This window comes from Streptomyces sp. HUAS TT7, from assembly GCF_051550175.1.
In the GTDB taxonomy this organism is placed as follows: Bacteria; Actinomycetota; Actinomycetes; order Streptomycetales; family Streptomycetaceae; genus Streptomyces.
Map to the genome: position 1 here is coordinate 7532004 of NZ_CP196175.1, position 113497 is coordinate 7645500.

A 113497-nucleotide genomic window follows, 5' to 3' on the forward strand; every position below is an offset into this window, starting at 1 on the left:
GACCGGCCCCGTACACACTCCGCAGACAGGCCGCCATACTGGACGGGCCGGGGAGGGCGCATGGTCAGTGACGGGGGCGGCGGCATCAGATGGCGGACACCAGGCTGATCCACGGCCGCTACCGGCTGCTCGACCTGATCGGGCGCGGCGGCATGGGCGAGGTGTGGCGGGCCCGCGACGAATCGCTGGAGCGGCGCGTCGCGGTAAAACTGCTGAAGCCCCCGGCGCCGGGCCACGAGGAGTCGTTCACCCGGGTGCTGAGGGAGCGCTTCCGGCGCGAGGGCCGGGTCGCCGCCGCGCTCCAGCACCGGGGCGTGACCGTCGTCCACGACTTCGGGGAGTACGAGGGCGGGCTCTACCTCGTCATGGAGCTGCTGGAAGGGCGCAACCTCAGCCAGCTCCTGGACGACAACAAGCAGCATCCGCTGCCGGTGCCGGACGTCGTGGACATCGCCGAACAGGTCGCCGCGGCCCTCGCCTACACGCATCAACAGGGCATCGTCCACCGGGACCTGAAGCCCGCCAACATCATGCGGCTCGACGACGGCACCGTGAAGATCTGCGACTTCGGCATCGCCCGGCTCGGCGCCGACATCGGCTTCACCAGCCGGCTCACCGGCACCGGCATCGCCATGGGCACCCCGCACTACATGTCGCCGGAGCAGATCGGCGGCACCGAGGTCGACCACCGCAGCGACCTCTACTCGCTCGGCTGCGTGCTGTACGAGCTGTGCACCGGCGCGCCGCCGTTCGACCTGGACGACGCCTGGGCGGTGCTCGTCGGCCACCGCGACACCCCGCCCCGGCCGCCGCGCGAGCACCGCGCCGAACTTCCCGCGTTCCTCGAACGGGCCGTCCTCGCCCTGCTGGCCAAGGAGCCCGACCAACGCCCCGATGACGCAGGGGAGTTGGGGCGCATGCTCACCGCGGGCCGAGGCGCGCCGCGCCCCCTCGCCGACCCCGTACCGCTGCCCCCGCGCCACGCGCCCCGGCTGCCGTCCTGGACGAAGGGGATGACCACCGGCCACAAGGCGACCCGCACGTTCACCCCGGTCACCCCGCCCGACCCCACCGCGGGCCTCACCGGCGAATGGACCGCCCCGCGCGCCCCCGCCCCGCGGGAGCCGGACCGGCCGACCCCGCCGCCGGACGTCCTCGCCGACCTGAACCGCCGCCACGACGCGGCGCTCGAACTCGGCCGGTCCGGCCGCTGGGCGGAGGCGGGTGAGGCACAGCGGGCGGTCGCCGCCGAGCGCGCCCGTGTCCTGGGGCCCGAGCACCCCGACACGCTCTCCAGCCGTTACGAAGTGGGCTTCGCGCTCAGCCGGACGGGCCGCGCGGCCGAGGCGCTGCGCGCATTCGGCACGGTCGCCGACGGCAGAGCCCGCTCGCTCGGGCCCGACCACCCCGACACCCTCGACGCGCGCCAGGAGACCGCGTACGTCCTCGGGCGCCTTGGCCGCCACTTCGAGGCGCACCGGACATACGTCACGGTCCTGGCGGCCCGCGAGCGCACCCAGGGGGCGGAAGCCCCGGACGCCCTGCGCTGCCGGCACAACCTCGCCGTCAACCTCGGCAGGCTCGGCCGACTGGAGGACTCCTGCACGCTGGCCCAGGACGTGGCCGCCGCGCGGACCCGGGTGCTCGGCGCGGGACACCCCGACACGCTGGTCACGCGGTACGAAGTGGCGTACGCGCTCGGCCTGTTGGGGCGCTGGATAGAGGCGCTCGCCACCTACCGCGAGGTGGCCCGGGGACGGGCCGCGGCGCTCGGGTCCGACCATCCGGACACCCTCGCGGCCCGCTACGAGATCGGCATCGGCCTCGGCCGGCTCGGGCGCAGCCCCGAGGCCTTGGAGCTGTACCGCGACCTCGTCGAGGACCGGCTGCGGGTCGGCGGCCCCGAGGACCCCGAGACGCTGCGCGCCCGGCACGGCCTCGGCGTCAACCTCGGGCGGCTCGCCCGCTGGGAGGAGGCCCTCCAGGAGGCGCGCGAGGTGTGCGCCCTGCGCGAGCGGGTGCTCGGGTCCGACCACCCCGACACCCTGATCAGCCGCCGCGAGATCGCCGTGGGCCTGGGCTGGCTGGGGCGCTGGCCCAAGGCGCTCGACGTCTACCGCCACATCGCCGAAACCCGCGAGCGCACCCTGGGCGCAGCCCACCCGGACACGCTGGCCGCCCGCAACGACGAGGCCCAGTGCCTGGAACAACTGGGCCGGGCGGCGGAGGCGGTGGAGCTGTACCGCAGGGTGGCGGCACGGCGGCAAGGGGGCGGGCGCTGAGCCCGGGCGGATCGGGGTTCTTGCACCCCACGCGGCGAGGACGGATGGCGAGGCCGTCCGGCCCGTCCGGCCCGGGACGGGTTCCCCCGCCGATCATCCCGTGTTACCAAGAGGCATGCCCGCACGCACCGCGTTCGCCCGTGACCTGTACGACGCCGTCATCGTCGGGGGCGGCCACAACGGTCTGGTCGCCGCCGCCTACCTGGCCCGCGCCGGAAAGTCCGTCCTCGTCCTCGAACGGCTCGGCCGCACCGGCGGCGCCGCCGTCTCGACCCGCCCCTTCGCGGGCGTGGACGCCCGGCTCTCGCGCTACTCCTACCTGGTCTCCCTCCTGCCGAAGAAGATCGTCGACGACCTGGGGCTCGACTTCGCGGTCCGCAAGCGGACGATCTCCTCGTACACGCCGACCGTCCGCGACGGGCGCCCCGGCGGCCTCCTGGTCGGCGGCGGCCCGGACCGTACCGCCGCCTCGTTCCGTCAACTGACCGGATCCGACGCCGAGTTCACGGCCTGGCAGGCCTTCTACGAGACCACGCGACAGGTCGCCGAACGGGTCTTCCCCACCCTCACCGAGCCGCTGCCCACCGCGGCCGCGCTGCGTGAGCGGGTCGCGGACGACGAAGCGTGGCGGATGCTCTTCGAGGAGCCCATCGGCGTCGCCGTGGAGGACCGCTTCACCGACGACCTCGTCCGCGGCGTCGTCCTCACCGACGCCCTGATCGGCACGTTCGCCGACGCCCACGACCCCTCGCTCGCCCAGAACCGCTGCTTCCTCTACCACGTGATCGGGCAGGGCACCGGCGACTGGGACGTCCCGGTCGGCGGCATGGGCGCCCTCACCGACGCGCTGGCCCGGGCCGCGCGGGCGGCCGGGGCGGAGATCGCCACCGGGCACGAGGTGACCGCGATCCGCACCGACGGCACCGAGGCCGAGATCGCCTACGCCACCGCCGAGGCGTCCGGCACGGTGGCCGCCCGCCACGTCCTGGTGAACGCCTCGCCGCAAGCGCTGGCCGAGCTCCTCGGCGACACCCCGCCCGAGTCCGCGGAGGGTGCCCAGCTGAAGGTCAACATGCTGCTCAAGCGGCTGCCCCGGCTCCGCGACACCTCCGTCGACCCGCGCGAGGCCTTCGCCGGAACCTTCCACATCGCCGAGGGATACGGCCAGTTGGCGACCGCGTACGCCGAGGCGGCGCGTGGCGAGCTGCCGTCCGCCCCGCCCTCGGAGATCTACTGCCACTCGCTGACCGACCCCTCGATCCTGGGCCCCGAACTCGCGGCCCAGGGCTACCAGACCCTCACCCTGTTCGGCCTGCACACCCCGGCCCGCCTGTTCGCCGACGACAACGACAAGGCCCGCGAACAACTGCTCGCCGCGACCCTCGCCCAACTGGACGCCCACCTCGACGAACCCCTCGCCGACTGCCTGGCCCCGGACGCCGACGGCCGACCCTGCATCGAGGCCAAGACCCCCCTCGACCTGGAGCGCGACCTTCGGCTGCCCGGCGGCAACATCTTCCACCGGGCCCTCGCGTTCCCCTACGCCGACGACTCGACGGGCCGCTGGGGCGTCGAAACCGGCCTCGCGAACGTGCTGCTCTGCGGGGCCGGCGCCGTACGCGGCGGCGGCGTGAGCGGCATCCCGGGCCACAACGCGGCGATGGCGGTGCTGGGTCAGTAGGGCGCCGGTCCCCTGATGAATCCGCTCAGTCGGGAGACTTCTCCCAGCCCGATGCCTCGATCCGCGCGGCGTCGTCCCCCCGCGCCTCGTCGAAAAGCACCCGCCGCTCCTCGGTGACCCGCAGCCCGTCGACGTACACCCCTCGGCCGACGTACAGCCGGCCCGTCGTGTACCGCCAGCGCAGCCGCACGGGCCGGCCGCGCCAGGCGGCGAGGTCCGCCGTGGCCTCGTGCCAGACCCGCCCGGACCACCCCGTCACCGCCCCGGCCGGGTGCTCCACGGCCCCTTCCCCCGGGCGTACGGTCGTGAACGGCACGGGCCGCCAGGTCGACCCCGCGTCCGCCGAGGCTTCGAGGGCGGCCGTGCCCACGCCCGGCTCGGTGTCCCACCACAGGGCGCAGCTCAGCCGGGCCCGGCCGGAGGGGAGGGGCAGCTCGGGGAGCGTGAGCATGGCGCTCGTGCCGCGCGCCATGCCCGCGAACCAGGACGTGCCGCCGTGCGCGGGGCGGACCGCCACGGCCCGCGCCAGGGCGTTGCCCGCGGCCACGCGCGGCGCGGACCCGGACCGCCACGTACGCACCGGATGAACGGAGTTGGCGAGCAGGACGAGGAACGTGTCGGTGCTCGGGTCGATGACGATGCTCGTGCCGGTGAACCCGGTGTGCCCCGCGCTGCGCGGCGTCGCCATGGCGCCCATGTACCAGTGCTGGTAGAGCTCGAAGCCGAGCCCGTGCTCATGGCCGGGGAAGGCCGTGTTGAAGTCCCGGAACAGCAGGTCCACGGAGGCGGGCGTCAGGATCCGGGTCCGGCCGTAGGCGCCGCCGTTCAAGAGCGTACGGGCGAGGACCGCGAGGTCCCAGGCGCAGGAGAAGACCCCGGCGTGGCCCGCGACACCGCCGAGGCAGTACGCGTTCTCGTCGTGCACCTCGCCCCATACCAGGCCCCGGTCGATCCCGGACCACGGCTTGCGGGCGTCCTCGGTCGCGGCGATCTTCGGCTTCCAGGAGGCGGGCGGGTTGTAGCGGGTGCGGTGCATCCCGAGTGGAGCAGTGATCTCGTCGTGGAGCAGTGCATCCAGCGGGCGACCGGTGATCCTCTCCAGGACCCGTTGCAGGGAGATCAGATTGAGGTCGGAGTAGAGGTAGGTGCTGCCGGGCGGGCTCGCCGGGGCCTCGTTCCAGATGAGCTCCAGTTTCTCCTCGTACGTCGGCGCCCCGTAGAGCGGGAGCCAGTCGCGGAACCCCGAGGTGTGGGTGAGCAACTGCCGTACGGTGACGGCCTGTTTGCCCGCCGCCCCGAACTCCGGCAGGTACGAGGCGACCGTCCGGTCGAGGTCCAGCGCGCCGCGCTCGATCTGCTGGACGGCGAGCAGCGAGGTGAACAGCTTGGAGAGCGAGGCGAGGTCGTACACCGTGTCCTCGGCCGTCGCGATCCGCCGCTCGGGCGGCAACTCCACCGCCCGGTCGCTCTTCTCGTCGTACGCCGCGTAGCGCACCGCGCTGCCGATCGGGTGGTGCAGCGCCACCGTGCCGCCCCTCCCCGCGAGCAGCACGGCCCCGGCGTACCAGGGGTGCTCGGGGGAGGATTCGAGGAACTTCTCCGCGTCCTCGACCAGGCGGTCCAAGTGGTCGGGCAGCAGCCCGGCCTCCTCGGCGGATCCGCGGTGCAGTGTCCTGCCGCGCCCCGCCGCGATCGCCTCACCGCCCGGCAACGAGCCCACCACCAGCGCACCTCCCAGGGCCATGGCCGCACCGGCCAGCCGTCGCCTGCTCACGCCCCGGACTTCCTCAGCCACCGGCACGCACCCCTTCCCGCCGCGCCTTCGGCGACGCGGACTCCGGCGTTCTGAAAGTATCTTTCGCGATCACGCCGAACGACAGAAACTTTCTTCCATGGGCTCGCCCGTGTCAATGAGGCGGTGAGCCGCCGCAGTGCACGGCAAAGAATCTGACGCAGCATCAGAAAATCTCTTCCCTCGTCGCCCCGGCTGCGGCATTCTGCGCCCCATGCAGACGGAGCTGAGCAAGAGACTGGGAGTCGAGCACGCCGTCTTCGGCTTCACGCCGTTCCCGGCGGTGGCCGCGGCCATCACGCGGGCCGGCGGATTCGGTGTGCTCGGCGCGGTCCGCTACACGGCGCCCGACGACCTCGCGCGCGACCTCGACTGGATGCAGGACCACACCGACGGGCTGCCGTACGGGCTCGACGTGGTGATGCCCGCCAAGAAGGTCGGAGGGGTCGGCGAGGCCGAGATCGAGGCCATGATCCCCGAGGGGCACCGCCAGTTCGTGCGGGAGACCCTCGCCAAGCACGGGGTGCCCGAGCTCGCCGAGGGCGAGGCGTCCGGCTGGCGCATCACCGGCTGGATGGAGCAGGTGGCCCGCAACCAGCTCGACGTCGCCTTCGACTACCCGATCAAGCTGCTCGCCAACGCGCTCGGTTCACCGCCCGCCGATGTCGTCCAACGCGCCCACGACCAGGGGGTGCTCGTCGCCGCGCTCGCGGGCAGCGCCCGGCACGCCCGACACCACGCGGACGCCGGCATCGACATCGTCGTCGCCCAGGGCTACGAGGCCGGCGGGCACACCGGGGAGATCGCCACCATGGTGCTGGTCCCCGAAGTCGTCGACGCCGTCGGCCCGTTGCCGGTCCTCGCGGCCGGGGGCATAGGCAGCGGCGAGCAGATCGCCGCCGGGCTCGCGCTCGGCGCCCAGGGTGTCTGGCTCGGCTCGCTCTGGCTCACCACCACCGAGGCCGAACTCCACTCCCGCGCGCTGACCCGGAAGCTCCTCGCGGCCGGCTCCGGTGACACCGTCCGCTCCCGCGCGCTCACCGGAAAGCCCGCCCGCCAGCTGCGTACCGAATGGACCGACGCCTGGGACGACCCGGCCGGACCCGGCACCCTGCCCATGCCGCTCCAGGGCCTGCTCGTCGCCGAGGCCGTGTCCCGCATCCAGAAGTACGAGGTGGAGCCGCTGCTCGGCACGCCCGTCGGCCAGATCGTCGGGAGGATGACCGCCGAACGCAGCGTCCGGGAAACCTTCGACGAGCTCACGCGCGGCTTCGAGCGCGCCATCGACCGCATCAACCGCATCGCCGGGAGGGACGCCCGATGAACCAGCCGCCCAACGGCTTCTGGGCCCAGGCCGCCGCCGACCCCGACCGCCCGGTCCTCGTCGCACCGGACGGCGAGGAGTGGACCGCGGGCCGTCTGCACGGCGCCGTCAACCAGCTCGTGCACGGACTGCGGGCGGCGGGCCTGGAGCGCGGTGACGCCTTCGCGGTGGTGCTGCCCAACGGGGTCGAGTTCTTCACGGCCTATCTCGCCGCCTCCCAGGGCGGGTTCTACCTCGTGCCGGTCAACCACCATCTCGTCGGCCCGGAGATCGCCTGGATCGTCGCCGACTCGGGCGCCAAGGTCCTCGTCGCGCACGAGCGGTTCGCCGCCGCGGCCACCGCCGCGGCCGACGAGGCCGAGCTGCCCGCCTCGCACCGCTACGCCGTCGGCACGATCGCGGGCTTCGCGCCGTACGCCCAACTCCTGGACGGACAGCCCGAGTCGGTGCCCGGTGACCGCACACTCGGCTGGGTCATGAACTACACCTCCGGCACCACCGGACGCCCGCGCGGCATCCGGCGCCCGTTGCCCGGAAAGCCGCCCGAGGAGACGTACCTCGGAGGCTTCCTCGCCATCTTCGGCATCAAGCCGTTCGACGACAACGTCCATCTGGTGTGCTCGCCGCTCTACCACACGGCCGTCCTCCAATTCGCGGGCGCCTCCCTGCACATCGGGCACCGCATCGTCCTCATGGACAAGTGGACGCCCGAGGACATGCTGCGCCTCATCGACGCACACGCCTGCACGCACACCCATATGGTGCCGACCCAGTTCCACCGGCTGCTCTCGCTGCCCGGCGAGGTGAAGGCGCGGTACGACGTCTCGTCGATGCGGCACGCCATCCATGGCGCCGCGCCCTGCCCCGACCACGTCAAACGCGCCATGATCGACTGGTGGGGGAGCTGTGTCGAGGAGTACTACGCGGCCAGCGAGGGCGGCGGCGCCTTCGCCACCGCCGAGGACTGGCTGAAGAAGCCCGGCACGGTCGGCAAGGCCTGGCCCATCAGCGAGCTGGCGGTCTTCGACGACAACCAAGTGCGGCTGCCCGCAGGGGAGTTGGGCACGGTGTACATGAAGATGTCGACCGGCGGCTTCAGCTACCACAAGGACGAGGGCAAGACGAAGAAGAACCGCATCGGCGACTTCTTCACCGTCGGCGACCTCGGCTACCTCGACGAGGACGGCTACCTCTTCCTCCGCGACCGCAAGATCGACATGATCATCTCGGGCGGCGTCAACATCTACCCGGCCGAGATCGAGGCCGCCCTCCTGACCCACCCGGCCGTCGCCGACGCCGCCGCCTTCGGCATTCCGCACGCCGACTGGGGCGAGGAGGTGAAGGCCGTCGTCGAAGTCGCCGAGGGGCACGAGGCGGGCGACGCCCTCGCGACCGGCATACTCGCCCACTGTGCACGCCAGTTGGCCGGATACAAGCGCCCCAAGACCGTCGACTTCATCGAGACGATGCCGCGCGACCCGAACGGCAAGCTCTACAAGCGCCGGCTGCGCGAACCGTACTGGGAGGGCCACGAGCGCGCGATGTGACCCGGCGGACATCTGCCCGGCCCCGCTGGCGCCCCGGCCCGCCGTCGAGTTGAATGACGCGGCAGCCGCCGGGGCGCTGGCCGGCGGCACCGCACGGGGAGGTGGCACACGTCATGACGGAGCACGCCGAGGAGTTCGAGGACCACCGGCAGGTGCTGCTCGGGCTCGCCTACCGCCTGCTCGGTTCCGTGTGGGACGCCGAGGACGTCGTCCAGGACGCCTATCTGCGCTGGAGCCGGGTCGACCGCGACGGGATCAGGGACGCGCGCGGCTTCCTCATCACCGTCGTCTCCCGGCTCGCCATCGACCAGCTGCGCTCCGCGCGGGTGACCCGCGAGGCCTACGTCGGGCCGTGGCTCCCCGAGCCCGTCGCCACCGACGTGCTCGGCCCGCTGGACACGGCCGAGCTGCGCGACACCGTCGCCTACGCCACCGTCCACCTCATGGAACGCCTCTCGCCGCCGGAGCGCGCCGTGTTCGTGCTGCGCGAGGCCTTCCAGCTGCCGTACGAGGAGATCGCGGGCGTCGTCGACGCGAGCGTCGCCAACTGCCGCCAGATGTACAGCAGGGCCGGCCGCCACCTCGCCGCCGGCCGGGACCGCTTCCCGCTCTCCGACGACGAACACGCCAAGCTGCTCAGCCGCTTCCTCGACGCGGCCGCGGGCGGCGACCTGAGCGCGCTCGCCGAACTGCTCGCCGAGGACGTCGTGGCCTGGAGCGACGGCGGCGGCAAGGTCAGGGCCGCGCTGCGTCCGGTCATGGGCCGGGGGAAGGTGCTCGCCTTCCTCACCGGCCTGCTCAACCGGTACCCGCTGGAGAGCTTCGAGCTCGTCGACATCAACGGCGGCCCGGCCCTGTCGATCACCGCGGATGGCCAGCGCCAGATCGGCCTGATCGCCTTCCGCGACGGACTCATCGGCACCATCTACTCGATCCGCAACCCCGACAAGCTCACCCATCTGACGTCCTAGGAACGCTGTTCGGCGGGGAATGGGGCCCATATCTTGACCCCGCCGGGCGGGCCGCCCAGGATCCAGCCATGGAAGAGGTACGCAGCAGCACCGTCGACGGCATCGTGCGCCGCAGCGCCCGCCGCACCCCCGACCGCACCGCCGTCCGGTACGCGGACCGCGCCTGGAGCTATGCCGAACTGGACGCGGCCGTCTCCACCGCGGCCGCCGTCCTCGCCTCCCGGGGGCTGAGCAAGGGCGACCGGGTCGCCGCCTACGGCCACAACTCGGACGCGTACCTCATCGCGTTCCTCGCCTGCGCCCGCGCCGGGTTCATCCATGTGCCGGTCAACCAGCACCTCACCGGCGCGGACCTGGCCTACATCCTGGAGCAGTCCGGCGCCGCCCTCGTCCTCGCCGACCCCGCGCTCGGTGACCGGGTGCCCGACGGCTTCCCGGTGCTTGCCCTGCGCGACGGCGAAGGCTCGCTCCTCGCGGCCCTGGCCGAGCCGCTCCCGTACGAGCCCGACGGCGAGCGGCGCGATGTGGTCCAGCTGCTCTACACCTCCGGCACCACCGCGCTGCCCAAGGGCGCGATGATGACCCACCGGGCCCTCGTCCACGAGTACGTCTCCGCCATCACGGCGCTCGACCTGCGCGAGAGCGACCGGCCCGTGCACTCGCTGCCGCTCTACCACTCGGCGCAGATGCACGTCTTCCTGCTGCCCTACCTCGCGGTGGGAGCGGAGAACACCATCCTGGACGCGCCGGACGCGGGCCGGATCTTCGACCTGGTGGAGGCGGGCCGCGCCGACTCGCTGTTCGCGCCGCCCACGGTGTGGATCGGCCTCGCGGGTCATCCGGAGTTCGCCACGCGCGACCTGAGCGGTCTGCGCAAGGCGTACTACGGGGCGTCGATCATGCCGGTGCCGGTCCTGGAGCGGCTGCGCGAACGGCTGCCGGGGCTCGCCTTCTACAACTGCTTCGGGCAGAGCGAGATCGGCCCGCTCGCCACCGTGCTCGGGCCCGAGGAGCACGAGGGGCGGATGGACTCGTGCGGGCGGCCCGTGCTGTTCGTCGAGGCGAAGGTCGTCGACGAGAGCGGCAAGGAGGTGCCCGACGGCACGGCGGGCGAAGTGGTCTACCGCTCCCCGCAGTTGTGCGGGGGCTACTGGGACAAGCCCGCAGAGACCGAGGAGGCCTTCCGCGACGGCTGGTTCCACTCCGGCGATCTCGCGGTGCGCGACAGCGAGGGCTACTTCACCGTCGTCGACCGGGTCAAGGACGTCATCAACTCCGGCGGCGTACTCATCGCCTCGCGCCAGGTCGAGGACGCGCTGTACGCCCACCCGGCGGTCGCCGAGGCCGCGGTCGTGGGCCTGCCCGACGAGCGCTGGATCGAGGCGGTCACCGCGTTCGTCGTACGGCGCGACGAGGTGGACGAGGCCCAACTCATCGACCACGCACGGGAGTTGCTCGCCCATTTCAAGGCCCCCAAGCGGGTCCTGTTCGTCGACGAGCTGCCGAGGAACGCGAGCGGGAAGATCCTGAAGCGGGAGCTGCGCGAGCGGTTCGCGTGAACACCCGGTGGCCGGGGCGGGTTCAGTGTCTTCCCGGCCGCAGGTCGACGATCCGCTTGAACTTGCCCACCGAGCGCTCGATGGTCTCGGGGTCGACGATCTCCACCGCCACGGACACGCCGATCCCGTCCTTGACCGCCGCGACGATCGAACGCGCCGCGGCGTCGCGCTGCTCCGGCGGCGTGTCCGCCCGGGCCTCCACCCGCACCGTCAGCGCGTCGAGCCGGCCCTCACGGGTCAGCCGCAGCTGGAAGTGCGGGGCGAGGCCGGGCGTACGCAGCACGATCTCCTCGATCTGGGTGGGGAAGAGGTTCACCCCGCGCAGGATGACCAGGTCGTCGCTGCGCCCGGTCACCTTCTCCATCCGCCGGAACACCCGGGCCGTGCCGGGCAGCAGCCGCGTCAGGTCCCGGGTCCGGTAGCGGATCACCGGCATCGCTTCCTTGGTGAGCGAGGTGAAGACGAGCTCGCCCCGCTCCCCGTCCGGGAGGACCTCGCCGGTGAGCGGGTCCACGATCTCGGGGTAGAAGTGGTCCTCCCAGATGTGCAGCCCGTCCTTGGTCTCCACGCACTCCTGCGCGACGCCCGGGCCCATGACCTCCGAAAGCCCGTAGATGTCGACCGCGTCGATCGCGAACCGCTCCTCGATCTCGCGGCGCATCTCCTCGGTCCACGGCTCGGCCCCGAAGATGCCGACCCTGAGCGAGGTCGTACGGGGGTCGACGCCCTGGCGCTCGAACTCGTCGAGCAGCGTCAGCATGTAGGACGGGGTCACCATGATGATCTCGGGGCGGAAGTCCTGGATGAGCTGTACCTGACGGGCCGTCATGCCACCGGAGGCGGGAATCACCGTACAGCCCAGCCGCTCGGCCCCGTAGTGCGCGCCGAGGCCGCCGGTGAACAGGCCGTATCCGTACGCCACATGGACCTTGTGGCCGGGCCGGCCGCCCGCCGCGCGGATCGAGCGGGCCACCACGTCCGCCCAGGTGTCCAGGTCCCGCTGGGTGTAGCCGACGACGGTCGGCCGGCCCGTCGTGCCGCTGGAGGCGTGGATGCGGCGGATGTCGGTCTCCGGGACCGCGAACATCCCGAACGGGTAGTGGTCGCGAAGATCGGACTTGGCGGTGAACGGGAAACGGGCGAGGTCCGCGAGCGAGCGGCAGTCCTCCGGGTGGACGCCGGCCTTGTCGAACGCCTCCCGATAGAACCCGACGTGGTCGTACGCATGCCGCAGCGAGGCCCGCAACCGGTCGAGCTGCAAGGCTTCGAGCTCCGGTCGGCCCATCCGCTCCGCCTCGTCCGGCTCCGCTGCCATCGTTGCGCTCCCGTCCTCGCTCCGCCCCCGAGAGGGCGACGAAATCGGACGACCGATCATTCGGTCGACCCGTGTCGGATCAGTAATTCAGCAGCCCGAGGGGTGCGTCAAGGTCTGTGGACAACTCGATGGGCGGTCCGTTCGTGCTGTCGGCGAAACCCATTGCCTTGATCATCGGGGTGCTGTGAGGATCGGCCGCATGCCGATGTTCACGACCTACGACGGAACGCGACTCGCCTACCACCTGCGCGGCGAGGGCGAACCGCTGCTCTGCATACCGGGCGGCGCGATGCGTGCCTCGGAGTACCTCGGGGACCTCGGCGGGCTCACCGCCCACCGACAGCTGGTCCTGCTCGACCTGCGCGGCACGGGGGACTCGGCGGTGCCCGGTGACCCGGCGTCGTACCGCTGCGACCGCCAGGTGGCCGACGTCGAGGCGCTGCGCGCGCACCTCGGCCTCGACCGGATCGATCTGCTCGGGCACTCCGCCGGCGGGAACCTTGCGACGCTGTACGCGGCCGCTCACCCTGAACGCATCGGCAGCCTCGTGCTGATCACGCCGTCCCCGTGGGCCCTCGGCATGCCGCCCACGCCCGAGGAGCGGCTCGCCGCGGCGCGGCTGCGCAGGGACGAGCCGTGGTTCGAGGAGGCGTACGCGTCCTATGCGGCGGCGCTGGCGGGACGCGAGCCGCAGACGGACTTTGATGCGCTCCTCTACGGCCGGTGGGACGCCGAGGCCAGGGCTCACGCCGCTGAGGGGGAGCGGCAGTACAACGAAGAGGCGGCGGGCATCTACGGCAGCGACGGCGCGTTCGAGCCTGCTGCCACCCGCGCGGCCCTGGCCCGGCTCGACGCCCCCGTACTGCTGCTGGCCGGTGAGCTCGACGGCGGGCCCTGCCCCGACCTCGCGGCCAGGGCCGCAGCCTGCTTCGCCGACGGCGACCTCCAGGTGCAGCCGGGCGCCGGGCACTATCCGTGGATCGACGACGCCGAAGCCTTCGTCCGTACCGTCGCCGCCTTCCTCGACCCGGCCGCGCGCGCGGTCACCGTCGACGGCGTCCGGCTCGCCTACCGCGTGCGGGGTGCCGAGTCGGCGCCGCCCGTCGTTCTCGTGCACGGCCGCGGCGGCGACAGCCGGGACTGGGCCCGGATCGCCGAACGGCTCGCGGTCACCCGCCGGGTGTACGCCGTCGACCTGCGGGGCCACGGCCTGAGCGACTGGCCGGGCGGCTATTCCTTCGAGGCGTTCCGCGACGATCTGCGGGGCTTCATCATCGAACTGGGCCTGGCCGGCACCGACGTGGTCGGTCACTCCATGGGTGGCGCTGCCGCCGCGCTGCTCGCCGAGGACGAGCCGGGTCTGATCGGCCGCCTCGTCCTGGAGGAGGCCCCGCCGTTCTTCCCCCTGGACCCGCCGCGCGGACCTGCCGAACGTCCCGCAGGGCGGCTCGGCTTCGACTGGCCCGTCATCGCGGCGACCGACGCCCAGCTGAACGACCCCGACCCCGCCTGGCGCGGCCGGTTCGCCGCGATCGCGGTGCCCACGCTGGTCGTCGCGGGCGGCCCGGCAAGCCACATCGACCAGAAGAAGCTGGCCTGGATGGCCTCGCGGATACCGGGCGCCCGCCTGGTCACCATCGACGCGGGCCACCTCGTGCACACCGAGCGCCCCGATGAATTCCTGGGCGCTCTCGGGGAGTTCGGCATCGGGTGAGCGGCCCGCCTCCTCAGTCGGCGTCCGCCTCCTCAGTCGGCGTCCGCCTCCTCAGTCGGCGTCCGCCTCCGCCGCCACCGTCCGGGCCCAGCGGTAGTCCGCCTTGCCGCTGGGGGAGCGCTGGATGCTGGGGGTGATCACCAGCTGGCGCGGCACCTTGTAGCCCGCGAGCCTGGTGCGGCAGTGGGTCTGGATCGCTTCGAGCGTGGGCTCGTGCGCGCCGTCGCGGACCTGCACCACCGCCGCCACATGGCTGCCCCACTTCGCGTCGGGCACCCCCGCCACCAGCGCGTCGTACACATCCGGATGCGACTTGAGGGCCTGCTCGACCTCCTCCGGGTAGACCTTCTCGCCGCCCGTGTTGATGCACTGCGAGCCGCGCCCGAGGACCGTGACGATGCCGTCCTCGTCGACGGTCGCCATGTCGCCAAGGAGCACCCACCGCTCCGTGCCCTTCTGGAAGAAGGTCTCCGCGGTCTTCGCCGGGTCGTTGTAGTAGCCCAGCGGAACGTGCCCGCGCTGGGCGAGCCGCCCCGGCTCGCCGACCGCGACCGGCTCGTGCGTCGCGGGATCCACCACCTGCGTACGCTCGTTGACCTCCAGGCGGAAGCCCTTCTCCGGGCCCGAGTCGTCGGTCGCCTTGCCGTTGGAACCGGATTCGGACGAGCCGAAGTTGTTCAGGATCAGCGCGTTCGGAACCAGCGCCTGCAGCTGGTCGCGCACCGTCTCCGACATGATCGCGCCGGACGAGGAAATACTGAACAGGGACGACAGGTCGGTGCCCTTGAGCGGGCCGTGCAGCGCGTCGACGAGGGGCCGCAGCATCGCGTCGCCCACCAGGGACACGCTGGTGACCTTCTCCTTCTCGATCGTACGGAGCACTTCCTCGGGCACGTACTTGCGGTGGATGGCCACCCGCTGGCCGTAGTTGAAGGCGACGAACGAGGTCAGTGTCGAGGTGCCGTGCATGAGGGGAGGGGCGGGGAAGAAGGTCAGTCCCTCGCCGCTCTTCGCGACCCGCTCGGCCAGTTCCTCGGGCCGCTTCACCGGCTCGCCCGCGGGCTCGCCGCCGAACAGCCCCGCGAAGAACAGGTCCTCCTGACGCCACATCACCCCCTTGGGCATGCCCGTGGTGCCGCCGGTGTAGATGATGAACAGGTCGTCCGCTGAGCGCGGCCCGAAGCCCCGCTCGGGGGAGCCGGCCGCTTCGGCCTCGGCGAACGCGACCGCGGTGAGGTCCGGTGCGTCGCCCGGGACGGGCCCCACCCGGACCAGGTGCCGCAGCTTCTCCGTCTGCGGCAGCGCCCCCGCCACCCGCTGAGTGAACTCGGCGTCGAAGACCAGCGCCGCGAGGTCGGCGTCCCGGTAGAGGTAGACCAACTCCTCCGCCACATAACGGTAGTTGACGTTGACCGGGACCAGGCGGGCCTTGAGGGCGGCCAGCACCGTCTGGAGGTACTCGACGCCGTTGTAGAGGTGCAGGCCCAGGTGTTCGCCGGGCCTGAGGCCCGCGTCGATCAGATGGTGCGCGAGCCGGTTCGCCGCCGTGTCCAGCTGGCGGTACGTCAGCCTGCGCTCGGCGCCCGTTCCGGGATGGTCGATGTACACGAGCGCCTCGCGGTCCGGGACCACGTCGACGACGGACTCGAACAGGTCGGCAAGGTTGTACTCCACCATTCCTCCTGACACCGGCCCCGACTGGTTCGGGGGTCATCAGAGCAAAGCCGTGCACAACTGGGAAGAGGTGCCGCAGAAGAAATCTGACTGACTGTCAGAAAACTATTGAACTGGCACCGCCCCTACTGCAACCTGTTCTAGGTCTTGAGACGGGAGGACGGCAATGGGTGGTACGGAACACCTCACCGTGCAGCGCGAGGGCGCCACACTGGTGCTCACCTTGAACCGGCCGGAAGCGAAGAACGCGCTCTCGCTGCCGCTGCTGGTGGGCCTGTACGACGGCTGGCTGGAGGCCGACGCGGACGACTCGATCCGCTCGGTCGTCCTCACCGGCGCCGGCGGCGACTTCTGCGCCGGCATGGACCTCAAGGCCCTCGCGGGCCAGGGCATGGAGGGCGACCAGTACCGGGACCGGCTCAAGGCCGACCCCGATCTGCACTGGAAGGCGATGCTGCGCCACCACCGGCCCCGCAAACCCGTGATCGCGGCGGTCGAGGGGTACTGCGTGGCGGGCGGCACCGAGATCCTCCAGGGCACGGACATCAGGGTCGCCGGGGCCGGGGCGACGTTCGGGCTCTTCGAGGTGAAGCGCGGGCTCTTCCCCATCGGGGGCTCGACCGTCCGGCTCCAGCGGCAGATTCCGCGGACGCACGCGCTGGAGATGCTGCTCACGGGGCGGCCGTACGGGGCGGAGGAGGCGGCTCGGATCGGGCTGATCGGGCGGGTCGTGCCGGACGGCACGGCGCTGGACGCGGCGCTCTCGATCGCTGCGCAGATCAATGCGTGTGGGCCGTTGGCTGTCGAGGCGGTCAAGGCGTGTGTCTACGACACGGCGTCGATGAGTGAGGTCGATGGGCTCAAGGCCGAACTGGAGCGGGGGTGGCCTATTTTCGCCACGGCCGATGCGAAGGAGGGGGCTCGGGCTTTTGCGGAGAAGCGGGCGCCGGTGTATCGGCGGGCCTGAGTTCTCCCCGCCCCGCCCCTTCCCGAGACCCTCCGGGGGAGTTCGTTCGGCTGCCGGCCGGTGGTCGTTCCTGGGGCTCCGCCCCAGACCCCGCGGGGGCTCCCCCCCTGCACCCCCGTTCGTGTCTGAACGGCGCTCGTCCTCAAACTCCCCCAAGGCCTTAAAGGCCAGGGGGGACTCCCATGACGGGCTGGGAGTGGGCTGATGTCCGTGTGCGCCCGACGGGCTGGTGCGGTTCAAGGCGGTGTTGCCCGACGGCTGGAAGTGAGCTCATGCCGTCTTGCCGGACGGCCGCGAGTCGCACCGGTGTCTGCCGAATGTTGCCCAGGAGCAAAGGAGTTCGCCCCATGACAGGTTCTGCTGCGCCCGACGTACTGCGCGCGCCCCTCGTCGTCGAGTTTCCGTTTACCCGGTCGCTCGGGCCGGTTCAGAGTGCCTTTCTCACCGGGCTGCGCGAGCGCGTCGTGCTCGGGGTGCGGGGCGGGGACGGGCGCGTGCTCGTGCCGCCCGTCGAGTACGACCCCGTCACCGCCGAGGAGATCCGCGATCTCGTCGAGGTCGCGCCCACCGGGACCGTCACCACCTGGGCCTGGAACCCGTCCCCCCGCCGCGACCAGCCCCTCGACCGGCCCTTCGCCTGGGTGCTTGTGAAGTTGGACGGGGCTGATACCTCGCTCCTCCATGCCTTGGACGCGTCCGGGCCCGAAGCCGTCCATACCGGGATGCGCGTCCGGATCCGGTGGGCCGAGGAGCGTACCGGCGCCATCACCGATATCGCCTGCTTTGAACCGCATGAGGGTGGGGAGAGTCATCAACTCACGGCTCACAGCGGTGAGTTCAATGATGCCGTCACCGGGATCGTCGCTCCCGCCCGGCTCGACTACACCTACAGTCCCGGCCGCGCCCAGTCCGCCTACATCAACGCGCTGTCCGCCCGCAAGACCGTCGGGGAGCGCTGCCCGTCCTGCCGGAAGGTGTACGTCCCGCCGCGCGGCGCCTGCCCCACCTGCGGGGTGGCCACCGAGGAGCGGGTCGAGGTCGGGCCTGCCGGGACCGTCACCACGTACTGCATCGTCAATATCAAGGCGCGGAACCTCGATATCGAGGTGCCTTACGTCTATGCGCACATCGCGCTCGACGGTGCCGGGCTCGCTCTCCACGGGCGGATCGGCGGCATTCCGTACGACCAGGTCCGGATGGGGCTGCGGGTCGAGCCCGTGTGGACCGAGGGCGGCCGCTATCCCGACCACTACCGGCCCACCGGCGAACCCGACGCCGACTACGAGACGTACAAGGAGCTGATCTGATGGCGCCCACCTCTCCCGCCCGGGACGTGGCGATCGTCGCCTTCGCCCAGAGCGACCACCGGCGCCGCACGGACGAGCTGTCCGAGGTCGAGCTGCTCATGCCGGTGCTGCACCAGGTGTTGGATGCGACCGGCCTCAAGACCAGTGATATTGGGTTCACCTGCTCCGGGTCGAGCGACTATCTCGCCGGGCGCGCCTTCTCGTTCACCATGGCTCTCGACGGGGTCGGCGCCTGGCCGCCGATCTCCGAGTCCCATGTGGAGATGGACGGCGCCTGGGCGCTCTACGAGGCCTGGGTGAAGATCCTCACCGGGGAGGCCGACACCGCGCTCGTCTACGGGTACGGCAAGTCCTCGCCCGGCGAGGTGCGCGACGTGCTGACCCGGCAGCTCGACCCCTACTACGTGGCTCCGCTCTGGCCCGACTCGGTGTCGCTGGCCGCCCTCCAGGCCCAGGCTCTCATCGACGCGGGCCACACGGACGAGCCGGCGCTCGCCGCTGTCGCCGCCCGTAGTCGTGCTGCGGCTTCCGCCAACTCCCACGCCCAGGTGCGGGGTTCGCGTCCGCAGGGGGAGTACGTCGTACGTCCGTTGCGGACCGGGGACTGCCCGCCTGTCGGCGACGGTGCGGCTGCCGTGATGCTCGCCGCGGGGGAGCGGGCTCGTGAGCTGTGTGCCCGGCCCGCTTGGATCCGGGGCATGGATCACCGCATCGAGGCGCACAGTCTCGGCGTGCGCGACCTCACCGACTCGCCGTCCACGCGGCTCGCCGCCGAACGCGCCGGAGTCTTCGAACGGCCCGTCGACACGGCCGAGTTGCACGCGCCGTTCACCTCGCAGGAGGTCGTGCTGCGCAAGGCGCTCAGGCTGGGCGACGAGGTCGCCGTCAACCCGTCCGGGGGTGCGCTCGCCGCGAACCCCGTGATGGCCGCCGGTCTCGTCCGGCTCGGCGAGGCCGCCGCCCGCATCCACCGCGGCGAGTCCGACCGGGCCCTCGCGCACGCCACGTCCGGACCCTGCCTGCAGCAGAACCTGGTCGCCGTCCTGGAGGGGGAGTCATGAGCAAGGAACCCGTGGCCGTCGTCGGCGTCGGCCAGACCAAGCACGTGGCCGCCCGGCACGACGTCTCGATCGCCGGACTCGTCCGCGAGGCGGCCGGGCGGGCCCTGGAAGACGCCGAGTTGACCTGGTCCGACATCGACGCCGTCGTCATCGGCAAGGCGCCCGACTTCTTCGAGGGCGTGATGATGCCGGAGCTCTACCTCGCCGACGCACTCGGCGCCGTCGGCAAGCCCATGCTCCGGGTGCACACGGCGGGCTCGGTCGGCGGATCGACCGCGCTCGTGGCCTCCAACCTGGTCGCCGCCCGCGTGCACAGGACCGTGCTGACCCTCGCCTTCGAGAAGCAGTCCGAGTCCAACGCGATGTGGGGCCTGTCGCTGCCCGTGCCGTTCACCCAGCCGCTGCTCGCCGGGGCCGGCGGCTTCTTCGCGCCGCACGTACGGGCCTACATGCGGCGAACCGGCGCCCCCGACACGGTGGGCTCCCTCGTCGCGTACAAGGACCGGCGCAACGCGCTGAAGAACCCGTACGCGCACCTCCACGAGCACGACATCACCCTGGAGAAGGTCCAGGCCTCGCCGATGCTGTGGGACCCGATCCGCTACTCCGAGACCTGCCCGTCCTCCGACGGGGCCTGCGCGATGATCCTCACCGACCGCGCGGGCGCCGCCCGTTCGCCCCGGCCCGCGGCCTGGGTGCACGGCGGCGCCATGCGCAGCGAGCCGACCCTGTTCGCGGGCAAGGACTTCGTGTCGCCCCGGGCGGGCAAGGACTGCGCGGCCGACGTGTACCGGCAGGCCGGCATCGCCGACCCGCGCCGCGAGATCGACGCCGTCGAGATGTACGTGCCGTTCTCCTGGTACGAGCCGATGTGGCTGGAGAACCTCGGCTTCGCCGCCGAAGGCGAGGGCTGGAAACTCACCGAGGCCGGCGTCACCGAACTCGACGGCGACCTGCCCGTGAACCCGTCGGGCGGCGTCCTGTCCACCAACCCCATCGGCGCCTCCGGCATGATCCGCTTCGCCGAGGCGGCCCTCCAGGTGCGCGGCCGGGCGGGTGAGCACCAGGTGGAGGGGGCTCGCAAGGCGCTGGGACACGCCTACGGCGGCGGCTCCCAGTTCTTCTCCATGTGGCTCGTCGGCGCCGAACCGCCCACCGGCTGAGGGCCGTACGCGACGGACGGGCCCCGGTACTCCTTCCGTGGCCTGTCCGTCACAGCGGGCGATCGCTAGTCTGGCCCCGGACGACAGAACCGGGGAGGAGCACGGACGTGGACACCACCACCCAGCACACCTTGCAGAACCTTGCGGGGCACACCCGTTCCGGCTGGGACAAGCCGGAGCTCGATCTCAGCAAGGCCGAGTGGCAGTCGAGCAGTCAGGGGGCGGGGGACGTCCAGATCGCCTTCGTCGAGGGCTTCATCGCGATGCGCAACAGCGGCAGCCCGGGCAGCCCGTCGCTGATCTTCAGCCCCGCCGAATGGCGAGCCTTCATGATCAACGCCCGGGACGGGGAGTTCGACCTCACGTAGAGATTCTCCTTGCCTGGAGGTCCAGGAGGCCAGGAGATTTCGGAGGTCCTGGAGATTCCGGCGCTTCCGGAGATGCCGCAGTTCCCGGAGTGGAGGAGTGCGCGCGGCCGGCCGTCGTCCATGCGGCCACGGTTCCGGGCGCGCGCCCCCAGGAGCAGGCCGACGCGGCCGCGCCGACCTACGACTACGTGGTCGGCCGGATCACCCTCAGCGCCCAGTCCGCGATCGAGGCCGTCGGCCTCACCGCCGCCGTCGCCACCGATCCCGCCGCGCACGGCATCAGCTGCAATGTGGTCGCCGGCTACCACCACGACCTCCTCTTCGTACCGTACGAGCGTGCCGAAGAGGCCGTCGAAGTTCTCAACGACCTCTCCCTGCACGCAAGTTGAGCCCTCACCCGCTCAGCCCTCGACGGCCTGCTCGGGGAACAGCCGGGCCCAGGGCCGCTGCCTTCCCTCGCTGACGGCGGCGATGCCCGCCTCTCCGTACCGGGCGGTCTCCAGGGACCAGGCCAGATTGCCGCTCATCAGGGCACGCATGCCGTCGACGTAGTCGTCCACCTGAGTCCGCGCCCGCTCGGGCAGCGTGGTCTTGTCGAGCCGGACGCCGAGCTCGGCGGTCAGCTCCTGGAAGCGGGTGATACGGGAGTTGGCCGTGGCGGCCACCCGCCGCACGGCCTGCTCGACGGTGCACATCTCCTGACGGAGCAGGATGATGACGCTGTTGTTGACGTCACCCGCGGCCAGCTCCTTGTCCACGGACACCATGTCGTTGACGAAGATCACCACATCGGCCGTGATCTCCCGCATCTCGGCCAGCAGCTCGCCCTCGTGTATTTCCCTGGGCAGCGTGTAGCCGCCGCAGCGCTCCACGAGGTCCAGACAGGGCTGCACGCCTATGGAGTCCCGCCGGCCGCGCAGGAACCCCGGTAGCGACAGGGTGCCGTGGCGGGTCCGGTTGAGAGCCTCCCAGTGATACGCCGTCAGATACTCCCGCCAGTGAGCGCGGAAGCGGTCCTGCCACAGCAACGGGGTGCCGGCGGTCACCCGCTGCCACAGATCGCGGAAGCTTTCGGCCAGCCGGTTCGTCGCCTCGCCCGGCACCGGCGGCTCGTCGCCCATGGTGCGGAGCACCGTGTCGATCTGGCGGAGCACCACGTCGGGCCGCTTCCCGAGCGGGCCGTCGAACTGGTCGTCGAAGACGAAGAACCAGGCGTTGAGGTCCGTCGCCAGTGCGAGATGCGCGTCCGAGGCATCCGGATAGAAGTACGCCATCAGGCGTTCCAGGCCCATCGCGTCGTACTCGGCCGTCGCCTGCTCGCCCGCCAGCATGCCGAACTGATGCAACCAGTCGAGCGTGTGCTTCCGGGCGAGATCGTGCCGGGGGTGGCGGCGAGGCGGGAAGGGAATGTCGACGAGACCGGTCCGCGTCCGGGCCGACCGGACTCTGCCAGTGCTGCCCATGCGGCACCGCCTCCTCAATGCTCGGCACGTCTTTCCATCATCAACGGGGCAATGGCCAGGGAGAAGTCGCTTTGCGCCGGAGCCCGACAGCGCGCGAGGGGCGTGCGAGACGGTCGTTGGCGCCCCTCGTTGACATTCCGATCCCAACCGTCCACGGATTCAGCCAACTTAAAGGGTCAAGAAGGAGACGGAAGTCGGTTATTCATGTCACGGTACGTGTCCGGGGCGTAGGCTCGGTGCTACTGCCAGAAGGGGACCGCTGTGGCGGAGACGAGGGGCCGGGGCGGAGTTCCGCGCCGGATGCTCTTTGAGCGCGACGAAGAACTGCTGCTGTTCGACAGCATGTTGAACGACCTGTGCGGCCGTGCCGGTGAGGGGAGCGCGCCCAACGGCGGCCTGCTCGCCATCGCCGGATCGGCAGGCCTGGGCAAGACCACACTGGTGGCCGAGGTGCGCCGCAAAGCCGCGGCCCGCGGCTGCACACTGCTGGCTGCCCGAGGCAGCGAGCAGGAAGAAGGCGTGGCCTTCCACGTCGTACGCCAGCTCGTGCAGCCGGTGCTTGCCGCATCGAGCGAGGCCGAGCACCGCAAAATACTGGGGAGTTGGTACGACATCGTCGCGCCCGCGGTCGGTCTGGTCGCGGGACAGAGCGGGGTCGCACCCGATCCGCAGGGCGTCCGGGACGGCCTCGACTGGCTCGTCACCCGCTTCGCCGTCCAGTACGCGCCCGTGGTGCTCGTCGTGGACGACGCACACTGGGCGGACGAGGAGACGCTCGCCTGGCTGAGCTCGTTCGCGCTGCGCGCCTCGGACCTGCCGCTCCTGATCGTCGTCGCCTACCGGCCCGAGGAACTGCCGCGCCACGCCTCCGAGTTCCGTCGGCTCGCCATGCGGCACGGCTCACGTCCGCTCGACCTCGCGCCGTTCAGCGCGGCCGCCGTCAGTGACCTCGTGCGCGACGTGCTCGGCGAGGGCGGCGACGAACTGTTCGCGCGCGAATGCTGGGCGCTGACCGCGGGCAACCCCTACGAAGCAGTCGAACTCGTCGCGAGGATCCGCGACCGCGGCATGAAACCGCAGTACGTGAACGCCATCGAACTGCGCGAGCTGGCCTCCGCCGTACGCGGCAGCGGCCTCATCGAGCGCCTCGAACGGCTGGGCCCCTCCGCGGTGCGGCTCACCTGGGCCGTCGCCGTGCTCGGCACCGACGTCGACCGCGAAATGGCGGCAGGGGTGGCCGGACTCGGCGCCGAGGAGATGGCCGACGCCGTCGACAAGCTGCGCGAGGCCCGCATCCTCGCCGCCCGGCAGGACGGCTCCAGCGGGCTCGACTTCTTCCACCCGCTCGTCGGCACCGCCGTCTACCGGGCCATCCCGGCGGCCATGCGCGTCGCGATGCACGGACAGGCGGCGTTCGCCGTCAGCGAGGCCGGACTCGGCCCGACGGCCGCGGCCCGGCACATCCTGGAGATGCACCCCGAGAACGACCGGTGGGCGGTGCGCCAGCTGCGCTCCGCCGCCCGCGAGTACCTGCGCGCAGGCGCACCGGACGCCGCGAGGCGCTGTCTGGCCCGCGCCCTGCGCGAACCGCCCGCCCTGGAAGACCGCGCGGAGGTGCTCTTCGAGCTGGGCTGCTCGGCGCTGTTGAGCGAGCCCGCCACGACCGTCAACCACCTCAAGGCGGCCCTCGAAGAGCCCGAACTCGCCCCGGAACTGCGCGAAGCCGTCACCTACCGCCTCGCCCAGGCACTCGCCCACACCGACCGTATGAGTGAGGCCGCGGCCGTCGTCGCCGCCGAGGCCAAGCACTCCACCAACGCCCGCACCCGGTTGAGGATGCAGGCCGAGACGTTCCAGTGGAACGCGTTCCGCGCCGACGAGGAGGACTCCCCGGCCCGCTCGCGCAGCCTCGCCCGGCTCGCCGACCACCTCACCGGCCGCGGCAAGGCCGAGCGGTACATCCTGGGCCTGCGCGCCTGGGACGCCATGGTGCGCGGCGAACCCGCCGAGACCGCCCTGCGCTACGCCGAGGAAGCGCTGGAGGGCGGGCTGCCCTGGACCGACGACAACTGGGGCTTCGAGGTCCCGGTCCTGGTCGCGCTCGTCTTCATGTACTGCGACCAGCCCGGCCGCGCCGACGAGCTGTTCAACCAGGGCATCGCCGACTGCGAACGCAAGGGCTGGCGCGGCGCCCACCTGTCCTTCGGCCTGACGCTGCTCGGCTACATCAAGTTCCACCGCGGCCGGCTCGCCGAGGCCGAGGACCTGGTGCACAGCGGACTGCGGATCGCCGACCGGGTCGGCCAGCAGATCCCCGCCCAGTGGTTCGCGCTCGGCATCCTCATCGAGATCCTGCTCGCCCGCGGCCGCATCCAGGAGGCCCAGGAACTCTCCGACACCTACAACTACGGCCAGGTCGTCCCGGGCGCCGTCGTCTATCCCGACTCCGAGACCGTCTACAGCGAGCTCCTGATCGCCCGGGGGCTGCGCACCGACGCCGAGGAACGGCTGCGGGCGGTCGGCCGCAGGCTCGAACCGCGCGGCATGCGCAACCCCATGTGGTGCCCGTGGCGGCCGCTCCTCGCCCAGACGATCGCCCACACCGATCCCGGCGAGGCCGCCGACATCGCGCAGGAGGCGGTGGACAGCGCCCGCCGCTTCGGCACCCCGGGCGCCATCGGCCGCGCCCTGCACGCGGCCGCCAAGGTGGCCTCCGGCGCCGACAGCCTGGCTTTGATGGCCGAGGCCGTCCGCCAGCTCGAACGGTCCCCGGCCGCGTACGAGCTCGCCCAGGCCCTGGTCGACCACGGCGCGATGCTCAGTCGCGCCGGGCTGCCCCAGGACGCCGCCGACCTGCTGATGCGCGGCCTGGAGAATGCGGCGCTCTGCGGTGCCGACGCCCTGGCGGCGCGGGCCCGCGAGGAGCTCGCCGCCTCCGGGCTGCGTCCGCTCCAGCTGCGCACCGTCGACTCCGACTCGCTCACCTCGCAGGAGAAGGCGGTGGCCGAGCGGGCGGCGCAGGGCTGGGAGAACCGCCGGATCGCGGAGGAGCTGAGCATCAAGGAGCGCACGGTGGAGCTCCTGCTGTCCGGCGCCTTCCGCAAGCTCGGCACCGACCGCAGCGGCTTGGCCGGCCTGCTGCCCCACCAGACCCGAGGCAACGGCATCCGAGGAGTGCCACCCGGTCGTTGAGGAGGCCACCCCGGACGGCCCCGGCCCCCGAGCCACCCGCTGGCAGGGGAGCCGGGGCCGCGCCGTGCGGACGCCCCGCCCGCAACGGCTCGCCGACCCGCCCAGGCCCCCGGGCCCGGCTCCGCCGGACCGCCCGGGGCACGTACCATTGACGGCATGTCCTTCCTCCGCCGCCGCAGCGCCGCCACTCCCGCGGGCCCGGACTTCGATGTCCTGGCCATGGACCCGGGAGACTGGCCCGGCAACCTGGGCGCCGGCCTGCTGCCCGCGCCCGACGGCAGCTGCCAGGGTGTCTTCCTGCGCTACGACCTGTTCGGCGGGCGCGGCCCCGCGATGATCATCGGCAATCTGCCGGAGGGCTCCCCGGCCCGCGAGATGGCCGAGGGCCAGGTCCCCTTCGAGGTCGCCCAGCTGCTCGTGGCGCTGGAGAACGACGAGCCGATCGAGGTCGTCGGCACCGAGGACATGCCGGTGATGCAGGGCGACAACCTCCTCATCGTGCGCCGCCTCAAGCTCTCCGAAAGCCGTATCTCCTGCGTGCAGTTCGACCGCAGCGACAACGTCCTCGTCACGATCGCCAGCTGGGACCGGCCGATCACCGACGACCTGTACGCCCTCCTGAAGCCGCTGCCCGCGGAGCTCTTCCAGCAGAGCTGAGCGACACACCGCGCGCTCTGCCCCACAGCCCGGCACCTTCCGCCCGAGGTGCCGGGCTGCTGCGTGTCCCCGGCCGTGAACCGGCCCTGCGCCACCGCCTGTTGACCGGTCCGCGCCACCAGCAGGTCAGACGCCCTGCCAGAGGTCTGGGCCACTGATACAAGTCAGGCCGCCCGAGAGGTACTTGACGCGCTGTCATGCCGGGTCACACAGTGTCCCCGCGTATCCACGCGCCGCACGGCGAGAGAGCCCATGCACCTCCCGGCAAGAAGGGTTGTCCATGACGTCCAAGCAGAGGATCAGACTTGCGCTCGCGACCGCGACGGCCGGAGCCCTGGGCCTCGCCCTGGCCCCCGCCTCCCCGGCGAGCGCGGCCTCGGGCGGCACCGAATGCCCCCGCGTCCTGAAGTGCGACTGGGTTCCGGCGGCCTACCAGCAGACCGGCGACCCGGCCAACAAGGAGGACTACGGCAACTACGACCTCTCCGACCGGCCGGGCACCAACAAGATCAAGTACATCGTCCTGCACGACACCGAGGAAACCTTCGCCACCACCCTCAAGATCTTCCAGGACCCGAAACGGGCCGCCTCGGCCCACTATGTCGTGCGCTCCAGCGACGGCCACGTCACCCAGATGGTGAAGACCAAGGACGTCGCCTGGCAGGCCGGCAACTGGTACATCAACTCCGACTCCATCGGCATCGAGCAGGAGGGCTACGCCACCGAGGGCGCCACCTGGTTCACCCCCGAGATGTACCGCTCGACGGCGGCCCTGGTGCGCTACCTCGCCGCCAAGTACGACATTCCGCTCGACCGCCAACACATCCTCGGCCACGACAACGTGCCGCCCACCACCCAGTCCGGCACCGCCGCCATGCACTGGGACCCGGGCCCGTACTGGGACTGGAACCACTTCATGACCCTGCTCGGGAGACCCACCGAGCCCACCGGCCGCCCGGGCAGCCAACTGGTCACCATCAACCCGGAGTTCAAGAGGAACCTCCAGGCCGTCCGCGACTGCGAGAAGAACATCGACCTGCCCGTGCAGCCCTCCAGCGCGGTCCCGCTGCACACCGAACCCTCCACCACCGCCCCGCTGTTCGCCGACCCGGGCCTGCACCCGCCCGGTCAGCCCGGCACGAACTGCGCGGGCGACTGGGGCAGCAAGGTCAGCGCCACCCAGCAGGCCGTGGTCGCCGACCGCAGGCCCGGCTGGACCGCGATCTGGTGGTACGGCCAGAAGGCCTGGTTCCAGAGCCCCGGGCACACCCGGACCACCACCCCGACCGCCGGCTACGTCGTACGCCCCAAGCCGGGCCTGACCGATGTGCCGGTCTACGGAACCGCCTACCCGGTGGCCGGCGACTACCCGGCGGACTTCGCGAAGCCACGCGTGAGCGTCCCGCTCGGCTACACCATCAAGGCCGGACAGTCCTACCCCGGCGGCGAACCGACACAGGCGGGCTACTACTACGCCCCCACCATCGACTCGTCGTACCCCTACGACCACACGTACTTCCCCGGCAGCACCCGCTTCGTGACGGTGCAGATCGGCCACCGGATCGCCTTCGTGAAGGCCTCGGACGTCGACGTCGTCCGGGTGCGCTGACACACGACAGCGCGCTGCGCGCCCAGTGTGTCGGCACCGGACGCGCAGCACGCTTCCCCCTCTGCCCGGCGGTCAGCGCGTGCCGACCGCCGCCCGCACGGCCCGCCGCGCCAGCGCGCAGTCGTCGTGCAGCCTGCGCAGCAGCAGCCGCTGCTGCTCCCCGGCGGACAGCGAACCCGGCGGGGGGGTCTGTGCCGGGCCGGCCGGTGCGGCGTCCCGCATGGTGCGCTGTACCGCCGTCTCGTACGTCCTGATCTCGCGGGTCAGTACGAGCATCAGGTTCACCAGGAACGCGTCCCGCGACGCGGGGCCCGCCGCCTGCGCCGCCTGGCTGATCCGCCGCCGCTCCATCGGGGCGTCGCTGAGGACCGACCACAGCGTCGCCAGGTCGTACCCGGGCAGGTACCAGCCCGCGTGCTCCCAATCGACCAGGACCGGGCCCGCCGGTGACAGCAGGATGTTGGACAGCAGCGCGTCACCGTGCGAGAACTGCCAGTCGACCCGGCCGGACAGAGCCAGACCGTGCACCAGTTTCTGAAGGTCACTCAGATCACGGTCGGTGAACAGCCCGAGCTCGTGGTAGCGGGCGATCCTCGGCGCGTAGTCCAGCGGCCTGCCGAACATCTCGGCGGGCGGCCGCCAGGCGTTGATGCGCCCGATCGCGCCGAGGGCGGCCCTGACGTCGGCACGCGGCGGAGCCTCGACCGGGTGTCGCTGCAGGGCCGCCGCCCGGCCCGGCATCCGCTCGATCACCAGGGTGCAGTTGTCGGGGTCGGCGGCGATCAGCCGCGGCACCCGCACCGGTGGGCGGTGCCGGACAAAGGCGCGATACGCAGCTATTTCGTGCCGGAACCGCTCGGCCCACGCGGGGGAGTGGTCCAGTAAACACTTGGCGACGGCCGTCGTGCGCCCTGTCGTGCCGACGATCAGCACCGAGCGTCCGCTGTGCCTCATCACCTGTACCGGATGGAACTCCGGGCAGATGCGCTGCACCGAGGAGATCGCGATGCGCAGCTGGGCGCCCTGGGGGCCGGACAAGTCGATTCTCCCGCTGAGCGGCTGCGTGCCCGCCCCGGTCCGGCGCGGCGTCCGGCCCGCACCGTAGGCCGACCCGGCGTGGGTGGGATCGAGGTACGGTCCGCCACCCGCCCCGAGGGGACGGTGCGGCCGGGGCGGCGCGGACACGGAGGACGATGCTGTGTACATGGGGTGACAGATCCCTTCGTGTGCCGACGAGTTGCGTGCGCTACCCGTCCCGGTGGCCGAGCCGCACCCTGGGGAATGGGGTCCGGCCCCCGGGTCGGGGTGGCGCTCTCTTACCTGACACCCGGCCGCGGGTGGCACACCATCTGGCGTGCCCTGGCGAACCGTGGCGAATACTCGCGCCGCATCTGACAGGGGGATTACTGTCAACTCAGCCGAGAACCTGGGGGCTTGACGTGAGCGGACAACCCAACACCCGCCTGAACGACCTGTTCGGCCTCGCCGGCTGGTCCAAGGGTGAACTCGCGAGAATGGTGAACCGGCAGGCGGCGGCCATGGGCCACCCCCAACTGGCCACCGACACCTCACGGGTGCGGCGTTGGATCGACATGGGGGAGACCCCGCGCGATCCGGTGCCCAGGGTGCTGGCGGCGCTGTTCACCGAGCGGCTCGGCCGTGTCGTGACCATCGAGGACCTCGGGTTCGACCGGCACGGGCGCGCTGGAAAGCGGAACGACGTCAGGAACACGAAGAATCCGGACGGCCTTCCGTGGGCGCCCGAACGGACGGCAGCGGTCCTCACCGAATTCACGGGAATGGACCTCATGCTCAACCGACGCGGTCTGGTGGGCGCGGGCGCCGCGCTCGCCACCGGCTCCGTACTCAGCAGCGCCATGCACGACTGGCTGCACACCGACCCCGTACTCTCGGCCGACGCCCCCCGCCTCGACGACCCTCTGCACGCCGATCCCGCCGGGTTCGACCGCTACGAGGCCGCCCCCATCGGATCGCAGGAGATCGACGCCCTGGAGCGTTCGGTCGAAGTGTTCCGTGCCTGGGACGCCTCCCGCGGCGGCGGGCTCCAGCGCAAAGCGGTGGTGGGCCAGCTCAACGAGGTGGGCGGCATGCTCGCCTACCGCCACCCCGACCATCTCCAGCGGCGCCTGTGGGGCGTCGCCGCCAACCTGGCCGTCCTCGCGGGCTGGATGTCCCACGACATCGGCCTCGAACCGACCGCGCAGAAGTACTTCGTCATCGCCGCGCACGCGGCCCGCGAGGGCGGCGACCGCCCGCGCGCCGGCGAGGCCCTCTCGCGGGCCGCCCGCCAGATGGTCCACCTGGGCCGTCCCGGCGAAGCCCTCGACCTCATGAAGCTCGCCAAGTCCGGTTCGGGCGAGGAGACCCTGCCGCGCACCAAGGCGATGCTGCACACCATCGAGGCCTGGGCCCAGGCGTCCATGGGGCGCGGCCAGGCGATGCGCCGCACCCTCGGCGAGGCGGAGGAGCTCTTCGTCTCCGACAAGGGCGATGTGCCGCCGCCCAGTTGGATGCAGATGTTCGACGAGGCGGATCTGCACGGCATGGAGGCCCTGGCCTTCCGCACGCTCGCCGAGCACGATCCGGCGGCGGCCACCATCGCGCAGCACCACGCCAAGCAGGCACTGGAGTTGCGGGTGGGCGGCCGTCAGCGCTCGAAGATCTTCGACTACATCTCCCTGGCCTCGGCCTGCTTCATCGCCGACGACCCGGAACAGGCGGACCGCTATGCCCGCCTGGCGCTGGTGTCGATGGGGGAGACCTCCTCGCACCGCACCTGGGACCGGCTGCGTGAGATGTACCGGCTCACGGGCCAGTACGCGAGCTACGCCAAGATCCAGGATCTGCGGGAGGAGATCGAGCTGGCGCTGCCCCAGGCGCCGGCCAAGCGGAGCCGGATCGCGGACATCTAGAAGGGGGTTGTACGCCGGACACGTACAACCCCCGGGCCCCCTCGGGCCGTTTCTCCGCCGCCTGTGAGTCAGGACCCGATGCGGGCCACCAGCACACAGGCGTCGTCCTCGCGCTCGTGCTCGCCGAACTCCTCGACGATCATCCGCACGCAGTCCTGGGCTGTGCGGCCGCCGTCGAAGAGCGGGGCGAGTTCGAGCAGCCGGCGCGGTTCCGACGCCTCGGACGCGCTTCGCCGGGTCAGCCCGTCGGTGCCGAGGACGAGCAGGTCGCCCGCCCGGAGTGTGACCTCGGCCTGGCCGTAGGACGCCCCGTGGGTGGCGCCGAGCAGGACCCCCTCCGGTGCGCTCAGCGCCCGTCCCGTCCCGTCGCGGAACAGCAGCGGGGCGGGGTGGCCCGCCTGGGACCAGGTGAGCCTGCGCTCGGCGGGTTCGTAACGACAGCAGACCGCGCTGCCCAGGGCGGGCTGCACGGTCGTCTCCAGGAGCTGGTTGAGGTGGCCCATCAAGGGGCCGGGGCCGATGCCCGCGACGGCCATCCCGCGCAGCGCGCCGAGCAGCATCGCCATGGCGCCGGTCGCCGTCACCCCGTGACCCGTGAGGTCGCCGACGGTCAGTAAAGAGGTGCCGTCGGGGAGTTCGAGCGCGTCGTACCAGTCGCCGCCGATGAGGGCGCTGGAGGAGGACGGCAGATAGTGCGCCGCGATGTCGAGTGCGCCGGGGCCGCCCTGCGGGAGCCGCAGAGAGCCGCGCCACGGTGGGAGTACGGCTTCCTGCAGCTCGACCGCGAGCCGGTGCTCGGTCTGGGCGATGTGGCGTTGGCGCTGCAGACAGTCGCGGCTCTCCCGCACGGCTCGCTGACTGCGCCGCAGCTCGCTCACGTCGCGCAGGACGGCCCACATCGAAGCGGTGCAGCCGTCGGCGTCGAGCACCGGTTCGCCCATCATGTGGAGCGTGCGGACCCGGCCGTCGGTCCGTACGATCCGGAACTCCCCGTCGATCGGCCGGCCGTCCACCAGGGCGCCCGTCACCATCGAGGTGAGCAGGGCCTGGTCGTCGGCGAACACCATGGTGGGCAGTTCGTCGAGGGACATGCCGCCGCTCTCGGGGGGGCGGCCGAAGATCTGGAAGAGCTCATCGGACCAGCTCACCGCGTCGGTCAGCAGGTCCCATTCGGCGCTGCCGACCCGGCTGAGCAGGGTGCCGGTGCCCGGGTCGTCGCTGAACGCGCTCTCGACGGCGAGGGCTGCCGCGTCCTCCTCCTCGGCGCTCAAGCCCTCGCGCAACTGGTCCAAGTGCGAGCCGAGGTCGTCGAGTTGGTGCACCGCCAGATCGCACAGGGCGCGCTGCCAGCGGCCCTGCGGGTCGTCGTCGTCCACGAGCGCGTCGCGGCGCACCGCGTCCACACCCCCGCGCAGCCGGCGGGTCTGCGTGATCAGTGCGTCGACCGTGCCCCGCTCGGGCGGTTGGGGCGCGGGACGGTCCGCGAACAGATGGGACGGCATGACGTTCTCCGATGCGGCCGCGGTAGAGCCTGGTCTGATGAAGTGGACCGGTAACGACTGTTGCACAGGGAGCGATGCCCCGTAAGGGATTTGGCAACACTCGATACGGTGGTGCTTTTGGCATATGCCAAAGGCGAGCGGTTTCGCCTGTCGTGAGCAGGGGTTGCCGCCGGGCATATGCGGATGGGGCGATCGGCCGGCCTTCTCGCGCTCCGGCGGCCGGGGCGCCCCACGCCCGTGCCGGGACCCCTGTCGCGGAGGAACGCGAACGCCTCGGTGGCCCCGGAAGCCGCAGAAGGGACCAGGAGGAACTTTTCGCCGGACCGGGCGGCAGAAGTTGTCGTGATCGCGGAACTCATCGGCGCATTCTCGTCTCCTTAGAAGGACGGAGGCGGCAGGCACCCGGACCCGACCCCGTGGCAAGTCCACGACAAGAGTCCACTACGGTCCCTGTGAGTACACCGGCCCGCGCATGCCGCGGGCCTCACGGGAGGAAGAGCATGAAGATCGACTGGGACCGGCGCACCTGTGCGCGCCGCGGCCATGTGACGTACGCGCCGCAGGAGGACGTGCTGCGCGACCGGTTGCGGGCCGACACCGGTCTCGGCGAGGCCTGGCGCTGTCTGCGCTGCGGTGACTTCGCCCTGGGCGCGCCGCACGGTTCCGGTCCGGCCGACGAGGCGCCGCTGGTGCCGCGTGGCAAGGTCCTGCGCGATCTGTTCATCCTGCGCTTCCTGGCCGTCGAGCGGGCCGTGCGCGGCGTGTTCATCGTCCTTGTGGCGTTCGCGGTGTGGAAGTTCAGCAACAGCCAGGACTCGGTGCGCCGGTTCTTCGACGAGTACCTGGACGTGTTCCGGCCGGTCTTCCGCCACTTCCACTACGACCTCGACCACTCGCCGGTCGTCGGCACCATCCAGAAGACCTTCGACTACAAGCACTCCACCCTGGTGATCGTCGCGGTGGCGCTGCTCGTGTACGCGCTGATCGAGATCGTCGAGGGCGTCGGCCTGTGGCGGGCCAAGCGGTGGGCCGAGTACCTCACCGTCGTCGCCACGGCGATGTTCCTGCCCCTGGAGATCTACGAGCTCACCGAGAAGATCAGCTGGGTGAAGATCGCCACCCTGACGGTCAACATCCTCGCGGTCCTCTACATCCTGCTCGCCAAGCGCCTGTTCGGCCTGCGGGGCGGGCTCGCCGCGTTCGAGGCCGAGCGCCACAGCGCCTCGCTCATCGAGGTCGAGACGACGGCGGGCGTCGCGGCGCACACCTGAGGCGTACCGATCTCGCGTCCGGTGCAGATACAGCCGGTACAGACAAAGACAGCGTGCGGCGGGTCCGCCGCACCGAGCTTCCCTGGGGGATGACCACCATGAACGAATCGCACTCCACGACGGCTTCGAGGACCGGCCGGGGCCCGCTGCGCCGCGCCGCCGTGCTGCTCGCCCTGCTGCTCGGCACCGCCCTGGTGGCGGGACCGGTCACGGCCGAGGCCGCACCCCGGACCACGGTCGTGGCCTCGACGGCCCAACAGGCCACCTCCGCAGGGGACGTGGCGCAGCCGGTCCGGGCGGCGGCACAAACCGGGCGTCACACCGTCGCGGGCAAGTCGACCGTCCTCGCGTCGAAGAAGTCCAAGTCCAAGAAAAAGAAGAGCGGCTTCTTCAAGAAGCTCGGGATCTTCCTGCTGATCCTGGTGATCCTCTTCATCGCGTTCGTCGTGTTCGTGATCTGGTTCATCGTGAGCCGGATCCGCAGGCGCCGCGACCGGCACTGACCGCTCAGTCGCCGGGCCGCCGCTGACGCATCCGCTGCCCGACCGTTCCGCCGTCGGTCTCCCACCAGGGCCGTACGAGCTCGGCGTCCTCCGGCCGTCCCTCCACCGGGGCGGCCGGAGCCAGTTCCGCGTCCAGGCGGCGGTCGAGCACCACGCGCTGGGCGCGGTCGGCGCGGGACCACTGCACCAGGATCGCGAGCAGGAACGGCAGCGACACCAGCTCGGCGATGGTGATCATCGCGCCGCCGCCGAGCTGCTGGTCGCGGTGGACGTCGGGCGCCCAGGCGGGTGCGTGGTGGAGGTACCAGGCGCCCGCGATCAGGGTGCTGTGGGTCATCACCACGATGCCGGGCACCGCGTCGATCAGGCCGTCGACGAAGACGAGCGCGGCCCGCACCGGGTGGCTGCACCAGGCGGGCAGGGCTTCCTCGCGGGTGAGCACCGGCAGCACGAACAGGCTCCCGGCGAGCAGCAGCTGGAGGTACATCAGCTCGTGCAGCGGGCCGTGGCGCAGTGCGGTCTCGAAGTACGGCGTGAAGTAGATGCACAGCTCGGAGGCGAGTACCAGGAGGGTGCTGACCAGCGGGAAGGTGAGGAACCGGACCAGGCGGCCGGTCATCGCGGCCTTCAGGCGCGCTGCCCCGCGCTCGGGCAGCGCGAGCACCCCGAGCCGCAGCGGGTCGCCGAGCGCCAGGCCGAGCGGCGCGATCAGGTCGAGCAGGACGTTCTGCACGGCGGCCGGCCAGAACAGCTCGGTGTCGTACACCGCGAGCGCCGACATCGTGGCGACGGCCAGGCTGCCGAGACCCAGGAGCGCGAAGGCCAGGACGCGGGGCAGCGGCCAGCGCTCGCCCCGGCGGCGCAGCCGCAGCACGCCCCAGCCGTACAGGCCGCCCAGGACGACGATCAGGAGGAGCGCCGCCGCGTCCGGCTCCCACACCGACAGCAGCCGCCCCGTCGTCAGCTCGGGCAGGCCGCCCGCCGCCTCGCTCAGCGTCATACCGGACATCCGGCTCGATCTCCTCACCGGCCCGTGACGTACGACGGGCCGCCAACACGCTAGCCCCGCCGCCCGAGGGCCCTCGCACCGGGCCCCCGGGCGCCTCGGCCGAAGGTATGGATTCGGCCGAAGAATACGTAGACGTCATAGGTGCCCGAGGCATGTAGTGGAGATCGGCAAGACGGAACCCTTCGCTTGCGAGGTCTACATGACAGGCAGCAACACCAGCGTCAACACGGACCACACCGCCACCGACACCGGCAGCGTCGCCTTCCCGCAGGACCGCAGCTGCCCCTACCACCCGCCCACCGCATATCAGCCGCTGCGCGACGAGCGTCCGCTCGCCCGCGTTCAGCTCTACGACGGCCGCACCGTGTGGATGGTCACCGGGCTCGCCGAGGCACGCGCCCTGCTCGCCGACCCGCGGCTCTCCTCCAACCGCGAGAACCTGGCCTTCCCGTCGCCGACGGCCCGCTTCGCCGGGATCAGCAGGCGCCGCACCGCACTGCTCGGCATCGACGACCCCGAGCACGCGACGCAGCGCCGGATGCTCATCCCCAGCTTCACTCTCAAGCGCACGGCCTCGCTGCGGCCGCAGATCCAGCGGACCGTGGACGAGCTGCTCGACCGGATGATCGAGCAGGGGGCGCCCGCCGACCTGGTCAGCGCCTTCGCGCTGCCCGTGCCGTCGATGGTCATCTGTGCGCTGCTCGGCGTCCCCTACGAGGATCACGAGTTCTTCGAGGGCCAGTCCCGCAAGCTCCTTCGCGGACCGGAGACCGCCGACGTCGAGGCCGCCCGCGACGCGCTGGAGGACTACTTCGTCCGGCTGATCGACCGCAAACAGAAGGAACGCGGCGACGGACTGCTCGACGATCTCATCGAGCAGCGCCTGAACGAAGGGACCCTTGACCACCAGGAACTGGTCGATTTCGCCACCATCCTGCTGGTCGCGGGCCACGAGACCACCGCCAACATGATCTCGCTGGGTACGTTCACGCTGCTCCAGCACCCGGAACAGCTGGCCGAGCTGCGCTCCGAGGCGGCGCTCATGCCGGCCGCGGTCGAGGAACTCCTGCGCTATCTGTCGATCGCCGACGGGATGCTCAGGGTGGCCCTCGACGACATCGAGATCGACGGCCGGACCATCCACGCCGACGACGGCGTCGTCTTCTCGACGTCGATCATCAACCGGGACAACGCCAGCTACGAGGCCCCGGATCAGCTGGACTGGCACCGCACCAGCCGCCACCACGTCGCGTTCGGCTACGGCATCCACCAGTGCCTCGGCCAGAACCTGGCGCGGGCGGAGATGGAGATCGCGCTGCGCTCCCTCTTCGACCGGCTGCCCGGGCTCCGCCTGGCGGTGCCCGCCGACGAGATCCCGTTCAAGCCGGGCGACACCATCCAGGGCATGGTCGAACTCCCCGTCGCCTGGTAGCGCGGCAGGGGCCGACGGAAAGGAGCCGCACATGCGGATCGGCATCGACAAGGACGTCTGTATCGGCGCGGGGCAGTGCGCGCTGACCGCCCCGAGCGTCTTCACCCAGGACGACGACGGGTTCAGCGCACTGCTGCCCGGCCGCGAGGACGGCGGCGGCGACCCCCTGGTCCGCGAAGCCGCCCGGGCCTGCCCGGTGCAGGCCATCACCCTTCACGACTAGCGAAACATCCGGTTTCGGTCACTCCGAGCCGGTGATCATCCGCTGCACAGCCGGCGCATACAGATCCGCCAGCTGCTCGGGCGTGGCGCGTTCCCCGGCGCCCGGCCGGTGCAGACTGAGGGTCGCGCCCAGGCCGAGCAGCAGACCGGCGATCAACTCGGCCCTCAACTCGCTGTCCCCGCCGCGCAGTTGACCGGCCAGCCGGGACGTGACCTGCTCGCGGAACCGCTCCCGCAGCAGTGTCCGTTCATCCACGTTCCCCAGTGAGAACACCGCGCGAAGCAGCGGATCCCCCTGATCCTCGCGCCGCATCCGCACCATCGTCAGGACCATGTGCCGCCCCAGCACCTCAAGGGGAGCCGCGAACAGCGCGTCGGCTGCGGGCCCGAAGTCCGCGACCGTGTGGAAGAGCCGCTCCTTGCTGCCGAACCGCTTGACGATGAGCGAGGCGCTGACCCCCGCGTCGGCGGCGATCGAACGCATCGTGACCTCCGCGTACGGGCGCAGCGTGAACGCCCGGCGCGCCGCCCGCAGGATCGCGTCCCTGCCCGTCTCCGTGTCGCCGCCGGTGGCCGGCTGCCCCGTCATGCGCTCTCCTCGGCCGTCGTACGTCCCGTCGCGCCCTCGGCACGGTCCGCCCCGACGGTACCGGGGGCGGAGGCGGTGCGGCTCGGCAGGAACAGCGTGGCGGCGAGGGCGGCGAGGGCCGCGCCGGCGGCGATCAGGAACACCAGGAGATAGGCGTGCAGCGTCGGGGAGGTGTGCCCGCCGGCCTCGAAGGTGACGTTCGCCAGGACCGCGGCCACCACCGCGCTGCAACAGGTCTGGCCGACCGAGCGCATCAGGGTGTTGAGCCCGTTGGCGGCGCCCGTCTCGCTCACCGGGACCGCGCGCATCACCAGGGCGGGCAGCGCTGAGTAGGCGATCGCGGTGCCGCAGGACACCACCGTCGCCCCCGCGATGATCAGGGGCAGGCTGTGGCTGGTGAAGAACCGCAGCCCGTAGCCCACCGCCATGACGGCGGCCGCAAGCGCGAGCGCCGCCTTCGGGCCGTACTTCGCCGAGATCTTGGCCGACACCGGGGACAGCGCCACCATCGCGAGGCCGCCCGGCAGCAGGCAGAGCCCGCTGACCACGATGGACGCGCCGAGCCCGTACCCCGTGGCCTTCGGCTCCTGCACCATCTGCGCGGTGACCAGCGAGTTGGCGTAGAAGGCGAAGCCGATGAGCAGGGCCGCCACATTGGTGAGCAGCACCGAGGGCCGCGCCGAGACCCGCAGGTCGACCAGGGGCGAGCGGGTGCGCAGCTCGTACGCGCCCCACAGCGGCCAGATCGCCACGGCCGCGCCGAGCAGCGCGAGGGTGCGCGGCGAGGTCCAGCCCCAGTCGGCGCCCTGGGTGATGGCGAGCAGCACCGCGACAAGCCCCGCCGAGAGGCCGAGCGTGCCCACGGCGTCGAACCGGCCGCGCGAGCGCAGCGGCGACTCCGGCACGCACCACAGGACCAGGGCGATGTCGAGCACGCCGAGCGCGGCCGACGCCCAGAACATGGTGTGCCAGTCGAAGTGCTCGACGACCAGTGCGGCGACCGGCAGCCCCACGGCCGCGCCGATGCCCAGCGTCGAACTCATCAGGGCCACCGACGAGAGCACCTTCGCGGGCGGCAGCTCGTCCCGCATGATGCTGATGCCCAGCGGAATCACCGCGAGCGCCGCCCCTTGCAGGGCGCGGCCCGCGATCAGGACCCCGATGTGCGAGCTCGTCGCGCACATCACCGAGCCCGCCGTGAGCACCCCGAGCGAGACGAGCAGCAGCCGCCGCTTGCCGTACATGTCGCCGGCCCGGCCGAGCACCGGCGTGAAGACCGCCCCGGTGAGCAGGGTGACCGTGACCAGCCAGCTCGCCGCGGCCGGGGTGCTACCGGTCAGCGCGGGCACATGCGGAAGCAGCGGCACCACCAGCGTCTGCATGACGGCCACGACCACACCGCAGAACGCGAGGACCCCGACGAAGAAGCGGGGGCGCGGCGGGTCGGCGGCCGCGGGTATCGCTGGGGGCATGACTCTCCGTACGGCTGGAATGCGGGCAGGGGTGTGCGGGGGTGCACGTCTGTTCACCCCCAGGGTAAACGCTTGTGCACCCCCCGTTGCCCGCTCCGGCGGTTTCTCCTCGGGGGTCAGCCGCTCGCCGAGGTGATCCGACCCCGCGCCGCCGGCTCCGGCAGCGGCACGCCCGCACACGTCGTGTCCTTCGCCGGCAGCGTGCCGTCGAGGAGGTAGTTCTCGACGTAGGCGTCGGCGCAGGCGTTGCCGGTCTGGAACTGGCCGTGGTCGCCGTCGTCCACGGTGATCAGGCGGGAGCCCGCAAGCCCGCGATGGGCTCGCAGCGCGCCCTCGTAGTAAGTCGCCGGATCATGCGTCGAGTTGAGCATCAGCACGGGCGGCAGCCCCTTGCCGGTCACCTTGATGTGCGGCGCCTTCGACCGCGGCCAGTTCGCGCAGATCGCGGCGAACGTCAACTCCCGCGCCCCGGCGAGGGGGTTGACGCGCGTCGCCTCGGCGCTCTTGTCCACCCAGTAGCGGCTGTCGCGCTTCCACGGGGTGTCGCCGCAGGTGACCGAGAAGAAGTCGGCGAGGTAGTTGGCGCCCATGAGGTGCCGCAGTTGCTCGGCGACTTTCTTCTTCGCGTCCGCCGGCGCGCTGCCGGGGTGTTCGAGCAGGCCCATCAGCGAGGCGAAGTCCCGGAACCTGTCGCTCGTGTTGTACATCGCGTTCGTCGCGGCGGCATCCAGGTGGTTGGGCGTGACCACGGTGCCGTCGAGGTCGAGCGGGTGGTCGTGCAGCGCGGCCCGCAGCCGCTCGTAGGACGCCTCGGTCTCGGCAGGCGTGCGGCCCTGGTGGTACGTCGCGTCGTTCTTCGCCAGCCACGGCAGGAAGTCCTGCTCGAACCGGCGCTGGAAACCCATCGGCTGCCCCACCAGGAACGACTCCCAGCTGCCGGTGAAGTCGACATTGCTGTCGAGGACGACCCGCTCCACCCGGCGCGGGAACTCGGTGGCGTAGTACGCCCCGAGGAAGGTGGCGTAGGACGGCCCGTAGTAGGACACCTTGTCCACGCCGAGCAGCGACCGGTACAGATCCATGTCGTGCACGGCCTGGTCGGTGGTGATGTACGGCAGCAGGCCGCCCGAATTGCGCTCGCAGTCCGCGACGAAGTCACGAGCCCTGGTGAACGTGGCCCGCAGTGCCTGCGGTGAACGGTCGCGCAGATCCCCGCTGTTGAAGAGGCCGTCGACCTTGTCCTGGTCCGAGCAGATCACGTTGGTGCTCGCCCCGACCCCACGCTGGTCGAAGCTGACGACGTCGTACGCCGCCGAGAGCTTCGGGCTGAGCTTGGTGAGGGTGGCCGGGCGCTGGTAGCCCGAGGCGCCGGGCCCGCCCGCCGCCATCATGAGCACGCCCTGCCGCTTGGCGGGGCCGGTCGCCCGGTGCCGGGACACCTGGATGCCGAGGCTCGGTCCGGCGTCGGGGTGGTACCAGTCCCGGGGTACGGACATCGTGGCGCACTCCAGCGCGCCGGACACGCACGGCTGCCAGTCGAGCTGCTGGAGACGGTAGCGGTCGGGCACGGTGCTCTTGGCCGCGGCGCTCGCCACACCGGCCGGCAGGGCCGCCGCGGCGAGCAGCCCGCACGCGGCGGCCGCGGCCCACCGGGCCGGCTTACTGAACAACTGCATGTGTTTCTCTCCCCGTTGGGATCGCTCCCCTTGCGGTGAATCGGTCTACTGGATCGTCCACCGCCCAGGCTCCCTGCCGCGATCTGGCCACCACCCGGATCGGGGGTGGCACGGATGCCACCCCCGAGGTGGTTCAGGGACCCGCCGGCGGGAACGGCACGGCGGACAGGACCGGCAGTAGCTCTCTCTCCTCGTAGGCCAGGTGGGCGGTCAACTCCTTTGTCATGGCGTCCAGTTGAGCGCGGAAGCCGAAGGGGTCGGCCGTGCTGAGCGTGTCGAGCAGGGCGACGAGGTCACCCTGGATGCGGGCCACCGTCCGGTGCTCCTCGCGCAGCCGCTCCAGGGCGTTGCGCAGCGCGGGGTGGTACTGCGCGAGGCCCGGGAACATGTGGTTGTCCTCGGCGGTGTGGTGGAATTCCAGTGCCTGGCAGAACGCCAGGCAGTGCTGGCGCAGTTGGAGGCCGAGCCCCGGTGCCGGGGCGTCGCCCGGGCCCTCGTGCGCGGCCCGCGCCGCGAAGTACGCGTCGGCCTCGGCGGCGACGTGCCGCAGCTGGGTGCGCAGCCAGGTGTGCACCTCCAGGAGCTTGTCGGCCAGGTTGTCGACCTTGCGCGGCGCCTCGGGTCCTGGCTCGGGCCGTTCCAGAACCACGACCGGCAGGGTCCGTTCGGTCCCGGCCTGGTAGTCCCCGTATCCGGGCGCCACGTGCACCACCCGCGCGAACAGCCGCTCGCGGCGCGCCCCTTCGGCGGGTACGGCGATCGCTTCGAACTGCTCGGTGCCGAGTTCCACCCGCACCGTGGGGTGGGCCAGCAGGTTGTGGTACCAGTCGGGGTGGCTCGGCGCGCCGAGGTTGGAGCCGACGACCATCAGGAGGCCACCGTCCCGGACGAAACTCAGGGGCACGGTGTGCGGGGCGCCGCTCGTCGCGCCGGTGGTGGTCAGCAGGAGCAGGTCGCCGCCCTCGAAGGGGCCGCCGACCTTTCCCGCGTTGGCCCGGAACTCCTCGATGACGCGCTGGTTGAAGGACATGGTCATGCGGTGTGGGATCTCCAGAGAATCAGGATGTGCGGATGCTCGCGATGGGCGCGGCAACGCCGTCCCCGGTACGCGCGGCGGCGGACGGCCGCCGAAAGACCGGCGCCCGTCACGGAAGGCGAGGCGTACCCGGGTCGTCGCACGGTGTGCGGGGCACCGCTCGGGACGGGTGGACGGCGTGCGCGGAGGCTGCCGTCAGGCGGGGGATGCGGAGTGTGAACTCATGACACGGTCCCTCGAAAAGGGTGTTCGCCCGACTGCCGGCCGGCCCACTGCTCTTTGACCGGCGTCACGCGACACGCGGGCCATTACAGCCAGCCGCGCCGCACGGTGTCAACCCGGCGGCCCAGGTACGGCCTTCGGCCGCATCACGCCTCGGCGAGCGTGTTCCAGAACATCGACTCGTACGTCTGGAGCAGCCGTCCATAGTGCGCCCCGCTGCCGACGCCCTCGCCGTGTTCGTCGTCCGAGCCGGCGGCGACGGCCGCGACGGCCTGCTGTTCCAGCTCGGGGGCCGGGCCCGCGAAGAAGTCGAAGAACCCGCACGCCTGGTCGGTGAACCCGTACCGGGTGCGCAGCGCCGCGGCCACCCGCGCGCAATAGCCGCCCCACGCCGCGAAGTTGGCGGTGAGCGCGAGGGCCACGCTCGGCGGTTCGCCGTTCAGGGCCAGCCACGCCACATACGCCGGATAGGCCTGGCAACCGGCCTTCGGCTCGTACTGGCCGATGGCCTGCGGGGTGAGCCCGCAGGCGCTCTCGTACGCGCCGAGCCGTTCGAGCGCCAGCGCCTCGCCCACGGCGAGCGAGCCGAAGAACTCCGCGCACGCCGTGCCCTTGCCCGAGCGTTCGGCGAGGAGTTCGAAGGCACGCCGGTCGGAGGCGATGATGTGGCGCTGCTCCAGGGCGAGCCCGGCGAGCGCGGACAGTGGTGCGGTGCCGGCCTCGATGAGCGGCACGAGCCGGTTGTCGTCCGCCGCGGGGGCGAGCGCGGCCGACGTCGCCGCGATGATGTCCTTGGCCGTACGCGTCTGACGAGTCATCAGGGACCCTCTTCGCAGGAATGCCGGTGCGGTCCCGCCCAGCGTCTCACGCGGCCCCGCCTTCGCGCGCTCACCAGGTGACGGGCAGCCGGCGAAGCCCGCACACCCGGCTGCCCGTCGTCCAGGTCAGCTCCTCGGCCGGGACGGCGAGCGCGAGCCCCGGCAGGCGTCGTACGACCGCTTCGAGGGCGGTCTGGACCTCGACGCGGGCGAGATGCGCGCCGAGGCAGAAGTGCGGGCCGTGGCCGAAGGAGAGGTGCCTGTTGTCGGCGCGGCGGATGTCAAGCCGGCCGGGCTCGGCGAACCGTACGGGGTCCTGATTGGCGGCCACCATCGGGGCGAGCACCGCCCGGCCCCGGGCCACCGCGGCGCCCGAGGGCAGCGTCACATCCGCCGTCGCCACCCGCAGCAGCGCGCCGTGTCCGGGAATCTGCAGGCGCAGGATCTCCTCCACCGCGTCCGGCAGCAGTCCCGGATCGGCCCGCAGCGCGGCGAACTCGGCCGGGTTCCGCAGCAGGGTGAGGACGCCGCGCGCGATGACATGGGCGGTGGTCTCGTGGCCCGCGACGATCAGCCCCCGCACCATCCGCCCGAGCTCCGCCTCGCTGAGCCGGTCACCCTCGTCGCGCGCCTCGATCAGCGCGTCGATGAGGTCACCGCCCGGCGCACCGCGATGCTCGGCCACCAGGCCTTCGACGTAGGCCCCGAACTCGGCGGCGGCCCGTCTGCGTTCCCCGGCCCCGCCCGGCGTCAGCGAAAGGAGTGTGTCCGACCAGGCCCGGAAGAGCCCGCTGTCCTTCGCGGGCACCCCGAGCAGCCGGCAGATCACCTCGACGGGCAGCGCGAACGCGTACGAGGCAAGGAGGTCGGCCGGCGGCCCCGCCGCCACGATGCCGTCCAGGAGTTCCTCGGCGACGGCCTGTACGGCCGGGCGCCGGGCCTCGGCGCGGCGCGGTGTGAAGGCGCCCTGCACGATGCGCCGCAGCCGCGCGTGCTCGGGGCCGTCCATGCTGGTCAGCGCGTGCGGATCGTCGCCCAACGCCTCGCCGGGCAGCATCCGGGGCGCGCCCGGATACCGGAGGTTGCGCGAGAAGGACGCGCCCGCGAGCACCTCGCGGACGTCGTCGTACGCCGTGGCGAGCAGCACCTCGTCGCCGCTGGGCAGCGTGACCGGGGCGAGCGGACATTCCGCGCGCCGCCGCCGGTACTCCTCGGGGCAGCCGCCCAGCGGACCGGGCGGGAAGGGGAACGATCCGCTGTCGTGCGGGGGTTTCGGCGCCTCGGCCATGACGGCGGCTCCTCTCGGCCTGCCGCCGATTCCTGTCGGACGGCTCCGTCGAGCATCGCATCTGACGTACCGTCACGTCAGCGGCCGGGCGCCAGAGAAGTTGCCCGAGCCAACGATTCAGGCCAGGCGGTCCTCAGGCGGGCACGGAGGCGGACCGGCGCCTTCGACGGCGGTCCCGGGTTCTGTCGCGCTGCGGCCACAGCAGTACGTACGCCGTGGAGACGACCACGAACGCGAGCCGGATCAGCCCCCGCGCGGCATCGTCCGGCACCACGAACACGCTCCCGTACAGCGTCAGAAGCGCGAGCCAGCTCCACCACGGGACCAGCCGGCGCTGCCCGATGACGTCCCAGAGCAGGGTCCCGAGCAGGACCGACGCCGTGTAGTACGTGTAGACGCTCGGGTCCAGGACGATGCGCGCGTTCGCGCCGAGCAGCACCACCGCGGCCCACCGCCCCCGCCACACCGCGATCGCGCCAAGGAGCAGGCCGAGGGCCGCCTGGGCGGGGCGGTCCCAGCCGGGCGTCTCGGCGTCGGCGACCCCGAGCCAGCGCAGCGCGGACGCGGGCTGGTTGGGTATCGCGAAACCGGCGGCCGACATCGAGTGCGGGTTGTTGAGGAAGAACGGCGCCCAGGCGACGGCGACCACCGCCGCGCACCACAGCCCCGCGCGCAGCCACTGGTGGCGCGGCAGCGCGAAGAGCAGCGCGGCGAACGTCACCGCGGTGGGCTTGGAGTCCATCGCGAGGGCGAGCCACACGCCGGTGCCCACCGCGCTGTTGCGGGTCACCGAGCGGACGGCGAGCGCGGTGAAGAACAGCGCGAGTACGTCGTCGAGGTGGCCGAAGCGCACCGACACCTCGATCCACATCGGGATGAAGGCGAGACCGGCGATCAGCACGCGCTGCCGCAGCCGCTGGTGGTTGGTGCCGGTCCCCAGGAAGTACCAGGCGGCGCTGCGCCCGGCGATCACCACGATCACCAGGCCGAGCACCGACATCAGGAGCGCGGCCAGGAACTGGCCGGTCCGCTCGGGGAACGGGTTGAAGAGCCCCGCCGTCAGGAAGCTGACCGGGCCCATCTGGAGTTCGGGGTGGTGGGCGTAGAGGTTGAGGCCGCCGGTTCCGTCACCGGAAGGGCCCTGGAAGATGAGCTGGCCGCCCGCCCGCAGATAGTGCCAGGAGAAGCCGCCGTTGGGCTCCACCACGGCGAACCACAGCGCGGTCCATGCGGAGAGCAGGATCAGATGCATCCTCTGACTGATGGCCGGCACGTGCGTTTCAGCTCCTGTTTCCCTGCCCGTTACGAATGGCGTTCCGTGGAGCACGGGAGGCCCCGGGGAAAGATGTCATGCGGCCCGAGTGCGTTCTCACAGCGGGTCCATATGTGCTCGTCGCCACATCCTGCCGGGCCCCCACGGTGTGGTGTACGGGCCTGGCCATTACCTCTCACTGAGAGATAAAATGGGGACATGGCTGTCGAAGAGGCCGAGCCGTTCGACGACTCCTTCGCCGATGTGCTCGCCGGAGTCCAGCGGCTCGTCCGACGGCGACTGCGCCGCGGCCTGACCGTGCCCCGGCTGCGCGGCGCCCACATCGAGCTGCTCAGGCTCGTCGCGTCCCAGCCGGGTATCGGTGTTTCGGCCGCCGCCAAGGAGCTGTACCTCGCGGGCAACTCGGTCTCCACGCTGGTCAATCAGCTGGTGAAGGACGGGTACATGCGGCGCGAGACCGACCCGGGGGACCGCCGCTCGGCCCGGCTGTACGCGACGCCCGCCGCGGTCGAGCGGCTGCGCGACTGGCAGCGGCGCCGCGCCGCGCTCGTACGGGACCAGGTGGCGCGCCTGGACGCGGCCGACCGGGCCGCGCTCGCCGCGGCCCTGCCCGCCCTGCGCCGGCTCGCCGAGAACCTGCACGAGGAACCGGAGGGGTCATGAGCGACGACGACGCGGTGATGTGCGCGGGGCTTGAGTACGCGTTCGGCGAGACCAGGGCGGTCGACGGGCTCGACCTGTCCGTCACCACGGGCGAGGTCTTCGGCCTGCTCGGCCCGAACGGCGCGGGCAAGACCACCGCGATCCGCTGCATCACCACCCTCCTTCCGGTGCCGGCGGGCCGCATACGGGTCTTCGGGCACGACGCGGCCAAGGAGCGGATGGAGGTGCGCCGGCTGCTCGGCTACGTACCGCAGCAGCTGTCCGCCGACGCGGGCCTGACCGGGCGCGAGAACGTGGCCCTGTTCGCCCGGGTCTTCGACGTCCCGCGCAAGGAACGCGCCCGCCGCGTCGCGCAGGCCCTGTACGCGGTCGACCTCACCGAGGCCGCCGACCGCATGGCCCGCACCTACTCGGGCGGCATGATCCGCCGCCTCGAACTCGCCCAGGCGCTGGTCAGCGCGCCCCGTCTGCTCATGCTGGACGAGCCGACGATCGGCCTCGACCCGATCGCCCGCACCAGCGTGTGGGAGCACATCGACGCGGTGCGCCGGGCCACCGGCATGACCGTGCTCGTGACCACCCACCACATGGACGAGGCCGACCAGTACTGCGACCGCCTCGCCCTGATGCACCGCGGCAGAATACGCGCCCTGGGCACGCCCCAGGGGCTGAAGTCCGAGCTGCGCGAGCGCCGCGGGCCCGACGGTCCGCCGCCCACCCTGGAGGACGTCTTCCGCGATGTCGCCGGCCGTGGGCTCGACAGCGAGGGAGGTGACTTCCGCGATGTCCGCAGCACCCGCCGCACCGCAGCCCGCCTCGGCTGAGCCCCTCGACACCGCGGGCGCCCTCGATCTGCTCCTCGTCCCGCCGCGGCCCCGCACCGGCTGGCGCGTACTGCCCGCCCGGGTCGGCGCCCTGTGCGCGGTCGAACTGCAAAAGCTCCGGCACGACCGCGCCGAGCTCTACACCCGGGCCGTGCAGCCCGCGCTGTGGCTGCTCATCTTCGGCGAGACCTTCACCCGCATCAAGGCGATCCCGACCGGCGGCATCCCGTACATCGACTATCTGGCGCCCGGCATCATCGCCCAGTCCGCCATGTTCATCGCCATCTTCTACGGGATCATGATCATCTGGGAGCGGGACTCGGGCATCCTCACCAAGCTCCTCGTCACCCCGACCCCGCGCTCCGCGCTGATCACCGGCAAGGCCTTCGCGGCCGGGGTGAAGGCGCTCATCCAGGCGGTCGTGGTGATCGTGATCGCGGCCCTGCTCGGGGTGGCCCTCACGTGGAACCCGCTGAAGCTGATCGGCGTCGGTGTCGCCGTCGTCCTCGGTTCCGCGTTCTTCTCCTGCCTGTCGATGTCGATCGCCGGGATCGTGCTGACCCGCGACCGCCTGATGGGCATCGGCCAGGCCATCACGATGCCGCTGTTCTTCGGCTCCAGCGCCCTGTACCCGGTGTCGGTCATGCCGGGCTGGCTCCAGGCCGTCAGCAGGGCGAACCCGCTGAGCTACCAGGTCGACGCCCTGCGCGGACTGCTGCTCGGCACCCCGACCCATCTCGGCCTCGACTACGGGGTGCTGCTGCTCGCGGCCGCCCTCGGCATCCTGGCCGCCTCCTCGCTGCTCGGCAGGCTGGCCCGCTGAGCCCGACCTCGCCGATGATCTAGGCGTGGGGCCGCCGGCCGGTCTGACGCGAGCGACCGGCGGCCCGCCGGGGGCGGGGTCAGGCCGCCGTGTCGTACGTGTAATAGCGGGTGTGGTCGAGGAGATCCGCCGGGGTCACGTCGTTCCACGGGCGCATCGTGTCGTGCAGGTCCACCACGTTCCGCGTGCCCGCCGTCGGCAGATAGGGCGAGCCCGGGTGCATGGCCTGCCACTGCGACCAGAGCTTGTCCACGAACGCGTGGTGCATCCAGAACACCGGGTCGTTGGGCGAGGCCCCCGTCCCCATCTGCCCGCCGACCCACACGTGGACGCGGTTGTGCAGATTGACCCCGCGCCAGCCTTCGAGGTGGTTGCGGAAGCCGTCGGACGCGCTGTTCCACGGCGCCATGTCGTACGTCGCCATGGCAAGGACGCTGTCGACCTCGGCCCGGGTCGGCAGCTGGGCGACGTTCGCCCCGAGCGCCCGGCGCAGGTAAGTGCGGCCGTCCACCCGGACGTTGAGGGGCCAGCCGCCCGCGCTCTGCGCGAACGGCCCGTCCATCACCTGGCCGTCCCGGCTGCGCCCGGTGCCGCCGAGGAAGTCGGGAGCCCACAGCGAGGAACTCGGGGTGCGGTCAACCGTCCAGTCCCAGTACGGCACGGTGACCGAAGCGTCGACCGACTGCAGGGCCTGCTCGAACTCGATGAGGAATCTGCGGTGCCAGGGCAGGAACGACGGCGAACGGTGGCCGACCCGGTCACCCGTGTCGGTGTCGCTCATGATGAAGGCATTGTGCGTGGTGACGAAGGCGTCGTACTTCCCGTTGCGCTTCAGCTGAAGCAGCGCGTCGACGAGGCGGCGCTTCTCGGCGGCGGTGAGATGCGCCTGATTCTTGCGAACGGCCATGGCTGTGCTCCTGGTTGGGCTGGGGTGCGGGAGGGGCGTGTGGACCGGGCAGGCCCTGCGGGCCGTGCCGCAGTCGGCTCAGGTGAGCGGGACGAGGGCGGCGCCCTGGAGCTCCACCACGGCGGCGCGGGCGACCGCGCGGGGTGTGGGAGACGGCTGGTAGTGGTTCACGACGCTGATCCACGTCCCGTCGGCGTTCTGCATCACATGCAGTTCCTGGCCGTCTATCCGCACGGCGTACCCGCCGCCGTGGTGCATGTGCCCGGCGCCGGGCACGCCCTGTATCCGGCGCCCCTGGAACACCTCGTCGAAGGCCTCGGGCGTGCCGTGCCCCTCATGGCCGGTCTGCGCCGAGCTCGTGGAGGCGTGTGCGGTGCCGGCCAGGGCGAGCCCGGCGAGAGTGCCGGCGGTGACGCCGATGGCCTGGCGGCGGGTGGGTCGGGACGGCCGGGACGGTCGAGACATAGGAATCCCCATGGATGCGCGGTGGGTTGGCGAGTGGTTCAGTGCCATCCCTACCGGCCAGGGCCGCGGATCAAGAAGTCCGGCCGAATTGGTTGGCCGCTATACGGACATGTCCCGATTCGAAGTGCAGTGTTCAACAAGGAGGTTCTTGCTGAACACCGGTCACCAGGCCGCCGGACGTGAAGATTCTTTCTGGAATATGCCGAGTATGTGAAAATCTTGTTGCTTTGATGTCCTGGATGTGGCTGCCCTCACGCGCGGAAGGTGACCGAAAAAGCCCGCCCGTGTCCGGTCGCCTGAACCGGCCACGGGCGGTCACCGCCGGTGGTGGGCTGCCGCCCCCGCCCGTGCGGGTTCCGTCAGCCCACCCCGCGGGGCAGGGCCAGCGACTGGACCTGGGGAAGAGAGGTCCAGTCGTTGGAGGCGACGCTGGCGTGGGCGGCGGCGAGCCGGGCCACCCGTGCCTGTGCGTCCGCCGGTGACGGGTTCTTGTCGTCGAGGGCCGGGGCGACGTTCTGGGCGTCGGTCATGACGACGAAGTAGTGGTGTGCGTCGTACCAGTTGGTGTCGATCGAGCCGTTCGTATACGTCGCCGCATCGCCGTCGAAGACGACGAACCACGGGCGGATCGAGGCCTCGGCATAGCGTGAACGGGGGTCGCCCGCCTGGGCGTTGTGGACCGCCGGGAAGATCTGGGCCTGTCCCGTGCGCCCTGCCGCGGCCAGGTCGCGCAGATGGCGGGCGTACTCGACGTCCGTCCACAGGCTGTCGGTGGGGTTGCCCTCCTCGACCGTGCCCGGGATCACTTCGAGCATCACTTTGCCCGCGAGCGCCTGGCGGGTCGGCCAGTTGCCCGCGCCCGCGGCCTCGTCGAGCGTGGCGTACTGGCCGCCGCCCGGCTTGGCGAGCAGGTCCGCCGGACGGAACACCGCCGAGCCGAGGTGAGCGCTGATCGTCTGGTCGAGCTTGGCGGGGCTCATGCCGTACGTGGCCTGGAAGCCCGCCTTCATCTCCAGCTTGATGACCAGCGGCGGGTGCCCGGGGTGGGCCGCCAGCCAGACCCGTACGTCGTCCAGGCAGCTCTCCAGGTTCTTGTTGGCGCCGCCGGTGTAGAGCTGGGCGGGGGTGCTCGCGTTCACGCAGTTGTTGCTGTTGCCCAGCGGGTTGGAGTGGCTGACCTTCCACTCCTTGGTGATGAAGTCGTCCCACACATCGAGCTCGATCATCGACGTGCCGGTGTCGAGAGCCTGTGCCAAGTAGGGGAAGGCGGCCGGGTCGTAGGTGTTGTGCAGGCCGGAGACGGTGGCCCCGGACAGCGGCAGGGTCTCGGGCCCCGCCGCTGAAGCGCTGCCGCCGGCACTCGCAGAGGCGAGGGCGAGGCAGGCGGCGAGCGCGACGGGCAGGGCTGTCCGCAGCCGGGGCGTGAATCGTCTGGGCCGGGCTTCCGACACGGGTCCTCCTAGTGGGGGTGACTCTCCGTCAGGACAGTGCCATCGTCGAGTGAAGCGACGAAGACATGTCAAGTAACGCGAGTTGGATTCCTCCTGTCACCCCTTGCGGCGGCTCCGGCCGCCCAGAGGTCGGACCCCGCCTCGGGGGCGGCCGCCTAGAAGTTGAACACGGCCTCCGAACCGGCCGCCTTCATGCAGGAGTTGCCGTAGGTCTGTACGTGGCTGACGCGCTTGCCGTTCCAGATGCCGTCCGCGCGTACGGTGACCGGGTTCCACAGCTTGGTACAGATGCGTGGGGCGCCGCTCGCGGAGAGGGCGGTGAAGTCGCCCTGTGCGCGCCTGAGTTCGGCACAGGCGGCGGCCGGCGCGGGGTGCGTGCCCGACGGCGTCGGGGCGCAGCTGAGGGTGACCGCACGCTGGACGGAGACGCCCTCGTCGCCAGTCCCGGGCTCGACGCTGATCACGAGCGCGGACGGCGGGTACAGGCTCATCGGCTTCATGGCGTCGGCCGGGGCCGCTGCCGCGCTGCCGAGTCCGGTACCGACAAGTCCGTTGGCCAGCAAGGCGACGGCTACGGCACTGACTGCTGCGATCTTCCGCATTTCGAACACTCCTGGGGGTTGGTTTCCGAAGAACGAACAGGAGTCTCTCCCGCGACGGAGAGCTCCGCGCAACACACCGGAAACATTCGGTCACGCGAAGTAACCCGCCGGGGTCGCATCGACGCAGGACATCGCACAGGTGTGCAGGTCGCCGAGCTCGCCAACGTCGGCCAAAAGAAAGGCGTGTTGGCGGATCCCTGGTCGATTTCAAGGCAACTGGAGGATCGATTCTGGGAATCTTAGGCTGGATTGTGAGGTGGTCAGCATGTCGCTCTGTGCTGGGCGGGTGGGGGAGGGGCGGCAGGACACCCCCTAGGATCCGGGGCATGGAGCTTCGACAGCTGCGGTACTTCGTCGCGGTGGTGGAGGAGGCCAACTTCACCCGGGCTGCCGCCCGTCTGCATGTGGCGCAACCCGGAATCAGCGCGCAGATCCGGCAGTTGGAGCGGGAACTCGGCCAGCCCCTGCTCGACCGCGCCGGGCGCTCGGTCACCACCACCGAGGCGGGCGAGGCGGTCCTGCCGTACGCGCGGGCCGCGCTCGCCGCCGTCGACGCGGTGCGGCACACCGTGGACGAGTTCACTGGCCTGCTGCGCGGTCACGTCACCATCGGTGTCGTCTCCGGCGCCGCCATCGAGGAGTTCGACGTGGCGGCCCTTCTGGCCGACTTCCACGACGCCCACCCCGACGTCGAGATCACGCTCACCGAGGACACCTCCGAGCGGATGCTCGCCGCGCTGCTCGCGGGGCGGCTCGACATCGCCCTGGTCGGGATCGCGCAGGACGCGCTCCCGCCCGGCGTCGCACTCGACGTGGTCGTCGACGAGCCCCTGGTGGCCGCCGTGGCCCCCGGCGACCCGCTCCTCGCACCCGGCCGCAGGGAGGTCCGCCTCCCCGAGCTGGCGGGCCGCCCCCTCATCAGCCTGCCGCGCGGCACCGGCCTTCGCGCGGTCCTCGACCAGGCCTGCGCCGAGGCCGGAATCCGGCCCCGCATCGCCTTCGAGGCCGCCTCCCCGCAGCTCCTGGCCCGGCTCGCCGTACGCGGCCTCGGGGTCGCCGTCCTCCCTGCCCCGCCGCCCGGCGCGGAGTTCGCCGCGGGCCTGCGGACCCTGCGCATCGTCGAGCCGGAGCCGCGCGGCCGCATCGTGCTGACCTGGCGCACCCAGGGCCCGGCGGGACCCGCGGGCCGGGCCCTGCTGGCCCGGCTGCGTACCGCTCTCGCCGGGCCCGGCCCGTCCTGAGGGAAGCCCGGTGAGCGCTCACTTCGCCGGACGCTCTCTGCGACGCCTGACCGTGCGGCGGCGCATCAACAGGAGAAATGTTCCGGCGATGGCGAGGCTCCCGGCCACGGAGCCCGTCACCGGCCAGACCGACTCGTCGTCGTCCGCCCCGCTGTGCGGCTTCGCCGCCGCCACGTGAGTGATCTGCGCCTGACGCCGGACCGACTTGGTGGGCCGTGCAGGTTCCAGCGTGCCCACCGCGTCGACGCTGTCCCAGGCCTTGAAGCCCCAGTCGAGCAGGGTGCGGGCCTCCTCGTAGACCGCGAACCCGCCGCCTGCCTGCGGATTCATGACGGTCACCAGCAAGGTGCGCTCGCCCTGCTTGGCGGCGGCGATCAGGGTGTTGCCCGCATGGGACGTGTAGCCGTTCTTGACCCCGATGATCCCCGGGTACCGGTCGATCCCGTCGGCGCCCGAGAGCAGCCGGTTGGTGTTCACGATGCCGTACGAGCCGCCCGCGCCGGGGAACTGCGCCGACGCGGTCGAGCAGTACTCGGCGAAGTCCGGCCGCGCCAGGCCCGCCCGGGCGAACACCGCCAGGTCGAACGCCGAGGAGACCTGGCCCGGGCTGTCGTAGCCGTCGGGCGAGACGACCTCGGTGTCCAGGGCACCGAGCCGCCGGGCCTGCGCCTGCATCTGGACCGCGGTCTCCTCCCAGCCGCCGTTCAGCGCGGCCAGCACGTGCACGGCGTCGTTGCCCGAGCTGAGGAATACCCCGCGCCACAGGTCGGACACCTGGTAGGTGTGGCCGGGCTCGACACCCACCAGGCTGCTGCCCGGGCCGATGCCCGCGAGGTCCTGGTCGGAGACCGTGTGCCGGTCCTCGGCGCGCAGATGGGGGAGCGCGGTGACCGCGAACAGCGTCTTGAGGGTGCTGGCCGGCGGCAGTTTGCGATGGGCGTCCCGGGCGGCGAGGACCTTCCCCGTGCGGGCGTCCGCGACCACGTACGACAGGGCGGACACGTCACTCGGAAAGGCGGGTGCGTCCCGCCGCGGACGTACGTGCTCGCCCGTGGGCGGGCCCGGCTGGGGCGTGGAGGCGGAGCTGGCGGGTGTCGGAGCGAGGCAGCACAGACCGATGGCGGCAGTGGCGGTGAGCGCAGCCATGGAGCGGAATCCGGATCTGATGACCATTCGGCCACCGTAGGAACACAACGGACATCACGCAGGTCGGCTTGTGCCGTCCGGCCTACACGGCAGGCATCCGGCGGCGGCGAGCCCGGGGTCCGGCCGCACGACCGTGCCGAAGTCGCGGTCGCTGGACGCGGTGAGCCTGCGGACCAGGTCGGCGAGGGCCGACAGCTCCCCGGGCGACAGCGGGCCGACGGCCTCCCGGACGCTGTCGGCGGAGGCCGGGCCGCTGCGGGGCTGCGGCAGCAGGGGTTCGTGCTCGATGGGGTGGAGCCCGTGGGACGGGCCCGGCGAGGCGCTGTCCGTCAGGGCCTCGGTCTGCTCCCGCCAGTGCCGGGCGTCGTGCGGCTCGCTGTACTGCAGATGGTGCAGATACAGGCAGTGCGCCGCGGTGGGGGAGCCGGCGCCGGCCGCGAACTGCCACCAGAACCGGGCGGCTTCCGCCCGGTCGGTGAGGTGCAGCAGACAGGCGAAGGCGAGCGCGCCGTACGGCTCGATCGTCGTGCCGTCGTCCACGAGCAGGCCCATCGCCGCCACGGCCGCCCTGTCGCGCAGCACCTGCGCGGACAGGGTGCGCAGCCGCTGCTCGGCCCGCACGTGCCGGGCCACCGCGGTGGGGAGCCAGGCGCCGGGGCCCCGGGCCGCACCGCGCAGGACCCGCCCCGCGATGCGCTCCAGGGCGGCCCGCGCGTCGAAGTCGTCGTACTCCTCGCACGGCACGGCGGCACCGAGCAGGACGCGGTCGATGTGGTCCGTGCTCATCTACGCCTCCTCGCCGTCGGTGAACCAGGCGAGCCGCAGATCGCGCGCGAGGCGTCTGCGGGCGCCGCGCAGATGGGAGCGGACCGTCGGGTACGAGATGCCCATCACCTCGGCGACCTCGCGCTGCGGGTAGCCGAGCACGTAGTGCAGCACGACCGCGTCGTAGTGGCGCTCGGGCAGCCGGGCGATCGCCGCGTACAGGCCGAGGCCGGACTCCAGCGTCTCCATCTCCGAGCGCAGCGCGTCGCGCGCGGCGGCGAACGAGGCGGTCTGCACCAGCGCCCGGTCGCGGGCGAGCACACGCAGCCGATCGGTGACCGCATCCTGGAGCGCCGCCCACGCGTACGCCTGCACGCCGGGCCGGCGCAGCACGTGCGGCCACTGGACGGCGAGCCGGACGAAGACGTCCTCGACGGCCTGCTCGGCGAGCGCCCGGCTGCCCAACTGCAGGTGTGCGTACCGCAGATAGGCGCGGTGATGGGTCGAGTAGAAGGCGACGAAGCCCGCCGGCAGGGCGGCGGCCAGGTCCTCGCGCACGGCCTGTCGGCTCCACGGGTCGGGGGACTGACGGATCATCGGCGTCCTTGCCGGGGCTGCTCCGCGGGGCGCGCGGCGCGGCGGCTGCGCAGCTCGGCGAGTTCGGCGGCGCCTCCCCGCACGCCCGCGCCGAGGATGCGCCGGGACAGGGTGCGCAGGTCCGCCGCGAAGACGCGCAGGGCGGTCGCTCCCGCGAGTACCTGAAGGGTCAATTCGATGTGCACCGGCCCGGGTTCCTTCCGGTCGGGGGCGGCACCGGAACGCAGGGGTCCGGTGCCGGAGAGCACCTTCGCTCCCATCTACAGCAAAGCGATTCGATGCCCCGAATGTGCACGGCGGCCGCAGGATTCTCAGCAATCCGATGCATATGCCGCACCGTGCGCCCCTTGTGGCCACATCTGTTCACCGAGGCCTGATTCCTTTGTTCAAGGAACAGCAATGGTCTAGTCCAAGTCGTTGACGTGTTCCGGCCACCGCCCAATTCTGGGAGCCCCTCCCACCCCCAGGAGACCCCGACATGAAGCCACTTCGTGCTCTCCTCTGCGGCGCCGCCAGCGCCGCACTGGCAGCGGCCGGGCTCACCGCCTTCGTCACCGGTCATGCCTCGGGCGCGACCGCGGACGCGGCCGGGCTCGGCGGCCGCTGGTACGCGGCCGCGCCCTATCTGATGCCGCTGGACAACAACCCGCCCGACACCTCCGCCATCATGGACGCCACCGGCCTCAAGGCCTTCCAGCTCGCGTTCGTCCTCGCCCCCAACGGGGGTGGCTGCAGCTCGACTTGGGGCGGCACGGCGCCCGTCTCCTCCGACACCGCGGTCGCCGGAGTCATCTCCTCGATCCGCGCCAAGGGCGGCGACGTCTCGGCCTCCGTCGGCGGCTACGGCGGCACCAAGCTCGGCCAGAGCTGCTCGGACGCGGCCTCCACCGCGGCCGCGTACCAGCAGGTCATCACCAAGTACCAGCTCAAGGCGATCGACTTCGACCTCGAAGAGCCGGAGTACGAGAACACCACCGCCATCTCGCACGAGATCGGCGCCGCCAAGATCCTCCAGCAGAACAACCCCGGCCTGTACGTGTCGGTGACCACCGCCGGAACCGCGGACGGCACCGGCTGGTTCGGCAAGCAGATGCTGAACGAGGCCAAGACGCAGGGCTTTGTGCCCGACAACTTCTCGATCATGCCGTTCGACGGCGGGTTCAGCGGCGCCGCCGCCCAGACGAGCGCGCTGACCAACTTCAACTCCGTCCTCCAGTCGACGTTCGGCTGGGACGCGGCGACCGCCTACGCCCACGAGGGCTTCTCCGGGATGAACGGCCGCAGCGACTCGGGCGAGTACTTCTCGCAGACCGACTTCCAGACGGTGCTCGACTACGCCACCGGCCACGGCATGGCCCGCTTCACCTTCTGGTCCCTCAACCGGGACCGGCAGTGCAGCCCGCCCGACAACAACGGCACGACGTCGGGCACGTGCAGCAGCGTTCCGCAGGCGTCCTGGGACTTCGCCAAGTACTCGGTGAAGTTCGCCGGAGCCACCCCGCCCAACTCGCCCCCGCCGTCCTCCGCGCCGCCCTCCTCGCCGGGCGGCACCTGCGCCGTGGCGGCCTGGAGCTCGGGCGCGGTCTACACGCAGGGCAACGAGGTCTCCCACAACGGCCACAAGTGGAAGGCCAAGTGGTGGACCCAGAACGAGGAGCCCGGGACCACGGGGGAGTGGGGGGTCTGGCAGGACGAGGGCACCTGCTGAACCTCCCGCGGCCCGAGTTTCCCCGACATGACGGCTCCGGCCGGCGCGCTGCACCACGCCGGCCGGAGCCGTTCCCGTGCCCGGGGCCGAGAGGCATCACCCGCCCCGGAAGTTTTTCGGGACGAGCGGCAACCCCCGTGGCCGCCGCACGTCGTCAGGGGTGAAGGCGCAATCAGCGCGCCGCCTTGCCGACCGTGGAGATGCACAACGTGACCGTCCCCCAGCACCGTCCCGACCGCCCCGCCTCCCGCAGCCCCCGCCGTCTCGCCGGCGCCGCCGCGGCGACCGGCCTGCTCCTCGCCCTCGCCGCCCCCGCGCTCGCCGCCCCCGCGCTCGCCGCCCCCGCGCTCGCCGGCCCGGCGTACGCGGACGGGCCGGGCACCCAGCCGAAGCGCCCCGCCCCGGCCGAGATGGCCGAACCGGACGCCGCCCCCGCCTCGCCGGTCAAGCGCGCGGGCGAGGGCAAGCAGCCGGCCCAGCCGTCGGCCGCACGACCCGAGGCCGCACCCCCGACCGCCAAACCGAAGAGCCCGGCGACGCCCGGCGTGGAGGCGCCCGGCACGGAGGCCGAGCCCGCCGCACCGGCCGCCGCCCCCGCTCCCTCGGACCGGAAGGAGCTGGCCCATACTGGTTCGTCCACGGCCAACGCCGTGATGGGCGCCGGAGCCGGCGCGCTGATCCTCGCGGGCGCCGGCACCGTCTACGCCGTACGGCGGCGGCAACAGCACTGAGACCCAGGCTCTGAGGCACCCCACGGCCCCGCCCACGACCAGGGCGGGGCCACGCCCGCGTACCGAGGAACTGATGGAGCACATCGCCGCACTGCATCCGGCCCCCTTCGCCCCGAGCCGACTCGCGCCCTGGTGGCGCGGACTGCTGCGCCGGGGCCGCACCGCACCCGACGACAGACGGGCGGAAGCGTTCGGCCGGAGCCGGCTCGGCGACGCCCGCCGTCCCGGGGCGGCGCCGCCGACCGTCAGCGAGCTCTACCACGCGCACCGCCTCAAGATGGTGCATCTCGCCGTCATGCTGGTGGACGACCGGGCGAGTGCCGAGGACGTCGTGCAGGACGCGTTCACCGCGCTGTACCGGCGCCACGGCGAGCGCATCGACGAGGTCGACAACGCGCTCGCCTATCTGCGCACCGCCGTCGTCAACGCCTCGCGCTCCGTGCTGCGCCGACGCCGCACGGCCCGCGGCTACACCCCGCCCCACATACCCGACGCACCCTCCGCGGAGGAACGCGTCGTCCTCGACGAGGAACACCGTGAAGTGCTCGCCGCACTGGGGCAGTTGACGGTACGCCGCCGCGAGGTGCTCGTCCTGCGGTACTGGAGCGACCTCACGGAGGCGGAGATCGCGACCACCCTCGGCATCAGCCGGGGCGCGGTGAAGTCCATCGCGAGCCGGGCCCTCGACTCGCTGGAGAAGATCCTGGAGGCACGGGCATGAGCGGCCACTGGAGCGGGCCCGAAACCCCCGAGCGTCCGGTCGAGAGGCGGCTGCGCGGGGCGCTCGCCGCCCGCGCGGACGGCATCACCCTCGCGGATCTGCGGCCCGCCGACCCACCGGGACCGCATCTGCACCGCACCCCGCTGGCCCGGCTGCGGCTGCGCCGGTTCGCCCTGCCGCTGGCCGGGCTCGCCACGGCCGCCGCCGTGGTGGTCGGCTACGTCACGCTGACCTCCGGCCACGACGAACAGCGCCCGCTGCCAGCCGACTCGCCGGGTCCGGTCCAGCCTCCGCCGACGCCTGCCCCGTCCAAGACGCCCGGCCCTGTGCCGTCGCCGCCGCCCACCCGCTCCCCGTCCGTCGACCGCTCGAAGTCGCGGAGCGAGGCGCCGCCCGCCCCGAACCCGTCGAAGCCCGCGGCGGGCCCGGTGACAGGGGCGCCGTCACGCGGCACCGCACCCCGAGGGCCCGAGCCGCCGGCCGCGACCCCGGCCCGCTGAAGCCGGCCGGTCAGCCGCGGCGACCGCCGGTCCGCCGCCGACGTACCAGCACCGCGGGCACCGCACCCATGAGGGAGAGGGCACCCGGTGCGAGGGCGGCCGCCGTGTTGATGCCGGACTGGTCGAAGGTGTCGGGGACGGGCAGGGTCGCCCAGCGGGAGACCGGCCAGGCGACCACGAAGGCGCGGCCCACGGCATCGTCGACCGGGACGAACCCGTGGGTCTTGTCGCTCTGGTGGTAGCGGGAGTCCGCGGAGTGCTGCCGGTTGTCGCCCATCACCCACATCTTCCCCTTGGGCACGGTCACCTTGAACTGGCCGCCCTCGGTGTCGACCGAGCACGGCGTGCCGCTGGGATTGACGTACGGCTCGACGAGCGCCTTGCCGTTGACCTTCAAGGGACCGGTGCCCTTGCACTCCACGGTGTCGCCGCCGACCCCGATGACCCGCTTGATCAGGTCGTGTTCGTTGGCCGAGGGCATGACCCCGACGAACGACAGGACCCTCTGGACGACGTTCGGCTCCGAAGTCGGCTCTCCGGCAAGCCAGTTGGCGGGATCCTGGAAGACGACGACCTCGCCGCGCGCGGGCTCCGCGCCGAACCAGGGCGTCAGCTTGTCGACGAGGACGCGGTCGCCGACCTGCAGCGTGTTCTCCATGGACTCGGACGGGATGGAGAACGCCTGCACCAGAAACGTCTTGATGAGGAGCGCGAGCACCAGCGCGACAACGATGAGGATCGGCAGCTCCTTCCAGAAGGAGCGGTGTTTCCCCGCTTTCGCGCGGCGCGGTCCGTCCGGCTCCTCGCCCTCGGTCTGTGGGCTCCCGTCCGCGCCGATCGCTGAATTCCCCACGCCCGCTCCTCCGTTCGTACCGAGGCCCATGCGCCGGGCGGCGTGGGTCCACGACCTGACCAACGAACGGTAGTTCCGGGCGGCTGGGATCACCGTGGTCTGCGGCGGGTGTTCGGCCGCATTCCTGCATCCGAAGGACCCCGGGTACGCGAGAGCCCCCGCCGGACGGCAGGGGCTCCGCGGTGTGAGAAGGGGTGGGTCAGGCCGAGGGCTCGGGGCCCTGCATGTGATCACTGATCCACTGGATGAGCCCGCCGTTGGCCATGTTCGGCACATACGTCTTGGCGTTGTGATCGCCGCCCTGGATGACGCTGAGCTTCGTCTTGACCGGGCCCTTGTTGCCGAACTTCTTGATGAACTCCTCGATCTTCGGCTTGGCCTGCGCGTCGGAGCCCACGGTGCCGACCTGGAAGGCCAGATAGACGTCCGGGTGCTTCGCGTCGATCAGCTTCTGGGCGAGCAGGTTCGGGTTGTTCTCCGCCTTCTCCTTGTCGTGCCCGGCCCACAGGCGGGAGTCGGGGACGATGTCGGGCCCGGAGGCGATGACCGCCTTGAACTGGTCCGGCTTCTGCAGCACGCTCTTGAGGCCCGCGAAGCCGCCGGTGGAGGAGCCCATGAAGGCCCAGCCGTCACGCGACTTGACCGTACGGAAGTTGGCCTTGATGAGGTCGGGCACGTCCTCGGTGAGCCAGGTGCCCATCTTCGGCTCACCCGGGATGTCGCTCGCGTCCCAGTACAGGCCGCCCGTGTCCGGGTGGGGGTTCAGGACCGGCATCGCGAGGATGAACGGGAGGCTCTTGCGCTCCTGGGACCACTTGGAGATGCTCGCCTCCAGCTTGAGGTCCGTGCCCATCCAGTAGTTGCTCGGGTAACCGGCGCCGCCGGGCAGCGCGACCATCACGGGGAAGCCGCTCTGGGCGTACTGCGGGTCCTTGTACTGGGGCGGTACCCAGACCCAGACCTTGCCCTTGAAGCCGGACTTCTTGCCTTCGAGGGTCGTCACGGCGATCTTGCTGCCGTCCTCGGGCACCGTGCCGGACACGGTGAACTTGGCCTCCGGACCGGTCGGCATGAGCACCTTGGAGTTGGCTGCCTTCCCCGATCCACCGCCCGGCTTGTCGCCGCCCGCGCCGCCGTCCTGCCCGAAGCTGATCGCGTCGCCCTTGTCCGAAAAGACGTCGAAGTAGTTCAGGACGGGCCACGCGATCAGGCCGAGCACGACGAGCGAGACCACGCCGAGTATCCAGCGCTTGGCGCGGCTGGCCCGGCGGTGGCCCCGAGACTGGTAGGCCCCGTTGCGGGGGTTGGTCATTGCGATCGCTCCGGATGGTTCTGTCGCCCAAGGGCATGCCTGTGTCGTTCACCAGACGGGATGGGCAAGAGTGGCCAATGGGTTCCGGATTAATCTTACAAATCTTGTGAAAGTGATCGGCCCGTCAACGGCGGGTGCGGAGCGTTCCCGCCGCACCCGGCCCGGCACCGCCCGACCGGGCGCCTCGATTCAGGGTCGCAGGCCGTGGCGTACCCAGGCGTTGGGTTCCACATAGCTGACGCGGTCGTGACGGGTGTCACAGTGCGCCGGGACCAGGGCGGCCGGCACCTCGACCTCGCCGTCCCGGTCGAAGGGAAGGCCGGTCCACCGGCGCCACTCGGCCGCCGTCCCGGTCACCGTCATCGACGCGGCGGCCGCCTTCTCGATGGTGCCGCCGGCCCTGACATGGACCCGCAGCCAAGGATCGGCGGGCAGCCCGTCGTCCCTGACCTGACGCATGTACTCGGCCATGGGCACCCGCGGCTGGAGGTGCTTGGCCGTGGGGCGCACCGGCGCCACCAGCGCGCCGAGCCCCTGGCGCCGCACGGCGTCGCCCATCGCGGCCAGCATGCGATGGGACAGGCCGCGCCCGAGACGGCCGACGTCGATCGTGATCTCCAGCGCGCTCGCCGTCGTCACCGGACGCCCGCGCCGGAGGTCGTCGAAGGCCCAGGCGAGCACCTGGTCCCAGCCCCGGTCCGGCATCTCCTCGCGGCCGTCGAGCGCCGCGTTGAAGGGGACGCTGTATCCGCGGGCGATCAGCCGGTCGCCCTCGGTCGCCACCACGCAGTACTGCGGGAACTCCTCGGGCACCCGGCCGAGCAGGGCGTAGCCGACCAGGTCCCGGGCTATGAACTCGGGCCATGTGTCGCTGATGTCGTAGAGCCGGCCGGCCAGCTCGGGCCGCTCGGCGAGGGTGCTGATCTCGATGTTGTCGCTGTGCGTCACGGAACGGGACCCTGCCAGAGGCTCGTCGTTCCGGCCAGCGCTTTTGGACCCGGCTGATCCTCGGCCGATGTCACGGCCGTACGCAGGCCGGCGTCACGGCCGTACGCACCGGACCCGTACCGTCATGTCGAGATGGCGCCCAGCCATGCCGCGGGACGCCGTCACCCCGAACGCGGTGCGGTCGACGCGGGTCGTGGCGACGGCCGTGAACACCGCCGCCGACGAGGCGGACTCCTCTATGGACAGGCTCAGCGGGCGGGCGATGCCGCACACGGTGAGCGTGCCGGGCACGGTCGTGCCGTCGACGCGGTCCGCGGTGAAGATGATCAGCGGGTGGCGGTCGGCGTCCAGGAAGCGCGGCGAGCGCACGACGGTGTCGCGCTGCCGGCTGCCGGTGCTGAAGCTCGCCGTGTCGATCTCGACGCGGACGCCCGACGCGTCGAGCGGCTCGGCGATGTCGACGGTCCCCGACCGGATCGCGAAGCTGCCGCTCACCGGAAGGAGCCCGAACACGTGCCGGGTCCGGAAGGTGACGGTCGAGTCGGCCGGGTCGATCGCGTAGCGCCCGAGACCGGGGGCCGCGGTGGTCCTGCCCTGATGCGTTTCCATGGGTCGATTCCACCGCCGAGCGGGTGCCGGGCGGCAGGGCGGGCGGTCGGGTTCCGGGGCGACGAAAGAAGGGCCGCCCGGGGCGGCATGCGACTTTCGTAGGGTGTGCCCGGACCGGAAGGTCTGCTGTCGCGATCCCCCGCCCGGGGATGACCTACCGTAAGCCGCATGAGTGACGGACCGTGGCACCGTCGGCATCCGCTCGCCGTGGATGCGGCGCTCGCCTCCTGCTTCGCCCTGGGCGACATCGCTCTCACGCTGACCGGCGCGACCTGGTGGCCCGAGCGGCCGGGTGCCCTCGCGTGGACGCTCCTCGGCCTGCAGGCGCTCGCCGGCCTCTCGCTGGTGGCCCGCCGCCGGGCCCCGCTGACGGTGGTGGCGGTCCTCGGCGCCTTCACCCTCGCCGTGACCCTGCTGATCTCGCCCGCGCACGCGCTGACGCCCGCGAACCCGGACAACGTATGGGCACCGTTCTCGACGGCCCTCGCGGCGTACGGGCCGGTCTTCTACGGCAAGAACGCCCGCAACCGGCGTACCGCGTTCCTCGCGCTCGGCATCTTCACGCTGATCGTGGCCAGGGCCTGGGAGCCGTCCCTCACGGTCATCACCATCGGCCTGCTGCGCACGGCCGTCGGCCCGCTGCTCGCCCTGTACTTCGACGCGCGAAGGCGCCTGGTGTGCGCCCTGACCGAGCGCGCCGAGCGGGCCGAGCGGGAGCGCTATCTGCTCGCCGAGCGGGCGTGCGCCGAGGAACGCGCCCGTCTCGCCGGTGAGATGCACGACGTGGTGACCCACCGGGTCAGCCTCATGGTGCTCCAGGCGGGCGCGCTGCGCGTGACCGCCTGCGACGAGGCGACCCGGCGCGCTGCCGAGGAACTGCGGGCGGCCGGCTGCCAGGCCCTGGAGGAACTGCGGGACCTGGTCGGCATTCTGCGCACCGCACCGGAGGACGACCCTACCCCTTCGCTCGACGGGTTCGCGGCGCTGGTCGCCGAGTCGACGGCGGCGGGCGTGCCCGTCGAACTGGCCGAGCGGGGCGACCGGTCGCTGGCCTCACCGGTGGTCGGCCGCACCGCGTACCGCACCGTGCGCGAGGCGCTGACCAATGTGCACAAGCACGCCCCCGGGGCGCGTGTCACCGTCGAGGTGGAGTACGACGAGAGGCGGGTACGGGTCGCCGTGCGCAACACCCGGCCAAGCGGCGGGCCCAACAGCGAGCTGGCACGCACCGGTTCGGGCCTCGGCATCGCCGGACTGCGCCAACGGATAGAACTCGTGCACGGAAGCCTGCGGGCCGGACCCGAACCGGACGGCGGGTTCTGCGTCGAGGCCGTGCTTCCCGCCTTCGTACCGACAGCGGAATCGGTGGTGTGATCTGTGGTCCGAGTGGTTGTGGTGGACGACGAGCCGATGGTGTGCGGATTCCTCCGGACGATCCTCGGCTCGGCCGCCGACATCGAGGTCGTCGCCGAGGCGCACGACGGGGCGGCGGGCGTGGAAGCGGTGCTGAGCCACCGGCCCGATGTCGTCCTCATGGATCTGCGCATGCCGGGCATGGACGGGATCGCCGCCATCGAGCAATTGGCCCGGCGCGCCGACGCGCCGCCCATCGTGGTGCTCACGACGTTCGACGCCGACCAGTACGTCCTGCGGGCCTTGCGCGCCGGGGCCTCGGGGTTCCTGGTGAAGTCCACCCCGCCGGAGGATCTCATCGGGCTCGTCCGGGTGGCCGCCGAGGGGCACACCGTCCTCTCGCCCGCCGCCGCCCGGCGGCTGATCGCGGCCTCGACCGACGGCCTGTCGGCCCGCGACCGGGCGCGCGAACGCGTCGCGCAGCTGACCGAGCGCGAGGCCGAGGTCCTGGTGGGTCTGGGGGAGGGGCTCTCCAACGCGCAGATCGCGGCACGGCTCTATCTGTCGGAGGCGACCGTCAAAGGCTATGTGTCGCGCATGCTCGACAAACTGGAATGCGCCAATCGCACCCAGGCCGGGCTGCTCGCCCAGGAGGCGGGCGTGGTCGCACCGTAGAAGTTCCGGTCCAACTTCCCTGATATGCACGGCAGTTGGACCGTCGAAGTGTCCGGCCCGCGGAAGCCCGTACGGGCCCGTCGGCGGCCGCGGGCGCCCCGATCCCGGACACGCCGGGGCAATGCCGGGCTCGGTGCGGGCGGCGGCGGATGCTTGTTTCTGCTCGTTCGATGGGAGCCATTGACAGATACGAGCATCAGTACTGCACTGGCGGGTGCCCTCCGGCAGGCTCGTGCCGGCGGGATCGGCACCTTCCCCTGCCCTTCGACGCATCCCGCCCGGGCCCCGACCGGCCGGGCCAGGAAGGAATCTGTCGTGCCGTCACTTCCCACGCGCCGCCGCAGAGCCGCCGCTCTGCTGGCCGCGCTCCTGGCCGTCCCGCTGACCGCGACCGGGGCCCTGGCCTCCCCGGCCCCCGCGAAGCCCGCGGCCGCCCCCGCCCAGAGCCGGCCGCTCGCGGCCACCCCGCCGATGGGCTGGAACAACTGGGCGCACTACATGTGCGACATCAGCGAACAGACCGTCGTGCACAACGCCGACGCCCTGGTCTCCAAGGGCCTCGCCGCCAAGGGCTACAACACGCTGACCGTGGACGACTGCTGGATGACCAAGAGCCGGGGCAGCGCGGGCGAACTCGTCGCGGACCCGGTGCGGTTCCCGCACGGCATGGCCTGGCTCGGCGACTACCTGCACGCCCGCGGCCTCCGGTTCGGGATCTACGAGGACGCCGGCTCCAGCACGTGCGGCGGCTACCCCGGCAGCGGACAGCCCCAGGGCGGCGGCCCCGACCACTTCGCCCAGGACGCCGCCACCTTCGCCTCCTGGGGCGTCGACTACCTCAAGCTCGACGGCTGCAACCTGTATGCGGCCCCCGGCCAGACGAAGGAACAGGCCTACCGCCAGGCGTACGACGCCGAGGCCGCGGCCCTGGCGGACGTCGGCCGCGACATCGTCTTCTCCGAATCGGCGCCCGCCTACTTCCAGACCGGCGAATGGGGCAACCCCGACTGGTTCTCCGTGCTCTCGTGGGTCGGTAAGGACGGCCAGCTCTGGCGCGAGGGCTACGACATCGCGACGTACGACCCGGACAAGCCCGGCACGAGCCGCTGGTCGAGCGTGCTGACCAACTACGGCTACAACCGCTGGATCGGCCGCTACGCCGGGCCGGGCAACTGGAACGACCCCGACTTCGTGCTCGCCGGGGCGCCCGGCCTGACCGCCGACGAATCGCGCAGCCAGGTGGCGCTCTGGTCGATGATGGCCGCCCCGCTGATCCTCTCCTCCGATGTGGCCGCCCTCAGCCCGGCCGGACTCGCGGCCCTGGGCAACACCGCCCTCGTCGCCATCGACCAGGACAGCCTCGGACGGCAGGCCGGGGTGGTCGCCACCAACGGCACCACCGACGTGCTGGCCCGACCGCTGGCGAACGGCGACCGGGCCGTCGCCGTGCTCAACCGGTCCTCATCCGCGCGGACCGTCTCCACCACGCTCGCCTCGATCGGCCTGCCCGGCTGCGAGGTGAGCGCCAAGGACCTCTGGAGCGGGGCGAGTTCGACCACGTCCTCCGCGCTGACCGCGACCGTGCCCGCGCACGGCACCGCGATCTGGCGGCTCACCCCGGACGGCGGCTGCGCCCCCGCCGTGCCCACCGGCCAGGTCACCGGCAACGGCGCCAACTGCATGGACGTGTCCAACAGCGGCACCGCCAACGGCACTCCGGTGATCCTGTATCCCTGTACCGGCAACGCCAACCAGCGCTGGACCCTGTCCGGCGACGACACCGTACGGGCCCTCGGCAAGTGCCTGACCGGGAGCGGCAGCAACGCCGGGAGCGCCGCCACCCTCTCGGCCTGCACCGGATCGGATGCCCAGCGGTGGACCGCCGACCAGGACGGCGCCCTGGTCAACGCCGGATCCGGGCTCTGCCTCGACGTCTACGGAGGCGGCACGGCGAGCGGCACCAAGCTCGACACCTGGACCTGCGGCGACCACCAGGCCAACCAGACCTGGGCGCTGCCCGTGTGACGGACGGCGTCAGGCCGTGGCGGCGAGCTCCTGCCGCACGCTGATCGCATCGAGGCGGATCGTGACCGCCGCGGTGTCCTCGGCGCCCAGCGACAGGAGCTTCGCCCTGTCCGCGCCCACGCTCACCTCGACCCGGAAGGCGACGACGTACAGGTGGCCGCCGGTCTCCTCGTCCTGGAGCGCGAAGAGCAGGTGGTAGAAGTAGCGGGTGCCGTCCGCGGCGTCCTGGAAGGCGAGGTGTGCCGCCCCCTCCTGCTCGCCGAGGCCGAGGAACACCTGGGCCAGCGCGGCGTCGGCCCGGTCCCAGAACGCCGGGTTCTCGAACGGCTCGACCAGCGCCTGGCGCACCGCCTGCTTCAGCGTGAGGACCATGACCTGCACCGGAGCGGTCTCCTGAAGACCGAAACCGGGGATGATCTTGACGACGGAGCTGTTCGGCAGCGCCCGCGCGGCCGACCGTACGGCCCCGAAGTCGAAGTCCCCGGCCGCCGGAGCGATCGCCTCCTGGAGCGCGGCCTCGGCGGCCCGCGCCTGGTCGAGCGCGTCCGGACCGACTTCGACGACCGCCTTGAAGGCGGCCCTTGTGCTGCTGGCCCGGTCAACCATGGCTGCTCCCGCGGGGGTTGGAAGTGATCAATTGTCGACGCGCCAGTATGCACAAGCGGCCCCGGACCGGCAGTTCGGTCTCATATTCCGTACGTGAAGTGACCCGTGGGCGTTCGTGATTCACCAAGCGTGACCGTATGTGACTGCGTGCACGTCTCTGACCTGCGCAGACCACGGAAAGTGAGGCCCGTCACTTCGGGTGATTTTTTCGGCATGTTCCCCGCATGCCGGGGCAGGGGCGGAGATGGCCCTGTCCCAGCACCCCATCGGAGGACCCGAACCATGCCCGAGCTTTTCATCGACGGCCAGTGGACCGCCGCCGTCGACGGGCGGACCCGTGAGATCCGGTGTCCGGCCGACGGCACCCTGGTCGCCACCGTCGACGAGTCGGGTCCCAAGGACACCGCCGCCGCCATCGCCGCGGCCCGTGCCGCCTTCGACCACGGCCCGTGGCCGAGGACGGCACCGGCCGAGCGCGGTGCGCTCCTGCAGCGCGTCGCCGACCTGCTCGTGCGGGACAAGGAACTCCTCGCGCGGGCCGAGTCCCTCGACACCGGCAAGCGGCTCGTCGAGTCCCGCTACGACATGGACGACATCGCGAACTGCTTCCGCTACTTCGCCGCCCTCGTCGTCGCGCAGGGCGCGGGCCGCGTCGTCGACACCGGGAACCCGGTCGTCGACAGCCGCGTGGTCCAGGAGCCGGTGGGTGTCTGCGGGCTGATCACGCCGTGGAACTACCCGCTGCTCCAGACCGCCTGGAAGGTCGCCCCGGCGATCGGCGCGGGCAACACCTTCGTTCTGAAGCCCAGCGAGCTGACCCCGCACACCGCGATCCACCTCATGAAGCTCCTCGACGAGGCGGGCCTCCCGGCGGGCGTCGCCAACCTGGTGCTCGGTGCGGGCGCCGAGGCGGGCGCGCCGCTCGCCGAGCATCCCGACGTCGACCTCGTCTCCTTCACCGGCGGGCTCGTGACCGGCCGCCGCATCATGGCCGCCGCCGCCCCCACCGTGAAGAAGACCGCGCTCGAACTCGGCGGCAAGAACCCCAACGTCGTCTTCGCCGATGTGGCGAAGGACGACGCGAGCTTCGACGCCGCCGTGGACAACGCGCTGACCGCCGTGTTCCTGCACTCCGGGCAGGTCTGCTCGGCCGGCACCCGGCTCCTGGTCGAGGACGCGCTGCACGACCGCTTCGTGGACGAGCTCGTGCGCCGCGCCCGGCTGATCCGGCTCGGCGGCCCCTTCGACGAGCGGGCCGAGACCGGACCGCTCATCTCCGCCGCCCACCGCGACAAGGTCGAGGCCTATGTCGCCGCGGGCATCGCCGAGGGCGCCCTGCTGCGCTGCGGCGGCGAGCGGCCCGACTCCCCTGATCTGGAAGGCGGTCACTACTACCCGCCGACCATCCTCGACGAGTGCCGGGCGGGCATGAGCGTGGTGCGGGACGAGTCCTTCGGGCCGGTCCTGACCGTCGAGCGCTTCACCGGCGAGGACGAGGCCGTGCGCCTGGCCAACGACACCATCTACGGCCTGGCCGGCGCGGTATGGACCACCGACGAGTCCAGGGCCCGCCGCGTCGCGGCCGGCCTTCGGCTCGGCACCGTATGGATCAACGACTTCCACCCGTACGTCCCGCAGGCCGAATGGGGCGGCTACAAGCAGTCCGGGACGGGACGGGAGCTCGGGCCCGCGGGCCTGGCCGAGTACCAGGAGACCAAGCACATCTGGCGCAACACGGCCCCCGGACCCCAGCGGTGGTTCGAGAGCTGAGCCGCCGACCCTGACCGGCCGCTCCCCGCGGACGGCCGGTCACCGCCCCGTGCCCCTCCTGCACCCCTGCCTACTTGGAGTCTGGTCATGAGCATGACGAAGGATGACGCCGAACTCCGGGAGTTCGGCTACAGACCCGAACTCAAACGCACCCTCGGCAACTTCCACACCTTCGCCGCAGGTATCAGCTACATCTCGATCCTCACCGGCACTTTCCAGCTGTTCTACTTCGGCTTCGGCTTCGGCGGCCCCGCCTACTGGTGGTCCTGGCCGCTGGTCTTCGTCGGCCAGCTGATGGTCGCGCTGTGCTTCGCCGAACTCGCTGCCAAGTACCCGGTGGCCGGCTCGGTCTACAACTGGGCCAAGAAGCTCGGCGGCCCGCACGTCGGCTGGCTGGCCGGCTGGATGATGCTGGTCGCCTCGATCGTGTCGATCGCCGCGGTGGCGCTCGCCTACCAGGCGACCCTGCCGCAGATCTCCAAGGTCTTCCAGATCGTCGGCGACGGCACCGGCACTTACGACGTCGCCACGAACGCCGTGATCCTCGCCGCGGCGCTGATCCTCTTCACCACCCTGGTCAACGCCTTCGGCGTCAAACTGATGGCCCGCATCAACACGGCGGGCGTCTTCCTCGAACTCGTCGCCACCGTCGTCCTGATCGTCCTGTTCGCCGTCCACGTCGTCCGCGGCCCCTCCGTCGTGCTCGACACCCACGGCCACGGAGGCAGCGGCAGCTTCGGCTACATGGGCGCCTTCCTCACCGCCGCGCTCGCCTCCGCGTACGTGATGTACGGCTTCGACACCGCAGCCTCGCTCGGCGAGGAGTCCGTCGACCCGTCCCGCAACGCGCCGCGCGCGATCCTGCGGGCCCTGCTCGCCTCGTTCGTGCTCGGCGGTCTGATCCTGATCCTCGCCCTGATGAGCGTCAGCAGCCTCGACGGCAAGGGCATCACCACCGACGGCCTCCAGTACGTCGTGCTCGACGTGCTCGGCGACACCGGCGGCAAGCTGATGCTCTGGTGCGTCCTGATCGCGGTCACCGTGTGCGCGCTCGCCGTGCACACCGCCGCCATCCGCCTCGCGTTCGCGATGTCCCGGGACAACAACCTGCCCGCCGCGTCCCTGATGGCGAAGGTCAGCCCCCGCTTCAAGACCCCGGTGCTGCCCGCCGTCGTCATCGGCGTACTCGCCCTGGTGATCCTCCTGGTGAACATCCGTCAGCCGCAGATCTTCTCGGTGGTCACCAGCATCGGCATCATCATGATCTACGTCGCGTACCTCCTGGTCACCACGCCGATGCTCATCGCCCGGCTGCGCGGCAAGTGGACCCCGGCCGGCGACGGCAAGTTCACGCTCGGCCGCTGGGGTCTGCCGGTGAACATCGTCGGTGTGGTGTGGGGCGGCTTCATGACCGTCAACCTCGCCTGGCCGCGCGCCGAGGTCTACAACGCCACCGCCCCCTACCACTGGTACCTGCGCTGGGGCGCCTTCCTCTTCGTCGGAGCCGTCCTGCTCGGCGGCTTCGCCTACTACTGGTTCGTCCAGCGCCACCGCACCGGCGTCCTCGCGAGCCATGCCGCATCGGAATCCGAAAGTGAGTCAGACACCCATGTCCATACCTCCCACTGAATCCCCCGTCCGCACCGAGGAGTTCGACTACGTCGTCGTCGGCGGCGGCACGGCGGGCAACGTGGTCGCGGCCCGGCTCAGCGAGGACCCCTCGGTCACGGTGTGCGTCCTGGAGGCAGGTCCCTCCGACGTCGGCGACGACAATGTCCTCAAGCTCGACCGCTGGATGGGCCTGCTCGAATCCGGCTACGACTGGGACTACCCCGTCGAGCCGCAGTCCCACGGCAACAGCTTCATGCGGCACGCCCGCGCCAAGGTGCTCGGCGGCTGCTCCTCGCACAACTCCTGCATCGCCTTCTGGGCACCCGCAGAGGATCTCAACGCCTGGGAGGCGGCGGGCTGTTCGGGCTGGGGAGCGGCCGACATCTTCCCGCTGTACCAGCGCCTGGAGACCAACGACGCCCCCGGTGACCACCACGGGCGCAGCGGCCCGGTGAAGATCCGCAACGTCAAGTCGGCCGACCCGTGCGGCGCGGCCCTCCTTGAGGCGTGCGCCCAGCAGGGCATCCCCACCACGCAGTTCAACGACGGCAGGACCGTGATCCGCGGAGCCAACTGGTTCCAGATCAACTCGGACGAGAACAACATCCGCCAGTCGTCCTCGGTGGCCTACCTCCACCCGGTGATGGACCAGCGGCCCAACCTCGTCGTGCGCACCGGGGTGCGCGCCAAGAAGCTCGTCATCGACGAGAACCGCCGCTGCACCGGCGCCGAGTACCTCGACCCGGACCTCATCCACACCCGTACGGTCACCGCCCGGCGCGAGGTCATCGTGTCCTGCGGCTCGATCGACACCCCGAAGCTGCTCATGCTGTCCGGCATCGGCCCCGCGGCCCACCTGCGCGAGGTCGGCGTGGACGTCCTCGTCGACGCCCCCGGCGTCGGCGAGAACCTCCAGGACCACCCCGAGGGCGTCATCATGTGGGAGGCCAAGCAGCCCATGACGACGGCCTCCACCCAGTGGTGGGAGATCGGCATCTTCGCGGACACCGAGCCCGGCCTGGAGCGCCCGGACCTGATGTTCCACTACGGCCAGGTGCCGTTCGACATGAACACCGCCCGGTACGGCTACCCCACCACCGAGAACGCGTTCTGCCTCACCCCCAACGTGACGCAGGCCAAGTCGCGCGGCACCGTGCGCCTGCGCACCCGCGACTACCGCGACAAGCCGATGGTCGACCCCCGCTACTTCACGCACGAGCACGACGAGCGGGTCATGACGTACGGCCTGAAGCTGGCCCGCGAGATCGCGGCGCAGCCCGCGCTCAGCGGCTGGGCGGGCGCCGAGCTCGCCCCGGGCCCCGACGTGCGGACGGACGACGAGCTGCTCGACTACATCCGCAAGACCCACAACACCGTCTACCACCCTGCCTCGACGGTGAAGATGGGCGCCGACGACGACGCGATGGCGCCCGTGGACGCCCGGCTGCGCGTCAAGGGCATCGACGGGCTGCGGGTCTGCGACGGCTCGGTCATGCCGGAGCTCGTCACGGTCAACCCGTGCATCACCACGATGGCGATCGGCGAGAAGTGCGCCGACCTCCTGAAGGCCGACGCGCGCTGACGCCCGCCGACCGGTTCCGAGCCTCCCGCGCAGGGGCCCGGAACCGGTCCTAGGCCGGTGGCAGCAGTGGCCCGCAGTCCCACTGCTGGAAGATCAGCCGGGTCTCCACCCGGGCCACCTCCGGCCGCGAGGTGAACTCGTCCAGGACGAGCCGCTGGAGATCCGCGGTGTCGGCGACGGTCACGTGGACCAGGTAGTCGTCGGGGCCCGTCAGATGGAACAGCGACCGCGATTCCGGCAGCGCCCTGACCCGCTCCACGAACGGACCGATCAGATCGCGCCGGTGCGGACGCACCTGCACGGACAGCAGCGCCTGGAGCCCCCGGCCCAGCTTGGCCGGATCCACCCGCAGCTGATAGCCCAGGATCACCCCGGTCCGCCGCAGCCGCGCGACACGGTCCAGGCAGGTGGAGGGCGCCACACCGACCTCGGCGGCGAGATCGCGGTAGGTCGTGCGGGCATCGTTCTGCAGAAGGCGCAGAATGTGCAGATCCACCGGGTCCAGTACGACGGATTCGGCCATGGCCCGAACGTAACACGGGGTACGGCTCCCGGGGCCCGGTGACTGTTCACAGTGGGCCCATGGACGCCGACACCACCCCCGTGGACGCCACAGCCGTGGACACCCTCGCCGTGCACGCGGGCCGCGAAGACCTCGCCGCCCTCGGCCTGCACGCCCCGCCGATCGACCTGTCGACCACCTACCCCTCGTACGACAGCAGGGGCGAAGCGGCCCGTATCGACGCCTTCGCCGCGACCGGCGAGGCCCCCGAGGGCCCGCCGGTCTACGGCCGGCTCGGCAACCCCACCGTCGCCCGCTTCGAGGCGGCCCTGGCACGCCTGGAGGACACCGAGGCGGCCGTCGCCTTCGCCAGCGGAATGGCGGCCCTGTCCGCCGTGCTGCTCGCCCAGCACGCCACGGGCCTGCGCCACGTCGTCGCCGTACGCCCCCTGTACGGCTGCAGCGATCACCTCCTGACCGCCGGGCTCCTCGGCAGCGAGGTCACCTGGACCGACCCGGCGGGCGCCGCGGACGCGATCCGTCCCGACACCGCCCTGGTCATGGTGGAGAGCCCGGCCAACCCGACCCTTGCCGAGGTCGACCTGGAGGCGCTCGCCGAGGCCTGCGGCACGGTGCCGCTGCTCGTCGACAACACCTTCGCGACCCCGGTGCTCCAGCGCCCCGCACACAGCGGCGCCCGCCTCGTGCTGCACAGCGCGACCAAGTACCTCGGAGGCCACGGCGACGTGCTCGGCGGAGTCGTCGCGTGCGACGAGGCCTTCGCCCGCCGGCTGCGCCAGATCCGCTTCGCCACCGGCGGCGTCCTGCACCCCCTCGCCGGCTACCTGCTGCTGAGGGGCCTCGCGACCCTGCCCGTCCGGGTGCGCGCGGCCTCGGCGACCGCCGCCGAACTCGTGGCACGCCTGGCCGCCGACCCCCGCGTGCTGCGCGTCCACTACCCGAAGGTGGGCGGCGCCATGGTGGCCTTCGAGACGCTCACCGACCCGCACGACGTGATCGCCCGGGTACGCCTGATCACCCCGGCCGTCAGCCTCGGCAGCGTCGACTCCCTCATCCAGCACCCGGCGTCGATCAGCCACCGCATCGTCCCCGAGGGCGACCGCGCCTCCTGTGGCGTCAGCGACCGACTGCTGCGCATGTCGGTCGGTCTGGAGGACGTCGAGGACCTGTGGCGCGACCTCGACCAGGCGCTCGGCTCCGCACTCTCAACTCGGCCTGTGTGTAAGAGAGTTCACGCCACTGAAGAGGTTCAGCTCGCCGACGCCTGAGCGGACGGGACGCAGGGACCTCAGCGGGACGTCTTGTTCCGGGTGAACTCGTCCTTGCCTCCGCCGTCCCAACTGACCTCCAGGGTCGAGCCGTTGAGCTTGGCCGTGCCCTTGGTGCGGGCCGTGTTGCCGTCCGGGCACTTGAGCAGCAGCGTCGCCGAACCGGCGGCGCTGTTCGCCGTTCCGCTGCACAGGTGCTCGCCGAGCACGGACGCGTTCTTGCCCTTGACTACGAGGGCGACGGGCTTGCCCTGGGTCACGGCGACCCAGTCGCCGTCGATACCGCCGCCTGCCGCGGGCGGGGTGCCATGTCCCGTGCCCTGAGCGGGAGTCGAGGAACCCGGCCCGGCGGGCGTCCTGGCGGGCGAGCTGCCCGCCGCCGGCCCCTTGCCCGACGACGGCCTGTCGGAGGCCTTGTCCGAGCCGCCGCTGCTGCACCCCGAGGTGAGAAGGACACCGGCGAGCCCCATGGAGGCGAGGCCGGTGGTACGCAAGAACCTGTGCACTGCTGATCGTCCCCCTGCGAACGCGACTTCCGGACGCGTCAAGCTACCAGCCACCCGTCCCGCGTACCGGAACTTCTTCCGTACCTGAACTCTTGACGGGCCTGCCGGGGACTCATAACTTCACGCCTTGAAGAAAGACGTGAACCCCTCGCGTCACTTGTGACGCCCTCCCGCATCTCGTAACCCCTCCCGTACACCCCCCACTTACTCCGTGCACCCCGCGGTACAGGATGGACGTATGAGAACTTCCGGATCCCCCACCCGGCCCCCGCACCCCAGAACCCGGACCACCCCGCTGCTCGCCCTCGGCGCCCTGCTCGCCTCCCTCGTCTCCGCGACCGCCCTCACCCCCACCGCGCAGGCCGCGGCCCTGCCGACGGGCTGGGTCACGGTGACCGCCAAGCACAGCGGCAAGTGCGTGGACGCGGCCGCGGCGGGCACCGCCGACGGCACCGCGGTCCAGCAGTACGCCTGCAACGCGGGCACCGCACAGCAGTGGCGGTTCCAGGCCACCGGCGATGGCTATGTGCGCGTCGACAACCGCAGTGACGCGAGCAAGGCGTGGGACGTCACGGACGTCTCGGCCGCCGACTCCGCCCCGGTCCAGCTGTGGTCGTACGGCGGCGGCGCCAACCAGCAGTGGCTGCCGGTCCAAGAGGCGGGCGGCACCTACCACTTCGTCAACCGCAACAGCGGCAAATGCCTCGACGTGCCGGGCGCCTCGACGGCGGACGGCGCCCGCATGCAGCAGTACGCCTGCAACGGAACCGCGGCCCAGTCCTTCAGCCTGGACGCCCCGGGCGACCCCCAACCGCCCGCCGGTACACCGGACTTCGGGCCGAACGTCACGGTCTTCGACCCGTCGATGTCCGCCTCCACCATCCAGGGCCGGCTCAACCAGGTCTTCGCCCAGCAGGAGAAGAACCAGTTCGGCGCCCAGCGCTACGCCCTGCTCTTCAAACCCGGCACGTACTCCGCCGACGCCAACGTCGGCTTCTACACGCAGGTCGCCGGGCTCGGCCTCTCGCCCGACGACGTCACCATCAACGGCGCTGTGCACGCCGAAGCCGACTGGTTCCAGGGCAACGCCACCCAGAACTTCTGGCGCTCCGCCGAGAACCTGTCCGTCAACCCCACCGGCGGCGGCGACCGTTGGGCCGTGTCACAGGCGGCGCCCTACCGCCGCATGCACGTACGCGGCGACCTCCAGCTCGACGACGGCGGCTGGTCCAGCGGCGGGTTCATCGCCGACTCGAAGATCGACGGACAGGTGCGCTCCGGCTCGCAGCAGCAGTGGCTCTCGCGCAACACCCAGTGGGGCAGCTGGAGCGGCGCCAACTGGAACATGGTGTTCGTCGGCGACGTCAACGCCCCCGCCAATACCTTCCCCAACCCGCCCTACACCACCGTCGCCCAGTCACCCGTGACCCGCGAGAAGCCCTTCCTGTACGTCGACGGCGCGGGCGCGTACAAGGTGTTCGTGCCCGCCCCGCGGACCAACACCCAGGGCACGACCTGGGCGGGCGGCAACCAGCCCGGCAGCTCGCTGGGGATCGACACCTTCTTCATGGTGAAGCCGGGCGCCACCGCCGGTGACATGAACCAAGCCCTCGCACAGGGCAAGAACCTGCTGTTCACACCCGGTGTCTACCACCTCGACCAGACCCTGGACGTCACCCGGCCCGACACCGTCGTGCTCGGCCTGGGACTTGCCACCCTCGTCCCCGACAACGGCATCACCGCGATGGACGTGGCCGACGTGGACGGCGTGAACGTGGCCGGTCTCCTCATCGACGCGGGCGCCACCAACTCGGCGACCCTGATGCGGGTCGGCCCGAGCGGCGCGACCGCCCGGCACAGCACGGACCCGACCTCGCTGCACGACGTGTTCTTCCGCATCGGCGGCGCCGGTGTCGGCAAGGCGACCCAGAGCCTCGTCGTCAACAGCTCGGACGTCATCGGCGACCACATGTGGCTGTGGCGGGCCGACCACGGCAGCGGCGTCGGCTGGACCAGCAACACCGCCGCCAACGGGCTGACCGTCAACGGGAACAACGTCACCATGTACGGCCTGTTCGTCGAGCACTACCAGCAGCACCAAGTCATCTGGAACGGCCAAGGCGGCCGCACCTACTTCTTCCAGAACGAGATGCCGTACGACCCGCCCGGCCAGGGCTCCTGGATGAACGGCTCGACGCGCGGCTACGACGCGTACAAGGTCGCGAGCAATGTGACCAGCCACGAAGCCTGGGGGCTCGGCAGCTACTGCTACTTCAGCGCCGACCCCTCGGTGGTCGCCGACCGGGCCTTCGAGGCACCCACCGCGTCCGGGGTCCGCTTCCACGACATGGTGACGGTCTCCCTCGGGGGCACCGGAACCATCGGCCATGTCATCAACAACAGCGGAGGACCCTCCAACTCCGCGAGCAATGTGGCCAACCTGGTCTCGGGACCGTGAGGAACCCGATCAGGCGTCGAGGGTGATCCGGACGGCCACCGTGCCGCTCGTGCCGCGCCGCAGCCGGCTGGCGAGCAGGGTGAGCCGTCCGAGCACCCCGTACTTGCGGCGCAGCAGCGCCCGGCAGGCGTCGGTGGCGGCCGCGTCGCCGATCACCGCGGTCGCCGGGTGCTGCTCTCCCGTGGGGTTGCCGCGCACGTCGCAGGGCCCGGCAAGGATCTCGGGCCGGTTGCGGATGCGCTTGACCTTCCACGAGTCGGCGACCGTCCAGATCACCAGGGCGTCGCCGTCCCGGACGACCCACACCGGGGTGGCGACGGCGGTGCCGTCCTTCTTGTAGGTCGTGACGAGGAGGTACTTGCCGGCGCCGAGCCGGTCCAGCACATCGGCACTCATGACGCCATCCTTGAGTTCGCGAAGCGGGTGGGAGGCCTTTGTAGCAGGTGAGTGCCCACCGCGGCGGGTCGAGTTCCGGCCGGGAACCCCAGCGGCCGGGGCCGGCCGGCGGGTCGGTCGGGCGTCGCTGTCCACCCGGGTCCCGACGACAGGCACGAGGCCGCGCACGCCGACGCCAAGGCGCTCTACGGCTTCGAACCGTCCCCGTCAGGCATCTTTGGACGGGGCCGACCTGACGTCCCCGTGCCCCGGGCCATCCGCACCGGGGCACGGCGCGGAATTGGGGCGATGGGGGAGGCAAGCCTTTGTGATGATGAAGGCAAACGTCCCCTGACGACAGGAGCGGATCGTTGGCCACCAGCTCGGATCACCAGAGCGGCCCCAGCCCCTCACCGCTGAACCAACTCCTCTTCAGCCACGTCTACTCGGCTGCGGTCCGGGCCGTGGCCGTACACCGCATCGCGGACCACCTGGCCGAAACTCCCCGCACGGCCGACGATCTCGCCGAGCGTGCCGGCCTGCACGCCGATTCCCTGCGGCGCGTCCTGCGTCTGCTGGCGATGCACGGGCTCTTCACCCAGGACGAGAAGGGCACGTTCGGGCTGACCGAGGCGGGCCAGGCGCTGCGTACGGATGTGCCCGGCTCGCAGCACGCGCTGGCTCTGTTGATCACCGACGAGATGTTCCGCCGGGCCGCCGACGGACTTCCGGACACGGTGCGGACCGGCACGACACCCTTCGAGGCCGCCTACAAGGTCCCGTTCTTCACCCACCTGGCAGGCTCGCCCGCCGCTCAGCAGCTCTTCGACACCGGGATGAACGTCATGTCCGGCCGGGGCGACGAGCTCATCGCGGGAAGCTATCCGTTTCCCGGCAGCGGCACCGTGGTCGACGTCGGCGGTGGCCGGGGCGGATTCCTGCGCGCGGTGCTCAGCGGCGAACCCGGCCTGACAGGCGTGCTCTTCGACCAGCCGGACACCGTGGCCGACCACGTGCTCGACACCGAGGAGGTACGGGGACGCTGGAGCGTCGCGGGCGGCGACTTCTTCTCGGAGGTACCGGCCGGCGGCGACGTGTACCTGCTCAAGCGCGTCCTGCACGACTGGAGCGACGAGGACTGCCTGCGCATTCTGGGCTCGATCCGCCGGGTCGCCGCCCCGGGCAAGCGGCTCCTCGTGGTCGACACGGTCCTGCCCGACAACGGGGACCCGCACCCGGGCGTGGAGGTGGACATCGTCATGCTCATGCTGGTGAGCGGAAGGGAGCGTACGGCCAAGGAGTTCGAAGGCCTCTTCTCCCGGGCCGGATTCAAGCTGAACCGCATCCTGCCGACCCCGTCACCGGCGTCGCTCATCGAGGCGGAAGCGGTGTGAGGATGCCCGGCTGACCGCCCGGTCCTCAGAAACCCGACGCCACGTTGCGTACGCAGAGGGCGACGACGCCGATGACCGCGAGGATGATCAGCCAGGACGCGAAGCCGGTGTGCCGACTCCTGCGCGCCGGCTTGCGGGACCGCTTGGCAGCCTCGGCCTTCTTCGGTCTGCCCGGTCTTGGCTGCCCGTTCCGGTGCGCGGGCCCCGCCGCGGTCTCGGCGAGCAGCCTCCGGCAGACGGCGGCGAGTTCACTCGTGCCGACCGTGAGGCTGGCCACCGCCTCCGAGCGCGCCGGGGCGGTGGTGCCCCCGTCGAGGATCCGGCCCGCGCGGATCAGCACCTGGTCCTGGCCGCCGGTGGGGGAGAGGCTGATCCAGCGCTCCACGTGTGCCCCGCGGATGACCACACTGCCCGACCGCTCGCGGTACAAGGTGTGCTCCCGCCACAGCAGTTCCGCCAACTCGCTTGCTGTGTCCCGCAGTTGTGCGCTCACGCTTCCCCCGTCGTCCCTGGACAATCGAACAAGCATGGCACTCTAGCGGCAGCCGGTGCGCCTCGCGAACCGGCCCCGCCTCACCCGGCCGGTTCGACTTCGAGGTAGTGGTGGCGGCGCGGCCCGCGGTACTCCAGCGCCACCCACCCCAGCGGCCGCAGCGCTCCGGCGCAGCGCCGGAGCGACTCGTTCGCCGCGTACTCGGCACCGCTGCCGGGCGGGCCGAGCCACTCGACACGGACGGCGGCGGCTCCTTCGGCGGCGCTGACGCGGTAGCCGGTGGCGTACCGCTTGCCCTCCTCGTCGACGGCGGACGGTTCGATGCCCGCCGCCTCCAGGGCGAGCGCGACCGCCCGCACCGGCTGGAGCCGCTCCCACTGCGCGGGGCCCGAGGCGTTCATGACCCGGCGGATGTGCAGCAGCCCCTCGAACGCGGCGCGCACCGCCGCATCCCGGCCCGCGTCCGGGGACGGTACGGGCCCGTCCCCGGCGGCCGCCTCGAACGGTCCCGCCATCCGCCCACCTCCCTGAACTCCCAGCATGCTGGCCGCCGTCCCCCGGTGTCGAGCCGGGATCACCGCCCGCCGGCGACCCTGAGGACCGTGCCGGAGGTGTACGAGGCGTCGGGGGACAGCAGCCACGCGACGGCGGCGGCGATTTCGGAGGGCTCGCCGGGGCGGCCGAGCGGGATGGCCGACGCCATCCTGGCCGGCCGGTCGGGGTCGCCCATCGTGGCGTGCATGTCGGTGTCGATGAGGCCCGGCGCGACGGCATTGACCCGGATGCGGTCCTGGCCGAGTTCCTTGGACAGGCCGATGGTCAGCGCGTCGGTGGCCGCCTTGGACGCGGCGTAGTGGACGTAGTCGCCCGGGCTGCCCAGCGTGGCCGCCGCGGACGAGATGTTGACGATGGCGCCCCCGCCGTTCGCCGCCATGTCGCGGGCGGCCCGTCGGCAGCAGAGCAGATAACCGAGGACGTTCACGTCGATCACCTGGCGCAGGACCTCGGTGCGGGTGTCGGCCAGGCGGCCGAGCGGGCCGCTCACTCCGGCGTTGTTGACCAGGCCGGTCACCGGACCGAGTTCGGCCGCCGCGATGTCGAACAGCCGCTCCACGTCCGCCTCTTGAGAGGTGTCGACCCGCACGGTGACGCAGCGGGCCCCCGCCGCACGCACCGCCTGGGCGACCTCCTGCGCGGCCGAGGCGTTGCTGACGTACCCGAGCGCCAGGTCGTGCCCGTCCGTCGCGAGGCGGACGCAGGTCGCCGCCCCGATTCCCCGACTGCCGCCTGTGACGATGGTGACCGGACGTGACACGTGCTGCCTCCCGCGCTTGCTGGTGTGTTGTCTGTTTCGACAGCTCATCGGCGCAGGCTATGCCGACCGGTGTGTGGCCCGCACACGACTATTCGCGCACACCATGGGGGTGGGCACATGGCGCACGAGCCCTCGGTACTCAGCCCTCGGCGCAGGCCGCCTCGTCCGTGCCCGTTGCCATCGGGCCCTGTGCGGCGTCGAGGCCCTCGGTGAGGGTGGCGAGGAGCGTGCGCAGCGTGTGGAAGTCCTCCGGAGGGAGGTTGACGGCTCGCGCGATGTGGTGCGGCACGGCCAGCGCGCGTTCCCGCAGCGCCGTGCCCTGTTCCGTGAGGCGGATGGTGACGGAACGCTCGTCCGCCCGGCTGCGGTGGCGCTCCACGAAGCCCGCCGATTCGAGGCGCTTGAGCAGCGGCGACAGCGTCCCCGAGTCGAGCCTCAGCTTCTCGCCGATCATCTTGACCGGCAGCTCCCCGTGCTCCCAGAGCGTCAGCATCACCAGGTACTGCGGATAGGTGATCCCCAGGTCCTTCAGGAGCGTGCGGTAGACGCCGTTGAAGGCGCGTGAGGCCGCGTGCAGCGAGAAGCAGAGCTGGAGGTCGAGCCGCAGATAGTCCTCGTCGTGCGGGCGGGCGGAGGGTGTGGTCACCATAGGGCCAGGCTAACATGCGCGCTATTTAGTTGTGCACAACTTAATTGTGTGCTTCAGTTGGTCCTGGGCAGCCGAGGCTTCCCCGTACGGAGCCGCATCGACTCCGTACGGACGGACACGAGAGGAACCGATCCCCATGGACGCGCTCTACACCGCAGTGGCGACCGCCAACGGCCGCGAAGGCCGCACCGTCAGCTCCGACGGCCAGCTCGACCTGCCGCTCGCCTTCCCGCCGGCCCTCGGGGGCAACGGCCAGGGCACCAACCCGGAGCAGCTCTTCGCCGCCGGTTACGCGGCCTGCTTCGCCAGCGCGATGGGCTCCGTCGCCCGCCAGCTGAAGCTCGACGTCAAGGACGTCTCGGTGACCGCCGAGGTCGGCATCGGCAAGGACCCCGCCGACGGCGGCTTCGGCATCGGCGTCGTCATGCGCGTCGAGCTCCCCGAGCACCTGGAGGGCGAGAGCGGCGCCAAGCTCGTCGAGCTGACCCACGCGGCCTGCCCGTACTCGAAGGCGACCCGCGGCAACATCCCGTTCGAGATCGTCATCGAGTAGTGGCCCGCGCGCCGCGGTCAGGCGCGCTCGGCCAGCAGGCCGCGGTACCACGCGAGGGCGGCGTCGAGGGTGTCGCCCATCGGGATCGGCGCGGTGCGGAACGCGGCCTCGAAGGCGTCCGAGCTCACGATCTGCGGCTCGGTGTGCTGGTAGAACATCTCGGCGTACGCGTCCATGAAGACCTGGTCGAACGGGCCGAAGGGGCGCGGCTCGTCGAGCGTGACGACCTTCAGCGGGCGGCCGACCCGGTCCTCGATCATCCCGAGCACCTCGCGGGTGGTCAGGGCCGAGGCCGTCGGGAGGTGCCAGACCCGGCCGTCGCCGTGCGGGCTCTCGCCGAGCGTGGCGAGCCCGGCGGCCACCGCGCGGATGTCGGTGTAGCTGTGCGGCAGGTCGATGTCGCCGAGCGTCAGCACTTCACCGCCGGTCAGGGCCCCGGGGAAGACGGCGGCGCCGAGCGTCGAGTTGAGCACACCGGGGCCGACGAAGTCGGCGGACCGGCCGAGCACCACCGAAGCGCGCGCCTCGCGGTGTGCGGCCAGGTACTTCTCGTCGAGCTCGGCGCGCATCCGGCCCTTGAGGGCGGTGGCGCGCCAGGGGGTGTCCTCGGTCATGACCTCGCCGTGCGTCTCGCCGTACGGGTAGAGCGTGTCGAGCACCACCAGGCGCGCGCCCTCCGCCTCCACGGCGCCCAGGACGGCCTCCTGGATGCGGGGCATGACCTCGACCTGGAGCTGGTAGGCGACGTTGACGCAGTGGTAGACGACCCCGGCTCCGCGTATGGCCGCGGCGGCCCCCTCGGCCGACGCGACGTCGCCCTTCAGCCGGTCGACTCCCGCTATGTCGGGGCCGGTTCCGGACCGGTCGACGAGGCGGACCGGGTGGCCGCGGTGCGCGAGCTCGGTGGCCACCGCCGTGCCGGCCGGGCCCGAGCCGAGAACTACGTGGAGGTTGCTCTCCGTGTGCGACATGTCGATTCCCCTCATGGCCGGGACGGCGTCAGCTCCCGGCGTTGTTATGTGCAGTGCCGTTAGTTAGAGACTGTAACTCTGGCGTGTTCTTATGGCAATCAGGAGGGGATGTTTGTCATGGGCGCACTGTTTCAGGGCAGCGCTGCAAGGGGCGCGGGGAACTGCGCGACCAGCCCCCGTCGGCCCGCGGAAGAAGAACTCCCCTTGCCGCGGAGCCCTACGTCGCCGGTGCCCCCGGCGACGTAGGGCTGTCGGCCGCCGCCGTGAGCCGCGCGGACAGCGGGGCGGCGATGTCCTCCAGGGACTTGCCCTCCGCGTCGATCGCGAGGAACGCGGCCACCACCCCGGCCGCCGTCATCAGCGCCGCGCCGATGCCGAAGGCGATGACCGCGTCGCCGACCACCCCGCTGGACGTCAGCGCCGAGAACACCAGTGGCCCCGAGATGCCGCCCGCGGCCGTACCGAGCGCGTAGAAGAACGCGATCGCCATCGCCCGGGTCTCCATCGGGAAGATCTCGCTCACCGTGAGGTACGCGGAACTGGCACCCGCTGACGCGAAGAACAGCACCACACACCAACACACCGTCATCGTTGTGGCGTTGAGCCACCCCTGGGCGAAGAACCACGCGGTGACGAAGAGCAGCACGCCCGACAGTACATACGTACCGGCGATCATCCTGCGGCGGCCGACCGTGTCGAAGAGCTTGCCGAGCAGCAGCGGGCCCAGGAAGTTGCCGAAGGCGATCGCGGCGAAGAAGTAGCCGGTGGTCCCGCTGGAGACGTCGAAGAACTTCACCAGGATCGAGCTGAACCCGAACGTGATCGCGTTGTAGAGGAAGGCCTGCCCGATGAACAGGGCGAAGCCGAGCACGGCCCGCTTGGGGTAGGCCTTGAACAGGGTGCGCGCGATCTCGACGAAGCCCACGCTCTCGCGCTGCTCGATGGTGATCGACCGCCCCGGCGGCGGAAGCCGCTCGCCGGTCTGCTCCTCCACCTCGTGCTCCACGTCGTCGAGCAACTGCTCCGCACCCTCCTCGCGGCCATGGATGAACATCCACCGCGGGCTCTCCGGTACGTGGCGCCGCACCAGCAGGATGACGAGACCGAGCACCACACCCAGGGCGAAGGTGAGCCGCCAGCCGACGTTCTTCGGCAGGATGCCGGTGTTCAGCGCGACGACGGACAGCAGCGCCCCGCCCATCGCGCCGAGCCAGTAGCTCCCGTTGATGACGAGGTCCACCCGGCCCCGGTACCTGCTCGGGATCAGCTCGTCGATGGCGGAGTTGATGGCCGCGTACTCGCCGCCGATGCCGAACCCGGTCAGGAAGCGGAACAGGAAGAACCACCACGCCGAGAAGGACAGTGCGGTCATCGCGGTGGCGGCGAGATACACCGCGAGGGTGACCAGGAACAGCTCGTGATGGTCCGCGGACCCGGGCCCCGCACCGCGCTGCTCATGAACTGCCTCCTGCCGCCGCGAGCCGAAGCACCTGCCGGACGCGAGTACCCGGCGCTCACCGGGCATACTCCCCGCAATCGCCCGCACCCAGTCGGACCCGAACAGGTGGCGCGCCCCGCGGCGGCAGCGGCTCTCAGGCGGAGGGCGCCGGATCCGCGTCCGGGGTCAACTCCAGTGCTGCGAAGGTGTGTTGGGCCCACATTCGGCGGGAGATCTCCTGTGGGTACGGCACGGTGTGCGGCTCGGCTGTGAAGACCCGGGTCAGCCGGTCGTCGGTGCGGTAACGGGCCCAGCCCGGGTCGCCGTGCGCCGCGAACGCGGTCCATGCGCTGCCCATCGCGTCCGAGACGGCCACGGCCTCGGCCGGCGGCTCCTCGCCGAGCACCATCGTGGCGATCCCGCCGCGCAGCGTGCCGAACACCAGCGGCACATCGAGCCCGTGACAGGCGCCGAGCACACCGCCCAACGCCGGTGCTCCCCACGCCAGTTCATAGGCGTACGTGGTGCCGCCGCCCACCGTGTGCGCCTCGGCCAGATGGAGGCTCGGCATCCGGAACAGCCAGTCCGACATGACCAGTTCCTGCATGGTGGTCGGGTCGGCATCGGGGTGGCCGGCCCGGTAGGCCGCCACGCCCTCGCGGCCGGGCGCGAACCTCGCCAGGGTGGTGTCGGCCTCCTCCTGGGTGATCTTGCCGTGGCGGCCCGACATCACCGTGAACAGCCGTGCCTCGTCCCGGTTGTGACCCGCGATCAGCTCGATGTCGCGGCTGTGTCCGGCGCGCAGCGCCTCCCAGGGCGAACACGGCAACACCTCGCCGTCGACCACCGGCGAGAACGGGAGGTGGGCGTGGGCGACCAGTCCCCAACGCGCCCCGTACTGCGAGATCTTGCCGAGCACCGCGTCCGCCGCGTCCCGCAGCGCCTTGGGCGACACCGGAGCCAGCGCGTCCAGGGTGGCGGGCAGACCCAGCTCGGCGGCCACACCGGCGCCGATGTCCGCGGCGAGCGCCGGGCTGAACACCGAACCCGGGACGCTCTGCGCCACGGCCCGGTGGAAGAGCCCGGCCGCCCTCGGCATCGCGAGCAGCGCGGCGATCGCGCCCGCCCCCGCCGACTCGCCGAAGACCGTCACCCGGTCCGGGTCGCCGCCGAACCCCGCGATGTTGTCCCGCACCCACTCCAGGGCGGCGACCTGGTCGAGCAGTGCCCGGTTGGGCACCGCGCCCTCGAAGTGGCCGTACCCCTCGGCGCCCACCCGGTGGTTGAACGTCACGACGACCGTGCCCCGGCGGGCCAGCGCCGTCCCGTCGTAAGTGAGCCCGTCGGAGGTGCCGACCAGGTAGGCCCCGCCGTATATCCACACCATGACCGGCAGCCGGGCCGACCCGCTCGGGTCCGGCGACCAGACGTTCACCGTCAGCCAGTCGTCCGAGCCGTCCGGGCTCTCGGGCCCGGAGCCGAACCCGAGGGCGAGGGACTGCGGGGGAGTGGGGCCGAACGAGAGCGCCTCGCGTACGCCGTCCCACGGCAGGGCGGGCACCGGCGGGGCCAGGTGCAGCGGGCCGACGGGCGGCTGGGCGAACGGGATGCCGCGGAAGACGGCCATGCCGTCCGCGATGCGTCCGCGGACGGTTCCGGAGGTCGTGCGGATCTCGGGTGCTCGCGTGGGTGCGGTCATGCGATGTCCCTTCTCGGCAGCGGGACTCCACGATACGGAGCCGAGAAGGGGAGGGGGCGGCGAGAGGGGTGCCGCCCCGGAAACGTTGTGTGGTCCAACTCACCGTAATTCATTGGTGGTTGGTGACATGGAATGTAGGGGTGGCGGGCGGAGTACGGCCCGCCCGCCGTGGTCCGGCTACGGCACCTCGCGCAGGTACAGCGCCCCGCAGGTGTGACAGAAGGGGTGGGCGCGGTCCGTACCCCAGGCGTCGTCGGGCAGTTCTTCGGCGCCCTCGGGCAAGTCGCGTCCGCACATGACCTGTTCCTCGTCGCCGCGGACCATGTGCCATTCCTTGAGGGTGCCGTCGGGGAGTCGTTCGGCAACGATGCGATGGCGCACTGGTGGCTCCTCATCCGTGTCGGGCCGCGCCCGGCCGCCCGGCCGCGGACGCCGGGTACGCCCCGGCCATTCGACACTGTCACCGGTACCACGCCGACGCATGCGGAACACCCGCCGAAGGTGACACGGCGGCTCTCATCGCACGGCGTGTTCCAGGAGCGTCTCGGCCATGGCGCGGGCCCGGCGGGCCGGGTCGGGCCCGGGGGCGAGGGCCGCGACGGCCGTGGCGCCCTCGACGAGGATCATCAGCTGGGTGCCCAGCGCGTCCGGGACCCCCGCGGCGGCCGCCAGCTCGTTCAGGATCCGCTGGAGCTCGGCCTTGTGGCGGCGGGCCACATCATTCACGGCGGCCGGTGTGTCGCCGAGCTCTCCGAGCGCGTTGAGGAAGGCGCAGCCCCGGAACGAGGGCTCGCCGAACCACTCGGCCAGCCAGTCGAAGACCGCGAGCACCTGCTCGCGCGGCTCCCCATGTGCGGCCGCCACATGGCGGCGCAGACCGGCCGTCCAGCGCTGGTCGTGCCGGTCCAGATAGGCGGCGACGAGCGCCTCCTTCGCGGGAAAGACCCGGTACAGCCGCTTCAACGGCACCTGGGACTCGGCGCGGATGCGGTCCATCCCGACCGCCTGCACCCCGTAGGTGTAGAACAGCGCGTCGGCCGCATCGAGCAGCCGCACCCTCGCCTCGTCGTCATCCATCACGCCACCCGTTTCCCTCATGACCCCATTATGACTTGCGTGGAGAACGTCCGTTCTCTATCGTGCGAAACAAGGGTGAGAACGAACGTTCTCGCCCGTCGTCAAGCCTCTTGGCGCTGCTCATTCGCCGAGTCGATCGGAGCTGCTGTGACTGCCGACGTACGCCCGCCCGTGCCCCCGTTCACCGAGGAGAGCGCCCGCGCCAAGGTGCGGGCCGCCGAGGACGCCTGGAACTCCCGGGACCCCGAGCGGGTCGCCCTCGCCTACACCGAGGACTCGGTGTGGCGCAATCGCGACCGGTTCCTGACCGGCCGCGAGGAGATCCGCGGGTTCCTCGCCGACAAGTGGCAGCGCGAGCTGGACTACCGGCTCCGCAAGGAACTGTGGGCGTACACCGGCAACCGCATCTCGGTGCGGTTCGAGTACGAGTGTCGCGACGCGCAGGGCCAGTGGTGGCGCAGCCACGGCAACGAGCAGTGGGAGTTCGACGACGCCGGTCTGATGCGCCGCCGCGAGGCCAGCATCAACGACGTGCCGATCGACGAGGCGGACCGCCGCCTGCGCTGAGCCGGTGGCTACGCCCAGTCGATGCCCAGCTGGGCGAGTGCGCTGCGCTGGGTGTGGCTGAGCCCGGCGCGCCGGCTCTTGGTGTTCGAGTACCAGATGCCGAGCTTCACGACGGTGCCGTCCGGCAGCGTCTCCTCGTGCCCCCGGGGAATGGTGGTGCGGGCTTCGCGCCGGACGTACTGCCCGAGCGCCGCGAGGCCGCGCGTGAAGGCGGCCGACATCTTGGCCGTGCCGGATTGCGCGTCCGGGCGGGGCGGCTTCGCGGGCCTCAGACCCAGCGCGGACAGCCGGTCCCGCTGAGGCTTGGACAGGGCGCGCCAGTACTGGCGCTGCCGCTCGGCCCAGCGACCGAGGTCGTCGCCGTCGAAGGTCACCCCGGGCCGGATGTCGGGGAGGGAGCCGTCGGCGGCGACGAGGTCGCGCAGTACGGCGTACTGCCGCTGCCAGTCCAGCGGCCAGGGGCAGTTCCAGTCGGGGTCGATCGCGGCGAGTTGCGCGGCCCGGCGCCCCGCCCGCTCCGGGTCCTTGCCGAGCCCGCCCGTCCTGCGCAGATTGGCCAGGTGCTGCCCGACCGGCTCGTCCAGCCAGACGGCGTCCTGTCGCGGGGCCAGATGGTTGTGGGCGCGATGGAAGGCGCGGAACGCCGCGAGCTTGCTCTCCCACGCCTCGTCGCCCGGCTCCCACACCATCCCCGCCTCGTCGAGCCGGAGCCTGCGGTGCTCGTCGAGTTCGCCGGTCCGCAGCGCCCGCCGCTGCTGCGCGACCCACCGGCCGAGCGGGAACCGGGTGACACCCAGGGCCACTTCGGTGTCGTACGGGACGGACACCAGCCCGGTGCGGTGCTGCTCGGCGCGCCAGCGGCGCAGCGCGCCAAGACCCTCCAGCCACACCAGGGACTCGGGGCGGTAGACGCGGGTGCGCAGGAACGCGGCGACGGTGGCCGGGTCGCGCGGCGTCGAAAAGTGCAGAAGCGGGTTCTCGGCGTCGTCGAGGGAGTCGACGATGCGGCCCCGGCTGTCCCGGCGCAGGTGCGGATGGCGGCCGCTGTCGGAGGCGCGGGTCAGCGCATGCGAGGCCAGCTGCTCGACGAGCCGTTCGTCGTGGGAGCGCAGCCCCTGCAGGACCGCCACGAGCGGCGCGTAACTCGCCGAGGCGATCATGTCTTCCGGGTCCTCGTCGCGGCCGAGGAAGACGGGCACCAGGATCCGGGCGGTCTTGGTGGTGCCGTCCGGGTTGGGGCGCAGCGCGCGGCCGATGTTCTGGACGATCTCGACCTGGGAGCCCCGGGTGTCGGCGAAGCAGATGGCCTCCACACCGCGTGCGCCGACGATGTCCACGCCCTCGCCGAGCACCCGCACACTCGCGAGGAACGCGCGGTGCACGCGGCGTCCCTGGGCATCGGTGCCGTCCGCGAACTGCCGCAGCACATCCCGCCGTTCCGACACCAGATGGTCCCCGCACAGCCACTCGGCCCACACCCGGTCCGCCGGGACATGGCGGTCCGGTTCGAGCTCGTACGGCTCGGCCTGCGACGGCGGAAGCTTCGCGGCCCGGCGCCGCGCCCTCGTGCCGACCTCGCTCGTGTACAGCTCGGCGGCTGTCTCCGGAAGCCGGGCGGCGAAGGCCTTGGCCTCCTCGACCCGGTGGTGGAACGTCATCACGGTGTGCAGGTCGTGCGCCGCCGCGTGTTCCAGGAGCGCGGTCTGCAGCAGGGCCAGGCGCCGCCCCCGCCGCTCCTCTTCGGAAGCCCGGGCGCGCGGCGGCGCCGGGTCGCGGATCTCCAGTACGTCGATCTCGAAGCCGGCCAGGATGCCGCGCTCGACGGCCTCGGCCAGCCCGAGCTGCACGATCTGCCGCCCATAGGTGGCCGAGTCCGCCGTCATGCCGGCGATCTCCAGCTCCCGGCCGTCCCTTCCGTGCGGAGGCCGGGGCGCCGCGAGGACGCGCGGGGTGGCCGTCAGATACAGCCTCTGGCCGGCCGGGATGCGGGCCTGGTCGTGGACGGCCGCCCAGGGGCGCCCGGTGTCGCCTGCCGTGCGGTGGGCCTCGTCGACCACGGCGAGGTCGAACGGGTCGAGCCGCTGTCCGAACATCAACTCTCCGCCCGCCAGGGCCAGTTCGAGCGGTCCCGGCACCTTCTCCACGCCGGGCAGGGCCCCTTCCCCGGGGTTGTCCCGCTCCACCAGGGAGGCGTACGTGGCGAGTACGACGGCGGGACCCCGGCCGGCCCACAGGGCCAGCTGGATGGGATGGGTGGTGCAGCGCACCCCCAGCCCGTCCAGGACCTCGTCCGTCTCCAGGGAGCACACCGCGACCATGGGGGAGCGGTGGCCCACGGCACGCCAGGCCCGCGCGGTCTGCACCAGCAGGTCGAGGGTGGGTACGAGCACCAGGATCCGGCCGTGCGGGAACATCTCCAGCGCGGCCGACGCGGCGGTGTAGGTCTTGCCGCTGCCCGTGGCCGACACGACGGTAGCCCGGGCTCCGCTCCTGGGCACGTCGGTGCGCGCCGGGAACCCGAACTCGGCGAGGATCCGCGCCTTCGCGTCCACCTGGTGCTCACGGAGCCTGATCACGCACGCCCACCGTTCCTCATCGCTGCCTGCGGCCGCTTGGACCGCCCGGAGAAGGAAAACACTAAGCCCCGCGCCGGTGGCCGAGAGTGGCTCGTCCGTTCGGTGCAGTGCGCGCGATCAAGATCGTTCCCCCGGATGATTTGCCCGGACCGGGCCCCTTGCGACAGTTGATGCCCAGTTCGCCCACCCGAAGGGGAGACACCATGTCCTTAACCCGCCCGGACCGGCGTCGTCGCGCACGCGTCGCCGGAACCACCGCCGCACTCGCGGCGGCTCTCCTCGCGACGGTCGTGCCGGCCCAGGCCGCGCCCGCCCCCACCGCCCCCGGCGCGGTGGCCCCCGCTTCGACCGGCCTGGACCGCAAGGCGCTCGGCAAGGCGCTGGACGCGGTGCACGCGGCGGGCATGTACGGCGCGAACACGGAGGTCAGAGACGGGAGTCAGGAGTGGCAGGGCGCCACCGGGCTCGCCGACGTCGCCGCGGGCCGCCCCATGCGGCCCCAGCTCCAGCACCGCGTGGGCAGCGTCACCAAGGCGTTCACCTCGGTCGCCGTCCTCCAGCAGGTCGCCAAGGGCCGCATCGACCTCGACGCCCCGATCGGCCGCTACCTCCCCGACACCGTCCCCGGCGAGCGCGGCCGGGCCATCACGGTCCGGATGCTGCTCAACCACACCAGCGGCATCGGCGACTACATTCCGGGCGCCTTCCCCTCGCTCGTGCAGGGGTCGACCAAGAGCCTGGACGACAACCGCTTCCGCCACTTCCGGCCCGAAGAACTGGCCCGCCTCGGCGTCGAGGCCGAGCCCACCGGCAAGCCCGGCGAGAAGTGGTCGTACTCCAACACCAACTACATCATCGCCGGGATGCTGATCCAGAAGGTCACGGGCGAGGACGCCGAGGCCTACATCACCCGCAACGTCATCCAGAAGGCGGGGCTGCGCAACACCTACTTCCCGCGCTCCCCCTACATATCCGGACCACACCCCAAGATGTACGAGTCGTTCTACGGTCTGATCGACCCGCCGCGCGACTACAGCGTGTACGACATGTCGTGGGGCGGGACCGCGGGGGCCCTCGTCTCGACGACGGGCGACCTCGACGACTTCTACCGCCAACTGCTGCGCGGCCGGCTCCTGCCCGCCGCACAGCTCCACGAGATGCAGACCACGGTGCCGGTGCTCGGCGAGGACGGCAAGGTCGCGATGAACTACGGCCTCGGCGTGGCCGCCGTCGACCTCCCGTGCGGCCGGTTCTGGGGGCACGACGGGGCAGTGTTCGGGGCCGGGACGTCCGTCCTGTCCAGCCCGGACGGCAAGCGCCAGATGGCCACCGCCTACAACCTGATGAAGTATCAGAAAGTGGGCAAGGACGGAAAGCTGGAGCCGAGCCCGATCGACGCGGCGTTCAACGGCTTCTACCTCCAGGCGCTGTGCGGCAAGGACGCGGGGGACCGGACGGGCAAGCCCGCCGCCCCGGCCGTGCCGCTCCCGCGCACCCAGGATCTCGCCCCGGCGATGGCTCCGCGCCCCTGACCGACTGCCCGACCCGCCTCTGCGGTCCCTGCTTCGGACCGCAGGGGCCAGTGGGCGCTAGCCGAACGACAGGGCCGCGTTCACCAGGGCGTTCGGCTTCGGGTTCTCCACCCGGTTGTTGAGCATGAACAGCCGTCCGCCCGCCCACCCGAGGAGTGGTGAGAAGAAGCTGCGCTGGGCCTCGGCGGCGGCTTGCGGGCTCTGCAGGAACACCTGCGGGGCGCCGCCCGTCGGGGCCAACGTCGCGACCGCCGCGCCCAGTTGGGGCCCGGCGTCCAGGTAGACCACCACCTTGCCGTTCTCGACGGCGAGCGGGCGCACCTTGCGGGCCCGGGGCGGATTCGCGCGCCACTTCTCCTTGCCGGTGTTCAGGTCGACGGCGACGACCTGGTTGCCGTCGGCGTCCTTGATCAGATCCGTGTCCTTGCCGTCGGCGGCGACGTACAGCGTCTGCGCGTCCGCCACCGCGCCGTAGCAGTCCTGGAGCCGGTCGGAGCTCTGGCCGTACCCGATGCACCTGCTGGGCATCTGGAACTTCGGCTCGGTCTGGGAGCGGGGCCTGCCGTCCGGGGTGAAGGCGAGGATCTTCCAGGTCTTGCCCCCGCGGAGGAGCGCGGTGACGACCAGCGGGTCCACCGAGAGGACCTGGCCGATGCGCCAGCTCTTGTCGTACTGGTAGCTCCACTTGGGCTTGCCCGTCGCCGGGTCGAGCTCCTGGAGCAGATCGCCCGGCTGGTCCTTGAAGTCGTTCGGGTTGAAGCAGTACCCGGCGCTGATCAGCCGGCCGCCGCCGGCGAACCCCTGGGGGCTGCAACCGCCCTGACCCTTCAGGTCGTAGAGCTTGTGCCCGTCGGTGACGGAGAAGCCGGTCGCGCCGCCCGGCCAGGCGACTGCGACGGTGTCGCCGGAGATCGCCACGTTCAGGGTGAGCGTGGAGCTGGTTGGCGTGTCCTCGGCCCTGACCGCCTTCCAGCCCGCCTTGCCCGTGGCCAGGTCGATCTGCTGGAGGATCTTGCAGTGGGCGCCCTTGGCGTTGCTCTCCAGGAGGCCGACGACCAGCTTGTTCTGGGCGGACGGCGCGTGCGGCACCCCGCACAACGGGGTGTCGAAGGTGACCTTCCACCGCTCCTTCCCGTCGGCCACCCCGTAGCCGGTGACCTCCTTGTACATCGCCTTGACCATCACATCGCCGACCCGCCACGGGCCGTACTGCCAGGCGCCGTCCTTGACCAACGGGGTCTTGTTCTCGTTGAGCCAGACGTGCGCCTCGCCCGCCTTGATGCCCGCGTTGGGGTCGTAGTCGCCCCCGCCGTCCCCCGTGCCCTTGCCGTCGCCCTGGTCGACGGAGGGCGAACCGGAGGGGGTGGGGGACGGACCGGACTCGGCGACGGGCTTCCCGCCGTCACCGCCGGTGGTCGCGAAGTACACCCCGCCACCGATCACCAGGAGGCCCGCCACCACTGCGGCCACGATCGACCCCCGCCTACCCCTGAACGGGTTGCGGCCGGGCGAAGGCGGAACCATCGGCTGCTGCGGCGGCCCGAAGGCGCCCAACTGCGGCTGTACGTACGGATTTCCCGGCACGGGACCCTGCCCCGGAAGCGGCGGGTTCCCCTGTCCGTAGCCGGGCCGGACCGGTGGCGGCTGCCGCTGCTCCGAGGCGGGTGGCAGCAGGCCGGCTCCCGGCCACTGGAAGTCGTCCGGCCGGTGCGGGTCCATGTGCCCATCGGGGTCCGGCAGTTCTCCGGAATTACGAGCAGTCATACATTCAGTGTGACGGGTGGGGCGAATTCTGTGGAGTGTGGCAGGTGTGTTCGCCGCCTGGCCGGATTCGAACCGGCCGTGTTCCCAAGTGCCGTCGTCGTCCCCAATGCTCTGCCGGGGAAGCGGCGACGGAGCGAGAGGGGACGGGCACCATGACCGAGACTCAGCGGACCGGCTCGGCAGCGGGCGGCGGGGTGGGAGTGGCGGACACTGCCGCCGCGGAGGGAATGGTCCAGTTCGACGACCTCTACGATCAGCCCGATCCCCGGGCCTACTTCAGGGTGCTCGGCCCGCTCGAATACCGCACGCCGGGCCACGCACAGGACATCTTCCGGCGGCTGCGGTCCGCCCTCGACGCGGCCACCCCGGCCGGCGGACCGCCGCTGACCGTGCTCGACCTGTGCTGTTCGTACGGCATCAACGCGGCTCTGCTCAACCACGACGTGACGCTGGACGAGCTGTGCGAGCGCTACACCTCGCACGAGGCCGCCTCGATGAACACGGCCCAACTCGCCGAGTGGGACCTGGAGTTCTTCGAAGCGCGGAGCCGCAGCGACCGGGTCCGTGTCGTCGGGCTCGACATCGCCCCGCGCGCCGTCGCCTACGGGCGTGCCGTCGGGCTGCTCGCGGACGGGTTCGCCGAGAACCTGGAGGACGCCCCGCCCAGCCGGGCCCTGCGCCGCGCGGTGCGGGAGGCCCGGCTGATCACGGTGACGGGCGGCACCAGCTTCCTGTCGCAGCGCACCTTCCGGCCACTGCTCTTGGCGGCGCGCGGACCGGTGTGGGTCGCCTCGTTCGTGCTGCGCACCACCTCGTACGCGGAGATCGCCGGATGCCTCGCGGCCTTCGGCCTCGCCACCGAGCGGGCCGCGCCCACCTTCCCCCAGCGCCGCTTCACCGACGAACGCGAACGGCGCTATGCCGTCGACGCGGTGACCGCGGCCGGCCACGAACCCAAGGGCAGGGAGTCCGACGGCTACTTCCACACGGCCCTGCACCTGTCGCGTCCCACCAGCGACGTGGTGATGACACCGCTCGACACCCTGGTGCCGTAGAAGGCGCACCGGACAGGGGCGGACATACCGCTGCCGCCCCGCACTGCGCGGGGCGGCAGCGACGTGCTCGGTCAGTTGCCGGACGGGGCGTTCGCCGCGGTGACGTTGACGGCGGCCCAGGCCTTGTCCACCGTCTTGTACTCGGTGCTGCTCGCGCCGTAGAGGTCGGCGGCCGCGCTCAGCGTGGCGGTGCGGGCGTCGTGGAAGTCGGTCGTGGAGACCATGTAGCGGGTGAGCGCCCGGTAGAAGATCTGCGTCGCCTTGTCCCGGCCGATGCCGGCCACCGTCGAGCCGTCGTAGGTCGGCGAGTCGTAGGCGACGCCGTTGATGGTCTTCTTGCCGCTGCCCTCGGCCAGCAGGTAGTAGGCGTGCGAGGAGACGCCCGAGCCCGCGTGGACCTCGGTGTCGTACGACGCCGTCGACCAGTAGTCGACCGTGCCTTCGAGCTTGTCGAGGGACGGCTTGTCCAGGCGGCGCAGGAACTTCTGCTGCAGGCCGAGCTTCTCGCCCATCAGGTAGTTGGGCGGGTTGTTCGGGTTGTTGGTGGCGAACTCGACGTTGCTGCCGAAGATGTCGGCGAGCGACTCGTTCAGCGAGCCGGGCTCGCCGAACTGGTTGTCGTTGGCGTCGACACGGGTCGGCTGGAGGTTCGCCGTCGCGTCCACGACACCGTGGGTGAGCTCGTGGCCGGTGACGTCGAGGACGACGAGGGGCTGCGCGAAGGTCTGCCCGTCACCGTCGCCGTACAGCATGCAGCCGCAGTCGGAGGACCAGAAGGCGTTGCCGACCTTGCTGCCGAAGTGGACCAGGGCGTGCGCGCCGGCCCCGTCGTTCTTGATCCCGTCGCGGCCGAACGTCTTCTTGTAGAAGTCGAGGGTGCTGGTGATGCCGTACTGCGCGTCGACGGCGGCCGTGGAGCGGTCGCTCGCCCTGCCCGTGCCCCAGCGGTTGGTGGTGCTGGTGAACGCCTTGCCGCTGGTGAACTGCTCCAGCTCCTTGTTGCCGGCGTCGCGGGTCTCGGTCTGGCCGCGGCTCGGGTCCTTGAGCGTGAAGGCGCTCTTGGCGGTTTGCGTGGTGGTCAGCGACACGCTGCCGACGAACAGGGACGAGCCGGTGCCGGTCGCCTGTGCGGGGAAACCGGTCGCGGCGGACGAGGCGAGCGGGGCCGGGGAGGCCGTGCCGAGCGCGGGGCTGAGCTTCTGGCCGCTCTTGCGGAGCTTGGCCTGGACGCTGGGCGACAGGAACGAATCGCTGGCCGGGGTGTTGCTGAGGACCGTGCCGGTGGCCGCGTCGACGACGACGGTGCGGCTGCCGGACTCGGTGGTGGAGCTGTCCTTCACCTGGATCTGGTAGGCGAGCGCCGAGCGGCCGGCGCGGGCGTCGACCACGAGCTGGGCGGCGCCGGCGGTGCCCTTCGCGGTGGCGGCGGCCTTCGCCTGGGCCTGCCCCGCCGTCACCTTGGCGCTGGTGGTGGCAACGTCGACCTGGTGGCGCAGCGCCCGGGTCACACCGGTGTAGCCGGATCTCGCGTCGAGGTGGATGACGAGGTCGCCGCCGAGGACCGGGAGTCCGCGGTGCGAGCGTATGAAGCGGACGTGCTGCTTGCCGTCCGCGTCGACCAGGACGTCGGTGGCCTGAAGTGTGTCGTCCTTGCCGACCCCGGTGGCCGAGGAGTGGGCGACGGCTGCGGTGCGGGCCGCGTCGATCACCGGCTGGAAACCGGCGCTCGCGGCGGGGGCGGTGACCCCCTGGGTGGTCGGGGCGGCGAAGGCCGTGGCCCCGCCGCCCGCCGTGATGGTGACGGCCGTGGTGACGGCCAGGGCTATCGCCAGGCTGCGTATGTGGGGTGTACGCACGGTGGGGGTCCTTAGAGGTGCGGGGGCGGTCGGCTCAACAACCACCCGTACGCACGGTGCTGTTGTGCACCGCGGGGACCGTGTGGTCCCGGCCGAAACCCTGCTATGCCTGGCATGAACATGTAAAGAGGGATGATCGAGTTCTGTGCTCCCGGAACCCAGATTTAACAATTGCCCCGGAGTTCGATGGCCGGAAGGTGTCCAACTCCCCCCCTCACCGGCCCAGATGCATGATCGCGCCGAGGGGTTGCCCGGCCCGCGCAAGGTTTGGGTGATGGTCCAGGTACGGAGTTCGCGTTGCCCAACGAACCCGGCTCGTACGTCTGTTGCCGACCGCAAACCGACGAAGTTCGTCCTTTTCAGGCGTACGCCCCGTCCGCCACGGAAAGGTAGGTCCCGTGCCAACGGACGACGAAACGGCCGACGGATTCGCGGCGGAGCTGCGGCGCCTGCGAGGCCTGCGCAAGGTGTCCCTCACCGGACTCGCCCGCTCGATCCACTACAGCAAGGGATATCTCAGCAAGATCGAGAACGGCAGCAAGCCGCCCACCCTCGACGTCGCCCGCCGCTGCGACGATGCGCTCGGCGCACAGGGCGAACTCGTGCGCCTGCTGCCCAAACCGGCGGCCGTCCCCGCGCCGCGCACCGCGCACGGCGGCCCCGCCGAGACGGCCCTGTGTCCCTACCGGGGGCTCGCCGCCTACGGGCCGCAGGACGCCGAATGGTTCTACGGCCGCGAGAGTGCGACCGCCGAACTGACCGGGCGGCTCGCCGAGCGGATGGGCCGCGGACCGCTCGCCGTGGTCGCCCCCTCGGGCGCCGGGAAGTCCTCGCTCCTCCAGGCCGGACTGCTGCCCGCGCTGCGCCGCGGCGCCCTGCCCGTGCCCGGCTCCGACGACTGGCCGGTCGTGGTGTGCACCCCAACGGCCCATCCCCTCAAGGAACTTCTGCGCTGCGCGGCCGAGGTGCTCGGGGCGGCGGGCGCGGAGATCACCCCCGAGGCCCTCGCCGAGCGGCCGCGCACCCTGCTCGACGCCTCCGCCGCGCACGGCCGGGGCCCCGGCCTGGTCCTGGTGGTCGACCAGTTCGAGGAGACCTTCACGCTCTGCGAGAACGACCGCGAGCGCCGCGACTTCGTCGCCGTCCTGCATGCCCTGGCCACCGCCCGCGACCTCGACAGCGCCACAGCCCGCGCCGCCGTCGTGGTCGGCCTGCGCGCCGACTTCTGCGGCCGCTGCCTGGACCACCCCCACCTCGTGGAGGTCTTCACACACGGCCTCTTCGCGCTCGGCCCGATGTCCGCCACCCAACTGCGCCAGGCCATCACAGGACCCGCCGAACGCGCCGGGCTCACCCTCGAACCCGGCCTGGTGGAACTGTTGTTGAGGGATCTGGGCACCGACTCGGCGGCCTCCGCCGGCTCGCTCCCGCTGCTCGCGCACGCGCTGCTCGTCACCTGGCAGCAGCGCACCAGCCGCACCCTGACCGTGGCCGGCTACGAGACGACCGGCGGCATCCACGGCGCGGTCGCCCGCACCGCCGAGTCGGTGTACGCCCGGCTCGACCCGGCCGAACAACTGACGGCCCGCCAGCTCCTCGTCCGCCTCGTACACGTGGCGGACGACAGCGCAGGGACCCGAAAGCCGGTCGAACGCGACCTCCTGATACGGCAGTTGACCGACCCCGAGTCCGGCGCCCGCGCCCTCGACGCGTTCGTGCGCGCCCGGCTCGTCACCGCGGGCAGCGAGGCGGTGGAGATCACCCACGAGGCGCTCCTGCACGCCTGGCCGCGGCTGCGCGGCTGGATCGACGCCGACCGGGCGGGCCTGGTGATGCGCCAGGAGGTCTCCGACGCCGCGACCCAGTGGGTGCGAGCCGGCCGCGACCCGAGCCTGCTCTACCGGGGCACCCGCCTCGCCGCGGTGCGCGACCGGGCACAGCAGGCCTCCGGCCGGACCCAACTGGGGCCGGTGGAAAGGGAGTTCATCGACGCCTGCGAAGCCGAGGAAGGGCGCGGAGAGCGCACGGCCCGACGCCAGACCCGGATCCGCCGCGCCCTGCTCGTCACCCTCGCCGGGCTCCTCGCGGTCGCGGTGACGGCCGGAGCCCTCGCCTTCCAGCAGCGTCAACGGGCCCTGGACCAGAGCCGCACCGCCCAGTCCCAGGCATTGGCCGTGCGGTCCGGGGCGCTCGCCGCCGGGCAGCCGGAGGCCTCCATGCTGCTCGCCGCCGACGCCTACCGCACCGACCGCACCCCGCAGGCACGCGGAGCCCTGCTCAGCACCCAGGCGACGTACTTCGACGGGCGGCTGCGCGGCCACTCGGGTCCGGTCAACTCGGTCGCGTTCAGCCCCGACGGCGCGACCCTCGCGACGGCCAGCTCGGACGCGAGCGTGCGGCTCTGGGACACCGCGAGCCGCCGGGTGACCGCCACCCTGACCGGCCACACCGGAGCGGTCACCTCGGTCGCCTACTCCGCCGACGGCACACGCCTGGCGACCGCGGGCGCGGACGGCACCGTCCGGCTCTGGGACACGGCCACCCATCGTATGACCGCGACGCTGCCGGGACACCAAGGGGCCGTCCGCTCCGTGGCGTTCAGCCCCGACGGCCACACCCTGGTGTCGGGCGGATCCGACCGCACCGTACGCCTGTGGAACGTGCCCGACGGCACCGCACGCGCCGTCCTCACCGGGCACTCCGACTGGGTGATGGCCGTGGCCTTCGCCCCCGACGGGCACACCGTGGCCTCGGCGTCCGCCGATCGCACCGTACGGCTATGGGATGTGACGGACGGTCAGCCGCCGGCGGTCCTCACCGGCCACAGCGACCAGGTGCTGGGCGTGGCGTTCAGCCCCGACGGCCACACCCTGGCATCCGGCGGCGCCGACCGCACCGTACGGCTGTGGAACCTGCCCGACAAAACCCTGCGCAGCGTCCTGACCGGGCACAGCGACGACGTCAACGCCGTCGCCTTCACAAGGACCGGCGACACCGTCATCAGCGCCGGCGGCGACGGCACCGTCAAACTGTGGGACGCCGTGAACCACCGGGTGGTCGCCACCCTGTCCGGCCACACCGACTACGTTCTCGCGGTCGCCGCCGGGCCCGACGACCGCCTCGCCACCGCCGGGTTCGACCAGTCCGTGGTGCTGTGGGACCCGGGCCGCTCCGCGCTCACCGCACGGCCGTTCACCGAGGCGTGGCAGTCGGCGTTCTCGCCCGACGGCAGCCTCCTGGCCTCGGCGGAGGCGGACCGCACCGTCCGCATCTGGGACGTCGCCCACCACCGGCTGCGCGCCACCCTGACCGGTCACGACGGCTCGGTGTTCGCCGTGGCCTTCTCGCCCGACGGCCGCCTGGTCGCCTCCGCGGGCGCCGACCGCACGGTCCGACTCTGGGACGCGGCGACCGGACGCCCCGAGGCGACGCTCACCGGTCACGACGGCTCGGTGTTCGCGCTCGCGTTCTCGCCCGACGGCCGCCTGCTCGCCTCGGCGAGCGCCGACCGCACCGCCACGCTCTGGGACGTCGCGACCCGCAAGCCGTACGCCACGCTGCACGGCCACGAGGACTTCGTCAACGCCGTCGCGTTCAGCCCGGACGGCCGCACCCTGGCCACCGGCAGCGACGACCTCACCGTCCGGCTGTGGGACGTGAACGACCCTGGCCACGGGCCGCGTTCCGTCCTTCGTGGCCACACCGGCTCGGTGCGCTCGGTCGCGTTCTCACCCGACGGCCGCACCCTGGCCAGCGGTGCCAACGACGGGACCGTGCGCCTGTGGGATGCCGCCCACGGCACGGCGGCCGACACCCTCGCCGGGCACAGCGGGTCGGTGCGCGCGGTCGCGTTCAGCCCCGACGGCAGGACCCTCGCGAGCAGCGGCAGCGACCAGACCGTACGCCTGTGGAACCCCGACCGCGCCGAACAGATCGCCACCCTCAGCGGACACACCGGCGCCGTCTGGGGCGTCACCTTCGACCCCGGCCTGCCCGGCACGCTGGCGAGCAGCAGCAACGACGGAACCGTGCGCCTGTGGAACACCGACGTTCCCCGCCAACAGGCCAAGGTGTGCCGCCTGTTGGGCGACACGGGACCCGAACGCTGGGCCCACCTGCTGCCCGACCTGCCCTATCGACCCCTCTGCCCGTCGGCCGACTGACCCGCGGAACCAGGGTGTTTCCCAGGTGTTTCCCGTTTCCCGTCGGCACGGGAGACGGCCACCACCTCGACAGCACCCCTTCGCACGGCACAGTCTCGAACCACCGCGGCAGATGATCCGGCTCCGCACAGGAGCATCTGCCGCGTGCCAGGCACCGGCCCGGCGCACGCACCACACGTACGGCACGTACGACGAAACGGGGAAACGGACATGCACCATACGCTGGTCAGAGCGCGGCGGACTCTCGTCGCCGCGGGCATCGTGGCGGCCTTCGCCATCGTGCCGACCGCCCAACTCTCGGCAGCAGCACCCCAGTTGAAGCAGGCTGCCGCAGCCGCCGGAGGCTGCGACGTGCTCGCTCCCGGCGCCTCCGCCGCTGCCGAGGCGGCGGTCCGGGCGGCCTGCTCCCAGCTCGGCATCTGGTACACGTGGGGCGGCGGCCACGGGCCGCAGCCCGGCGCCACCTACGGGCAGGTCGACCCCACGGACCCGGCCAGCAACCACGACCCGGAGCGGCTCGGCTTCGACTGCTCGGGCCTGGTCCGCTACGCCTACGCCCAGGCGACCGGGCAGGACATCCTGGCCGGCAACTCCAACAGCCAGTACCACTCCTCGCACGCCACCGCCCGCTTCAGTGCGGCGCAGGGCACCGGGCCGCTGCTGCCCGGCGATCTGATGGCCTGGGGCGGCGACAACTCCATCCACCACATCGCCGTCTACCTCGGCGCGGGCAAGATGGTCGAGGCCCGCCAGTCCGGCACCCATGTGATGGTCAGCGACGTACGGCTCGGCGGCGACTACAACGGCGCTGTGCGCATCGGCGCGGGCCCGGGACAGAACGGCACCTTCTCCACGTGGGGCACCGACGTGTGGACGCACGCCGGACCGTCCACGACGAGCGCCCGGGTCAACAAGTTCACGGGCCCGACCCGTGTGAAGGTCGGCTGCCAGAAGCACGCCCAGCTCGTCGAGGCCGAGGGCTACCGCAACGACGCCTGGTCCTACCTGCCCGACTACAAGGCATGGATCACCAACATCTACATCCAGGGATCCGCCTGGCTCGACGGCGTCCCCACCTGCGCCTGAACAGCCCGGCCCACCACAGGCACCACACCCGCAAGGAGTTCACCGTGAACGTACGCAAGAAGACCGCCCTGTTCCTCTCCGCCACCGCACTGACCGCCGGCCTCACCGCGACCGGGCTGCCGGCCGCCGTCGCCGCACCCGCCAAGCCCGCCGCCGAGTGCGGGGTCCGCTCCGACGGCCGGCTGTACTGCGGCAACGCGGTCGGCGCGAAGGGCTACGCCGACCGCTCCTACCGCTCGGCCACCCGCGGCACCCTGGACACCGGGTTCAACTGGTTCGTGTGCTGGGGCCACGGCGACCCGCACCAGGGCGGCAACGACATCTGGTACTGGACGCAGCTCGACAACGGCGCCTGGGGCAACGTCCCGGCCGTCAGCGTGAGGACCGGCCAGGACCCCGCTCCCGGCCTGCGCGAGTGCTGATCGCGGCACCGCTCTGATGCCCCGGGCCGCCCGTCGAATCCCCCGACGGGCGGCCCGGCCAACTTGATGTGAGGTAAAGGAAGTTGATGGTGTGTCAGGGGATGCCGTGTGGCCGGTCACGGGAAGAGCAGTGAATCCCGCGGCCCGATCCCCTGTGCTGTCGCGAACAGCGAGCCAAGGCCCGCGTCGAAGCGGGCGGTGTACGAGACGTCGTCCTCGAAGCCGCCGCCCCGCTCCGCGCCGCCGAGCACCCCGATCACCGTGCTCTCGCCGTGCGGCGCCGAGACCACCCACGGGCTGCCGGACACCCCGGTCGAGAAGCCCGTGCACCGGGCCTGCCGGAAGTCGCTGTAGGCGGGCCGTGCGTCCGCCGTGCAGGTGTGCTGGCCCGGCCTGTCGTGCGGATAGCCGATGAGGGTGACCCGGCCGAGGCCCGGGGAGAGCCGCTCCGGGTGCGGAGGCACGCGGAACCCGGAGCCGACCGCCTCCTGGACGCTTCTGCCGCCGACCCGGGCCACCCGCACGAAGGCCCAGTCGTACGGCCAGTTCTCGGCGCCCTCGCGGGCCCCGGCGAACCGCGGGTCCGGCAGCGCGGCGAGGACCGGCCACTCGCCCTGCGGGGTGAGCCCGTCGTGATAGCCGGGCGCGAACGTGGCCCCGTCCAGCGGAAGGCAGTGCGCCGCCGTCACCAGCAGATCGCCGTGCCTGCTGTCCACGACGGCGGCCGTGCAGGTGTGCTGGCCCCCGGGCCACAGGAAGACCCCCACGGCCGGGTACGAGCAGGCCGACCGCAGGTCGTGCGGGGCCGGGCGGAGCTGCTCCGCGGCGCAGGCCGCCGACTGTTCCGGGCGGGCCGGGTGGAACCCCGCACCGTCGACCCCGGTGCCGGCGGGGGCGCCGCCCCGGTAGTGCGCGGCGGCAGCGCCGGGCGGTCCTGCCGGGGTCCCGGCGGGCCGGGCCGAGGAGGCGACGGCGCTGCTCGCCTCGTCGTCCCGGGCCGGGCAGATCGTCAACGTGCAGGTGAGCACCGTGATCAGAACCGCCCCCCGGAGGACGCCGAGCACCGCCCTGAACCGGCCGCCACCGTGCACATTTCTTCTCATAAGCACTCTGGTGAGGCTAGGGCCCGGGCACGGCGACGAGCCGCGCCGACACGACCGCCAACCGGGCACAAAACGTTCGGGTGGCGTCTCAGCCCGCGCCGAGAGCCTGCGAGCGGGCGAGGGCTGAGAGAAGCTGGGAGGGTGGTCGCGGGGCCCCGCCCGCAGGAGGTGTCCATGGATCCCGTGTCGGCGCTGAGGCGGATCGCCTTCCTGCTCGAACGCAGCCAGGGCGCCACCTACCGCGTACAGGCCTTCCGTACCGCCGCCGCGGCGGTCAAGGAGCTGGCGCCGGAGGAGGTCGCGCAGCGCGCGGCGGTGGCCGGAAGCCTGGAGTCGGTCAAGGGGATCGGCCCGAAGACCGCACAGGTGGTGCGCGAGGCACTCGCCGACCAGGTGCCGGGCTACCTCCAGCGCCTGGAGTCGGAACTGGAGGCCGCGGCGCCGCTCGCCGTGGGCGGCGAAGATCTGCGGGCCGCGCTCCGCGGCGACTGCCATATGCACTCCGACTGGTCGGACGGCGGCAGCACCATCGACGACATGGGCCGTACGGCGGCGGAGCTCGGCCATGAATGGGCCGTGCTCACCGACCACTCGCCCCGGCTGACCGTCGCGAACGGACTGACCGCCGAGCGGCTGCGCAGCCAGCTGGAGGTGGTGGCCGAACTCAACGAGCGCTGGGCGCCGTTCAGGCTCCTCACCGGCATCGAGTGCGACATCCTCGACGACGGCTCCCTCGACCAGGAGGACGAACTGCTCGACCGGCTCGACGTCGTGGTCGTCTCCGTCCACTCCAAGCTCCGCATGGACGCCGCCGCGATGACCCGGCGCATGGTGGCGGCCGTCAGCAACCCCCTGGCCGATGTGCTGGGGCACTGCACCGGACGTCTGGTCACCGGGCGCGGGCGGCCCGAGTCCGAGTTCGACGCGGACGCGGTCTTCGCCGCCTGCGCCGAGAGCGGCACCGCCGTGGAGATCAACAGCCGCCCGGAACGGCTGGATCCACCGCGCCGCCTTCTGACCCGGGCCGTCGGCGCGGGCGTCCTGTTCGCCATCGACACCGACTCCCACGCCCCGGGCCAGCTCGACTGGCAGATCTACGGCTGCGCGCGGGCCGAGGAATGCGGCGTGCCGCCGGAGCGGGTCATCACGACCTGGACGATGGAGGATCTGCTGACCTGGACCCGCAGCCGCGAGGTCCCGGCGGGGGTGGCCGACCGGGCCTGAGCAGGAAGTCCCGGGCATCCGGTCGGCCGTCACGCGAGGGAAGACATGCGAGGGCGCGCATGCGGGGCGCGGACCTGCGGAAGCCGGGGCTTCACCCGCGCTGGGTGAAGCCCCGGCTTCCGTGCGGGACGGGGTCAGCCGCGGTCGACCCCGGCGTCGCGCATCGCCTGCTCGATCCGCTCCTGCTCATCGTGGGTCTTCTGCACGCTGGACTCGTCAAGGATCTGGTCCCTGGCTTGTGATGCCTTCGTCTTGGCCTGCTCGGCGGCCTGCCGCGCCTCGTCCTGCAACTTCTCGGCCTTGCCCATGGAGATTCGCTCCTGCGTGTAGGGGTGGGGATCGAACCCATTCACCGTGACATGCACCGTCACCGGGCGCACCCCGAAGCATTACGCAGCGTGATGGTCGGCGGCGTACTGCCAGAAGTCACGCATCAGGGTGACCGGCGTCGGCCCGGTCATCTCCACCTGGCTCAGCAGGATGGTGACCGTGCCGGTGGACGGAACGACGTAGGCCGTGGTGCCGGTGCCGCCGACCCAGCCGTAGCGCCCCGGCACGTTCCACGGCTCGATGGGCTCGATGTCGACCGAGCCGCCGAATCCCCAGCCCTGGCCCTGCAGGAACAACGCGCCGGCGGCGCGCTGGGCGGGGGTCAGATGGTCGGTGGTCATCTGTCGTACGGCTTCGGGAGAAAGCAGCCGGCGTCCCTCCACGGTCCCGCCGCCGAGCAGCAGCCTGGCGAAGGCGTGCAGGTCGTCGACGGTCGAGACGAGTCCGCCCGCGCCGGACGGGAACGCGGGCGGGGTGCTCCACTGCCCGTCGGGGGCGTCGACGAGCTCCAGGCCGCCCTGCGGAAGGGGCCGGTAGCAGGTGGTGAACCGGTCCAGATCGCGGGCCGGCACCGAGAACCCGGTGTCGGTCATGCCGAGCGGTCCGAAGAGGCGCTCCGCCAGGAACTCGGGCAGCGTACGCCCGGAAACCCTGGCGATCAGGACGCCCTGGAGGTCGGAGCAGAGGTTGTACAGCCACGCCTCGCCGGGCTGGTGCAGCATCGGAATGCGGGCGAGCCGCGCGAGCCACTCGTCCGGCGCGGGCACCGACTGCGGGCGCGGGGGCGCCTGGTGGAGCTCGCTGAACAGCGGCGCGACGGCGGGCAGCGAGAAGTCGGAGGGGAAGCCGTATCCGGCGCGGAAGGTCAGCAGATCGGCCACTGTGATCGCCCGCTCGGCGGGGACGACGTCGTCGACGGGGGAGGAGGGCGTGCGGACGACCATGGGCGAGGCCAGCTCCGGCAGCCACCGGGCGATCGGGTCGTCCAGCGCGATCCGGCCGTCGTCGACCAGCATCATGACCGCCGCGGCGGTGACGGGTTTGCCGATCGAGGCGATACGGAAGATCGAGTCCCTGGCCATCGGGGAAGCGCCGCTTGCGTCGAGGGAGCCGGCCACCGCGCACTCCACGCGGTCACCACGGGCCACCAGGCCCACCGCGCCCGGCACCGTGCCGTCGTGGACGTACGTATCGAGGATCTTGCGCAACGCGCTCATGAGCCCACCTTCTGAACATCCGGCTCTCCTGGAGTCCGGTTCTCGAAGTCCGTCGCAAAGGAGACTCCCGCCGGGCCGAGGAATCATCGCGCTCACCACACCTCACTTGGCCACGTGACGCTCATCGCCGTGCGCTGTTCCGTGCACCCCGCGCCACCGCCGATCACACGAAGTAGCCCCGCCGGGCGGGCGAATCGGTGCGATCCTGATATCGGGACATTTCTCCCCGAGGAGGCATCTCATGCGTAAGGTCGCCGACTGTCGGGACTACCCGAGCGAATCGAATTGCAGCCTGACGATTTCCGGGACGGAAGAGGAAGTCGTCCGGGCGGCCGCCGAGCACGCCGCATCGGTGCACGGCCACACGGACTCCCCAGAACTCCGCGAAGAGGTAAGGAAGATGCTGAAGGACGAGGCAACCGTCTAGCGCCCGCCCCGGCAACCCGGACCAGGACCGACCACCGCTGAAGCTCGCTGGGCTCACAACCCAGAGGTCGCAGGTTCACATCCTGTCCCCCGCTGTGAAAATTTCGGTCCCCGGCACCACCCTGTGTGCCGGGGGCCGAAGTGCGTGAGATGGCTGCCCGCGGGTATGTCTGCCCGACCCACCAAACTGTGGAAACCCTGTGAGCCGGGCTCGCCGGGGTGGGTGTGCGCGGGGGCGTATGCGCTGGGCGGACCGAGGGTGTGCCGATGTCCGGGTTCTGTTACGCGGTCAACTACCCGCTTCGACCGGTGCGGATGAGGTCCAGAGTGTGGGTGTCCGGCAGCGAGAAGCGCCGGACATTCGCACCGCCGGACGGTTGTGCAGCACGCTGCCCACCGTCCTGAACTGGGGGTTTTCATGTCCGCACGTTCCATATCCCGGGTCTGCGCCGTCCTCGCCGCCGGGGCCGCGCTGGCCGGCGCCACGGCTCTGCCCGCCACCGCCGCCGCACCGCGCTCGCCGATCGCCTTCGGCACCATCCAGTACGACAGCCCCGGCAAGGACGACGGCTCGCAGCGCAGCCTCAACGCCGAGTGGGTCACCGTCACCAACACCGGCCGCACCTCGGTCAACCTCAAGGGGTGGACACTCAGCGACCGCAGCCACCACGTGTACACCTTCGGGGGCTTCGCCCTGGGCGGCCACACCTCCGTACGCGTGCACACCGGGATCGGCCGCAACACCCGTACCGACGTGTACCAGAACCGTCGCGCCTATGTGTGGAACAACGCGGGGGACACCGCCACGCTGCGCGACAACCGCAACCACATCGTCGCCACCAAGTCCTGGGGCCGTCACTGATCCCGTCATGCACCAACCGGTCCGCGCATAGCGGAGGTTGATGATGGCCGGCACCTCGGGAGGGGAGTGCCGGCCTCGTCATTCGTCGAGGGCCTTCGGTGTGGACGATTTCTGGTGTGGGGGAGGGCGGTGGGATGATGGCGCGATGTCTGATCGTGTTGTTGTTGCCGCTTGTGATGGGGCGTCGAAGGGCAATCCCGGTCCTGCCGGATGGGCCTGGGTGATCGCGGATGCCGAGGGGCGGCCGGAGCGTTGGGGCGCGGGTCCGCTCGGCACCGCCACCAACAACGTCGGCGAGCTCACCGCCCTGGAGCGACTCCTCGAAGCAGTCGAACCCGGCACCCCCATGCAGGTGCGCATGGACTCCCAGTACGCCATGAAGGCGGTCACACAGTGGCTGCCCGGCTGGAAGCGCAACGGGTGGAAGACCGCGGCGGGCAAGCCGGTCGCCAACCGTGAGCTCGTCGAGCGCATCGACGAGTTGCTGACCGAACGGGACGTGGAGTTCGTATATGTGCCCGCCCACCAGGTGGGCGGAGACCCGCTGAACGCCATCGCCGACCAGGCCGCCAGCGACGCGGCCGCCACCCAGCGCGCCGCCGGCACGGCCCACGGCGACCAGGAGATGCCGGTGCCCGCACCGGCTCGCACCGGCACGACGCGGGCCAGGCCCGCCACCGCCCGGAAGGCACCCTCCGCGGCCAAGTCGGCCGCCTCGGGAGCCGGTTCGGGCAAGCCGCGGACCATCAAGGCGAAGTTCCCCGGACGCTGCCCGTGCGGGCAGCCCTATGCCGCGGGCACTCCCATCATGAAGCGCGAGCAGGGCTGGGGCCACCCGGACTGCAGCCCTGTGGTGTGAGGCACGGGGCTGCCATGTCACCTGTCCGGTCGGTGACCGCACGGTGCCGGACGAGCCGGCACCGTGCGCCGGTCAGTCGGTGGCCACGGGGGTGACGGTGTCCTCCCCCTTCTTGACGTCGCTGTCCGCGGGCTCCGCGGACGTGCTGGTGTCGCCGCCCTCGGGAGCCGTGTAGAAGACGGACCGGTTCTGCCGGGTGCGCTGCGCCTGACCCTTGGCCACGAGGTTTTCGAGGGTGTTGCGCACCACGGTGCCGGCGATGTTGCGGCCCGGGTGAGCGTCGGTGAGACCGGCCGTGATCTCGGCCGCCGAGCGCGGCTCACCGCTCGTGGCGAGGTGGGCCGCGACGAGCTCCCGCAGCGTGGGAGCACCACCGGACGCCTTGGCCTTGGCGGCGGGCCGCGCCTGCTTCTTGGCCGCGCGACCTGCGGACTTGGATGCCGAACGCGCCTGAGGGATGCGCGGGGCGGACGCCCCGGCGGCCTTCTTGGACGCCTTGCCCGGCGCGGGCACGGCGGGGGTGCCGATCGCCTGCTGCATGGAGGAGAGCAGGGCGTGGTTGTTCTCCAGGACGCTCAACTGCTCCTGGAGCGCACTGATCTGGCCGGCGATGTGTTCGCGTTCGGCGACGTTGCTGTCGAGATCGCTCTGGATCTGGGCAGCGTACTGGGACTGGAGCATGGTGCTGTCCGGCACGAGTCGTTCCTCCGGGGGCGTGTGCGTACGTGATTGCTGCCGGATGTTACGCGCCTCCTCTGTGTAGGGGCACCCACTTGACAGTAGATGAGACCGCTCAGGGTGAAGGAAACCCGTGGGCAACCGCTCCGTGGGGCACGCCGAGTGATGTCCCACCCTGAGGATGGGGGCCGCTCCCGCCCCGGCGGGTTGAAGGGGGCGGCCTCCCAACCGGACCACCTGACGAGGGTGTCACTCAGGTGTCGTGTACCGGAGTTCGCGCTCGCCCAGGGTGCGCCGCACACATGCCGCGACCACATGACTCAGGCTTCCGGTATGGGCGAGCAGCTCGCGCTGAATGCGGGCGCCGTTGCCGCGGGCGAGAAGTTCCGCGGTCGCCTTGTGGGCCCACGCGTAATCCCCGGTGTCTTCGAGCGCCTCCCGTACATGGTCGAACAGGGCCCGCGCGACGACGGGTGCGGGGGCCGGTCGCATGGTCAGCGGGTGCAGCAGGTTGTCGTCGAGCCCGGAGCGCGCGGCCCGCCACGCGGCGAGCCGCAGCAGTTGCACCCCGTGACCCAGTGGTGGCCGCCCCTTGCGCCAGTCCCGGGCTGCGGTCTCCACCAGCGCGCGGGCCAGACAGGCCACGAGCAGCGCGGTGGTGGCCTCCAGGCACACATCCGCCACCCGGATCTCCACCGTGGGGTAGCGGTGGGAGAGCCGGGCGTCGAAATAGATCATGCCGCGGTCGTGCACCACACCGCTCGTCACCATGTCGTCGACCTGGGCGTGGTAGCGCTCGGCCGAGCCGAAGACACCTGTCGGCCCGGACATGGGCCACCGGCCCCACACCCTGCTGCGGTAGCTGCTGTAGAGGGTGTCGTTGCCGTGCCAGTACGGCGAGTTCCCGCTCAGTGCGGTCAGGACGGGCAGCCACGGCTGGATCCGGTCCACGACGGCGACGCCCTCGTCGTCCGATGCGACCGACACATGCACGTGGCATCCGCAGGTGAGCTGTTCCTGGGTCGTGAGGCCGAACTGTTCCTCCATCCACCGGTAGCGGCGGCCCGCGTTGACGGCCGGCCGGACGGGCAGGGGAGACGTCGCGAGGGCGGCGACCGCCGCTCCGGCTTCGGCCGCGTGCCGGGCCGCCTCGTGGCGCCAGCGCACGATCTCCGCGCCGAGTTCTTCCATGTCCGTCTGCGGCCGGGTGCCGAACTCCAGCTGCTGACCCTGCAGTTCACGTTCGAAAGTGCCCTCGGCCGGGCCGCCTCCGTCGGCGGCGCACTGGGCAAGCCGGGCCAGCACCTCCGAGGACAGGGCACACGGCTGCCCGCTGCCCGGGTCGACCAGGAGCAGTTCCTCTTCCACGCCTACGGTGCGCAAAATGACGCTCCCATCCTGTCCGGGCGCCCGTCGGGCGGCACGGAAAACGGCCGGGGGCACCAGCATGCACGGCCGGTGCCGCCCCCGGGTGCCGCGAGGGGGCCCTCTTTCGGACACACCCGGAAGGACCGCGCACCGCCGGCCGCAGCGCCGCCAGGGAGGCTCCGCCGTCACCCGGGTCACAGCCGCCCTGCCCGGCCTGACACGCCACCGACCGGGGGGAATCCCCGGCGCCCGGGCGCCCGGGCGGTATTTCTTGGGGCGCGGGCACCACACATGAACGTCGCACACCACGCGAACGTACGTACCGACGTAGGAGATCTGCCGATGCGCGTAAGTCTTGTTGCCGCCGGGGCCGCTGTCGCCGCCGGAGTCCTTCTCTGCGCCGCCTCCGGCCCGGCCGGAGCCGCCACCTCGGGCAGCGTGAGCGCCGATCCGACCGGGACGGTCTCCAGTGACGGCACCGTCATCCTCTCGGGCACCTACCGGTGCTCCGCCCCGGGACCCGGCCCGATCTTCGTGGCGAGTTCGGTGCGCAGCGGCGGCGTACAGCACGGCATCGGCGGCACGGCCGCGAGGTGCGACGGCGCCGAACACACCTGGGTCAACCGCGAGACGCCGCACGGGACGCCGGTGAAGCCCGGGCCGGCCGACATCGAGGCGACCCTGGTGCAGTTGAACACCCGCAGCGGCCTGCCGCTGCCCGTCATCCTCGCCACCGACTGGCACGGCATCGACCTGCGCCCCGCCAAGGACTGACGAAGCGCCCATGGCGTTCCGGCACCCCCTGACGTCTGAAATCGCTTCTGGTTGCCTCCGCAAGTGTGCGGGCGGTGAGTTTCGGACATACCCGCATTCATGGGGTGCGGGGGTGCACTGTCCCTTCAAATCCCTCGTCCAAGGGCGGGAAAAGACCTCTGCCGGCAGGGCCCAACATCTGTAATTCATCCGGCCGTTGCCCTGATCTGGCCGTTGATTTTCTTGATCCACGACCGGAGTGGCGCAAGAAACGACCGAAAGTGTCCTGTTTGTTTTGACTCCTGATCGGCCTGCGGTGAAGGTCTCGTGCATGTCCCCTTCGTCCCGGGCCGCTCCCAGTGGCCTGCTCCGTATGCGCGATTTCCGATTTCTGCTCGCCGGAGCCGCGGCCGGGCAGGTCGGCGCCCAAGTCACCCTGGTGGCACTGCCCCTGGTGGCCGTGCTCGAACTCAAGGCGCCCGCCTTCCAGGTGGGACTGCTCACCGCCGCCGAGACCGCCGCGTTCCTGCTCATCGGACTGCCCGCGGGGGCCTGGGTCGACCGGATGCGCAAGCTGACGCTGATGATCCGCGCCGACGTCGTCCGCTCCCTGGCCATGGCCAGCGTCCCGCTCGCCGCGGTGGCGGACGTGCTGACCATGGCCCAGCTGTACGTCGTCGCCCTGGTCGTGGGCGTCGCGACCGTCTTCTTCGACGTGGCCCACCAGAGCTATCTGCCCCAACTCCTGCCCAGGGAGCACCTGGTGGCGGGCAACGGGGCCCTGGAGACGGTACGTTCCTCGGCGCAGGTGGCCGGGCCCGGGCTCGGCGGCGGGCTCGTCCAGCTCGTCGGGGCACACCTCGCGATCGTGGCCGATGCCATCGGCTACGCCATCTCCGCCCTGTTCCTGCTGGCCATCCGCCGCCCCGAGGCCAAGCCCGAACCCGTCCCCGGCGCATCCCTGCGCAAGGAAGTCGCGGAAGGCCTGCGCTTCGTGCTCGGCCACCCGCTGCTGCGCGTCATCGCGGGCACCACGGCGCTCGGCAACTTCTTCACCGCGATGCTCATGGCCACCCAGACCATCTTCCTGGTCCGGGTCCTCGACCTGCCTCCGGCCGCGATCGGCGTGATGCTCTCGGCATCGGCCGTGGGCGGACTCGCCGGAGCGCTCTGCGCGGGCCGCCTTGCCGGACGCTTCGGCCAGGCCCGCATCATCTGGCTCTCCGCCCTGGCCACCGGCCCGTTCGCGCTGCTGTGGCCGCTGTCCGGCAAGGGCCTGGCCGCCGCGCTCTTCGCGGTCGCCTCCGGCGTGGTCTTCTTCGGCGCCGTGGTCTACAACGTCGCGCAGGTGAGCTTCCGGCAAACCCTGTGCCCCCCACGCCTGTTGGGGCGTATGAACGCCACCCTGCGCTTCATGATGTGGGGCACCCTGCCGCTCGGCGCGCTCGCCGGCGGCACCGTCGCGGACGCGTCCGGCGCGCGCACCGCGCTGTGGATCTGCGCGGTCGGCTTCCTCGTCGTCCCGCTGCCGCTGCTGCTCTCCCCACTGCGCCGGATGCGCGACCTCCCCGAGACCGCGCACCCCGAAACCGGGGACGACGACCGGCAGGACGCGGCGCCGGGCCACGACGAGAGCGTCCCCGTCGCCTGACACCCCGGCAACTCCCCTTGACTGCACGTCAGTTCAAGACCGCCGGTCCCCGCCCCGAGAGTTCCCAACCCCGAGAGAGGATCACGTGCTCCCCAGCATCACGGGCCAGTATCTGGCCCGCTACCAGCGCCTCGGCGCAGGTGACCCGGCGGCCGGACTGCTGCCCGTCACCGGGGCCCAGCGGCGCTTCCTGCTCGTGCGCTCCCTGGATCCCGCGGGCCGCGCCGACATCGTCCCGATGTTCTTCGCCTTCCCGCGCGGCACCGTCGATGCGGCACGGCTGCGCGCCGCCGCGAACCGTCTGGCCGCCCGCCACCCCGTACTCCGCTCCCGGCCGTGCGTCGTACGCGGCACACCCGCACTGCGGCCCGAACCGGCCGACGTACCGCTGGAGCACGTCGCGCGCGCACCCGGCGAGGACGCCGAGGACGCGCTGCGCCGGACGCTTGCCGGCTGGCCCGCCGACGGCCCGCCGCTGCGGCTGTTCCTCGCCCACGGCGGCCCGCACGGCGAGGAGGAGCTCCTCGCCGTCGTCGTGGACCACACCGCCTGCGACGGCCAGTCGCTCGCCCGCATCGTCGAGGAACTCGGCGACGCCTACCGCGACCGCCTCGGCCCCGACGACCTGTCGCCCGACGAGGTGGCCGCCGAACTCGCCGCCTACCGGGACGCCGTCCTGCGCCAGCTCGATGCCGAGGACCGCGCCGCATCGCCCCGCGCGCTCACGTACTGGGGAGAACGGCTGCATGCCGTCCGCGAGCAGGCCCCGCTGCCCGGCACGCGGCCCATATCCGCCGAACTACCCACCGGCGCCGTCGAGTCGAGGCTCCCGTCGCCCGCCGGAGGCGTCCCCTTCCCGGCGCTGCTGGATGCCTGCCGGGAGGCGGCCGGAGCCCTCTTCGGGACGGGGCCCGTGGCGCCCGTCGGCTACCCGTGGGGCGGCCGCCCGGCCGGCGCCGAGCCCGTCCTCGGCTGCTTCCTCAACACCGTGGTCTTCCCGGCCGACACGGGCGGCGCCACGGCGCCGGAGGTGACCGCCACCGACTGGTGGGACGACCTCGACCGCGCCGACACCCCCTTCGACGAGGTCGTGCGGGCGGCCCGGGCGGGCGGATCCGCCTGGTCCGGCCGGCTCGACGGCCTGCTCACCGTGGACGACGCCCGCAACCGGACCCCGCTGAGGCTCGGCGGGACGGCGGGCCGCGAGGTGCACATCGGCGGCCGGCAGGTCCGCGCCCCCTTCGCCGTCTCCGCCACCCAGGGACCCGAACTCCACCTCCGCATGGTGTGGGACCGCTCGGTCCTCGACGACGCCGCGGCCGAAGACGCCTTCGCGGCCCTGTGCGGAGCACTCCCCGCCGAGGCCCCGGCCCACTGAGCCCGGCCCGGCCCGTCTCCCGCGCGGACACCGTCGTACGACCGCGTACCTCCTGAACCTCCCTCCTGAACCTCCAGCATCCGGCCGCGCCGCGCGATCCGCGGACCGGCCGGCGCGCCGCCGCGCGGGCGCACGAACGCGCCCCGCGCCACCCGACCCGACAACCCAAGGGATCGCCCATGCTCCCCCTCTCCTCCTCGCAGGAGATCGTCTGGCTGCACGAAGAAGTGCAGCCGGGCAGCCGCGCCTACAACTTCACCGCCTCCCTCGACCTGTGGGGCGCCCTCGACGTCGAGGCCCTGCGCAGCGGCCTCGCCGCCACGCTCGCCCGCCACCCCGGGCTGCGGCTCGAACTCGTCCCCGTGGCCGGCGCGATGCCCAGCCAGCAGGTGGCCGACGTCTGCCTGCCGCGGCTGCGCACCGTGGACGTCACCTGGGAGGCCGACCCCGAGGCCGCCTTCGACAAGCTCCTTCGCATCGAGGCGGAGACCCCCCTCGACACCACACAGGCGCCCCTGTTGCGCTGGA

Annotated in this window: 101 protein-coding genes (2 of these 101 only partly in view); 54 read left to right on the forward strand and 47 right to left on the reverse strand. The window is 71.7% G+C overall.

Annotated features, from left to right (window positions below; all coding sequences use genetic code 11):
• The 3 genes from ACSHXC_RS34095 to ACSHXC_RS34105 all read left to right on the forward strand — a co-directional run.
• Positions 1 to 71 carry the 3' portion of an oxygenase MpaB family protein gene (locus ACSHXC_RS34095; protein ID WP_438295206.1) on the forward strand. It extends 820 nt beyond the left edge of the window, so 71 of the gene's 891 nt are visible here — the last part of the coding sequence; its start codon lies off the left edge, out of view; its stop codon occupies positions 69 to 71.
• 18 nt (positions 72 to 89) lie between these two features.
• Positions 90 to 2282 (forward strand): tetratricopeptide repeat protein, encoded by a 2193-nt coding sequence (locus tag ACSHXC_RS34100; RefSeq protein ID WP_438295207.1) that lies wholly within the window; start codon positions 90 to 92, stop codon positions 2280 to 2282.
• 115 nt (positions 2283 to 2397) lie between these two features.
• Positions 2398 to 3963, forward strand: coding sequence for a phytoene desaturase family protein (locus ACSHXC_RS34105; protein ID WP_438295208.1), 1566 nt, complete (start codon positions 2398 to 2400; stop codon positions 3961 to 3963).
• 25 nt (positions 3964 to 3988) lie between these two features.
• On the opposite strand, the gene ACSHXC_RS34110 is transcribed toward ACSHXC_RS34105, so the two are convergent.
• Positions 3989 to 5707: a serine hydrolase gene (locus ACSHXC_RS34110; RefSeq protein WP_438296992.1), complete on the reverse strand. Its 1719-nt coding sequence runs from the start codon at positions 5705 to 5707 to the stop codon at positions 3989 to 3991.
• A 262-nt stretch (positions 5708 to 5969) separates the two neighbouring features.
• On the opposite strand from ACSHXC_RS34110, the gene ACSHXC_RS34115 reads away from it, so the two are divergent.
• The 4 genes from ACSHXC_RS34115 (at position 5970) to ACSHXC_RS34130 (ending at position 11156) form a co-directional block, all read left to right on the forward strand.
• Positions 5970 to 7079 carry an NAD(P)H-dependent flavin oxidoreductase gene (locus tag ACSHXC_RS34115; protein WP_438295209.1) on the forward strand — a complete coding sequence of 370 codons (1110 nt, stop codon included), beginning with the start codon at positions 5970 to 5972 and terminating at the stop codon, positions 7077 to 7079.
• A complete protein-coding gene (locus ACSHXC_RS34120) occupies positions 7076 to 8626 on the forward strand; it encodes an acyl-CoA synthetase (protein WP_438295210.1) in 1551 nt (516 codons plus the stop codon). Before ACSHXC_RS34115 ends, ACSHXC_RS34120 begins: the two co-directional genes overlap by 4 nt.
• A gap of 113 nt (positions 8627 to 8739) precedes the next feature.
• Positions 8740 to 9597 carry an RNA polymerase sigma-70 factor gene (locus tag ACSHXC_RS34125; protein WP_438295211.1) on the forward strand — a complete coding sequence of 286 codons (858 nt, stop codon included), beginning with the start codon at positions 8740 to 8742 and terminating at the stop codon, positions 9595 to 9597.
• A gap of 68 nt (positions 9598 to 9665) precedes the next feature.
• Complete coding sequence (locus ACSHXC_RS34130) at positions 9666 to 11156, forward strand: acyl-CoA synthetase (protein WP_438295212.1); 1491 nt, start codon at positions 9666 to 9668, stop codon at positions 11154 to 11156.
• A 22-nt stretch (positions 11157 to 11178) separates the two neighbouring features.
• On the opposite strand, the gene paaK is transcribed toward ACSHXC_RS34130, so the two are convergent.
• Positions 11179 to 12471: a phenylacetate--CoA ligase PaaK gene (paaK, locus tag ACSHXC_RS34135; protein WP_438295213.1), complete on the reverse strand. Its 1293-nt coding sequence runs from the start codon at positions 12469 to 12471 to the stop codon at positions 11179 to 11181.
• A 199-nt stretch (positions 12472 to 12670) separates the two neighbouring features.
• Between paaK and ACSHXC_RS34140 the strand changes: the two genes are divergently transcribed.
• The gene (locus ACSHXC_RS34140) at positions 12671 to 14185 is read left to right on the forward strand and encodes an alpha/beta fold hydrolase (RefSeq protein ID WP_438295214.1); all 1515 of its coding nucleotides are present in this window, start codon (positions 12671 to 12673) and stop codon (positions 14183 to 14185) included.
• A gap of 51 nt (positions 14186 to 14236) precedes the next feature.
• On the opposite strand, the gene ACSHXC_RS34145 is transcribed toward ACSHXC_RS34140, so the two are convergent.
• On the reverse strand, positions 14237 to 15859 hold the full coding sequence (locus ACSHXC_RS34145) for an acyl-CoA synthetase (protein ID WP_438295215.1): 1623 nt from the start codon (positions 15857 to 15859) through the stop codon (positions 14237 to 14239).
• Between the two features lie 166 nt (positions 15860 to 16025).
• Here ACSHXC_RS34145 and ACSHXC_RS34150 point away from each other — a divergent pair, with 166 nt between their 5' ends.
• The 6 genes from ACSHXC_RS34150 to ACSHXC_RS34175 all read left to right on the forward strand — a co-directional run bounded on the left by ACSHXC_RS34150 (position 16026) and on the right by ACSHXC_RS34175 (position 21114).
• Positions 16026 to 16826 carry a crotonase/enoyl-CoA hydratase family protein gene (locus ACSHXC_RS34150; RefSeq protein ID WP_438295216.1) on the forward strand — a complete coding sequence of 267 codons (801 nt, stop codon included), beginning with the start codon at positions 16026 to 16028 and terminating at the stop codon, positions 16824 to 16826.
• A gap of 347 nt (positions 16827 to 17173) precedes the next feature.
• Entirely contained in the window at positions 17174 to 18133 is a 960-nt protein-coding gene (locus tag ACSHXC_RS34155; RefSeq protein ID WP_438295217.1) for a Zn-ribbon domain-containing OB-fold protein, read from the forward strand.
• The gene (locus ACSHXC_RS34160) at positions 18133 to 19194 is read left to right on the forward strand and encodes a thiolase domain-containing protein (RefSeq protein ID WP_438295218.1); all 1062 of its coding nucleotides are present in this window, start codon (positions 18133 to 18135) and stop codon (positions 19192 to 19194) included. Before ACSHXC_RS34155 ends, ACSHXC_RS34160 begins: the two co-directional genes overlap by 1 nt.
• Positions 19191 to 20357: a thiolase domain-containing protein gene (locus tag ACSHXC_RS34165; protein WP_438295219.1), complete on the forward strand. Its 1167-nt coding sequence runs from the start codon at positions 19191 to 19193 to the stop codon at positions 20355 to 20357. The genes ACSHXC_RS34160 and ACSHXC_RS34165 overlap by 4 nt, the downstream gene beginning before the upstream one ends.
• A 131-nt stretch (positions 20358 to 20488) precedes the next feature.
• Entirely contained in the window at positions 20489 to 20725 is a 237-nt protein-coding gene (locus ACSHXC_RS34170; protein WP_438296994.1) for a DUF397 domain-containing protein, read from the forward strand.
• 89 nt (positions 20726 to 20814) lie between these two features.
• Positions 20815 to 21114, forward strand: coding sequence for an ACT domain-containing protein (locus tag ACSHXC_RS34175; protein ID WP_438295220.1), 300 nt, complete (start codon positions 20815 to 20817; stop codon positions 21112 to 21114).
• 12 nt (positions 21115 to 21126) lie between these two features.
• On the opposite strand, the gene ACSHXC_RS34180 is transcribed toward ACSHXC_RS34175, so the two are convergent.
• Complete coding sequence (locus ACSHXC_RS34180; RefSeq protein ID WP_438295221.1) at positions 21127 to 22188, reverse strand: isoafricanol synthase; 1062 nt, start codon at positions 22186 to 22188, stop codon at positions 21127 to 21129.
• A 300-nt stretch (positions 22189 to 22488) separates the two neighbouring features.
• On the opposite strand from ACSHXC_RS34180, the gene ACSHXC_RS34185 reads away from it, so the two are divergent.
• From ACSHXC_RS34185 to ACSHXC_RS34195, 3 genes are all read left to right on the forward strand, one after another.
• Positions 22489 to 25380 (forward strand): ATP-binding protein, encoded by a 2892-nt coding sequence (locus ACSHXC_RS34185; protein ID WP_438296996.1) that lies wholly within the window; start codon positions 22489 to 22491, stop codon positions 25378 to 25380.
• Between the two features lie 156 nt (positions 25381 to 25536).
• Positions 25537 to 26037, forward strand: a complete 501-nt coding sequence (locus ACSHXC_RS34190; protein ID WP_100573614.1) for a hypothetical protein — start codon at positions 25537 to 25539, stop codon at positions 26035 to 26037.
• Between the two features lie 280 nt (positions 26038 to 26317).
• On the forward strand, positions 26318 to 27646 hold the full coding sequence (locus ACSHXC_RS34195) for an N-acetylmuramoyl-L-alanine amidase (RefSeq protein WP_438295222.1): 1329 nt from the start codon (positions 26318 to 26320) through the stop codon (positions 27644 to 27646).
• Between the two features lie 72 nt (positions 27647 to 27718).
• On the opposite strand, the gene ACSHXC_RS34200 is transcribed toward ACSHXC_RS34195, so the two are convergent.
• Positions 27719 to 28852: an aminoglycoside phosphotransferase family protein gene (locus tag ACSHXC_RS34200; protein WP_438295223.1), complete on the reverse strand. Its 1134-nt coding sequence runs from the start codon at positions 28850 to 28852 to the stop codon at positions 27719 to 27721.
• A gap of 233 nt (positions 28853 to 29085) precedes the next feature.
• On the opposite strand from ACSHXC_RS34200, the gene ACSHXC_RS34205 reads away from it, so the two are divergent.
• Positions 29086 to 30579 carry a DNA-binding protein NsdB gene (locus tag ACSHXC_RS34205; protein ID WP_438295224.1) on the forward strand — a complete coding sequence of 498 codons (1494 nt, stop codon included), beginning with the start codon at positions 29086 to 29088 and terminating at the stop codon, positions 30577 to 30579.
• A 68-nt stretch (positions 30580 to 30647) separates the two neighbouring features.
• On the opposite strand, the gene ACSHXC_RS34210 is transcribed toward ACSHXC_RS34205, so the two are convergent.
• Complete coding sequence (locus tag ACSHXC_RS34210; protein ID WP_438295225.1) at positions 30648 to 32081, reverse strand: PP2C family protein-serine/threonine phosphatase; 1434 nt, start codon at positions 32079 to 32081, stop codon at positions 30648 to 30650.
• A 500-nt stretch (positions 32082 to 32581) separates the two neighbouring features.
• Here ACSHXC_RS34210 and ACSHXC_RS34215 point away from each other — a divergent pair, with 500 nt between their 5' ends.
• Both ACSHXC_RS34215 and ACSHXC_RS34220 read left to right on the forward strand, forming a co-directional pair.
• Positions 32582 to 33352 carry a DUF2127 domain-containing protein gene (locus tag ACSHXC_RS34215; RefSeq protein ID WP_438295226.1) on the forward strand — a complete coding sequence of 257 codons (771 nt, stop codon included), beginning with the start codon at positions 32582 to 32584 and terminating at the stop codon, positions 33350 to 33352.
• 98 nt (positions 33353 to 33450) lie between these two features.
• Positions 33451 to 33855, forward strand: a complete 405-nt coding sequence (locus ACSHXC_RS34220) for a hypothetical protein (protein ID WP_438295227.1) — start codon at positions 33451 to 33453, stop codon at positions 33853 to 33855.
• A gap of 4 nt (positions 33856 to 33859) precedes the next feature.
• On the opposite strand, the gene ACSHXC_RS34225 is transcribed toward ACSHXC_RS34220, so the two are convergent.
• Positions 33860 to 34864 (reverse strand): cytochrome c oxidase assembly protein, encoded by a 1005-nt coding sequence (locus tag ACSHXC_RS34225; protein WP_438295228.1) that lies wholly within the window; start codon positions 34862 to 34864, stop codon positions 33860 to 33862.
• A 199-nt stretch (positions 34865 to 35063) separates the two neighbouring features.
• Between ACSHXC_RS34225 and ACSHXC_RS34230 the strand changes: the two genes are divergently transcribed.
• Both ACSHXC_RS34230 and ACSHXC_RS34235 read left to right on the forward strand, forming a co-directional pair.
• Complete coding sequence (locus ACSHXC_RS34230; RefSeq protein WP_438295229.1) at positions 35064 to 36296, forward strand: cytochrome P450; 1233 nt, start codon at positions 35064 to 35066, stop codon at positions 36294 to 36296.
• 31 nt (positions 36297 to 36327) lie between these two features.
• The gene (locus ACSHXC_RS34235; RefSeq protein ID WP_189960356.1) at positions 36328 to 36519 is read left to right on the forward strand and encodes a ferredoxin; all 192 of its coding nucleotides are present in this window, start codon (positions 36328 to 36330) and stop codon (positions 36517 to 36519) included.
• Between the two features lie 18 nt (positions 36520 to 36537).
• On the opposite strand, the gene ACSHXC_RS34240 is transcribed toward ACSHXC_RS34235, so the two are convergent.
• From ACSHXC_RS34240 to ACSHXC_RS34270, 7 genes are all read right to left on the reverse strand, one after another.
• A complete protein-coding gene (locus ACSHXC_RS34240) occupies positions 36538 to 37107 on the reverse strand; it encodes a TetR family transcriptional regulator (protein WP_438295230.1) in 570 nt (189 codons plus the stop codon).
• Positions 37104 to 38579, reverse strand: a complete 1476-nt coding sequence (locus tag ACSHXC_RS34245) for an MFS transporter (RefSeq protein WP_438295231.1) — start codon at positions 38577 to 38579, stop codon at positions 37104 to 37106. Before ACSHXC_RS34245 ends, ACSHXC_RS34240 begins: the two co-directional genes overlap by 4 nt.
• A 116-nt stretch (positions 38580 to 38695) precedes the next feature.
• Positions 38696 to 40255 (reverse strand): alpha/beta hydrolase, encoded by a 1560-nt coding sequence (locus tag ACSHXC_RS34250; protein ID WP_438295232.1) that lies wholly within the window; start codon positions 40253 to 40255, stop codon positions 38696 to 38698.
• A 133-nt stretch (positions 40256 to 40388) separates the two neighbouring features.
• Positions 40389 to 41291: a nitroreductase/quinone reductase family protein gene (locus ACSHXC_RS34255; protein ID WP_438295233.1), complete on the reverse strand. Its 903-nt coding sequence runs from the start codon at positions 41289 to 41291 to the stop codon at positions 40389 to 40391.
• Between the two features lie 368 nt (positions 41292 to 41659).
• A complete protein-coding gene (locus tag ACSHXC_RS34260) occupies positions 41660 to 42331 on the reverse strand; it encodes a transcriptional regulator (protein ID WP_438295234.1) in 672 nt (223 codons plus the stop codon).
• Between the two features lie 70 nt (positions 42332 to 42401).
• The gene (locus tag ACSHXC_RS34265) at positions 42402 to 43619 is read right to left on the reverse strand and encodes a cytochrome P450 (RefSeq protein ID WP_438295235.1); all 1218 of its coding nucleotides are present in this window, start codon (positions 43617 to 43619) and stop codon (positions 42402 to 42404) included.
• Positions 43620 to 43752: 133 nt separating this feature from the next.
• On the reverse strand, positions 43753 to 44871 hold the full coding sequence (locus tag ACSHXC_RS34270) for a hypothetical protein (protein WP_438296997.1): 1119 nt from the start codon (positions 44869 to 44871) through the stop codon (positions 43753 to 43755).
• Positions 44872 to 45090: 219 nt separating this feature from the next.
• On the opposite strand from ACSHXC_RS34270, the gene ACSHXC_RS34275 reads away from it, so the two are divergent.
• From ACSHXC_RS34275 to ACSHXC_RS34285, 3 genes are read left to right on the forward strand one after another with little or no spacing between them, the layout of a single operon-like run.
• Positions 45091 to 45555 (forward strand): MarR family winged helix-turn-helix transcriptional regulator, encoded by a 465-nt coding sequence (locus ACSHXC_RS34275; protein ID WP_438295236.1) that lies wholly within the window; start codon positions 45091 to 45093, stop codon positions 45553 to 45555.
• Positions 45552 to 46379, forward strand: coding sequence for an ATP-binding cassette domain-containing protein (locus ACSHXC_RS34280; RefSeq protein ID WP_438295237.1), 828 nt, complete (start codon positions 45552 to 45554; stop codon positions 46377 to 46379). Before ACSHXC_RS34275 ends, ACSHXC_RS34280 begins: the two co-directional genes overlap by 4 nt.
• Positions 46339 to 47202: an ABC transporter permease gene (locus ACSHXC_RS34285; protein ID WP_438295238.1), complete on the forward strand. Its 864-nt coding sequence runs from the start codon at positions 46339 to 46341 to the stop codon at positions 47200 to 47202. The genes ACSHXC_RS34280 and ACSHXC_RS34285 overlap by 41 nt, the downstream gene beginning before the upstream one ends.
• Positions 47203 to 47281: 79 nt before the next feature.
• Here the strand turns inward: ACSHXC_RS34285 and melC2 are convergent, their stop codons facing one another.
• From melC2 to ACSHXC_RS34305, 4 genes are all read right to left on the reverse strand, one after another.
• Positions 47282 to 48109 (reverse strand): tyrosinase MelC2, encoded by an 828-nt coding sequence (melC2, locus tag ACSHXC_RS34290; RefSeq protein WP_438295239.1) that lies wholly within the window; start codon positions 48107 to 48109, stop codon positions 47282 to 47284.
• 78 nt (positions 48110 to 48187) lie between these two features.
• Positions 48188 to 48574 carry an apotyrosinase chaperone MelC1 gene (gene melC1, locus ACSHXC_RS34295; RefSeq protein WP_438295240.1) on the reverse strand — a complete coding sequence of 129 codons (387 nt, stop codon included), beginning with the start codon at positions 48572 to 48574 and terminating at the stop codon, positions 48188 to 48190.
• A gap of 359 nt (positions 48575 to 48933) precedes the next feature.
• On the reverse strand, positions 48934 to 50025 hold the full coding sequence (locus ACSHXC_RS34300; protein WP_438295241.1) for a phosphatidylinositol-specific phospholipase C domain-containing protein: 1092 nt from the start codon (positions 50023 to 50025) through the stop codon (positions 48934 to 48936).
• Between the two features lie 155 nt (positions 50026 to 50180).
• Positions 50181 to 50627 (reverse strand): subtilase-type protease inhibitor, encoded by a 447-nt coding sequence (locus ACSHXC_RS34305; protein ID WP_438295242.1) that lies wholly within the window; start codon positions 50625 to 50627, stop codon positions 50181 to 50183.
• Between the two features lie 326 nt (positions 50628 to 50953).
• Between ACSHXC_RS34305 and ACSHXC_RS34310 the strand changes: the two genes are divergently transcribed.
• Positions 50954 to 51868, forward strand: coding sequence for a LysR family transcriptional regulator (locus tag ACSHXC_RS34310; RefSeq protein ID WP_438295243.1), 915 nt, complete (start codon positions 50954 to 50956; stop codon positions 51866 to 51868).
• A gap of 18 nt (positions 51869 to 51886) precedes the next feature.
• Here the strand turns inward: ACSHXC_RS34310 and ACSHXC_RS34315 are convergent, their stop codons facing one another.
• The 4 genes from ACSHXC_RS34315 to ACSHXC_RS34330 are packed head-to-tail and all read right to left on the reverse strand — an operon-like array spanning position 51887 to position 54561.
• Positions 51887 to 53041, reverse strand: coding sequence for a D-alanyl-D-alanine carboxypeptidase family protein (locus ACSHXC_RS34315; RefSeq protein WP_438295244.1), 1155 nt, complete (start codon positions 53039 to 53041; stop codon positions 51887 to 51889).
• 27 nt (positions 53042 to 53068) lie between these two features.
• Positions 53069 to 53800, reverse strand: coding sequence for a hypothetical protein (locus tag ACSHXC_RS34320; RefSeq protein ID WP_438295245.1), 732 nt, complete (start codon positions 53798 to 53800; stop codon positions 53069 to 53071).
• Positions 53801 to 54376 (reverse strand): RNA polymerase sigma factor, encoded by a 576-nt coding sequence (locus ACSHXC_RS34325; protein WP_438295246.1) that lies wholly within the window; start codon positions 54374 to 54376, stop codon positions 53801 to 53803.
• Positions 54373 to 54561 carry a hypothetical protein gene (locus ACSHXC_RS34330; RefSeq protein WP_438295247.1) on the reverse strand — a complete coding sequence of 63 codons (189 nt, stop codon included), beginning with the start codon at positions 54559 to 54561 and terminating at the stop codon, positions 54373 to 54375. The genes ACSHXC_RS34325 and ACSHXC_RS34330 overlap by 4 nt, the downstream gene beginning before the upstream one ends.
• Before the next feature lie 293 nt (positions 54562 to 54854).
• On the opposite strand from ACSHXC_RS34330, the gene ACSHXC_RS34335 reads away from it, so the two are divergent.
• The 4 genes from ACSHXC_RS34335 to ACSHXC_RS34350 all read left to right on the forward strand — a co-directional run bounded on the left by ACSHXC_RS34335 (position 54855) and on the right by ACSHXC_RS34350 (position 58036).
• A complete protein-coding gene (locus ACSHXC_RS34335) occupies positions 54855 to 56084 on the forward strand; it encodes a carbohydrate-binding protein (RefSeq protein WP_438295248.1) in 1230 nt (409 codons plus the stop codon).
• Between the two features lie 209 nt (positions 56085 to 56293).
• Positions 56294 to 56815 (forward strand): LPXTG cell wall anchor domain-containing protein, encoded by a 522-nt coding sequence (locus ACSHXC_RS34340; RefSeq protein ID WP_438295249.1) that lies wholly within the window; start codon positions 56294 to 56296, stop codon positions 56813 to 56815.
• Between the two features lie 73 nt (positions 56816 to 56888).
• The gene (locus ACSHXC_RS34345) at positions 56889 to 57536 is read left to right on the forward strand and encodes an RNA polymerase sigma factor (RefSeq protein WP_438295250.1); all 648 of its coding nucleotides are present in this window, start codon (positions 56889 to 56891) and stop codon (positions 57534 to 57536) included.
• Positions 57533 to 58036: a hypothetical protein gene (locus tag ACSHXC_RS34350; protein WP_438295251.1), complete on the forward strand. Its 504-nt coding sequence runs from the start codon at positions 57533 to 57535 to the stop codon at positions 58034 to 58036. The genes ACSHXC_RS34345 and ACSHXC_RS34350 overlap by 4 nt, the downstream gene beginning before the upstream one ends.
• 10 nt (positions 58037 to 58046) lie before the next feature.
• On the opposite strand, the gene lepB is transcribed toward ACSHXC_RS34350, so the two are convergent.
• The 4 genes from lepB to ACSHXC_RS34370 form a co-directional block, all read right to left on the reverse strand.
• Positions 58047 to 58919 carry a signal peptidase I gene (gene lepB, locus ACSHXC_RS34355; RefSeq protein WP_438296999.1) on the reverse strand — a complete coding sequence of 291 codons (873 nt, stop codon included), beginning with the start codon at positions 58917 to 58919 and terminating at the stop codon, positions 58047 to 58049.
• Between the two features lie 169 nt (positions 58920 to 59088).
• The gene (locus ACSHXC_RS34360) at positions 59089 to 60201 is read right to left on the reverse strand and encodes an alpha/beta hydrolase (protein ID WP_438295252.1); all 1113 of its coding nucleotides are present in this window, start codon (positions 60199 to 60201) and stop codon (positions 59089 to 59091) included.
• A 189-nt stretch (positions 60202 to 60390) separates the two neighbouring features.
• Positions 60391 to 61149, reverse strand: a complete 759-nt coding sequence (locus ACSHXC_RS34365; RefSeq protein ID WP_438295253.1) for an N-acetyltransferase — start codon at positions 61147 to 61149, stop codon at positions 60391 to 60393.
• A 93-nt stretch (positions 61150 to 61242) separates the two neighbouring features.
• Positions 61243 to 61758 (reverse strand): YceI family protein, encoded by a 516-nt coding sequence (locus ACSHXC_RS34370; protein ID WP_438295254.1) that lies wholly within the window; start codon positions 61756 to 61758, stop codon positions 61243 to 61245.
• Positions 61759 to 61926: 168 nt separating this feature from the next.
• On the opposite strand from ACSHXC_RS34370, the gene ACSHXC_RS34375 reads away from it, so the two are divergent.
• The 3 genes from ACSHXC_RS34375 (at position 61927) to ACSHXC_RS34385 (ending at position 65811) form a co-directional block, all read left to right on the forward strand.
• Positions 61927 to 63132 (forward strand): sensor histidine kinase, encoded by a 1206-nt coding sequence (locus ACSHXC_RS34375; RefSeq protein ID WP_438295255.1) that lies wholly within the window; start codon positions 61927 to 61929, stop codon positions 63130 to 63132.
• Between the two features lie 3 nt (positions 63133 to 63135).
• The gene (locus ACSHXC_RS34380) at positions 63136 to 63786 is read left to right on the forward strand and encodes a response regulator (RefSeq protein ID WP_386002361.1); all 651 of its coding nucleotides are present in this window, start codon (positions 63136 to 63138) and stop codon (positions 63784 to 63786) included.
• Between the two features lie 315 nt (positions 63787 to 64101).
• Entirely contained in the window at positions 64102 to 65811 is a 1710-nt protein-coding gene (locus ACSHXC_RS34385) for a ricin-type beta-trefoil lectin domain protein (protein ID WP_438295256.1), read from the forward strand.
• A gap of 9 nt (positions 65812 to 65820) precedes the next feature.
• Here ACSHXC_RS34385 and ACSHXC_RS34390 read toward each other — a convergent pair whose 3' ends face one another.
• Positions 65821 to 66417: a Type-2Aa cytolytic delta-endotoxin gene (locus tag ACSHXC_RS34390; RefSeq protein ID WP_438295257.1), complete on the reverse strand. Its 597-nt coding sequence runs from the start codon at positions 66415 to 66417 to the stop codon at positions 65821 to 65823.
• Positions 66418 to 66699: 282 nt separating this feature from the next.
• On the opposite strand from ACSHXC_RS34390, the gene ACSHXC_RS34395 reads away from it, so the two are divergent.
• The 3 genes from ACSHXC_RS34395 to ACSHXC_RS34405 all read left to right on the forward strand — a co-directional run bounded on the left by ACSHXC_RS34395 (position 66700) and on the right by ACSHXC_RS34405 (position 71380).
• Positions 66700 to 68187 (forward strand): aldehyde dehydrogenase family protein, encoded by a 1488-nt coding sequence (locus ACSHXC_RS34395; protein WP_438295258.1) that lies wholly within the window; start codon positions 66700 to 66702, stop codon positions 68185 to 68187.
• Positions 68188 to 68274: 87 nt separating this feature from the next.
• Positions 68275 to 69816: an APC family permease gene (locus ACSHXC_RS34400; RefSeq protein WP_438295259.1), complete on the forward strand. Its 1542-nt coding sequence runs from the start codon at positions 68275 to 68277 to the stop codon at positions 69814 to 69816.
• Positions 69797 to 71380, forward strand: a complete 1584-nt coding sequence (locus ACSHXC_RS34405) for a GMC family oxidoreductase (protein ID WP_438295260.1) — start codon at positions 69797 to 69799, stop codon at positions 71378 to 71380. Before ACSHXC_RS34400 ends, ACSHXC_RS34405 begins: the two co-directional genes overlap by 20 nt.
• 49 nt (positions 71381 to 71429) lie before the next feature.
• On the opposite strand, the gene ACSHXC_RS34410 is transcribed toward ACSHXC_RS34405, so the two are convergent.
• On the reverse strand, positions 71430 to 71903 hold the full coding sequence (locus tag ACSHXC_RS34410) for an Lrp/AsnC family transcriptional regulator (protein ID WP_189960324.1): 474 nt from the start codon (positions 71901 to 71903) through the stop codon (positions 71430 to 71432).
• 59 nt (positions 71904 to 71962) lie between these two features.
• Between ACSHXC_RS34410 and ACSHXC_RS34415 the strand changes: the two genes are divergently transcribed.
• The gene (locus tag ACSHXC_RS34415) at positions 71963 to 73171 is read left to right on the forward strand and encodes a trans-sulfuration enzyme family protein (RefSeq protein ID WP_438295261.1); all 1209 of its coding nucleotides are present in this window, start codon (positions 71963 to 71965) and stop codon (positions 73169 to 73171) included.
• A 20-nt stretch (positions 73172 to 73191) separates the two neighbouring features.
• Here the strand turns inward: ACSHXC_RS34415 and ACSHXC_RS34420 are convergent, their stop codons facing one another.
• On the reverse strand, positions 73192 to 73677 hold the full coding sequence (locus ACSHXC_RS34420; RefSeq protein ID WP_438295262.1) for a hypothetical protein: 486 nt from the start codon (positions 73675 to 73677) through the stop codon (positions 73192 to 73194).
• Between the two features lie 238 nt (positions 73678 to 73915).
• On the opposite strand from ACSHXC_RS34420, the gene ACSHXC_RS34425 reads away from it, so the two are divergent.
• The gene (locus ACSHXC_RS34425; RefSeq protein ID WP_438295263.1) at positions 73916 to 76135 is read left to right on the forward strand and encodes an RICIN domain-containing protein; all 2220 of its coding nucleotides are present in this window, start codon (positions 73916 to 73918) and stop codon (positions 76133 to 76135) included.
• Positions 76136 to 76144: 9 nt separating this feature from the next.
• Here the strand turns inward: ACSHXC_RS34425 and ACSHXC_RS34430 are convergent, their stop codons facing one another.
• On the reverse strand, positions 76145 to 76531 hold the full coding sequence (locus ACSHXC_RS34430; RefSeq protein WP_438295264.1) for a PPOX class F420-dependent oxidoreductase: 387 nt from the start codon (positions 76529 to 76531) through the stop codon (positions 76145 to 76147).
• Between the two features lie 350 nt (positions 76532 to 76881).
• On the opposite strand from ACSHXC_RS34430, the gene ACSHXC_RS34435 reads away from it, so the two are divergent.
• Positions 76882 to 77904: a methyltransferase gene (locus tag ACSHXC_RS34435; RefSeq protein WP_438295265.1), complete on the forward strand. Its 1023-nt coding sequence runs from the start codon at positions 76882 to 76884 to the stop codon at positions 77902 to 77904.
• Positions 77905 to 77929: 25 nt separating this feature from the next.
• On the opposite strand, the gene ACSHXC_RS34440 is transcribed toward ACSHXC_RS34435, so the two are convergent.
• The 4 genes from ACSHXC_RS34440 to ACSHXC_RS34455 all read right to left on the reverse strand — a co-directional run bounded on the left by ACSHXC_RS34440 (position 77930) and on the right by ACSHXC_RS34455 (position 80361).
• Positions 77930 to 78397: a hypothetical protein gene (locus ACSHXC_RS34440; RefSeq protein ID WP_438295266.1), complete on the reverse strand. Its 468-nt coding sequence runs from the start codon at positions 78395 to 78397 to the stop codon at positions 77930 to 77932.
• A gap of 80 nt (positions 78398 to 78477) precedes the next feature.
• Positions 78478 to 78912, reverse strand: coding sequence for a hypothetical protein (locus ACSHXC_RS34445; protein ID WP_438295267.1), 435 nt, complete (start codon positions 78910 to 78912; stop codon positions 78478 to 78480).
• Between the two features lie 59 nt (positions 78913 to 78971).
• Positions 78972 to 79712 (reverse strand): SDR family NAD(P)-dependent oxidoreductase, encoded by a 741-nt coding sequence (locus tag ACSHXC_RS34450; protein ID WP_438295268.1) that lies wholly within the window; start codon positions 79710 to 79712, stop codon positions 78972 to 78974.
• Between the two features lie 139 nt (positions 79713 to 79851).
• Positions 79852 to 80361 (reverse strand): MarR family winged helix-turn-helix transcriptional regulator, encoded by a 510-nt coding sequence (locus tag ACSHXC_RS34455; RefSeq protein WP_438295269.1) that lies wholly within the window; start codon positions 80359 to 80361, stop codon positions 79852 to 79854.
• 136 nt (positions 80362 to 80497) lie between these two features.
• Between ACSHXC_RS34455 and ACSHXC_RS34460 the strand changes: the two genes are divergently transcribed.
• Positions 80498 to 80914, forward strand: coding sequence for an organic hydroperoxide resistance protein (locus ACSHXC_RS34460; protein WP_189960312.1), 417 nt, complete (start codon positions 80498 to 80500; stop codon positions 80912 to 80914).
• A gap of 17 nt (positions 80915 to 80931) precedes the next feature.
• On the opposite strand, the gene ACSHXC_RS34465 is transcribed toward ACSHXC_RS34460, so the two are convergent.
• The 5 genes from ACSHXC_RS34465 to ACSHXC_RS34485 form a co-directional block, all read right to left on the reverse strand.
• The gene (locus tag ACSHXC_RS34465) at positions 80932 to 81885 is read right to left on the reverse strand and encodes an NAD-dependent epimerase/dehydratase family protein (protein ID WP_438295270.1); all 954 of its coding nucleotides are present in this window, start codon (positions 81883 to 81885) and stop codon (positions 80932 to 80934) included.
• A 217-nt stretch (positions 81886 to 82102) separates the two neighbouring features.
• Positions 82103 to 83410, reverse strand: a complete 1308-nt coding sequence (locus ACSHXC_RS34470; protein ID WP_438295271.1) for an MFS transporter — start codon at positions 83408 to 83410, stop codon at positions 82103 to 82105.
• A gap of 67 nt (positions 83411 to 83477) precedes the next feature.
• The gene (locus ACSHXC_RS34475; RefSeq protein WP_438295272.1) at positions 83478 to 85022 is read right to left on the reverse strand and encodes a carboxylesterase/lipase family protein; all 1545 of its coding nucleotides are present in this window, start codon (positions 85020 to 85022) and stop codon (positions 83478 to 83480) included.
• A 177-nt stretch (positions 85023 to 85199) separates the two neighbouring features.
• Complete coding sequence (locus ACSHXC_RS34480) at positions 85200 to 85403, reverse strand: hypothetical protein (protein WP_438295273.1); 204 nt, start codon at positions 85401 to 85403, stop codon at positions 85200 to 85202.
• A 135-nt stretch (positions 85404 to 85538) separates the two neighbouring features.
• Entirely contained in the window at positions 85539 to 86120 is a 582-nt protein-coding gene (locus ACSHXC_RS34485) for a TetR/AcrR family transcriptional regulator (RefSeq protein WP_438295274.1), read from the reverse strand.
• Positions 86121 to 86246: 126 nt separating this feature from the next.
• Between ACSHXC_RS34485 and ACSHXC_RS34490 the strand changes: the two genes are divergently transcribed.
• Positions 86247 to 86666 (forward strand): DUF1348 family protein, encoded by a 420-nt coding sequence (locus tag ACSHXC_RS34490; protein ID WP_438295275.1) that lies wholly within the window; start codon positions 86247 to 86249, stop codon positions 86664 to 86666.
• An 8-nt stretch (positions 86667 to 86674) separates the two neighbouring features.
• On the opposite strand, the gene ACSHXC_RS34495 is transcribed toward ACSHXC_RS34490, so the two are convergent.
• Positions 86675 to 89242: a Helicase associated domain protein gene (locus tag ACSHXC_RS34495; protein ID WP_438295276.1), complete on the reverse strand. Its 2568-nt coding sequence runs from the start codon at positions 89240 to 89242 to the stop codon at positions 86675 to 86677.
• Between the two features lie 203 nt (positions 89243 to 89445).
• On the opposite strand from ACSHXC_RS34495, the gene ACSHXC_RS34500 reads away from it, so the two are divergent.
• Positions 89446 to 90774: a serine hydrolase domain-containing protein gene (locus ACSHXC_RS34500; protein WP_438295277.1), complete on the forward strand. Its 1329-nt coding sequence runs from the start codon at positions 89446 to 89448 to the stop codon at positions 90772 to 90774.
• Positions 90775 to 90831: 57 nt separating this feature from the next.
• Here ACSHXC_RS34500 and ACSHXC_RS34505 read toward each other — a convergent pair whose 3' ends face one another.
• Positions 90832 to 92538, reverse strand: coding sequence for an outer membrane protein assembly factor BamB family protein (locus ACSHXC_RS34505; protein ID WP_438295278.1), 1707 nt, complete (start codon positions 92536 to 92538; stop codon positions 90832 to 90834).
• 152 nt (positions 92539 to 92690) lie between these two features.
• On the opposite strand from ACSHXC_RS34505, the gene ACSHXC_RS34510 reads away from it, so the two are divergent.
• Positions 92691 to 93593: a hypothetical protein gene (locus ACSHXC_RS34510; RefSeq protein WP_438295279.1), complete on the forward strand. Its 903-nt coding sequence runs from the start codon at positions 92691 to 92693 to the stop codon at positions 93591 to 93593.
• Positions 93594 to 93664: 71 nt separating this feature from the next.
• On the opposite strand, the gene ACSHXC_RS34515 is transcribed toward ACSHXC_RS34510, so the two are convergent.
• Positions 93665 to 95449, reverse strand: a complete 1785-nt coding sequence (locus ACSHXC_RS34515) for a M4 family metallopeptidase (protein ID WP_438295280.1) — start codon at positions 95447 to 95449, stop codon at positions 93665 to 93667.
• Between the two features lie 398 nt (positions 95450 to 95847).
• Here ACSHXC_RS34515 and ACSHXC_RS34520 point away from each other — a divergent pair, with 398 nt between their 5' ends.
• The 3 genes from ACSHXC_RS34520 to ACSHXC_RS34530 all read left to right on the forward strand — a co-directional run bounded on the left by ACSHXC_RS34520 (position 95848) and on the right by ACSHXC_RS34530 (position 101120).
• On the forward strand, positions 95848 to 99612 hold the full coding sequence (locus ACSHXC_RS34520) for an nSTAND1 domain-containing NTPase (RefSeq protein ID WP_438295281.1): 3765 nt from the start codon (positions 95848 to 95850) through the stop codon (positions 99610 to 99612).
• 210 nt (positions 99613 to 99822) lie between these two features.
• Positions 99823 to 100698: a C40 family peptidase gene (locus ACSHXC_RS34525; RefSeq protein WP_438295282.1), complete on the forward strand. Its 876-nt coding sequence runs from the start codon at positions 99823 to 99825 to the stop codon at positions 100696 to 100698.
• A 44-nt stretch (positions 100699 to 100742) separates the two neighbouring features.
• Positions 100743 to 101120: a hypothetical protein gene (locus ACSHXC_RS34530; RefSeq protein WP_438295283.1), complete on the forward strand. Its 378-nt coding sequence runs from the start codon at positions 100743 to 100745 to the stop codon at positions 101118 to 101120.
• A 116-nt stretch (positions 101121 to 101236) separates the two neighbouring features.
• On the opposite strand, the gene ACSHXC_RS34535 is transcribed toward ACSHXC_RS34530, so the two are convergent.
• Positions 101237 to 102229 (reverse strand): trypsin-like serine peptidase, encoded by a 993-nt coding sequence (locus tag ACSHXC_RS34535; RefSeq protein WP_438295284.1) that lies wholly within the window; start codon positions 102227 to 102229, stop codon positions 101237 to 101239.
• A gap of 168 nt (positions 102230 to 102397) precedes the next feature.
• On the opposite strand from ACSHXC_RS34535, the gene ACSHXC_RS34540 reads away from it, so the two are divergent.
• Positions 102398 to 103447, forward strand: coding sequence for a PHP domain-containing protein (locus tag ACSHXC_RS34540; protein ID WP_438295285.1), 1050 nt, complete (start codon positions 102398 to 102400; stop codon positions 103445 to 103447).
• Positions 103448 to 103581: 134 nt separating this feature from the next.
• Here ACSHXC_RS34540 and ACSHXC_RS34545 read toward each other — a convergent pair whose 3' ends face one another.
• Together ACSHXC_RS34545 and ACSHXC_RS34550 are read right to left on the reverse strand one after the other, a co-directional pair.
• Positions 103582 to 103818 (reverse strand): hypothetical protein, encoded by a 237-nt coding sequence (locus ACSHXC_RS34545; RefSeq protein WP_438295286.1) that lies wholly within the window; start codon positions 103816 to 103818, stop codon positions 103582 to 103584.
• A gap of 18 nt (positions 103819 to 103836) precedes the next feature.
• The gene (locus tag ACSHXC_RS34550) at positions 103837 to 104994 is read right to left on the reverse strand and encodes a serine hydrolase domain-containing protein (protein WP_438295287.1); all 1158 of its coding nucleotides are present in this window, start codon (positions 104992 to 104994) and stop codon (positions 103837 to 103839) included.
• A gap of 241 nt (positions 104995 to 105235) precedes the next feature.
• On the opposite strand from ACSHXC_RS34550, the gene ACSHXC_RS34555 reads away from it, so the two are divergent.
• The 3 genes from ACSHXC_RS34555 to ACSHXC_RS34565 all read left to right on the forward strand — a co-directional run bounded on the left by ACSHXC_RS34555 (position 105236) and on the right by ACSHXC_RS34565 (position 107141).
• Entirely contained in the window at positions 105236 to 105421 is a 186-nt protein-coding gene (locus tag ACSHXC_RS34555; RefSeq protein WP_399488688.1) for a DUF1059 domain-containing protein, read from the forward strand.
• Positions 105422 to 105838: 417 nt separating this feature from the next.
• Positions 105839 to 106282 (forward strand): lamin tail domain-containing protein, encoded by a 444-nt coding sequence (locus ACSHXC_RS34560; RefSeq protein WP_438295288.1) that lies wholly within the window; start codon positions 105839 to 105841, stop codon positions 106280 to 106282.
• Between the two features lie 145 nt (positions 106283 to 106427).
• Positions 106428 to 107141 (forward strand): ribonuclease H family protein, encoded by a 714-nt coding sequence (locus ACSHXC_RS34565; protein ID WP_438295289.1) that lies wholly within the window; start codon positions 106428 to 106430, stop codon positions 107139 to 107141.
• A 72-nt stretch (positions 107142 to 107213) separates the two neighbouring features.
• On the opposite strand, the gene ACSHXC_RS34570 is transcribed toward ACSHXC_RS34565, so the two are convergent.
• Positions 107214 to 107837, reverse strand: coding sequence for a hypothetical protein (locus ACSHXC_RS34570; RefSeq protein ID WP_438295290.1), 624 nt, complete (start codon positions 107835 to 107837; stop codon positions 107214 to 107216).
• Positions 107838 to 108068: 231 nt separating this feature from the next.
• Positions 108069 to 109202 carry a glutamate--cysteine ligase gene (locus ACSHXC_RS34575; protein ID WP_438295291.1) on the reverse strand — a complete coding sequence of 378 codons (1134 nt, stop codon included), beginning with the start codon at positions 109200 to 109202 and terminating at the stop codon, positions 108069 to 108071.
• A gap of 327 nt (positions 109203 to 109529) precedes the next feature.
• On the opposite strand from ACSHXC_RS34575, the gene ACSHXC_RS34580 reads away from it, so the two are divergent.
• From ACSHXC_RS34580 to ACSHXC_RS34595, 4 genes are all read left to right on the forward strand, one after another.
• The gene (locus ACSHXC_RS34580; RefSeq protein ID WP_438295292.1) at positions 109530 to 109961 is read left to right on the forward strand and encodes a DUF6299 family protein; all 432 of its coding nucleotides are present in this window, start codon (positions 109530 to 109532) and stop codon (positions 109959 to 109961) included.
• A gap of 352 nt (positions 109962 to 110313) precedes the next feature.
• On the forward strand, positions 110314 to 111591 hold the full coding sequence (locus ACSHXC_RS34585; RefSeq protein WP_438295293.1) for an MFS transporter: 1278 nt from the start codon (positions 110314 to 110316) through the stop codon (positions 111589 to 111591).
• 85 nt (positions 111592 to 111676) lie between these two features.
• A complete protein-coding gene (locus tag ACSHXC_RS34590; protein ID WP_438295294.1) occupies positions 111677 to 112969 on the forward strand; it encodes a non-ribosomal peptide synthetase in 1293 nt (430 codons plus the stop codon).
• A gap of 179 nt (positions 112970 to 113148) precedes the next feature.
• Positions 113149 to 113497, forward strand: partial view of a non-ribosomal peptide synthetase gene (locus ACSHXC_RS34595; protein WP_438295295.1) — the start only. 2828 nt of this gene lie beyond the right edge of the window; 349 of the gene's 3177 nt are visible here — the first part of the coding sequence; the start codon lies at positions 113149 to 113151; the stop codon falls past the right edge of the window.

Coding starts and splice junctions, on each gene's coding strand:
- ACSHXC_RS34100 (WP_438295207.1), top strand. CDS start 90: ATGGCGGACACCAGGCTGATCCACGGCCGCTACCGGCTGCTCGACCTG.
- ACSHXC_RS34105 (WP_438295208.1), top strand. CDS start 2,398: ATGCCCGCACGCACCGCGTTCGCCCGTGACCTGTACGACGCCGTCATC.
- ACSHXC_RS34110 (WP_438296992.1), bottom strand. CDS start 5,707: ATGGCCCTGGGAGGTGCGCTGGTGGTGGGCTCGTTGCCGGGCGGTGAG.
- ACSHXC_RS34115 (WP_438295209.1), top strand. CDS start 5,970: ATGCAGACGGAGCTGAGCAAGAGACTGGGAGTCGAGCACGCCGTCTTC.
- ACSHXC_RS34120 (WP_438295210.1), top strand. CDS start 7,076: ATGAACCAGCCGCCCAACGGCTTCTGGGCCCAGGCCGCCGCCGACCCC.
- ACSHXC_RS34125 (WP_438295211.1), top strand. CDS start 8,740: ATGACGGAGCACGCCGAGGAGTTCGAGGACCACCGGCAGGTGCTGCTC.
- ACSHXC_RS34130 (WP_438295212.1), top strand. CDS start 9,666: ATGGAAGAGGTACGCAGCAGCACCGTCGACGGCATCGTGCGCCGCAGC.
- paaK (WP_438295213.1), bottom strand. CDS start 12,471: ATGGCAGCGGAGCCGGACGAGGCGGAGCGGATGGGCCGACCGGAGCTC.
- ACSHXC_RS34140 (WP_438295214.1), top strand. CDS start 12,671: ATGCCGATGTTCACGACCTACGACGGAACGCGACTCGCCTACCACCTG.
- ACSHXC_RS34150 (WP_438295216.1), top strand. CDS start 16,026: ATGGGTGGTACGGAACACCTCACCGTGCAGCGCGAGGGCGCCACACTG.
- ACSHXC_RS34155 (WP_438295217.1), top strand. CDS start 17,174: ATGACAGGTTCTGCTGCGCCCGACGTACTGCGCGCGCCCCTCGTCGTC.
- ACSHXC_RS34160 (WP_438295218.1), top strand. CDS start 18,133: ATGGCGCCCACCTCTCCCGCCCGGGACGTGGCGATCGTCGCCTTCGCC.
- ACSHXC_RS34165 (WP_438295219.1), top strand. CDS start 19,191: ATGAGCAAGGAACCCGTGGCCGTCGTCGGCGTCGGCCAGACCAAGCAC.
- ACSHXC_RS34180 (WP_438295221.1), bottom strand. CDS start 22,188: ATGGGCAGCACTGGCAGAGTCCGGTCGGCCCGGACGCGGACCGGTCTC.
- ACSHXC_RS34185 (WP_438296996.1), top strand. CDS start 22,489: ATGCTCTTTGAGCGCGACGAAGAACTGCTGCTGTTCGACAGCATGTTG.
- ACSHXC_RS34190 (WP_100573614.1), top strand. CDS start 25,537: ATGTCCTTCCTCCGCCGCCGCAGCGCCGCCACTCCCGCGGGCCCGGAC.
- ACSHXC_RS34195 (WP_438295222.1), top strand. CDS start 26,318: ATGACGTCCAAGCAGAGGATCAGACTTGCGCTCGCGACCGCGACGGCC.
- ACSHXC_RS34200 (WP_438295223.1), bottom strand. CDS start 28,852: ATGTACACAGCATCGTCCTCCGTGTCCGCGCCGCCCCGGCCGCACCGT.
- ACSHXC_RS34210 (WP_438295225.1), bottom strand. CDS start 32,081: ATGCCGTCCCATCTGTTCGCGGACCGTCCCGCGCCCCAACCGCCCGAG.
- ACSHXC_RS34215 (WP_438295226.1), top strand. CDS start 32,582: ATGAAGATCGACTGGGACCGGCGCACCTGTGCGCGCCGCGGCCATGTG.
- ACSHXC_RS34220 (WP_438295227.1), top strand. CDS start 33,451: ATGAACGAATCGCACTCCACGACGGCTTCGAGGACCGGCCGGGGCCCG.
- ACSHXC_RS34225 (WP_438295228.1), bottom strand. CDS start 34,864: ATGTCCGGTATGACGCTGAGCGAGGCGGCGGGCGGCCTGCCCGAGCTG.
- ACSHXC_RS34230 (WP_438295229.1), top strand. CDS start 35,064: ATGACAGGCAGCAACACCAGCGTCAACACGGACCACACCGCCACCGAC.
- ACSHXC_RS34235 (WP_189960356.1), top strand. CDS start 36,328: ATGCGGATCGGCATCGACAAGGACGTCTGTATCGGCGCGGGGCAGTGC.
- ACSHXC_RS34240 (WP_438295230.1), bottom strand. CDS start 37,107: ATGACGGGGCAGCCGGCCACCGGCGGCGACACGGAGACGGGCAGGGAC.
- ACSHXC_RS34245 (WP_438295231.1), bottom strand. CDS start 38,579: ATGCCCCCAGCGATACCCGCGGCCGCCGACCCGCCGCGCCCCCGCTTC.
- ACSHXC_RS34250 (WP_438295232.1), bottom strand. CDS start 40,255: ATGCAGTTGTTCAGTAAGCCGGCCCGGTGGGCCGCGGCCGCCGCGTGC.
- ACSHXC_RS34255 (WP_438295233.1), bottom strand. CDS start 41,291: ATGACCATGTCCTTCAACCAGCGCGTCATCGAGGAGTTCCGGGCCAAC.
- ACSHXC_RS34260 (WP_438295234.1), bottom strand. CDS start 42,331: ATGACTCGTCAGACGCGTACGGCCAAGGACATCATCGCGGCGACGTCG.
- ACSHXC_RS34265 (WP_438295235.1), bottom strand. CDS start 43,619: ATGGCCGAGGCGCCGAAACCCCCGCACGACAGCGGATCGTTCCCCTTC.
- ACSHXC_RS34270 (WP_438296997.1), bottom strand. CDS start 44,871: ATGCATCTGATCCTGCTCTCCGCATGGACCGCGCTGTGGTTCGCCGTG.
- ACSHXC_RS34275 (WP_438295236.1), top strand. CDS start 45,091: ATGGCTGTCGAAGAGGCCGAGCCGTTCGACGACTCCTTCGCCGATGTG.
- ACSHXC_RS34280 (WP_438295237.1), top strand. CDS start 45,552: ATGAGCGACGACGACGCGGTGATGTGCGCGGGGCTTGAGTACGCGTTC.
- ACSHXC_RS34285 (WP_438295238.1), top strand. CDS start 46,339: ATGTCCGCAGCACCCGCCGCACCGCAGCCCGCCTCGGCTGAGCCCCTC.
- melC2 (WP_438295239.1), bottom strand. CDS start 48,109: ATGGCCGTTCGCAAGAATCAGGCGCATCTCACCGCCGCCGAGAAGCGC.
- melC1 (WP_438295240.1), bottom strand. CDS start 48,574: ATGTCTCGACCGTCCCGGCCGTCCCGACCCACCCGCCGCCAGGCCATC.
- ACSHXC_RS34305 (WP_438295242.1), bottom strand. CDS start 50,627: ATGCGGAAGATCGCAGCAGTCAGTGCCGTAGCCGTCGCCTTGCTGGCC.
- ACSHXC_RS34310 (WP_438295243.1), top strand. CDS start 50,954: ATGGAGCTTCGACAGCTGCGGTACTTCGTCGCGGTGGTGGAGGAGGCC.
- ACSHXC_RS34315 (WP_438295244.1), bottom strand. CDS start 53,041: ATGGTCATCAGATCCGGATTCCGCTCCATGGCTGCGCTCACCGCCACT.
- ACSHXC_RS34320 (WP_438295245.1), bottom strand. CDS start 53,800: ATGAGCACGGACCACATCGACCGCGTCCTGCTCGGTGCCGCCGTGCCG.
- ACSHXC_RS34325 (WP_438295246.1), bottom strand. CDS start 54,376: ATGATCCGTCAGTCCCCCGACCCGTGGAGCCGACAGGCCGTGCGCGAG.
- ACSHXC_RS34335 (WP_438295248.1), top strand. CDS start 54,855: ATGAAGCCACTTCGTGCTCTCCTCTGCGGCGCCGCCAGCGCCGCACTG.
- ACSHXC_RS34345 (WP_438295250.1), top strand. CDS start 56,889: ATGGAGCACATCGCCGCACTGCATCCGGCCCCCTTCGCCCCGAGCCGA.
- ACSHXC_RS34350 (WP_438295251.1), top strand. CDS start 57,533: ATGAGCGGCCACTGGAGCGGGCCCGAAACCCCCGAGCGTCCGGTCGAG.
- lepB (WP_438296999.1), bottom strand. CDS start 58,919: ATGGGCCTCGGTACGAACGGAGGAGCGGGCGTGGGGAATTCAGCGATC.
- ACSHXC_RS34360 (WP_438295252.1), bottom strand. CDS start 60,201: ATGACCAACCCCCGCAACGGGGCCTACCAGTCTCGGGGCCACCGCCGG.
- ACSHXC_RS34370 (WP_438295254.1), bottom strand. CDS start 61,758: ATGGAAACGCATCAGGGCAGGACCACCGCGGCCCCCGGTCTCGGGCGC.
- ACSHXC_RS34375 (WP_438295255.1), top strand. CDS start 61,927: ATGAGTGACGGACCGTGGCACCGTCGGCATCCGCTCGCCGTGGATGCG.
- ACSHXC_RS34390 (WP_438295257.1), bottom strand. CDS start 66,417: ATGGTTGACCGGGCCAGCAGCACAAGGGCCGCCTTCAAGGCGGTCGTC.
- ACSHXC_RS34395 (WP_438295258.1), top strand. CDS start 66,700: ATGCCCGAGCTTTTCATCGACGGCCAGTGGACCGCCGCCGTCGACGGG.
- ACSHXC_RS34400 (WP_438295259.1), top strand. CDS start 68,275: ATGAGCATGACGAAGGATGACGCCGAACTCCGGGAGTTCGGCTACAGA.
- ACSHXC_RS34405 (WP_438295260.1), top strand. CDS start 69,797: ATGTCCATACCTCCCACTGAATCCCCCGTCCGCACCGAGGAGTTCGAC.
- ACSHXC_RS34410 (WP_189960324.1), bottom strand. CDS start 71,903: ATGGCCGAATCCGTCGTACTGGACCCGGTGGATCTGCACATTCTGCGC.
- ACSHXC_RS34415 (WP_438295261.1), top strand. CDS start 71,963: ATGGACGCCGACACCACCCCCGTGGACGCCACAGCCGTGGACACCCTC.
- ACSHXC_RS34425 (WP_438295263.1), top strand. CDS start 73,916: ATGAGAACTTCCGGATCCCCCACCCGGCCCCCGCACCCCAGAACCCGG.
- ACSHXC_RS34430 (WP_438295264.1), bottom strand. CDS start 76,531: ATGAGTGCCGATGTGCTGGACCGGCTCGGCGCCGGCAAGTACCTCCTC.
- ACSHXC_RS34445 (WP_438295267.1), bottom strand. CDS start 78,912: ATGGCGGGACCGTTCGAGGCGGCCGCCGGGGACGGGCCCGTACCGTCC.
- ACSHXC_RS34455 (WP_438295269.1), bottom strand. CDS start 80,361: ATGGTGACCACACCCTCCGCCCGCCCGCACGACGAGGACTATCTGCGG.
- ACSHXC_RS34460 (WP_189960312.1), top strand. CDS start 80,498: ATGGACGCGCTCTACACCGCAGTGGCGACCGCCAACGGCCGCGAAGGC.
- ACSHXC_RS34465 (WP_438295270.1), bottom strand. CDS start 81,885: ATGTCGCACACGGAGAGCAACCTCCACGTAGTTCTCGGCTCGGGCCCG.
- ACSHXC_RS34470 (WP_438295271.1), bottom strand. CDS start 83,410: ATGCCCGGTGAGCGCCGGGTACTCGCGTCCGGCAGGTGCTTCGGCTCG.
- ACSHXC_RS34475 (WP_438295272.1), bottom strand. CDS start 85,022: ATGACCGCACCCACGCGAGCACCCGAGATCCGCACGACCTCCGGAACC.
- ACSHXC_RS34485 (WP_438295274.1), bottom strand. CDS start 86,120: ATGAGGGAAACGGGTGGCGTGATGGATGACGACGAGGCGAGGGTGCGG.
- ACSHXC_RS34500 (WP_438295277.1), top strand. CDS start 89,446: ATGTCCTTAACCCGCCCGGACCGGCGTCGTCGCGCACGCGTCGCCGGA.
- ACSHXC_RS34505 (WP_438295278.1), bottom strand. CDS start 92,538: ATGACTGCTCGTAATTCCGGAGAACTGCCGGACCCCGATGGGCACATG.
- ACSHXC_RS34510 (WP_438295279.1), top strand. CDS start 92,691: ATGACCGAGACTCAGCGGACCGGCTCGGCAGCGGGCGGCGGGGTGGGA.
- ACSHXC_RS34525 (WP_438295282.1), top strand. CDS start 99,823: ATGCACCATACGCTGGTCAGAGCGCGGCGGACTCTCGTCGCCGCGGGC.
- ACSHXC_RS34540 (WP_438295285.1), top strand. CDS start 102,398: ATGGATCCCGTGTCGGCGCTGAGGCGGATCGCCTTCCTGCTCGAACGC.
- ACSHXC_RS34550 (WP_438295287.1), bottom strand. CDS start 104,994: ATGAGCGCGTTGCGCAAGATCCTCGATACGTACGTCCACGACGGCACG.
- ACSHXC_RS34555 (WP_399488688.1), top strand. CDS start 105,236: ATGCGTAAGGTCGCCGACTGTCGGGACTACCCGAGCGAATCGAATTGC.
- ACSHXC_RS34560 (WP_438295288.1), top strand. CDS start 105,839: ATGTCCGCACGTTCCATATCCCGGGTCTGCGCCGTCCTCGCCGCCGGG.
- ACSHXC_RS34565 (WP_438295289.1), top strand. CDS start 106,428: ATGTCTGATCGTGTTGTTGTTGCCGCTTGTGATGGGGCGTCGAAGGGC.
- ACSHXC_RS34580 (WP_438295292.1), top strand. CDS start 109,530: ATGCGCGTAAGTCTTGTTGCCGCCGGGGCCGCTGTCGCCGCCGGAGTC.
- ACSHXC_RS34585 (WP_438295293.1), top strand. CDS start 110,314: ATGCGCGATTTCCGATTTCTGCTCGCCGGAGCCGCGGCCGGGCAGGTC.